Here is a 115343-nt window from a genome sequence, read left to right on the forward strand (position 1 = left end):
CTTGTCCTCAGTTGCTCGCGTCCACTGTGTCAGTTCTGAGACAACGAACAGTTGTCGGCTTTTGAGCAGAACACCAACTGAAAAGTGTGCTTGTTCGCTCGAAACCATTAGGGTTTCGGTGGCCATAGCGTGAGGGAAACGCCCGGTTACATTCCGAACCCGGAAGCTAAGCCTTACAGCGCCGATGGTACTGCAGGGGGGACCCTGTGGGAGAGTAGGACGCCGCCGAACAATATTTGGAGGACCTCTGGTCCCAGCGACTCGCTGGGACCAGAGGTCCTTTTTTGTTTTCCGAAGCGCGCTGGGTACCCGGCTGCGCGAGAATGACTTGCGGTACCGATGACAGGAGTCACCCATGTCCACCAACTCTCCCGACGAGCGACCGGAGCGCGACCAGCGACGCCGGGACAGTGGTGACCGCGGCGGCTACCGAGGGGGTCCGCGCCGCGACAACGACCGTGGCGGGAACGGCCGGCGCGACGACCGTCGTGATGACAGCCGTGGTGGCGGCGGGGACCGTGGCGGCTTCCGTCGCGACGACAACCGTGGTGGCAGCGGCAGTGGTGGCAGCAGTGACCGTGGTGGATTCCGTCGTGACGACAACCGCGGTGGTGGAAGTGGTGGCAGCGGCGGCGGATTCCGCGGGCGCGACGACCGTGGCGGTGGTGGCCGTCCGCCGTTCCGTCGTGATGACCGTCCCAGTGGGCCGAGCCGTGATGACCGTGACCGCGGTGGATTCCGCCGTGACGACGACCGTGGTGGCCGTCCGCCGTTCCGCCGTGACGACGAGCGGGGCGGCCCGCGTCGCGACGACAACCGCGGCGGCAGTGGTAGCAGCGGCGGCGATCGGGGTGGCTTCCGCCGTGACGACCGGCGCGATGACAACCGTGGCGGCAGCAGCAGCGGCGGTGACCGTGGTGGCTTCCGGCGCGACGACCGTCGTGATGACAGCCGTGGTGGCGGCGGGGACCGTGGCGGTTTCCGTCGCGACGACAACCGTGGTGGCCCTCGGCGTGATGGCGACCGTCCGCCGTTCCGTCGTGATGACCGTCCCAGTGGGCCGAGCCGTGATGACCGTGACCGCGGTGGATTCCGCCGTGACGATGACCGTGGTGGCCGTCCGGCGTTCCGTCGTGACGACCGTCGGGACGATGACCGTGGTGGTCGTCCGCCGTTCCGTCGTGATGACCGTCCCAGTGGGCCCAGCCGTGATGACCGTGACCGCGGTGGATTCCGCCGTGACGACGACCGTGGTGGCCGTCCGGCGTTCCGTCGTGACGATGAGCGGGGCGGCCCGCGTCGCGACGACAACCGCGGCGGTGGCGGCGATCGCGGCGGCTTCCGCCGAGACGACAACCGTGGCGGCGGCAGTGGCGATCGTGGTGGCTTCCGTCGCGACGACCGTCGTGACGGTGACCGTCCCGGTTATGTCCGTCGGGATGATCGGCGTGACGACCGTCGCGATGACAATCGTGGCGGCGGCAGCAGCAGTGGCGGTGGCGACCGTGGTGGCTTCCGGCGTGACGACAACCGCGGTGGCAGCGGTGGCGGTTTCCGTGGGCGCGACGACCGTGGTGGACGAGGTGGCGACGACCGTGGTGGCCGTCCGGCGTTCCGCCGTGACGACGAGCGGGGCGGACCGCGTCGCGACGACAGCCGTGGCCGTCCCGGTGGCGCCGGCGGTGGCGGCGGGTTCCGTGGGCGGGACGACCGTGGTGGACGGGGCGGCGACGACCGCCGTGGCGGCGGGCGCTTCCGTGACGAGCGGGAACGCGACCGCGAGCCGATCAAGCGGCTGCCGATCCCGGACGACGTCACGGGCGAGGAGATCGACAAGGACGTACGGCAGGAGCTGCAGAGCCTGCCCAAGGGGCTTGCCGAGGATGTCGCCCGGAACCTGGTGATGGTGGCCAGGCTCATCGACGAGGACCCCGAGGGTGCGTACGGCTACTCCAGGGTGGCGCTGCGGCTGGCGTCGCGTGTCGCCGCCGTGCGGGAGGCGGCCGGCTTCGCCGCGTACGCGAGCCAGAAGTACAGCGAGGCGCTCGCCGAGTTCCGGGCCGCGCGGCGTATGACCGGCAACGTGGACCTGTGGCCTGTCATGGCGGACTGCGAGCGCGGTCTCGGGCGGCCCGAGAAGGCGCTCGACATGGCCGGGGCCCCCGAGGTGCAGAAGCTCGACAAGGCCGGCCAGGTCGAGATGCGGCTCGTGGCCGCAGGCGCGCGGCGGGACATGGACCAGCTCGACGCGGCCATCGTCACACTGCAGAGCCCCGAGCTCGCCTCCAACTCCGTGCAGCCCTGGACCGCGCGACTGCGTTACGCGTACGCCGACGCGCTGCTTGCGGCCGGGCGTGAGGGCGAGGCGCGTGAGTGGTTCGCCAAGGCCGTCGAGTCCGACAAGGACGGCAGCACGGACGCCTCGGACCGGCTCGCCGAGCTGGACGGTGTGGAGTTCGTCGACGCACTCGTCGAGGACGACGGTGACAGCGATGGCGACAGCCACAGCGACGGGGATGCCGAGGACGTGAACTCCGAGGTTCCGGAGACGGAGTCGGCACCTGAGCCGGTCGAGGACAGCGTCGACGACGATGGCCTGGTCGACGTGGACGACGTGGAAGACACAGACGGCGACGAGGGCGACGAGGGCGATCTGAAGGGCTGACAGCCGCGCAGGAGTCGTACGCGCGCGAGTACGAGCACATACGAGTACATGGGCGGGATCCCCGAGGGGGTCCCGCCCATTCGTGTTTTCAGGGGCCCAGGGTGCGCAGCACCAGGCCCGATGCCGGTTTCGGGCCGAACGACGTCGACTTGCGGGGCATCGTGACGCCCTGGCTCGCGAGGTCGCGTACGACCTCCTCGTGGACCGGGTGCATCAGGACGGCCGTGCCGCCGTCGCGCTCCGCCTTGGCGACCGTGGCGGCGGTGTCGTGGATGTAGGCGATGTGTTCCGGGACGTCGGGTATCTGCCACACATGGTCGAGGAGCGTGGCGTGCAGGACCGTCGCGTCGAGGGTGCGCCAGGTCTCGGGGCGGTCCGCCGGGATCGTACGGGCGAGCAGGTCGGGGGACGGGCGGTCGACGAGGTGGAAGGTGCCGTCGCCCGTGAGGAGGTACGCGTTTCCCTCGGTGGCCGCTACGGAGAGGGACTCCAGAGCCCTGGAGAGAGGGCCGTCGACCTGGCGTACGCGGAAGTCGTCGCCGAGGGCGGCCAGGGCGTCGGCCACCGGGAGGCGGTGCAGGAGGCGGTGGATCGCGCGGACGCGCAGTGGGTAGCGGGCGGTGTCGACGAGGAGCACCAGGCCGAAGTCCCAGGGGCTGGGGGAGGGATGCTCCGCGCGTAGACGCAAGTACGTCGCCCAGCGGTGGTGGCCGTCGGCGATGAGGGCCTGGCGGTTGGCCAGGTCTGTCCGGATCTCGGCCAGGTGCGCCGGGTCGGTCACGGCCCACAGGCGGTGGCTGAAGCCGTCCTCCGTGGTGGTGGACAGCAGGGGAGGGCGCACGGCGGCGCGCTCCACGACGGCGGTCGTGCCGGAGGCGGAGCCGTTGCCGCGGTAGGTCAGCAGCAGGGGTTCGAGGTTCGCGGACGTGGCGCGCATCAGGGCCGCGCGGTCCGCGACGACGTGCGGCATGACGTCCTCGTGGGGCAGGACCACGCCGTCCGACGCCTCCGACAGGCGCAGGGCGCCGATGATGCCCCGTTGCAGCATGCCGTCGCCGTCGCGTTGCTCGTAGACGTACAGGCCCGGCACGGAGTCCGTGATCAGGACGCCCTCGGACAGCCAGCGGTGCAGGGTGTCCGCCGCCTGCTCGTTGCGGACGCTGGGCGTGGTGGCCTGGGGGAGGATCAGCCGGACGATGTTGTGCGGGTCAGCCGATTCGAGGTGGTGGAGACCGTCGGGCCGTACGACCACGTCGTACGGCGGGGACGTGACGGCGGAGAGGCTGCCGACCCGGTCGGGGTCGTAGCGCAGACCCCGGAACGGGGTCAGATCAAGGCCCATGCGTGCCGGTACGTCCGCGGGACCTGCAGTGTTCATTGGTGCATCGTAAGTGTGTCAGTGCCATGCGGGATGATCGGGGGAAAGGGATCGAACGAGGAGCGATGCGTAATGAGCCAGACCGTGAGGACGCGCCCCGAGGGCAGTGACCGGGCCCTGAGCGAGGCGTACGACACGGCGCTGCTCGACCTGGACGGGGTGGTGTACGCGGGCGGGAACGCGATCGCGTACGCGGTCGACTCGCTCGGCACGGCCCGTGCGGGCGGAATGCGTCTCGCGTACGTGACGAACAACGCGCTGCGGACGCCCGACACCGTCGCCACGCACCTCACGGAGCTGGGGATACCGACCGAGGAGGCGGACGTCATCACCTCGGCGCAGGCGGTGGCCCGGCTGATCAGCGAGCAGGTGCCCCAGGGGGCGCGGGTGCTGGTGATCGGCGGGGAGGGGCTGCGGGTCGCGCTGCGCGAGCGCGGGCTCGAACCGGTCGAGTCGGCCGAGGACGAGCCGGTGGCGGTCGTGCAGGGGTACGGCGGGCCCGATCTGCCGTGGGGCCGCTTCGCGGAGGCCTGTTACGCCATCGCGCGCGGGGTGCCGTGGTTCGCGTCCAACACCGATCTGACGATCCCGAGCGCGCGCGGGATCGCCCCGGGCAACGGCGCGGCCGTGGAGGTCGTACGGATCGCGACCGGCGGTGAGCCGCAGGTGGCGGGCAAGCCGTTGCCGCCGATGCACCGCGAGACGATCCTGCGCACCGGGGCGGAGCGGCCGCTGGTGGTGGGGGACCGGCTCGACACGGACATCGAGGGGGCGTTCAACGGCGAGGTGGACTCGCTGCTGGTGCTGACGGGTGTGACCGACGGGGCGCAGCTCCTGGCCGCGCCGCCGCAGCACCGGCCGACGTACGTCGACGCCGATCTGCGGGGGATGCTGACCGGACAGCCGGAGGTCGTCGAGGCGGGCGAAGGGTTCCGCTGCGGGGGCTGGACGGCGACGGCAGGCACCGAGCGGCTGGAACTGGACGGTGAGGGCGAGGCGATGGACGGGCTGCGGGCGCTGTGTGCCGCCGCCTGGACCGCCGCCGGTGACAGGGCGTGTGAGCTGGACGGGGGCAAGGCGCTGGCGCGGCTGGGGCTTTGAGCGCGGGCCCGGCGGATTCGGCCGGCCCTTCTGGGACCCTTCGGGGGCTCTTCGGCGGGGCCCCGGAGCGCGGCCTCAGGAGGGTGGTTGCGCAGGTCACCGCATACGGGGATCGTGGCTCGTGGCGAGGGTAGGCTAACCTAACCGGGTGTTGGTCGACAGTCCCCCCGAACCGAGCGCGGAGACCGCCCCCGCGCCCCCAACCCGCCGGGCGATACGGGCCGCTGGGCTTGTCGTGTCCCTCGCCGTGCTGGTGCTCGTCGCCCTGGCGAGCATCGCGATCGGCGCAAAAGAGCTGTCCCTGGAGCAGGTCTGGCACGGTCTGTTCGAGGACTCGGGAACGTACGGCGACGTCGTGGTGGGCGAGCGGCTGTCGCGTACGGTCCTCGGGCTGCTCGTCGGCGCCGCGCTCGGCCTCTCCGGGGCGGTCCTCCAGGCGCTCACCCGCAACCCGCTCGCCGACCCGGGGCTGCTCGGCATCAACGCCGGCGCGTCCGCCGCGGTCGTCACGGCCATCACCTTCTTCGGTGTCACCTCGCTGAGCGGCTATGTGTGGTTCGCCTTCGCGGGCGCGGCCGTCGTCGGGGCACTCGTGTACTTCCTGGGCGGCAGCCGGGGTGCCACGCCGGTGCGGCTCGCGCTCGCCGGCACCGCGATCAGCGCCGCGCTCTACGGCTATCTGCAGGCCGTGATGATCACGGACGAGGCCGCGCTCGGCAAGATGCGCTTCTGGACCGTCGGTTCGCTGGCCTCGGCCACGAACACGACCATCGAGCAGGTGCTGCCGTTCATCGCGGCCGGCACGGTCCTCGCGCTGGCGCTCGCCCGGCCGTTGAACGCCATGGCCATGGGTGACGACACCGCCCGCGCGCTCGGGGCGCATCTGAACCGCACCCGCGGGCTGTCCATGGCCGCCGCGACCGTGCTCTGCGGGGCCGCGACCGCCGCCTGCGGGCCGATCGTCTTCGTCGGGCTGATGGTTCCGCACGTCGTACGGTCCTTCACCGGGCCCGATCTGCGCTGGATCCTGCCGTACGCCACCGTGCTGTCGCCGGTGCTGCTGCTGGGCGCCGATGTGATCGGCCGGATGGTCGCCCGGCCCGCGGAGCTCCAGGTCGGCATCGTCACCGCGATCCTCGGCGGACCGGTCTTCATCTTTCTCGTACGACGGCGGAGGACGGCGCAGCTGTGAAGCCCCCACGCAATCAGGCCGTGCACGACCAGACAGGACGCGATCACACAGGCCACGACCAGGCAGGTCCGGTGCGGGCCTTCCGGGCTCGGACCGTTCGTACCGGCGGTGGCCTTTCGGTCCGTTTCGATGTCCGGGCGTTCACGGTCGTCGTGCTGCTGCTCGTGGCCGCGCTCGCCGCGAGTGTCGTGCTCATCGGCACCGGCGACTTCCCGATACCGGCCGCCGACGTCCTCAGGACGCTGCTCGGCGACGGGGACGCGGGCCAGGAGTTCATCGTCAACGAGCTGCGCCTGCCGCGGGTCCTCGTCGGGCTCCTGGTGGGGGCCTCGCTCGGGCTCGGCGGTGCGCTCTTCCAGACCATCTCCCGCAATCCGCTGGGCAGTCCGGACGTACTGGGCCTCGGGCAGGGCTCGACGGCCGGCGCGCTCGTGATGATCGTGCTGTTCTCGGGGAGCGCCGCCCAGGTCGCCGCCGGGGCGCTGGTCGGCGGTCTGGTGACCGGGCTCGCCATCTATGTGCTCGCCTGGAAGCGGGGTGTGCACGGATATCGGCTGGTTCTGGTCGGTATCGGTGTCTCCGCGATCGTCACGGCGGTCAACGGCTATCTGATCACCAAGGCCGACCTCGTCGACGCGGCCCGTGCCGTCGTCTGGATGACCGGCTCGCTCAACGGCCGTGACTGGGCCCAGGTCTGGCCGCTGCTCGGCCTGTGCGCGGTCCTCGTACCGCTGGTTCTCGGCAACGCGCGCGGGCTGCGGATGCTGGAGATGGGCGACGACGTGGCGTACGCGCTCGGCGTGCGGGTGGAGCGGACGCGGCTGCTGCTGTTGGTGGCCGCCGTGCTGCTCACCGCGGCCGCCACCGCGGCCGCGGGCCCGGTCGGCTTCGTCGCGCTCACCGCGCCACAGCTCGCGCGGCGCCTCACCCGCTCGCCGGGACCCAACCTCGTGCCCGCCATGTGCATGGGCGCCACCCTGCTGGTCGTCGCGGACTGGGCCTCGCAGCGTGCCTTCGGCGCCGACCAGCTGCCCGTCGGCGTGGTGACCGGAGTGCTCGGCGGTGTCTATCTGCTGTGGCTCCTGGTCACCGAGCGGAAGGCGGGCCGGATATGAACGCCGACGACATGGCGAGCAAGCCGAGTACGGGCTCCGATGGCGGGCCGCGCACGAACACCCGAAGGAGCACTGTGAACCGCCTGTCCGCCGAGAACGTCACCCTCGCCTACGACCAGCGCGTCATCACCGAGCAGCTGTCGGTCGAGATACCGGACAACTCGTTCACGGTGATCGTCGGCCCGAACGCCTGCGGCAAGTCCACGCTGCTGCGGGCCCTGTCCCGCATGCTGAAGCCCAGCCAGGGCCGGGTGCTGCTCGACGGGCAGGTCATCCAGTCGATGCCCGCCAAGAAGGTGGCCAGGACGCTCGGGCTGCTGCCGCAGTCGTCGATCGCGCCCGACGGGATCACCGTCGGCGACCTCGTGGGGCGCGGTCGCTATCCGCACCAGGGGCTGCTGCGCCAGTGGTCGACCGAGGACGAGCGGATCGTGCGCGAGTCCATGGCCTCGACCGGAGTCGCCGAACTGGCCGACCGATACGTCGACGAGCTCTCCGGAGGCCAGCGCCAGCGCGTGTGGATCGCCATGGCGCTCGCCCAGCAGACCCCGCTGCTGCTGCTCGACGAGCCGACCACCTATCTCGACATCCAGCACCAGATCGACGTGCTGGACCTGTGCGCGGAGCTCCACGAGGAGCAGGGCCGCACCCTGGTCGCCGTACTGCACGACCTCAACCACGCGGCCCGGTACGCCACCCATCTGATCGCCCTGCGCGAGGGCTCGGTGATCGCCGAGGGCGCCCCGGCCGACATCGTCACGGCCGAGCTGGTCGAGGAGGTCTTCGGGCTGCGCTGCCAGGTGATCGACGACCCGGAGACGGGTACGCCGCTGGTGGTGCCGGCGGCGCGGAAGGCACGTACGACCGCCGCCGCGCCTGCCGGTGTCGCGAAGAGCTAGTGCTTCCGCGGGATCGCCGAGGGCCGACGCCGGGGCCGAGGAGGGGGCGGAAGGGCCTTCAGAGGAGCTTTCTGAGCCTGAGCAGGTCGCGCAGGCCGGCTTCGAGCTTGACCCGGCCCGAGCCCCAGGCCTTCGCGAAGTTCAGCTCGCCGTCGACCATCGCGACCAGGTCGTCGCCGGTCATCGTGAGCCGGATCTCGGCCTTGTCGGGCGGCGGGCCCTGGAGCGTGTCGAGCACCTCGATCCGGCCGTCCTTGAGACGGCCCACGAAGGTGATGTCGAGGTCGGTGATGCGGCAGCTCAGCGAGCGGTCCAACGCCGCCGCGCTGCGTACGTCGCCGTCCGCGCCCGCCATGTTGTCCGAGAGCTTGTCGAGTGCGCTGCGGCACTCCTCAATCGTGGCCATCGCGATCGACGGTACCCCAGCGCTTCGCGGTAGCGTCGGGTCATGAGCGACTCCATGACCGGCCCGGAGACGGGGGCCCTCGACGCAGGACCCCCCGGTGCGGAGGCCCGGATTCCGGCCGAGCCCGTGCCCGAGCCGCTGCCGGCGCCGCCCGCGGACCCCGAGGCCATGGCCGGGCCTCGGCCCGGGCCCGAAGGCGGGCCCGACGCTCGGGCCGAGACCGGGCCCGCCGTGGAACCGGTGGAACCCACGGAACCCACGGAACCCGAGGACGATCCCGCCGCACCCGCTCCCCTCCACGTGCCGCGTACGCCCACTGGCAACGCCGAGGTCGACGCACAACTCGACCGGTTGGCCGATGTGGACCACCTCGCCACGGACGGCCATGTGGAGGTGTACGAGGATGTGCACAGGGGGCTGCGCGACGCGCTCACCGCGCTCGACGCCCGCCCGGGACCTCCGGCGCCCCCTGCGCCGCAGAGCAGCAACGACAGCAACAGCAACAGGAGCTGAACCGAACGTGGCAGGAGTGGCACGACGCCGCCTCGACGCCGAACTGGTCCGACGTAAACTCGCCCGCTCGCGCGAGCACGCCGGACAGCTGATCGCCGCCGGGCGGGTCACCGTCGGCAAGACCCTCGCGACCAAACCCGCCACCCAGGTGGAGACCGCCGCCGCCATCCTGGTCACCCAGGACGACGACGATCCCGACTACGTCTCGCGCGGCGGCCACAAGCTCGCCGGGGCGCTGGAGGCCTTCGTACCGCTCGGCCTGGCGGTCGAGGGACGGCGGGCCCTGGACGCCGGCGCCTCGACCGGCGGGTTCACCGATGTGCTGCTGCGCGCGGGCGTCGCCCACGTCGTCGCCGTGGACGTCGGGTACGGGCAGTTGGCCTGGTCTCTTCAGAGTGATGAACGCGTCACCGTCAAGGACCGTACGAACGTACGCGAGTTGACGTTGGAGGCGATCGATGGGGAGCCGGTGGATCTTATTGTCGGTGACTTGTCCTTCATCCCACTCGGCCTGGTGCTGCCCGCCCTTGTGCGGTGCGCGGCGCCCGGAGCCGACCTGGTGATGATGGTCAAGCCGCAGTTCGAGGTGGGCAGGGAACGGCTCGGGAGCGGCGGAGTCGTCCGCAGCCCCGAGCTACGGGCGGACGCCGTGCGCGGTGTGGCCCGGCAGGCGGGGGAACTGGGACTCGGGGTGAACGGCGTGACGGCCAGTCCGTTGCCCGGGCCCTCGGGGAATGTCGAGTACTTTCTGTGGCTGCGTGCCGGGGCACCCGCACTGGACCCGGCCGACGTTGACCGTGCAGTGGCGGAGGGGCCGCGTTGACACAGACCCGAGCTCGTACTGTTTTCCTGCTCGCCCACACCGGACGGCCCGCGGCCATCCGCAGTGCCGAGCTCGTCGTCCAGGGGCTGGTGCGTTCCGGTCTCGGCGTACGGGTCCTGGAGGCGGAGGCGGCCGATCTGCCGCTGCCGGAGAGCGTGGAACTCGTCAAGGAGGCGACACCGGAGTGCCTCGACGGGTGTGAACTGCTGATCGTCCTCGGCGGTGACGGGACGCTGCTGCGCGGCGCGGAGTTCGCCCGCGCCTCCGGGGTGCCCATGCTCGGCGTCAACCTCGGGCGTGTCGGCTTCCTCGCGGAGGCCGAGCGCGACGACCTCGACAAGGTCGTCGACCGGGTGGTGACGAAGGCGTACGAGGTCGAGGAGCGCATGACCGTCGACGTCGTCGTGCACAGCAACGGCGATGTCGTCCACACGGACTGGGCGCTGAACGAGGCCGCCGTGCAGAAGGCGGGGGCCGAGAAGCTCCTTGAGGTCGTGCTGGAGATCGACGGGCGGCCGGTGACCGGCTTCGGCTGCGACGGGATCGTCCTGTCGACGCCGACCGGGTCGACGGCGTACGCGTTCTCCGCGGGCGGGCCCGTGGTGTGGCCGGAGGTCGAGGCGCTGCTGATGGTGCCGATCAGCGCGCACGCCCTGTTCGCCAAGCCGCTGGTGACCTCGCCGAACTCGGTGCTGGCCGTGGAGGTGCTGCCGCACATCCCGCCCGGGGTGCTGTGGTGCGACGGCCGCCGCACGATCGAGCTGCCGCCCGGTGCGCGGGTGGAGGTGCGGCGGGGGGCCGTGCCGGTGCGGTTGGCGCGGCTGCACCATGCCTCGTTCACCGATCGGCTCGTCGCGAAGTTCGCGCTGCCGGTGGCGGGTTGGCGGGGCGCTCCGCACTGAGTGCTCCGCAGGGGGCGGGGGGATGTTGTTGGTCTGGTGCGGGCCGGTGGGGGTTGCTCGCGCAGTTCCCCGCGCCCCTGAAAGACGGGGCTGCGCCCCTGTCTTTCGTCCTTCGCGCCCGCAGCCGGGAGACGGGCAATTCGGTCAACCGGACCGGGGCGATTGTGGAGGGACTGGGGCGGCGTCGCGCCGGGTGGGAGAAACCTCGTATGGTCATGTCCGTGTTGGAGGAGATGCGGATACGGTCGCTCGGAGTCATCGACGACGCGGTCGTCGAGCTGTCACCCGGCTTCACCGCCGTGACCGGTGAGACCGGCGCGGGCAAGACGATGGTGGTCACCAGCCTGGGCCTGCTGCTGGGCGGGCGCGCCGACCCCGCCCTCGTGCGGATCGGGGCCAAGAACGCGGTCGTGGAGGGGCGGATCTCCGTACCCGACGGCGCCTCGGCCGTCGTACGGGCCGAGGAGGCCGGCGCCGAGCTCGACGACGGCGTGCTGCTCATCAGCCGTACCGTTTCCGCCGAGGGGCGCTCACGGGCGCACCTGGGCGGGCGTTCCGTGCCCGTGGGGCTGCTCGCCGAGCTCGCCGACGACCTGGTGGCCGTGCACGGCCAGACCGACCAGCAGGGGCTGCTCAAGCTGTCCCGCCAGCGGCAGGCCCTCGACCGTTACGCGGGCGACGCCGTCGCCGTGCCGCTCGCCAAGTACGCGGGCGCCTACCGACGGCTGCGCGCCATCTCCAACGAGCTGGACGAGATCACCACCCGCGCACGGGAACGCGCCCAGGAAGCCGACATGCTGCGCTTCGGGCTCGACGAGATCGCCGCGGTGGAGCCCCGCCCGGGCGAGGACGTAGAGCTGGCGGCCGAGGCCGAGCGGCTCGGGCACGCGGAGGCGCTCGCGTCCGCCGCCACGGCCGCGCACGCCGCCCTCGCGGGCAATCCCGAGGACCCCGAGGGCATCGACGCCACGACGCTCGTCGCGGGCGCACACCGGGCCCTGGAGGCCGTACGGTCACACGACGCGGCGCTCGGCGCGCTGGCGGGCCGCATCGGGGAGATCGGGATCCTGCTGGGCGATGTGGCGGGGGAGCTGGCGGGATACGCCGACGACCTCGACGCCGACCCGCTGCGGCTCGCGGCGGTCGAGGAGCGCCGCGCCGCGCTCACCGCGCTGACCCGCAAGTACGGCGAGGATGTCGGCACGGTTCTGACCTGGGCGGAACAAGGGGCCGCGCGGCTCCTGGAGTTGGACGGCGACGACGACCGGCTCGGCGAGCTGACGGCCGAGCGGGACGCGCTGCGGGCCGAACTGGGCGGACTGGCACAGGCGTTGACGGACGCCCGTACGGAGGCCGCCGAGCGCTTCGCCGCTGCCGTGACCGCCGAACTCGCCTCGCTCGCCATGCCGCACGCGCGCGTGTCGTTCGAGATCCGGCAGACCGAGGACCCGGAGGGCGTGGAGGTCGGCGGACGTCCGGTCTCGTACGGGCCCGCCGGCGTCGACGAGGTCGAACTGCTCCTCGCCCCGCATCCGGGGGCGCCGCCGCGGCCCATCGCCAAGGGGGCGTCCGGCGGTGAGCTCTCGCGCGTCATGCTCGCCGTCGAGGTCGTGTTCGCGGGTACGGATCCGGTGCCGACGTATCTCTTCGACGAGGTCGACGCGGGTGTGGGCGGCAAGGCCGCGGTCGAGATCGGGCGGCGGCTCGCCAAGCTCGCCAAGAGCGCGCAGGTCGTCGTCGTCACCCATCTGCCCCAGGTGGCCGCCTTCGCCGACCGGCAGTTGCTGGTCGAGAAGACCAACGACGGGTCGGTCACACGGTCCGGGGTGAAGGTCCTGGAGGGCGAGGAGCGGGTACGGGAGCTGTCGCGGATGCTGGCCGGGCAGGAGGACTCGGAGACGGCACGGGCACACGCGGAGGAGTTGCTGGCGGCGGCCCGCGCCGACGGATAGCCGCCGCTCCGCGGCAGGGCCTGTGTGCCCTCCGCGGCAGCGCGCACGCCCGCTCGCTCCGCGGGACGGCCACCGGCCATCCCTCACTCGTGTGAGTGATCACCCGCACCCCGTCTCCGCCACCCACCCCCACCCCACGCCCTCGATGGTCCGCAACTCCCGCGAGCCCTGGCATCCTTGGAAGAGGAACCCGAGCGGTACACCCCCACCGCGCGTTCCTTCTGTACGTTTCTTCGTGACCGCCCGACGCCGAACCAGGAGCCCCGGCCACGTGATCCACGTGAGCAGCCACTCACCGCCCGGACAGCCGCCGCTGCGCACTGTCCAAGTGCTCGGCGGCGGCAGCGCGGGCAGCTGTGCCCATGTGCGGTCGCTGACGTCGGGGCTCGTCGCCCGGGGCGTGCGGGTCACCGTGTGCGCCCCGGCCGCGGCCGACCACACGTACGACTTCAGTGGTGTCGGGGCCGACCACGTGCATGTGCCGAGGCGGAACGACCCGACCTCCATGGCCGTGCTGCGGGCGGCCTGCGCGGACGCCGACCTGGTGCACGCGCACGGGCTGCACTCCGCGCTGCGGGCCGCGCTCGCGCTCAGCGGACGGCGCGTCCCGCTCGTCGTCACCCTGCACTCCCGCCCGTACGCCGAGGGCGCGCGGGCGCATCTGCTGCGCCTCCTTGAGCGGCGCGTGGCCAGGGCCGCGTCCGTGGTCCTCGGATCCTCCTCCGACCTCGTCGACCGGGCCCGCAGCAGGGGCGCCCGGGACGCGCGGCTCGCCGCGGTCGCGCTGCCCGCCCCGCGCCGGCCCCTCGCCGAGAGCGAGGACGCCGACCGGCTGCGCCCCAAGGCGCGGGCCGAACTCGGCGCGACCGACCGGCCGTTGCTGATGGCCGTCGGCTCACTCGACCGGCACCGGGGGTACGACACGCTGCTGGACGCCACGCGCGCGTGGCGGCGGCTCGATCCCGTACCCCTGCTCGTGATCGCCGGGGAGGGGCCGCTGCGCGGTGAACTCCAGCGGCGCATCGTGAACGAGGGGCTGCCCGTACGTCTGGTCGGCCCGCGTGACGACATCGGGGAACTGCTCGCAGCCGCCGATCTCGCGCTGCTGCCCGGCAGCTGGGAGTCGCGCTCCGTGCTCGCCCAGGAGGCCCTCCACGCGCGCGTGCCGCTCGTCGCGGCTGCCGCCGGAGGCATCCCCGAACTCGTCGGCGACGCGGCCGAACTCGTCCCGCACGGAGACTCCGAAGCGCTCGCCGAGGCCGTCGAGGCTCTTCTCGCCGACCCCGCCCGGCGCGAGCTCCTCAAGGACAAGGGCACGCTCCAGGTGGCCACTTGGCCGACCGAGGACGAGACGGTGGCCCAAGTCCTCAGCGTGTACGACGAACTGACCAAGCCCTTGCCGCTGCCGTAGGACGGCTTCCGTTGGACGGCAGACGAGCGCGGCGGCCTACGGGACGAGCCTGCGGGCCCGCAGCGCCAGGCTCAGCGCCAGTACCGTCTGCGGGTCGTCGAGGTCCGTCCCGAGCAGCTCCCCGATCCTCGCGAGCCGGTTGTAGAGCGTCTGCCGGTTGAGATGCAGCTCGCGCGCGGTCTCCGCCTTGCGGCCCGCGTGCGCCAGATACGTCTCCAGGGTGGGCAGCAGCGGAGGCTTGGAGCGGTTGTCGTGGTCGCGGAGCGGGCCGATGGCGCGGTCCACGAAGGCGGCCAGGTCCCGGTGGTCCCGCAGCCGCCACAGCAGCAGGTCGATGTCCAGGCGGCGGGCGTCGTACCAGGGGCGGTCGGACAGTCCCTGGGCCGCCGTGGCCGTCTCGGCCGCATGCCGCAGGCTCGCCGACGCGGCCGTCCAGCCGCCCGCCACGCCGACCACCACGACCGGCGGCTGCGCCCCCGGACGCTGCATGCCCGCCCGCTCCACACCGGCCCGCAGCGCCGCCGCGACCCGGTCCGCGACGGCCGCCCGCTCGGACTCCGAACGCAGGCCAACCAGCAGCGGTACGCGGCCCTCGACAGGGCGTACGCCCAGCAGGACCGGCACCCCCACCGAGGCCAGCTCCTCGGCGACCGCGCGCGCCAGGACGGCCCAGCCCCCGCCGGGAGGCAGTCCGTCGGCGAGCCTCATCACCACCGGGAGCAGCGGTCCGGGACCGGGCTTGAAGCCGAGCACACGGGCCTGCGCGGGCGCGTCCTCGGCGGCGATACGGCCCTCGGCGAGGTCGGTGAGGAAGTCGCCGCGCCCGCGCGCCGCCAGCTCCTCCTCCTGGCGGGCCTGCATCAGGACCACGGCGAGGACGCCCGCGGCCCGTTCCGCCGCGATGCGGTGCACGGGTGCGAGCGGGGCGTTGGGGGCGTTCACGGGCAGCAGGACGAGCCGGGCCCGGACCGAGCCGGTGCCGGGACCGCCGCCCGGCACGTCCACGAGGACCGACCCCGCCGGCGGATCGTCCTGGTGCTGGCCGCGCAGCCCCTCCCACACCTGGAGCGGGTCGGCGTTCGCAGGTCCGGTCCCGGCGGCGTACAGGAGCTGTCCGTCCGGGGTCTCCAGGAAGACCGGGTTGCCGCTGAAGTCGGCCAGGATGCCGAGGACCTGGGGGATACCGCCCCCGCCGAGCAGGGCCTGGGTGCAGCGCCGGTGCACCTCCTCGGCCTGCTGGAGCAGCGCGTAGTGGCCGTTGACGATCTCGGTGTGGATCTCCTCGGTGACCGTCACGAACGGCACCTCGCGGTGCAGTTGGACCAGCGGCAGACCGGCCGTACGGGCCGTCTCCACGAGGGCCGCGGGCAGCCGGGTGAAGCGCGGCCCCAGTTCCACGACCAGGGCCGCGATGCCGCGCTCGGCGAGGGTGCGGACGAAGGCGCGCTGGTCGGCGGGGCGGGTGCCGAGCCCGTACCCCGTGGTCAGGAGCAGTTCGCCGCCCTTCAGGAGCGACGCGATGTTCGGTACCTCGCCCGCGTGCACCCAGCGGACGGTGCGGCCCAGCCGGTCGGCCCCCGCGAGGATCTCCGGCAGGCCGCCGCGCAGCCCGGGCAGCTCCAGGGCCCGCTGCACGGTGATCCCGCCACCGTGCGTGTCCGGCGTGTCGATACGGCTGTCCATGACGCGGACGCTACCTCGTCCTCCACCTGCCGTGACGTGCCGGACAGGGCCTACGCGGGCGCGATGTTGTGGTTGAAGCGGAACACGTTGTCCGGGTCGTAGTGGGCCTTCACGGCCGCGAGCCGCCGGGTGTTCTCGGCGCCCAGGCCCGCCTCCACGCGGTCCTCACCCTCGTCGCCGATGAAGTTGAGGTAGACCGCGCCGGTGCTCCACGGCCGGACGTCGGCGCGCACGTCCCGCACCCACCGCACGCAGCGCTCGTCGTCCGCGGGGTCCTCCCAGATGCCGAACGGGTGCACGGCCCAGGGCGAGTCCCGGTACGGCACCGGGTACGCGCGGGGGCCGTCGGCGACCGCGCCGCCCAGCGGGAACAGCACGTGCTGGGTTCCGGTGGGCACCGGCATCGTGTCCGCGCGGGCACAGAAGACGTCCACGAGTTCGTCGGGCGCGCCCGTCAGATACTCCGCCGACCAGTAGTTCCGCATCCCCGGCGGATCGTCGATCATGCACTGGAGGTCCGCGTACGGGATCGCCGTGACCATCTCCACCTCGTGCGGCAGCGCCAGCAGGGGCTGGGCGGTCTTGCGCAGGTCGTCCTCGCTGCCCGCGTATGTCACGAGCGCCCCGCACAGGAGCGTGCCGACCAGGTGCTCGGGGACGAACTCCTCGGGCGGTCCCGTCATGTAGAGCACGCCGCCGGCCGCCTCCACCGGCCCGGTCTCCATGATCTCGCGGAAGACGCGGGCCACCTCCGGCCCGGACTCCGGGCGGTACAGCAGCATGGCCATCGCGAACTCGGGCAGCTCGTGCAGTCTCAGGGTCAGCGCGGTCGCGACGCCGAAGTTCCCGCCGCCGCCGTGCAGCGCCCAGAACAGCTCGGGGTTCTCCTCGGCGCTCGCGTGGACCGCCGAGCCGTCCGCGGTCACCAGGTCGACGCCGAGCAGGTTGTCGATCGCGAGCCCGAACTTCCGCTCCAGCCAGCCGCTTCCGCCGCCCAGCACGAAACCGCCGACCCCGGTCGTCGAGGCCCGGCCCCCGGTCGTCGCCAGGTGGTACGGCTCGGTGGCGCGGTCCATGTGACTCATCGTCGCGCCGCCCCCGACGCGTACCGCCGCCGCTCCGGGGTGGACGGTCACCTCGTGCATCCGGCGCAGGTCGACGACCAGACCGCCGTCGTTCAGGGCCATGCCCGCCACGCTGTGGCCGCCGCCGCGGACCGCGATCTTCAGATCCAGGTCCCGGGCGAACCGCACCGACCGCGCGACATCGGCCTCGTTCGCGCACTGCGCGATCACCGCCGGCCGCCGGTCGATCATCGCGTTGAAGACCGTCCGGGCCTCGTCGTACCCCGGATCCCCGGGGGCGAGCACGTCACCGGCGAGATCCTCGCGGAGTGCGGCGAGCGCCGCGCCCGCCTTCGAGAGGGAAGCCATGGCCGCCCCCCTTCCAGAGCAGGGGCATGTAGGTGCTTCCAGCCTAGGCGGGCGGGGGCCGTCGGTCGCGCCGAGCCCGCGGGCAGGACGCCGTGCGGCCACCCTGGGGCAGCCGCACGGTCCTCGCGTCAGCCTCCGTACGCCCCGGAAGCCGTCAGACGCAGTGCCGTGTCGATCAGCGGCACGTGACTGAACGCCTGCGGGAAGTTGCCGACCTGGCGCTGCAGAACCGGGTCCCACTCCTCCGCGAGGAGACCGAGGTCGTTGCGCAGGGCCAGCAGCTTCTCGAAGAGCTTGCGGGCCTCGTCCACGCGGCCGATCATCGCGAGGTCGTCCGCCATCCAGAACGAGCAGGCGAGGAACGCGCCCTCGTCGCCCTCCAGGCCGTCCACGCCCGCGTCCTCGCCGGAGGTCGGGTAGCGCAGGATGAAGCCGTCCGACGTGGACAGTTCGCGCTGGATGGCCTCGATCGTGCCGATCACGCGCTTGTCGTCCGGCGGCAGGAAGCCCATCTGCGGGATCAGCAGCAGGGAGGCGTCCAGCTCCTTCGAGCCGTACGACTGCGTGAAGGTGTTGCGCTCCTTGTCGTAACCCTTCTCACACACGTCCCGGTGGATGTCGTCGCGCAGTTCGCGCCACTTCTCCAGCGGGCCGTCCGCGTCGCCGGACTCGATTAGCTTGATCGTCCGGTCGACGGCGACCCAGGCCATCACCTTCGAGTGAACGAAGTGGCGGCGCGGGCCGCGCACCTCCCAGATGCCCTCGTCCGGCTCGTCCCAGTGGTCCTCCAGGTAGCGGATCAGCTTGAGCTGGAGGAGCGAGGCGTAGTCGTTGCGGGCCAGACCCGTCATATGGGCCAGGTGCAGAGCCTCCGTCACCTCGCCGTACACATCCAGCTGAAGCTGGTGCGCGGCGCCGTTCCCGACCCGTACGGGCCCGGAGTTCTCGTATCCGGGAAGCCAGTCGAGCTCCGCCTCGCCCAACTCCCGCTCGCCCGCGATGCCGTACATGATCTGCAGGTTCTCCGGGTCGCCGGCGACCGCGCGCAGCAGCCACTCGCGCCAGGCACGCGCCTCCTCGCGGTAGCCCGTGCGCAGCAGCGACGACAGGGTGATCGCCGCGTCACGCAGCCAGGTGTAGCGGTAGTCCCAGTTGCGGACACCGCCGATCTCCTCCGGCAGGGACGTGGTCGGCGCGGCGACGATGCCGCCCGTCGGCCCGTACGTCAGCGCCTTCAGCGTGATCAGCGAACGGACCACGGCCTCGCGGTAGGGCCCGTGATACGTGCACTGGTCCACCCACTCGCGCCAGAACTCCTCGGTCGCCTCCAGGGAGGCCTCCGGCTCCGGGAGCGCGGGCGGCTGCTTGTGCGAGGGCTCCCAGGAGATAGTGAACGCGATCCGGTCACCCGGCGCGACCGTGAAGTCCGAGTACGTCGTCAATGCCTTGCCGTAGGTCTCGCACTCGGTGTCGAACCACACCGAGTCGGGCCCGGCGACAGCCACCGTCCGACCCTCGTGCTTGTGCACCCAGGGCACCACACGCCCGTACGAGAAACGCATGCGCAGCGCGGAGCGCATCGGGACACGTCCGGTGACGCCCTCGACGATCCGGATCAGCTGCGGCGCGCCGTCACGCGGAGGCATGAAATCAGTCACGCGGACCGTGCCGCGTGACGTGTCCCACTCGGATTCCAGGATCAGCGAGTCGCCGCGATAGCGACGGCGGACCGCGGTCGGCGGTTCGGCGTCGGCCGCGTGCGCCGGACCGAGCCGCCAGAATCCGTGTTCCTCCGTGCCGAGAAGTCCTGCGAAGACGGCGTGGGAGTCGAAGCGGGGGAGGCACAGCCAGTCCACCGTGCCGTCCCTGCAGACCAGCGCGGCTGTCTGCATGTCTCCGATTAGTGCGTAGTCTTCGATGCGCCCGGCCACGTGCAACTCCAGTCGAACGGCCACGTCGCCCCCGAGGGGCGGTCGCTCTTTGCGGTCAAGGGAACGTATGTAAATCGTCGTCGCGCGACGTCAATTGTCGTGGTGATGTCGTAGCGAAACGAACTGACGAGCTCTCGAAGTTCCGGGCGACGGGCGTGGGTGGTGCCGTTTGCCGGCCTGACTCGGCAGCGATCGTCCGAGCAGGATACGACGCACGCTGATGATCCGCGCGCCGCTCCCGACAACCCGTCTGAGCCGAACGAGTGAGCACGAGTGTGGTCCGTGTCTACCCATGTGCAGAGCGTGGCCGGAAGCAGCCTCGTCCCGTCGCTGATACCCTGGTAGCCCGTGGACCGGTGGGCGCCCCGGCAGGAAAAGGGACCCCCGAACCGCAGCGACGGCACCTCCGGAATCCTCCGGGTCGGGCAGCCGTACCGCACCAGACACCGCGACCACGGGAGCCCCCTCTTGGCCATGCCGCCCGCTGCTTTTCGAAACAGCACAGCCACGACGACCAAGCACATCTTCGTCACCGGGGGTGTCGCCTCCTCCCTCGGCAAGGGCCTGACCGCCTCCAGCCTGGGCGCGCTGCTCAAGGCGCGGGGTCTGCGGGTCACCATGCAGAAGCTCGACCCGTATCTCAACGTCGACCCGGGCACCATGAACCCGTTCCAGCACGGTGAGGTGTTCGTCACCAACGACGGCGCCGAGACCGACCTGGACATCGGCCACTACGAGCGCTTCCTCGACGTCGACCTGGACGGCTCCGCCAACGTCACCACCGGGCAGGTCTACTCGACGGTCATCGCCAAGGAGCGGCGCGGCGAGTACCTCGGCGACACCGTGCAGGTCATCCCGCACATCACCAACGAGATCAAGCACCGCATCCGGCGCATGGCCACCGACGACGTCGACGTCGTCATCACCGAGGTCGGCGGCACCGTCGGCGACATCGAGTCGCAGCCGTTCCTTGAGACCGTCCGTCAGGTCCGTCACGAGGTCGGTCGCGACAATGTGTTCGTCGTCCACATCTCGCTCCTTCCGTACATCGGCCCCTCCGGGGAGCTGAAGACGAAGCCGACCCAGCATTCGGTTGCGGCATTGCGCAGCATCGGTATCCAGCCAGACGCGATCGTGCTGCGCGCCGACCGCGAGGTGCCCACCGCGATCAAGCGCAAGATCTCCCTGATGTGCGACGTCGACGAGGCGGCCGTGGTCGCGGCCATCGACGCCAAGTCCATCTACGACATCCCGAAGGTCCTGCACACCGAGGGCCTGGACGCCTATGTCGTCCGTAAGCTCGACCTCCCGTTCCGTGACGTGGACTGGACGATCTGGGACGACCTGCTGGACCGCGTCCACCGCCCGGTCCACGAGATCAACATGGCGCTCGTCGGCAAGTACATCGATCTGCCCGACGCCTACCTTTCGGTCACCGAGGCCCTGCGCGCGGGCGGTTTCGCCAACAAGGCCCGCGTGAAGATCAAGTGGGTCACCTCGGACGACTGCAAGACCCCGGCGGGCGCCGCCAAGCAGCTCGGTGACGTGGACGCGATCTGCATCCCCGGCGGCTTCGGCGACCGCGGTGTGTCCGGCAAGGTCGGCGCCATCCAGTACGCCCGCGAGAACAGGATCCCGCTGCTCGGTCTCTGCCTGGGCCTGCAGTGCATCGTGATCGAGGCCGCGCGCAACCTCGCCGACATCCCGGACGCCAACTCCACCGAGTTCGACTCCGCCACCGGCCACCCGGTCATCTCCACCATGGCCGAGCAGCTCGACATCGTCGCGGGCGACGGCGACATGGGCGGCACGATGCGCCTGGGCATGTACCCCGCCAAGCTCGCCGAGGGCTCGATCGTGCGCGAGGTGTACGACGGCAAGGAGTACGTCGAGGAGCGCCACCGCCACCGCTACGAGGTGAACAACTCCTACCGTGCCGAGCTGGAGAAGAAGGCCGGTCTGCAGTTCTCCGGGACGTCCCCGGACGGCAAGCTCGTGGAGTACGTGGAGTACCCGCGGGACGTCCACCCTTACCTGGTCGCGACGCAGGCACACCCCGAGCTGCGCTCGCGTCCGACCCGGCCGCACCCGCTCTTCGCGGGCCTGGTCAAGGCCGCTGTGGAGCGCAAGACGGCCAAGTAGCACGCGGGTTGTACGGTTGCCGGGGTGCGTGTCTTTTGAGGCGCGTGCCCCGGTTTCTTCATCGCCTCTGTGGGGCGTATTCACGTTGGGCGCAGATTCGTGCGTGTGGGAGGACAAGTCGACATGACCATCAAGGACACCGCCGAGGAGTGGGAGGTCACGGCGACCGAGACCCCGTTCGTGGGCAACAAGACCTCCGTGCGCACCGACGACGTGGTCATGCCCGATGGATCGGTCGTCCGCCGTGACTACCAGGTCCACCCGGGTTCGGTGGCCGTCCTCGCCCTCGACGACCAGGGCCGCGTCCTGGTCATCCGCCAGTACCGGCACCCCGTGCGCCACAAGCTCTGGGAGATCCCGGCCGGGCTGCTCGACATCCCCGGCGAGAACCCGCTGCACGCCGCCCAGCGCGAGCTCTACGAAGAGGCCCATGTGAAGGCCGAGGACTGGCGCGTGCTCACCGACGTGTTCACCACGCCCGGCGGCTGCGACGAGGCCGTGCGCATCTTCCTCGCCCGCGATCTCTCCGAGGCCGAGGGGCAGCGCTTCGAGGTGGAGGACGAGGAGGCCGACATGGAGCTCTCCCGCGTCCCCGTCGACGAGCTCGTACGGGGTGTCCTGGGTGGGGAGCTGCACAACAACTGCCTGGTCGTGGGCGTGCTTTCGCTGATCGCGGCGCAGCACGGCGACGGCCTGGACGCCCTGCGCCCGGCCGAGGCGCCGTGGCCCGCACGCCCCTTCGAGGCGTGATCCACTCCGGCACACGCCCCGGAAGCCGTTCCTGAACCCACTGCCGAGCCCGCGTCCCTGAATCCACTTGGGCCCACGCGTCCGACCTGCCGGTGTGACGATCGCCTGATCCGATCGGGGGATGTGCCCGCCGCGCTCCGCACAGATCGTCGCAGAGCGTGAACTAGGCTCTGGAAACGCCCCGACCGGAGTCCCGGCGGGCTTGCGCGTGCAGTGGGACGGGAGTGTGGCCCGTGACGGACCAGGCGGTGGACGCCGGCGACACGGCGGTGACGGAGGAAGAGCAGCGCCCGGCTGCCGAGCCTTCCCCCACGGAGAGTCAGTTCCTCGGCCGCACACGGGAGTTGAAGGAGCTGCGGGCCGACATCGAGCGGGCCGGTCTGGACACCCTCGCGGGCCGGAAGGCGCCACGCGCGCGCGTGCTGCTCATCGCGGGCAAGCCCGGATCGGGCAGGACCGCACTCGCCGAGGAACTCGTACGGCAGGTCGCCGACAGTTACCCGGACGGCGTCCTGCGGGCCCGGCTCACGGAGCCCGACGGGACGCCCGTGGCGACCGAACGAACCGCCCGTGACCTGCTCGCCGCCCTCGAACTGACCGCCCCGGCAGGGGCCGACGGGGACGAGCTCTCCGAGCGGCTGCGCGAGGGGCTCGCCACTCGCCGTGTACTGCTCCTGCTGGACGACGCGGCGGACGCCGAGCAGGTCGACGTGCTCCTCCCGGAGACCCCCGACTGTCTCGTCGTCGCCGTCTCCGGCGGGCCTCTCACCGGGATCTCCGACGTCCGGCCCTGCACCCTCGGCGGCCTCGACACCAAGTCCGCCCTCGAACTTCTCGACCGGTACACCGGCTCGGTGCGCATCACCGTCGACCCGCTGGCGGCCCAGGGACTCGTGGAGATCTGCGCGTCCCAGCCCGCCGCGCTCGTCCTCGCCGGCGCCTGGCTGGCCCACCGGCCCAAGGCGGCCGTGGCCGACCTGGCCAAGCAACTGCGTACCGAGGGTGACGAAGGCCGTCTGCTCGACGTTCTCGAACGTGTCTTCCGTCTCTCGTACGCGGCCCTGCCCTCGGCCGCCGCGCGGATACTGCGACTGCTCTCGCTCGCCCCCGCGGGCCTCGTGGACCCGCACACCGCGTCCGCGCTGGCCGGCTGTTCGGTCGGCGCCGCCCGCACCACCCTGGACGACTTCACCAGGCTCGGTCTCGTACGGTCCGTCGAGTCGCCCCTGCCGCAGTACGAGGTGCCCGGCTGCCTGCTGCCGCTGCTGCGCTCGCTCACCGAGACCCAGGACCGCCCGGCCGAACTCCAGCTGGCCCGCGCCCGGATGCTGGAGCGGACCGTACGGCTGCTGGTGTCCTGCCGCGCGATCACCGAGACCGACAGCTCCCCGGCCCGCGAGAAGCTCGCCGGGATGCCCCGCGCACTGCGCTTCCCGAACCCCCGCGCGGCCGCCGACTGGCTGCGCATCCGACAGCCCGCGCTGCTCGCCGCGGCCCGGCTCGCGGTCGCCGACGGTGAGCTGGACACACTGGCCCGCCGCCTCATGGCCGCCCTGGTCAGAGCGATGGTCGCGCACTTCGGCACACAGGCGGCGGCGCCCGAGCTGTACGGCATCCACCGGCTCGTCCTGGACGTGGCCGAGCGCCGGGACCTGCCCCGCGAGAAGGCCGCCGCGCTGCTGAACCTCGCCGACCTGGACGCCCAGACCGGCCGTACGAGGAACGCGCTGGCCCGCTACCGGGCCGCTCTGGACGCCGGACGCGAGGCGAACGACCCGTATGCGACCGGCCGCGCGATGGAATCCGTAGGCGGTGCCCACCAGGAGCTCGGGGACCACGATCGGGCCGCCGACTGGTTCGGGCGCGCCCTCGCCCAGCGGCTCGCGCGCGACGAGCGCGAGGACGTGGCCCGGCTGCACGGACGTATCGCCACCGCGCACACCTACGCGGGCCGCTACGGCGAGGCGCTGCGCAACTGGCGCTCGGCGATCACCGGCTACCGCAGGAACGGCGATGTGGCCGGTCAGGCAAGGGCGTTGAGCGAGATGGGGCGGGTGCAGGAGTACGCGGGCCGGCCCGAGGAGTCCCTCGCCATCTGCCAGGAGGCGGTCGAGTGGGCGCGCCGCGCCGAGGACACCCGGCTGCAGGCCGCGCTGCACCTCCGGCTCGCCGACACGCTGGACCGGCTGGGGGACCCCGCGGCCGCCCGGCTGCACCGCGGCGCGGCCGAGCGCATGCTGGGTGACGAGCTCCCGGAGGACGCATCAACCAGGGAACACGACGCTAACGCCTGCGAAATCCGTAGTACACCCGAGGAAGATTGATGCATTGAAAGGCTAGACAGAGGGAATCCCTTCATTAGACTGGCTCCGCCGCGTCTTTTCGTGGTGTCTCCCGGTGTGCTCCCGTGCGTGCCGGTATGTCGGGCCATGTCCTGGCATGCGTTGCGTGACCCCAGACCCCTTCTGAGCCAAGGACCGTGATCGACGTGAAGGTCGGCATCCCCCGCGAGGTCAAGAACAACGAGTTCCGGGTGGCCATCACCCCAGCCGGCGTGCACGAGCTGGTGCGCCACGGCCACCAGGTCCTCATCGAGCAGAACGCCGGAGTCGGCTCCTCGATCCCGGACGAGGAGTACGTCGCGGCCGGTGCGCGGATCATCGCCACCGCCGACGAGGTCTGGGCCACCGCCGACCTGCTGCTCAAGGTCAAGGAGCCCATCGCCGAGGAGTACCACCGCCTCCGCAAGGACCAGACGCTCTTCACCTACCTGCACCTGGCCGCGTCCAAGGAGTGCACCGACGCGCTCGTCGAGTCCGGCACCACGGCGATCGCCTACGAGACGGTCGAGCTGCCCAGCCGCGCGCTCCCGCTCCTCGCCCCGATGTCCGAGGTCGCGGGCCGCCTCGCCCCGCAGGTCGGCGCCTACCACCTGATGCGCTCGGTCGGCGGCCGCGGTGTGCTCCCCGGTGGCGTTCCCGGCACGCAGCCCGCGCGAGCCGTCGTCATCGGCGGCGGTGTCTCCGGCTGGAACGCCACACAGATCGCCGTCGGCATGGGATTCCACGTCACGCTGCTCGACCGCGACATCAACAAGCTCCGCGAGGCCGACAAGGTCTTCGGCACCAAGGTCCGGGCGATCATGTCCAACTCCTTCGAGCTGGAGAAGGCCGTCCTGGAGGCCGACCTCGTCATCGGCGCCGTGCTCATCCCTGGCGCCAAGGCGCCGAAACTGGTCACCAACGAGCTCGTGTCGCGAATGAAGCCCGGAAGTGTTCTTGTCGACATCGCCATCGACCAGGGCGGCTGCTTCGAGGACTCCCGTCCGACGACTCACGCGGAGCCGACCTTCCCGGTCCACGGCTCGGTCTTCTACTGCGTCGCCAACATGCCGGGCGCCGTGCCCAACACGTCGACTTATGCCCTGACGAACGCGACGCTGCCCTACATCGTGGAGTTGGCGAACCTCGGCTGGGTCGAGTCGTTGCGCCGTGACCCGGCGCTCGCCCGGGGTCTCAACACGCATGACGGCAAGGTCGTTTACCGCGAGGTCGCGGAGGCGCACGGCCTGGAGCACGTCGAGCTGGAGACCCTGCTCGGCTGACGATACGACCGATCTGTCCCGACCCGTCGGCCGATCTCTCCACCGACAAAAGGTGATAGGTCAACACAGGTCGTCAACATGGCGCGTACGGCCGGACCTTGTCCCACAAGGTCCGGCCGGATGTGTGTCGAGTCACTTTGCGAGACTCGTTCAACTCGCCTCGAACGTAACCCTTGAACCGTTTCGCACACCCGTGAAACCTGCCGTGCGACGCCCTTACGCCCTTGACAGCGGGGTGTTCCGTTGCCGACACATCGGGCCGGGTCCGGCGGATTGTGTTGCTGCGGAGCGGTGACACGCCATAGAGTCGCCAACCGTCGGCATGGTGCCACGCTGACCTATCTAGAAGTTTCCTGGTCACCAAGGAGGTAAGACGACTTGTGAATGAGTCGACATTTACTCCCGGGGGTGGTCAACCAGGAATGCCTGCGCAGGGCTCAAGGCCCACGGGGCTCGAGGCTGTCGGCTCCGTTGCTGTGCGCACCTTCGCAGCCCACCAGAGTCCGAAGATGACTCAGACAGCACACCAGAGCATGGATGGCCATCACGTGAACGCCATGGCCGGCAACGGAAGTGGCGAGAACCGCACCCACTTCGCCGACTACGACGACCTGCCCGAGGGGCATTTCTACGACCCCGACGCCGAGTACGAGCCCGATCCGGAGTACGCGGCCACGCTCGCGCCCGACGCGGCGCGCCAGCGGCGCGAGCGCATCGGCCCGACTGGGCGCCCGCTGCCGTACTTCCCGATCCCGGGCCCGCTGACCGATCACGGCCCCGCGAAGATCATCGCGATGTGCAACCAGAAGGGCGGCGTGGGCAAGACGACGTCGACCATCAACCTGGGCGCGGCGCTCGCGGAGTACGGACGCCGGGTCCTGCTCGTCGACTTCGACCCGCAGGGCGCGCTGTCCGTGGGTCTCGGCGTCAACCCGATGGAGCTCGACCTCACGGTCTACAACCTGCTCATGGAGCGGGGCATGGCGGCCGACGAGGTGCTCCTGAAGACGGCGGTCCCGAACATGGACCTGCTGCCCAGCAACATCGACCTGTCGGCCGCCGAGGTCCAGTTGGTGTCCGAGGTCGCGCGCGAGTCCACACTGCAGCGGGCCCTGAAGCCGCTGATGGCCGACTACGACTACATCGTGATCGACTGTCAGCCCTCGCTCGGCCTGCTCACCGTCAACGCCCTCACGGCGGCGCACAAGGTGATCGTGCCGCTCGAGTGCGAGTTCTTCGCCCTCCGTGGTGTCGCGCTGCTCACCGAGACCATCGAGAAGGTCCAGGAGCGGCTCAACCCCGAGCTGGAGCTCGACGGCATCCTCGCCACGATGTACGACTCGCGGACCGTGCACAGCCGTGAGGTGCTCGCGCGCGTGGTCGAGGCGTTCGACGATCACGTCTACCACACGGTGATCGGCCGGACCGTCCGCTTCCCGGAGACCACGGTCGCCGGTGAGCCGATCACGACGTACGCCTCCAACTCCGTCGGTGCCGCCGCCTATCGCCAGCTCGCCAGGGAGGTGCTCGCCCGGTGTCACGCCGAGTGAGTCTGCCGGGGGCCGACGAACTGTTCCGTACGACCGGGGGAATGGCGCTGCAGGCGTCCAGCCCCAGGCGCCCGGCCAACGGCGAGGCCCGGGTACCGGCTCCGGCGGGCGAGAGCGACGCCGCTGCCGCCGGGGAGGACGGCCCACAGTCGGTACCCGTGCGGGGCGGCGACGGCGAGGGCGACGAACATGTCGCCTCCGACGCCGAGTCCGCTGACGGGGAGTCCCGGAGTCGGGGCGCCGCCGGGGACCGTTCCGGGCGGCGCCAGGGAGTGCAGGAAGGTTCTGCCGGGCCCTCCGCGGGCGCGCAGCCGCGCAAGCGCGGGCGGGGCTCGGGGCGGCGTCCCAGCGGGCGCGAGCGGCACGACGAGAAGATCACGGTGTACGTCTCCGCCGAGGAGCTCATGGATCTGGAGCACGCCCGGCTGGTGCTCCGTGGGGAGCACGGGCTGGCCGTCGATCGTGGGCGGATCGTGCGGGAGGCCGTCGCCGTGGTGCTCGCAGATCTCGAATCCCGTGGGGACGCGAGCATCCTCGTACGACGGTTGCGCGGGCGGTAGCGGTAGCCTGCGACGGCTATGACCTCGAACGACGTCCCTGCCACGGCCTCCGGCGGTTCCGGTGGCCGTCGGCGTGTGCTGGGGCGGGGGCCTGGGGGCGCGGCCCCGCCCGAGCCCCCAGGCGAGGTCCTGCCGCCCGCGGCGGAGCCGGAGCCGCCTGTGGCGGAGAGCCCGTCCGGGGTTGAGGACGGTACTTCGGCTGCGGACCGTGGGGCGTTGAGCCCACCCGTTCCGCCCTGCGGAACGCCTGCCCACAACACCGACGGTGAGCCGGAACCCGTCGAACCCGACGACGGGGTCTTCAAAGTTCGGCTTGCCAACTTCGAAGGGCCGTTCGATCTGCTGCTTCAGTTGATCTCCAAGCACAAGATGGATGTCACCGAAGTGGCGCTCTCCAAGGTCACCGACGAGTTCATGGCGCACATCAGGGCGATGGGGCCGGACTGGGATCTCGATCAGACGACCGAGTTCCTGGTCGTCGCGGCGACGCTGCTCGATCTGAAGGCCGCCCGGCTGCTGCCGTCCGCCGAGGTCGAGGACGAGGCGGACCTGGCGCTGCTGGAGGCCCGGGACCTGCTCTTCGCGCGGCTCCTGCAGTACCGGGCGTACAAGCAGATCGCCGAGATCTTCAACCGGCGCCTGGACGAGGAGGCGCGCCGCTACCCCCGTACCGTCGGGCTGGAGGCGCACCACGCCGAGCTGCTGCCGGAAGTCGTCATCAGCATCGGGGCGGAAGGATTCGCCAAGCTCGCCGTGAAGGCGATGCAGCCCAGGCCGAAGCCGCAGGTGTACGTCGACCACATCCACGCGCCGCTCGTGAGCGTGCAGGAGCAGGCCGCGATCGTGGTGGCGCGGCTGCGGGAACTCGGAGAGGCCAGTTTCCGCTCGCTCGTCGAGGACACCGACGACACCCTCACCGTCGTGGCGCGTTTCCTGGCCCTTCTGGAGCTCTATCGGGAGAAGGCGGTCTCCCTGGACCAGGAGGAGGCTCTGGGGGACCTGGTGGTGCGCTGGACGGGCGGGGACGGGGATGCGCAGCCGACGGTGACGGACGAGTTCGACAGGCCGCCGGAACCGGTCAAGGAGGAGAAGGCGTGAGCGAGGACACCACCGAGGCCCCGGCGGGTCCGCCCGGCGTCGCCGATCTCGACCTCAGGCCCGCCCTGGAGGCTGTTCTGATGGTCGTGGACGAGCCCGCGACCGTGGAGCACCTCTCGAAGATCCTGGAGCGGCCGAAGCGGAAGATCGCGGACGCGCTGCGGGCGCTGGCCGACGAGTACACCGTCCAGGGGCGCGGCTTCGAGCTGCGGCTCATCGCCGGCGGCTGGCGTTTCTACAGCCGGCCCGAGTACGCGGCGGCCGTCGAGCGCTTCGTCCTCGACGGGCAGCAGGCCCGGCTCACCCAGGCCGCGCTGGAGACGCTCGCGGTCGTCGCGTACCGGCAGCCGGTCAGCCGCAGCAGGGTCTCGGCGGTCCGTGGAGTGAACTGCGACGGCGTGATGCGCACCCTCCTGCAGAGGGGTCTGGTCGAGGAGGCGGGCGCGGAACCCGAAACAGGTGCGATCCTGTACAGGACGACGAACTACTTCCTGGAGCGAATGGGCCTGCGCGGCCTGGACGAGCTCCCGGAGCTCGCGCCCTTCCTTCCGGAGGCGGACGCGATCGAAGCAGAGACGCTGGAAGGGGTCCCGTCGTTCGATCCGGACGCACCGGATGCAGATGCAGACGACACGACGACGACGGAACTTTGATGCGAAGCAGTGGCAGCGGCAGTGGCAGGAACAACGGGCGCGGCAACCCCCGCGGAACCGGCGGGGGCGGTAACCCTCGCGGTTCCGGTGGAGGCGGTGGCCCCCGCGGTTCTGGCGGGGGTGGTGGCCCCCGTGGCTCCGGTGGGGGCGGCAACCCCCGCGGTTCCGGTGGAGGCGGCAACTCCCGCGGGACCGGTGGGGGCGGCTCCCCGCAGAGGAGCGCGGGAGGGCGCGACGACAGGCCGAAGCGCGCGGGCAACCCCCGCCCGGAGGAGCGCCGCTACGACGTAGGCCCCGGCGCCACCCACGAGGGCCCGAAGTCGGGGCGCGGCAGCGCGGCCCGCGGCGGTGCCAAGGGCGGTCCCAAGCAGGGCCAGCAGCGCGGTGGCCGCACCGAGAACGCGCGCTCCCGTGAGTACGAGACACGTACCGAGGAGCGCAACCGCGACCGGTACGCGGGCAGGCCCGAGGTCAAGACGCCCAAGACCTTCCCGGGCGCCGAGCAGGAGGGCGAGCGCCTGCAGAAGGTGCTCGCGCGCGCGGGCTACGGTTCGCGGCGTGCCTGCGAGGAGCTGGTCGAGCAGTCCAGGGTCGAGGTCAACGGCGAGATCGTCGTCGAGCAGGGCATGCGCGTCGACCCGGAGAACGACGAGATCAAGGTCGACGGACTGACCGTCGCCACGCAGTCGTACCAGTTCTTCTCGCTGAACAAGCCCGCCGGTGTCGTGTCGACCATGGAGGACACGGAGGGCCGTCAGTGCCTCGGTGACTACGTGACGAACCGTGAGACGCGGCTCTTCCACGTCGGGCGGCTCGACACCGAGACCGAGGGCGTCATCCTGCTCACCAACCACGGCGAGCTGGCACACCGCCTCACACACCCCAAGTACGGCGTGAAGAAGGTCTACCTCGCGCACATCGTGGGCCCGATCCCGCGCGACCTGGGCAAGCAGCTCAAGGACGGCATCCAGCTGGAGGACGGGTACGCGAAGGCGGACCACTTCAGGGTCGTCGAGCAGACCGGCAAGAACTACCTCGTAGAGGTGACCCTCCACGAGGGCCGCAAGCACATCGTGCGGCGCATGCTCGCCGAGGCCGGCTTCCCGGTCGACAAGCTCGTGCGCGTGTCCTTCGGGCCGATCACCCTGGGCGACCAGAAGTCGGGCTGGCTGCGCCGGCTGTCGAACACCGAGGTCGGGATGCTGATGCAGGAAGTCGGCCTCTAGACCTCTCCTTCGTAGAGACCTGTTTGGTGCGGCATCGGCCGGTTCCGGGACTTCCCGGGGCCGGCCGATGTGCGTTCGGGGGTTGTGGCGGCACGTCCCGCTATTTATAGTCGTACTGACCATTAAGGAACGTCCTCGCCGGGCGTGGCCCGATGGAGCAGGGCCCACGGGGGTGGTCCCGGTCCCTGGGCCGTCGCCCGGCGAGGTGCGGGACGGCCGCGAAGGCCACGAGGAGGGGGCAATGGAGGGCTACGACAAATACGCCTTCGAACCCTTCGCCGTCACCGTGGATCTCGCGGTGTTCACGGTCCGGGCGGGCGGGCTCCAGGTGCTGCTGATCGAGCGCGGACAGGAACCGTACGCGGGCCACTGGGCGCTGCCCGGAGGGTTCGTGCTGCCCGAGGAGTCCGCGGAGACGGCCGCCCGGCGTGAACTCGCCGAGGAGACCGGCCTGTCGGACGTCTCCGGGCTGCATCTGGAGCAGCTGCGCACCTACAGCGAGCCCGACCGCGATCCCCGGATGCGGGTCGTCTCGGTGGCGTACACCGCGCTGCTGCCGGACCCGCCCGAGCCACGCGGCGGCGGGGATGCGGCGAGCGCGTGCTGGCTGGCGTACGACGGGCTCCGACCGCTCGCCTTCGACCACGACCGGATCCTTGCCGACGCCCACGAGCGGATCGGCGCCAAGCTCGAATACACCTGCCTGGCCACGGCGTTCTGCCCGCCGGAGTTCACGCTCGGCGAACTCCAGCAGGTCTACGAGACCGTGTGGGGGACCGCGCTCGACCGGCCCAACTTCCGGCGCAAAGTCCTTGCCACGCCCGGGTTCGTCGAGCAGATCCCCGGCGCGGCCCGGCTGACCGGAGGCCGGGGGAAGCCCGCCGCGCTGTACCGCGCGGGCGATGCCACCGCACTGCACCCACCACTGCTGCGACCGGCACCGACACCGACACCGACACCGGCACCGGCTCCGGCTCCGGCTCCGGCATCCGCGCGGCCACCGGCTCCGTCCCGATCCGCGTCCCCGGCCCCGTCTCCGGCCCCGTCTCCGGCCCCGTCTTGGAACTCCTCTCCGGAAGGACGATCCTCATGACCACGACCGTCAGGAAGCACGCCGCCACCGGGGCGTTGGTCGGGCTCGCCCTCGGGGACGCGCTCGGCTTCCCGACCGAGTTCAACGACGTGCCGTCGATCCTCGCCAAGTGCGGGCCCTGGCGGGAGATGGAGCTGCCCACCCCCGCGTACGTCACGGACGACACGCAGATGACGCTGGCGCTGGGGCGGGGGCTGCGGACGGCCATGGACCGGGGGCTGCTGGGACCCAAGCGGCTGGAGCGGCCCGTGCGCGAGGAGTTCGTGGACTGGTACCAGTCGCCGGAGAACAACCGCGCACCCGGACGTACGTGCCTGGTCGCCTGCGAGAAGCTGAAGCGCGAGGGCCTGCCCTGGCAGGACGCCAGCCAGATCCATTCCAAGGGCTGCGGCGCCAACATGCGTGTCGCGCCCCTCGGTCTCATCTCCGGGCTCAGCGACGAACAGCGCGCGGGTGCCGCCCAGTTGCAGGCCGCGCTCACCCATGGGCATCCGACGGCGCTCGCCGCGTCCGACCTCACCGCGCACGCGGTGCGCCTGCTCGCGCAGGGTGCCGAGCCGACCGGACTGGTCGGCCTGCTGCGCTCGTACGCGTACGAGAACCGCACGCGCTACCACGAGCGCTGGCTCGGCGATCTGTGGACGCGTTCCCAGGACCCGACGCCGACGCACTTCATCTCGCGCGGCTGGGACGAGTGCCTGGAGGTCCTGGAGCGGCTTCAGGGGGCCCTGCGTTCGCCGTCGCCCGAGACGGACCCCTGTCTGGCCACGGGGGCCGGGTGGATCGCGGAGGAGGCCCTCGCCACCGGCCTGCTGTGCTTCCTGCTCTTCGTGGACGAGCCGGTGACCGCCCTGCGCCGGGCCGCCTGCACATCGGGGGACTCGGACTCGATCGCGTGCCTCGCCGGCGCGTTCGCGGGGGCATACCTCGGTGCCGATGCATGGCCTACGGAGTGGGCCGACAGGATCGAGTACCAGGGAGACCTGATGGCGTTGGGAGCGCTCTGGGACGACTGAACAGGTTCATGGGGCGACTGACCGCTCCATCGGCCCACCGGTCCGGCGGGGCGTGGTGGGTCAGCTGACGCTGATCGAGTCGCCCGTGACCGTGATCTGCTTCGCGGGGAGCGGCTTCTGGGCCGGGCCCTTGGCCACCGCGCCGTCGGCGATGCGGAACTCGCTGCCGTGACAGGCGCAGTTGATCGTGCCGTCCGAGACGGTCGCGACGATGCAGCCCTGGTGCGTGCAGACCGCCGAGAAGGCCTTGAAGCCGCCCTCCTCGGGCTGGGTGACGACGACCTTCTCGTCCTTGAAGATCTTGCCGCCGCCGACCGGGATGTCGGCGGTCTTGGTCAGTTCCTCACCGGCGGGCGCCTCGCCCCCGGTCCCGCTCTCCTCGGGGGCGACGGAGGACGCCCCCTCCTCGCTGCCCCCGCCGTTCTCGTCCCCGTAGTTGCTGCAGCCGGCGATCAGCGCGGCCGTGCCCGTCGCGAGAACCGCGCGCCGCGTGGAGGGGTGGGTCATGTCGTCACTCCGAACGTGCGGAAGAACCAGAGGGCGGAGGTCAGCCAGACCACCGTCAGGGCCGAGAAGACGAGTCCGCCGACGATGGGCAGTACCCAGCCGGGCAGACGCTCCGAGCGGAGCAGCAGCATCTTTGCACTGAATGCACCGAAGAAGAAGCAACCCAGGATGGAGTGCCACAAAACGCGCGGTTCATACGTCTGATAGCCCAAGGCGTACAGACAGTGCACAGCGACTGGAACCGCCACAAGGAACGCGATTCGGCCCGACCAGCGATGCAGCACGCCCGACCAGCTCGGGCCCGGGATGCGCCCGTACACCATGAGTGCCGACACGAGCTGGACGACCGCGAAGCCCATCGCGGCCGTGGCGAGCCACGACTTGACCGCGCTCGTGCTGCTGAAGCCCGCGAGGTTGAAGGCGGTGCCCTCCGGGTCGTGCACATTGCCGTAGACGCCGAGGCCGACCGCGACCGCGCCCGCGACCAGGGCCGGTACGAGATAGGTGGCGGCTCCCGCTCGGCGGGGGGCGGGGGTGGGCGACGGAAAGCCCTGGGTGGCGGCGTTCGGGTCCACGGTCATGGTCGGCTCCCTGCGGTCACGGGGTCATGGGGCAAGGGGCGGAGCGAGGAGCGAAGAGCACAGTGCGGGGTGCGGCGTGCGGGTGGGTGGAGCGGGCGACGGGATCACGGGGTCACGGGCTTGGCCGTGAGCTGCTGTCCGTCGACCGTCACGGCGCCGGTCTCGGGGTCGATACGGGGTGCGGGGCTCGGCTCGCCCGCGCGGTTGAGGATGCCGACCTGTCGGCCGCTCGGCAGGACGATCCAGCCACCGTCGACCTCGGCGCCGCGCACGGTGGCGGTGGCGCGGTACAGCCCGGAGGGCTTGACGGCCTTGTCGGCCGTGAAGCCGTACTCCCGCTGTCCCATGTCGACCGTGCCGCGGATCCGCTGGCCCTTCAGCTCGCCGGTGAGGACGTTGCCGTTCCGGCCGGTGAGGCGCATGCTGCCGTCGGCCTCGACGTCGCCCTTCAGCCACGACTCCTGGTCCTTGCCGTCGCAGAAGTACGCGACGGCCTTGCCGTCGCGCAGGGTGACCGCGACCGCGGAGGAGTCGTCGTCCGTACGGCCCGCGTAGTCGGCGTTGGGCACGGCCGTCTTCGACGGGCTGGGCGAGGGTGACGGCTTGCCCGACGGGGGCGAGGCCGTGGGTGTCGGGCTCGCCTGCACGACGTCGCCCGAGGACTCGCTCCCGGTCGACGTACTGCGCGTCCCGGACGTCACGTTGAGCGACAGCATGAACAGGGCGAGCAGTAGTCCCGCGAGGAGCGTGAAAAGTGGTCCGGAACGCTTCATCGAGCCTCCCCCGAGGCGTGGCGCGGACAGCCTCACCATGCAAGCGGACCCGCGGCCCCTGCGTCCAGAGGCGCACAGGAGCGACTTCGCGGAAATTGACGGACGATCACACCGTAGAGGACAACTTCACTCCAAGTGGTGCCAAGGGTGAATTCAGGTGACATTGACACAATCTGGATCGGCCGGTGGTCGACCGGCTGAGCCCCGACGGGCACCTGCCGGACGCCTCGCTCGAAGACCTCGTCAAGCAGCAGCGGTTCTGAGGCCCTCGGCGTGCCCGTGCGCCCTTCCGGGACGGCGTGGCGGGCGTCTCGGCAGGCGGGCGCCCGGTACCGGGCCACCGAGGGCTGACTAGGCTGGACGTACAAAGAGACGGAACGTAGATCAGCAAGGAGCATCACCGTGGCGGTACGAGCGGTCCGGGGCGCCGTCCAACTGGAGCGGGACGAGGCCGGCCACATGGATGAGCAGGTCAGCGAGCTGCTCACCGCCATCCTTGAGCGGAACGGACTGACCACCGAGGACCTGATCAGCATCTGGTTCACGGCGACGCCCGACCTGCACAGCGACTTCCCGGCGGCCGCGGCACGCAAGCTCGGCATCGTCGACGTACCGCTGATCTGCGCGCAGGAGCTGGACATCGAGGGCGCGATGCCCCGGGTCGTACGGGTCCTCGCGCACATCGAGTCCGATCTGCCGCGCTCCGGGATCTCGCACGTCTACCTGGGTGCCGCGGGCGCACTCCGCAAGGACATCGCCCAGTGAGAACAGCACTCGTCATCGGCACCGGACTGATCGGCACGTCCGCCGCGCTGGCCCTGGCGGCACGCGGCGTCGTCGTGCACCTCGCCGACCACGACCCGGAGCAGGCCCGTACGGCGGCCGCGCTCGGCGCCGGCACCGACGAGGAGCCCACGGGGCCCGTCGACCTCGCGATCATCGCGGCGCCGCCCGCGCACGTGGCCGCGGCGCTCGCCGACGCGATGCGGCGCGGGGTCGCGCGCGGGTACCTCGACGTGGCCAGCGTCAAGGGCGGCCCGCGCCGCGAGCTGGAGTCGCTGGGCCTGGACCTGTCCGCGTACATCGGTACGCATCCCATGTCGGGCCGCGAGAAGTCCGGCCCGCTGGCCGCGACCGGGGACCTCTTCGAGGGGCGCCCCTGGGTGCTGACTCCGACCCGGGACACGGACACCGAGGTCCTCAACCTCGCGCTGGAGCTCGTCTCGCACTGCCGTGCCGTGCCGGTCGTCATGGACGCAGACGCCCACGACCGCGCGGTCGCCCTCGTCTCCCACATGCCCCACCTGGTGTCGAGCATGGTCGCCGCGCGGCTGGAGAACGCCGAGGAGGCGGCCGTACGCCTCTGCGGTCAGGGCATCCGTGACGTGACCCGGATCGCCGCCTCCGACCCGCGCATGTGGATCGACATCCTCTCCGCGAACCCGGGCCCGGTCGCCGACCTCCTCGCGGACGTCTCGGCCGACCTGGACGAGACCGTGCAGGCCCTGCGCGCCCTCCAGTCCTCCGACGAGGCGAAGCGCAGCGAGGGTTTCACCGGTATCGAGGATGTTCTGCGCCGGGGCAACGCCGGTCAGATCCGCGTCCCGGGCAAGCACGGCACGGCCCCGACCGTGTACGAGAGCGTCGTCGTCCTCATCGACGACCAGCCGGGCCAGCTGGCGCGGATCTTCGCCGACGCGGGCCGCGCGGGCGTCAACATCGAGGACGTCCGCATCGAGCACGCGACCGGGCAGCAGGCGGGTCTGGTCGAGCTGATGGTGAAGCCCTCGGCGGCACCCGTGCTGACGGCGTCACTGCGGGAGCGGGGCTGGTCGATCCGGCAGTAGGACCGGGGGTTCGCCACGCGACGCCGTGAACCCGGTTCCGGTGGACGTCTCGATGATCGTTCCGGTGATCGTCGCGGCGGTGGCCCAGGGGCTGTGACGGGGGCACCGCGGGGTCCGTAAAACGGGGTCCGGGAAGCCAGTAACCTTGTTCGGGGCACGATCGCGCCCGAACCAGCCCACCACCCCGTACCAGGAAGGTGCCCGCACCCGTGGAAACCACCGCCGCCCGGACCGCCCCGGCCGTGATTGTCGCCATCGACGGTCCCTCCGGCACGGGCAAGTCGAGCACCTCCAAGGCCGTCGCCGCGAAGCTCGGCCTGAGCTACCTGGACACGGGCGCCCAGTACCGGGCGATCACCTGGTGGATGGTGACCAACGGCATCGACGTCACCGACCCCTCCTCGATCGCGGCCGCGGCCGGGAAGCCCGAGCTCGTGTCCGGCACGGACCCCTCGGCGCCGACGATCACGGTCGACGGCACGGATGTCGCGGGCCCGATCCGCACCCAGGAGGTCACCTCCAAGGTCAGCGCGGTCAGCGCCGTGCCCGAGGTGCGGGCCCGGATCACCGAGCTCCAGCGCTCGATCGCCTCGGCGGCCGAGAAGGGCATCGTCGTCGAGGGCCGGGACATCGGCACGACCGTGCTGCCCGACGCCGACCTGAAGATCTTCCTCACCGCTTCCCCGGAGGCCCGCGCGGCCCGCCGCAGCGGTGAGCTCAAGGGCGCCGACGTCAACGCCACCCGCGAGGCCCTGATCAAGCGGGACGCGGCCGACTCCAGCCGTAAGACCTCGCCGCTCGCCAAGGCGGACGACGCGGTCGAGGTGGACACCTCCGACCTCACGCTCCAGCAGGTCATCGAGTGCGTCGTCACCCTCGTCGAGGAGAAGCGGGCCACGAAGTGAGCGTCGCGTCCGTGCCCTCGGTCAAGGGCGCCGAGGTCGGGCGGCGCATCGGCGTCGGCCTGATGTACGGCCTGTGGAAGCCGCGGGTGCTGGGTGCCTGGAAGGTCCCCGCGACCGGCCCGGTGATCTTCGCGGTCAACCACTCCCACAACATCGACGGCCCGATGGTCATCGGCGTGGCGCCCCGGCCCTCGCACTTCCTGGTCAAGAAGGAGGCGTTCGTCGGCCCGCTCGACCCCTTCATGACCCGCATCGGCCAGATCAAGGTCGACCGCGACACCACCGACCGGACGGCCATCACCCGCGCGCTGGGCGTGCTGGAGAACGGCGGGATCCTCGGGATCTTCCCGGAGGGAACCCGGGGCGAGGGCGACTTCGCCGCGCTGCGAGCCGGGCTCTCCTACTTCGCCGTCCGCAGCGGGGCCCCGATCGTCCCGGTCGCCGTTCTGGGAAGCACGGAGCGGCGCGGACGGTTGATAAAGGCACTGCCCCCGCTGCGCAGCCGGGTGGACGTCGTCTTCGGCGACCCCTTCGAGGCGGGCGACGGCAGCGGACTGCGTACGCGCAAGGCGCTCGACGAGGCGACCGTGCGCATCCAGAAGCAGCTCACCGCGCACCTGGAAAACGCCAGGCACCTCACGGGGCGTTAAGAGACACTTCAGTAGTGGATCATCCGATACGGGTGGTCCACCGATCACCACGATGAACTACGAGGTACGGACTTCATGAACGACCACATCCAGCCCGACGGCTCGGCCGAGCACGAGCACGGGGCGCTTGGCGATGCCGAGTACGCGGAGTTCATGGAGCTCGCCGCGGAAGAGGGCTTCGACATCGAGGACGTCGAGGGCGCGATCGGAGAGGCGGGCCACGGTCCGCTGCCCGTGCTCGCCGTCGTCGGCCGTCCCAACGTCGGCAAGTCGACCCTGGTGAACCGGATCATCGGCCGCCGCGAGGCCGTCGTCGAGGACAAGCCCGGTGTCACCCGCGACCGCGTCACCTACGAGGCCGAGTGGGCGGGCCGCCGTTTCAAGCTCGTCGACACCGGCGGCTGGGAGCAGGACGTCCTCGGCATCGACGCGTCCGTGGCCGCGCAGGCCGAGTACGCGATCGACGCGGCCGACGCCGTCGTCTTCGTCGTCGACGCCAAGGTCGGCGCCACCGACACCGACGAGGCGGTCGTGCGCCTGCTGCGCAAGGCCGGCAAGCCCGTCGTCCTGTGCGCCAACAAGGTCGACGGCCTGAGCGGCGAGGCCGACGCCTCGTACCTGTGGGCCCTGGGCCTCGGCGAGCCGCACCCCGTCTCCGCGCTGCACGGCCGCGGCACCGGCGACATGCTGGACGCCGTCCTGGAGGCGCTGCCCGAGGCCCCCGCGCAGACCTTCGGCACCGCCGTCGGCGGCCCCCGCCGCATCGCCCTCATCGGCCGCCCGAACGTCGGCAAGTCCTCGCTGCTGAACAAGGTGGCGAACGAGGACCGCGTGGTCGTCAACGAGGTCGCGGGCACCACCCGTGACCCGGTCGACGAGCTCATCGAGCTCGGCGGTGTCACCTGGAAGTTCGTCGACACGGCCGGTATCCGCAAGCGTGTCCACCTCCAGCAGGGCGCCGACTACTACGCCTCGCTGCGTACGGCCGCGGCGGTGGAGAAGGCCGAGGTCGCCGTCGTCCTGATCGACGCCTCCGAGACCATCTCGGTCCAGGACCAGCGCATCGTCACGATGGCCGTCGAGGCCGGGCGTGCCATCGTCCTCGCCTTCAACAAGTGGGACACCCTCGACGAGGAGCGCCGCTACTACCTGGAGCGCGAGATCGACACCGAGCTCGCCCAGGTCTCCTGGGCGCCCCGGGTCAACGTCTCGGCGCGTACGGGCCGGCACATGGAGAAGCTGGTCCCGGCGATCGAGACCGCGATCGAGGGCTGGGAGTCGCGTGTTCCCACGGGCCGGCTGAACGCCTTCCTGGGTGAGCTGGTCGCCGCCCACCCGCACCCGGTCCGGGGCGGCAAGCAGCCCCGCATCCTCTTCGGCACCCAGGCGGGCACGAAGCCGCCGCGGTTCGTGCTGTTCTCCTCCGGCTTCATCGAGCACGGCTACCGCCGCTTCGTGGAGCGCCGGCTGCGCGAGGAGTTCTCCTTCGAGGGCACGCCGATCCACATCTCGGTGCGGGTGCGCGAGAAGCGCGGCAAGAAGAAGTAGCCGCACGGGACGTGTACGCACATGGGTGAGGGCCCCGCAGAACTGCGGGGCCCTCACCCATGTGCCTCAGTCTTCCCGGTGCCTCAGCGTTCCCGGCGCGGTCCGGGCGGGAGCGCCGCCGGGATCAGACCGGTGGCGTGCTGCCGCGCCACCGGCTGCCAGACGGACGTGACCGTCTGGCTCTGGTGCGTGGACACCTGCCCCGTCTGGTGCTGCCCGACGTGCCGCATGCCGTACGCGGTCGGCGTGTACGCACCGGAGTTGTACGAGCTCGTGCTGAGCAGCCCCGTCCCGTACAGCCCCGAACCCTGCGGGCCCGAGCCGTGCAGCCCCGAGCCGTAGAGGCCCCCGCCGTGCGGCCCGGTCCCGAAAGCCGTGAAGCCGAGCTCCTCCTCGCCGCTGCGGTCGCCCGGCAGGGTCCGGAAGGCCTTGCGGAACTCCGCGAAGAGCGCGTCGTAGATCGGCGTGGCCGAATGGATGCCCGCGGTGTCCTGTACCGGCCGCATGGCCGGGATCGGGGACGTGTACGGCAGGCGGCGGGGGGAGTCGTAGGTGTGCACGTCTGTGCCAACGACCCCGCCGCCCTTCGGATGCGGCCGACGGTCCGCATTGGCCGGTCACCGGGAGTGTTTCCGGCGCATTAGTGGACCGGGGCCCGCGCTCAGGTGCCGGCCAGGGGCATCGCGCTCGCCACCAGCTGGCCGTTGGCCGCGGCCTTGTCGAGGGCCTGGCGCAGCAGGTCCTCGCGGGGCTGGCGGCCGATCGAGCCGACCGGGGCCGCGAACAGCAGCACCTGCTGGTGCTTGTTGGCGGCCGCCCGCCAGCTGTCGGTGACCTGGAGCGGCTGGTGGGCCTGCCACCAGGCGACGGGCGAGCCACCGCCGGTGCCGGGCTGCAGGACCGCGTGCAGCTGGCCCATGGCGAGCAGCACGGACCAGCCGTGCAGCACGGGCGGCACCTCCGTGATCTGGCTCAGCGGCATGAAGCCCTGCTCGATGAGGAGCGGCAGGAAGTCGTCACCCGCTCCTCCCGTCGTGCCGGGCCGGGCGATGCGTCCGGTCGGCTCGACGACGAGCGCGGGGTGCAGCTCGCCGCCGAGCAGGACGAGCCCGCTGGTGACACCGAGGACGGCCTGCTCGGGCAGGGCCTCGGCGGGGCGCTCGTCCCCGGTGTTGGAGTCGCCGGTGATGGAACGGACGGCGCCCTGCAGTTGCTCCTCGGTCACCTGGACGACCTGCGAGGGCAGGCAGGTGGCGTGGGCGAAGGCGAGTACGGCGGTCTCGTCGCCGATGAACAGGACGGTGCTGGTGCGCTCCTGTTCGGAGTCGCCCTGGGTGCGGCAGGACGTGCAGTCGTAACTGCCCGGGGCGTTCTCTCCGGCGAGCAGCCGGTCGGCTTCTTCGTCGCCGATCTCGGCGCGTACGTCGTCGCTGACGTCGAGCATGCGCGGCACGGGTGGCTCCTCGGGATGCGGTGCGTGGTGCGGCCGGGTGGCCCCCGGCCCATGAACCGGATGGGTTCCCGGCTCATGAAGAAGACAACGGGCGATCTGTGGCCGGAGTCACGCCCGGGAGCGAACGGAATCGAACCATCCTGCGCACAGGGTGAACCCGGCTGCGGAATCTGTTACTCCACGCCAACTTCTCGGGCATCCAAGGAAGTTGGTCCGGTGAGGTGAGTCACAGATCGTCAGGTCCGTTGGTCGACAAATCCGGAAATCAGCGAATGAAGCGGGTGTCTCAAATTCGACGATACTCCCGGTAACGGCGAACTGGCCTGGAATGACAAGGAGTTGGTTGTTACCGGGCCTCCCGGCTCTCTACATTGCTCCGCCGTGTGCAACGAGCACCGCTCGGGTACGTCCGCCGACCGCACCGCAGCCAGTCAAATGCGCCATCAGCACCACCGGCGCCATCAGCACCACCGGCGTCAGCACAGCACCAACTCCGGCGGACGGGGCGAAACGGAAGGGCCGCGTCGACACGCGGGACCTTCCGTGCCGCCTTGGGGGAGCCCGGGTCCTTGGAGAGGGAACTACATGTCCGAATGTGCCGATACCACCCGTAAGACCCGTACCACGGCGGTCCTCGCCGGGGCGGCACTGCTCGCCCCGCTCGGACTGCTGGCAGCCACCGGCAACGCCGCGGCGGCGGACAGCGGAGTGTGGGACCGCATCGCCCAGTGCGAGAGCGGCGGCAACTGGCACATCAACACCGGAAACGGCTACTACGGAGGACTCCAGTTCTCCGCCGGCACCTGGCGCGCGTACGGCGGCTCGGCCTACGCCTCCACCGCCGACAAGGCCTCCAAGGCGCAGCAGATCGCTGTCGCCACCAAGGTGCAGCGCGGACAGGGGTGGGGCGCCTGGCCCACCTGTTCGTCACGCGCGGGCGCGTCCGGCGGTGCGCCCGCGGCGTCCACGCCCGGCACCCCCACCACCAAGGCCGCTCCGTCGAAGCCGGCGAAGGCGCCGGACCGTTCGACGGGCCACACCGGCCGCGGCTCGTCCCGCGGCGACTACACCGTCCGCAGCGGCGACACGCTGAGCGCCATCGCGGCCCGGCACGGAACCACCTGGCAGCGGATCTACGCCGCCAACAAGGCCGCCATCGGCGGGGACCCCGACGTGATAGTCCCCGGCCAGCGTCTGGAGCTCTGAGCCCGAGGCACCGAACCCTGGGCACTCAACCCGAGGCAGTGAGTCCAAGGCAATCCAGGGCCTTGGGTCCGAGGCCTTGAGCCCGAGGCTCTGAGCCCGGTGCTGCGAGCCGGACTCTCGCCCTCGGGCCGGGGTCCCATCCGGTCCTCCGACCGGGTGGGGCCCCGTCGGACGCCTGCGCGGCTCGCCGAAGGGCCGTCACCGGCCTGCCTAGCGTGGCCCGATGTCGATCAAGCGCATGCGGTACGCGGCTGTCGTCGCCGTCGCCCTGGCCGTACTCGCCCCCGAGGTGGCGGTCGCGGCGCCACCGCCCGCGGGACCACCGCCCACGGCACCCGGTCCGCCGGTGCCGGGCTGGGTGCCGTACGACTGCGCCAAGGACCAGTGGCCGTGGGGCTGTCTCGCCAAGTGCGAGAGCAGTGGCCGCTGGAACGCGAACACCGGGAACGGCTTCTACGGAGGACTGCAGTTCTGGCAGCCCACCTGGAAGGCGTTCGGCGGACTGGCCTACGCACCGCGCGCGGACCTCGCCACGCGCGGCGAGCAGATCCGGGTCGCGGAGGAGGTGCTGCGCGTCCAGGGATGGGAGGCGTGGCCCGTCTGTGCCAAGAGGTACAAACTCAAGGGCCGGGCGCATGTGGTCAGGCCCGGCGAGTCGCTCGCGTCGATCGCCCGCCGGTACCGCATCAAGGGCGGCTGGCAGGCGCTCTACAAGCTCAACCGGAAGATGGTCGGAGCGCATCCGGGGCGGCTGAATACCGGCACCATGCTGAAGCTGCCCAAGGGGGCGGGCCCGGGACGGCTGGTCACTCAGGCGCTTCCTCCGACGCCCCCTCCGGCAACATCTTCGCCGACTTCTCCGGTGGCCCCTCCGGAGGACGCGGCCACCGGCTCCCCGAGTCTCCCGGGAGTGTCGGACCCGGTGGACCCGGCGGACCCGCAGGCCCGCGCCGCCTCGACGCGTCCGCCGGTCCTGATGGGCCCGCCGCTGCCGAGACCGCAGCCTCCGTCGCCTCGCCGCTGAACACGACCGCGCCGCGCCGGAGTTCGTAGACGATCGCCGTCCTGTCGTGCAGGCCGGGCGGCAGACGCTGTTCGGCCACGATCACGCACGCGTCGAGGCCGCTCAGCAGCTCGTAGGTGCGGGCGGCGACCGTCGGGGACATGCCCTGTGCGGGTTCGTCGACGAGGACCACGCGCGCGCGTGCCAGGAGGGCGCGGGAGAGGGCGAGCATGCGCTGCTCGCCGCCGGAGAGGGTCCCCGCCTTTCTCGGGAGCAGGGAGCCCAGTTGGGGATACGCGTCCAGGGCGGGCGCGAAGTCCTGGCCGGGGGCGGCGAGTCCGAGGTTCTCGCGGACCGTGAGCGAGCCGAAGACGGCCCGGCGGTCCGGGACGAGGCACAGACCGCGGCGGGCCCGTTCGTACGCGGGCATTCCCGTGATGTCGGTACCGTCCCAGACCACGGCCCCGCGGGACAGGGGCACGGTTCCGGCGAGGGCGCGCAGCGCGGTCGTACGGCCCGAGCCGTTGCGGCCGAGCAGGACGGTGACGCCGGGGGCGGGCGCGTGGAGCGTCACCCCGTGCAGCGCCTCCAGTGGGCCGTACCGCACGCGCGCGTGGCGCAGGGAGATCCCGGGCGCGCTCATCCGTCGACCGCCGTTCCGGGCCCCTGACTTCCTCGGCCCCCTTGGTGCCCCTGGTCTGCTTCGAGCCGGTCGAGGCCTTCGAGCACGTGGTCGGCGGGGCCGGAGGCGACGACGCGGCCCGCCGTCATGACGTGCACGGTGTCGGCCAGATCGGCCACGAGGTCCAGGTCGTGCTCGACGACGAGCAGGGCCGTACCGTCCGCGGCCAGCGCCCCCAGCACGCGGGCCAGCGCCGCCACTTCGCCCGTGTCCAGTCCCGCCGCCGGCTCGTCGAGGAGCAGGACACGCGGGCTGCCCGCCAGGGCCCGCGCGAGTTCGACACGCCGCAGGGTGCCGGTCGGCAGGCCCGCCGCCGGGAGCGCCCGTACGGCTCCGTCGAGCCCGAGCAGCCGCAGCATCCGTTCCACGGCGTCCGCGTCCACGACGCGCCCCTGCTCGGCACCCACGCGTACGTTCTCGGCCACCGTCAGGGTCGGGAAGACGGCGAGTTGCTGAAAGGTGCGGGCGATACCGAGCCGGGTCCGGGCGTGGGCGGGCAGCCGGGTGATGTCCCGCTCCCCGAACCCGATCCGCCCGGCATCCGGCCGCACGGTCCCGGCGAGGCAGTGGAACAGGGTGCTCTTCCCTGCCCCGTTGGGCCCGACGACGGCGGTGATCCGGCCCGGGGTCAGATCGAGATCCACGCCGTCCAGAGCGGTGAACCCGTCGTAGGCGACGCGGAGGGCACGGGCGCGGAGCACGGGGTGGACCGGCGGGGTCCGGGACGTCCGAGGGCGGGTGGGCGAGGCACGCCCTGCGGTGTGGGCTCCCGGCCCCGGCCCCGGCCCCGGCCCCGGCCCGGGTCCGGGTCCGGGTCCGGCGGGCGGCGTCGGCCGTACCGGGCCGGGTTCGCCACTGGCGTGAACGGGACCGGGCGCTGCGCCGGACCCGGGCGAGGCGGGACCGCCGAGGTTCCCGGCCGGACCCGTGCCGGGCGGCGGCGCCGAGTCGGATCGCCGGGCGTGGTCCGGAGTCCGAGAGGCGTCGGGTTCGCCATCGTTGGTGCGAGGGCCTGACGGCACGCCGGGACGGTTCCGGTTCTCGGCCGGATCCGCGCCCTTCGCCTCGGAGGCGGGGACGGGGGCGGTGCCGGCCGGGCCGTCGCCCCGGTCCTCACCGGGCGTCGGAGGAGCGCCGGAAGCCTTGGCCCCGGGTCCGGAGACATGGTCCGTCGGGTCGGGCGCCCAGGCAGAGGCGGGCTCGCCGACCGCCGGAGTCGGCCGGGGGACCGGTCGTGTTACCAGCGGGCGGCCCCCGGTGAGCTTTGTTCCGGTTCCGGTTCCGGTTCCGGTCCCGGTGGCGGTGGCCGTGTCGGCGTGCGGGCCGGTCACCGCGGTCGCGCCCGCCGCGGCCATCACGCGGGGGCGTGTGCCGGGCCCTGTGAGTGTCGCCCGCAGCCTTCGTCCCACCCCGGCACCCAGGGGAGTGAGCATCACCTCGCGGCGCAGCCGCAGGCGTTCGGCCGCCAGGCGCAGGGCCTCGTAGGGGCCGCCGGGGAAGCGGCCCACGAGGACCGCCAGGAGGCCGATCAGGGCCGCCGCGACGCCGCCGCGCGTCCCCGCGTCCAGGCCGACCAGCAGAGCCGCCGCGAGCAACGCGCCGAGGACGCTGTCGGCGCCGAGGACGACGATCGCGGCGAACCACAGCAGGCCGCGGACCGGGTCGTACGCGGCGGGGTCGAAGGCGCGCAGGCCCATGCCGAGCATGCCGCCGCCGAGGGCCGCGAGGGCGGCGCCCGCGACGAAGGCCGTCAGTTTGAGCGTCGGCACGCGGACGCCCGCCGCCGACGCGCCCGCCTCGTGGTCGCGCATCGCCGCCAGGGCCCGGCCCGTACGGCCCCGGCGCAGTGCGTGGGCGGCCAGCAACGCGCCCGCGAGGAGGACGAGTTCGAGTGCGTAGTACGCGCGGTCGCCGTCGAAGCCCGCCGGGCGGCCCAGGGTCAGGCCCGAGGTCGCGTACGGCTGGGCGAAGACGAAGCGGCTGACGCCGACGCCCACCGCGAAGGTGGCCAGGGCGAGGGCGAGGCCGTGGCGGCCGATGGCGGGCCAGCCGGTCAGCAGGCCCAGGGGCGCCACCAGCAGGACGGCGACCGCGAGCGCGGCCAGTTCGGGGAGCTCCGGCAGGCCCGGGAAGCGGCCCGCCGCCAGCAGCGCGGTGAAGAGGGCGCCCAGACCCGCGTACGCCGCCTGGCCCAGTGAGATCTGGCCGCCGCGGCCCGTCACCACGACCAGGGACAGGAGGACGACTCCCAGGGCCGGGACCTGGACGGACGTGTGCAGGTCCGAGCCCGCGAAGCCCAGGGGGAGCAGGAACAGGACCACGGCCACGATCCACGCGCCCGGCGGGGTCGCCACCCGGGCGCTCGCCGTGCGCGGAAGCGCGTCCCGCGTGCCGATGCCCGGCAGGACCAGCGCCGCGACCAGCAGGGCGACGACGAAGAGATTCGCGCCCACCGCCTGGAGCAGCGGTTCCCGCCAGCCCGTCGGGTGGAGCCGCGTCAACTGGCTCTGGGCGACCCCGATGCCGAGGGCCACGACCACGGCCACCGGCAGGCTGCGCATCCGGGCGGCGACGGCGACCGCCACCACCTCCATCACGAGCAGCGGCAAGCCGTACGGGTCCAGGCGTACGTACGGGGCCAGCAGCACGCCTGTCAGGCCCGCCGTGAACGAGCCGAAGGCCCAGCCGGCCGCGGCCACCCGGTCCGCGTCGATGCCACCCAGGACGGCCAGCGAACGGTCGTCGACGACGGCCCGCAGTTCCCGGCCGAAGCGGGTCCATCGGATCACCGCGCCGACCCCGACGGCCAGCACGAGGGTCACGGCCAGTTGCCCCCAGGGGTCCGCCGAGACGAGCGTCGGCGCGTCCGAGCGGGCGCCCGGGCCCCAGATCAGCGCCGCGCCGCCGACGAGCAGCACGAACACGCCGATGGACGCGACGAGGGTCTGCGCCGGGTCGCTGCCGAGGACGGACAGGGGGCGGAAGACGAATCGTTCCAGCGCCATGCCGATGCCCGGCGCCACCACGAGCAGCGTGAGCGCGGCGGCGAGCGGGAGAGGCCAGTTCCACTCGACCGTGAGCTGCCACAGCAGATAGGCGCACACCATGGCGATCGCGCCGTGCGCGAAGTTGAGGACGCCGGTCGCCCGGTGGGTGACGACCAGACCGATCCCGGTGAGCGCGGCCGCGCTGCCGACGGAGAGCCCGGCGAGCGTGAGGTCGTACGTCAGCGACGCCATCAGTACCCGGCCCCCGGTCCGCAGTCCTCGGCCATCAGCCGTCCGCCGTCAGCCGTCCGCCCCGGACGACCGGGCGTCCGAGGCGGCGGGCTCGCAGATCGGGCAGGGGTCCAGTTCCCCGCTCGCCAGGACCCGTGAGTCGACCGGCAGGGCCTCCGCCTTCCCCGAGACCAGCGGGCAGTCCGCGCGGTGCCACAGCGTGCCGCCGGGCACCATCAGCAGGTCTCCGCTGACGGCCACGGGCGCGGCGGCCGCCTGCCCGGACTCGTCGGCGTCGGCGGGATCGGCGGCCACCAGGAGCCCGTACAGCTCCTCCACGCGGGCCGCCGCGAGGGCGTTCCTGCCGTGGGTGAGGAGTACGGCGCCCGCGATGATCAGCGCGGCTCCGGGCACGGTGCAGGACGCGAGGTAGGGCAGCTGGCGCTCCGCGAACCGCTCGCCGGAGATCCCGTACCAGCCGAGGACGCACAGCACCGCTCCCGCGGCGAGCGCGGCCCACCCGGCCCAGAGGACGGGGTGCACGGTCCGCAGTCGAGCTGTTCGCATGGGGGCTCCCATGTCATGTGTCTGACTGTCTTCCAAGTCCGCCGATGGACTTGCACTATGCCTTCTGCAAGCTGACCCTGAAAGCTCCGGGTGCACTTGGCCCGGACCGACACCCGGTGGTGAGCCAGATGGTTCTCGGGAGTGACCTCAGGCGGGGGACAGGCCGGGGGCTGGCGGTGGCGGTACTCGTCCTCGCCTCGGCTCTCACGGCCTGCGGCGACGACAGCGGCGGCGACGACACGACTCCGCCCTCGCCCTCCGTGGAGCAGCCCACGACGACCGAGCCGAGTCCGAGCGCGAGCGCTCCGGACGATCCGGCGGCGGCCGAGAAGGAGATCAAGGAGAACTGGAAGAAGTTCTTCGACCCCGATGTCCCCCTGAAGGACAAACAGGCCGTCCTGGAGAACGGCGACAACATGGCGCAGGTCCTGGAGAGCTTCAGCGGCGACGAGCGCGGCGGGCAGGTGGAGGCGACCGTCGACCAGATCGAGTTCACCGCGCCGACCGCGGCGAACGTGACGTACACGCTCACCCTGAAGGGCGCCACGGTCATGCCGAACGCCGCGGGGACCGCCGTCGAGCAGGACGACACGTGGAAGGTGTCCGTCAAGACGCTGTGCGGGCTGGTCGGGCTGAGCGGCAATGCGTCGCCGGGTCCGGGTTGCTGAGTGCGCTGTCGTGGGCCTGCTGCTCCTGGTGGGCACGGCCTGCGGCAGCCGTCTCCCGGAGAGCGACTTCGATGACCGGCCGGACCGTACGCCCACGCAGAACACGGCGGAACCCCTGCGCGTGGGCATCATCACGAGCGCCACCAGCCCGGTCGGCGGCAACACCTTCACCGGGCCGCGCGACGGCGCGAAGGCCTACTTCGACCGGCTGAACGCGCGCGGCGGCATCGACGGCCGCCGCGTCGACGTCCGCATGTGCGACGACGGCGGCAGCGGTGTCGGCAACAACGAATGCGTGCACAAGCTCGTCGACGAGGACAGGGTGGTCGCCCTCGTCGCCACCAGCGCGCTCGACTACGCGGGCGCCTCCCGGGTGTCACGCGCGCGCGTGCCCGACATCGGCGGGCAGCCCATCGGCGCCGCGTACGACACCTATCCGCATCTCTACGGGATCTACGGCAGCCTCGCCCCACGGAACGGAAAGCCCGGCTGGGACGGGAAGCTGTACGGCGGCACCGAGATCTACCGCTACTTCAAACGCGAGCAGGGTGCCCGGACGGCGGCCGTCGTCTCGTACAACCAGTCCGCGTCGGCCGCGTACGCCCGGCTCGTCACCCGGGGGCTGAAAGCCGAGGGCTACAAGGTGGTCACCGAACAGGTCGACTTCGCGCTGCCCAACTTCCGTGCCGCCGCCGCCGATCTGAAGGAACAGGGCGCCGACGTGGTCTTCGACGCCATCGACACCTACGGCAACGCGCAGCTGTGCAAGGCGATGGACGACGTCGGCGCCGACGTCCTCGCCAAGGTCACCAACGTGCAGAACTGGACGTCCACCGTCCGCGAGGACTACAAGGACGCGCCGCGCTGCCGCAACGCCCTGTGGGCGACGGGCGCGAGCCGCAACTACGACGACACGGCCACGGACCACGAGGCCGTACGGGAGTTCCGGGACGGCACGAAGAACCTGAAGAGCCACTCCCAGTGGCAGCTGGAGGGCTGGGCCGCCGCGATGTGGTTCACGGACGCGGCGCGGTCCTGCGCGAAAACGGGCGTCACGCGCGCGTGCGTCGACCGATTCATGGACACGGGGAAGCCGTACACGGCCGACGGTCTGCTGCTGCCCGTCCGGTACGAGCGCCTGCCCGAACCCCCGAAGACCCGCAGGACCTGCCTCTCGGTGGCCCGCTGGGAGGACGCCGACGGATGGGTGAGTCAGGGCGACATGAACGACGAATGCTTCGACGTGCCGCAGCTGTCCTATGAGCCCTGATGCCTGCCGGGGCCAAAAGGTTCCTCCATCCGGTTACCGATGGCGCAACTGTTCGGGAACAGGATGGTAAGCAAGCCCAACCATCACCCCAACTCCCCGGTCTAACCCACAGGTAGCTGGATGAGCCGGAGATACGGGGACGCATGCAGATCTCTTTCCTGATACACAACGCCTACGGAATCGGTGGGACGATCCGGACGACGTACAACCTTGCGAACACCCTTGCCGAGCAGCACGACGTCGAGATCGTCTCCGTGCTCCGCCACCGCGAGGAGCCGGTCTTCACACTGGATCCACGCGTGCGCATGCGCCACCTCGTCGACATCCGCAGGAACAGCCCGGGATACGAGGGCGACGACCCCGCCTACCGGGCGCCGGCCCGGGTCTTCCCGCGTGGGGAGGTCCGCTACGACCAGTACAGCGCTCTCACCGACCGCCGTATCGCGGACCACCTCTCGAAGGCCGACTCCGACGTGGTGATCGGCACCCGGCCGGGGCTGAACGTGCATCTGGCCCGCGAGACCAGACGGGGGCCGCTCCGCGTCGGCCAGGAGCACCTCACGCTCGACACCCACTCGGAGTCCCTGCGCACGGAACTGCGCGGCGCCTACCCGCGGCTCGACGCGCTCACCACGACCACGGAGGCGGACGCGGGGGCGTACCGCAAGAAGATGCGGCTGCCCGGCGTGCACGTCGAGGCCGTGCCCAATCCGGTGCCGGCGCCCGGTATCGAGCCCGCGGACGGCTCCGGCAAGTGGGTCGTGGCGGCCGGCCGGCTCGCCCCGGTCAAGCGGTACGACCTGCTGATCAAGGCCTTCGACCGGGTGCGCGAGCAGCGGCCCGACTGGCGTCTGCGGATCTACGGCGGCGGCAAGCAGAAGGACAAGCTGCGCAGGCTCATCGACGAACTGGGCCTCTACAACCACGTGTTACTGATGGGCCCGGCGCATCCCATCGAGCCGGAGTGGGCCAAGGGATCCATCGCCGCCGTCACCTCCAGCCTGGAGTCCTTCGGCATGACGATCGTCGAGGCCATGCGCTGCGGCCTGCCCGTCGTCTCCACGGACTGCCCGCACGGCCCGGGGGAGATCATCGACAACGGCGTGGACGGACGTCTCGTTCCCGTCGGCAACGTCGGGGCCATCGCCGACGGACTGCTCGAACTGATCAACAACGACGAGCTGCGGCAGCAGATGGCGCACGCCGCGCTCAAGGACTCCGCGCGCTTCGACCCCGCCCGGATCGCCGAACGCTACGAGTCGATCTTCTCCGGTCTCGTCTCGCGCGGCGGCGACTCGAAGATCGGCCGGATGCGCGGCTCACTGCATCGCACGCGGGGCGCCCTGCTCGGCGGCGCGTATGCCGTTCGGGATGCCGGACGGACCGTACTCGGGAAGGAGAGCTCCGCATGATGACGGTGGCTCCGCAGGCCTCGCACCGGCACTCCGACAAGGACGTGAGCATGCCCACGGGCGCCGACTGCATCGCCGACTCCGCGGGCGGGCTCACCTTCGACATCGCCGACCCCGGCCCGGGCGCCACGGCCGGCGACACGCATCTCGTGCTCCGGCACCGGGACGGCCTCCAGGAGGTCCGGCTGCCGCTCACCCCGGCCGCCGACGGCCGGCTGCGGGCCGCGCTGCCCAGCAGCGTCGAGCTGCCCGAGGGCCGCTGGGACGCCTACGCCCAGCTCGCCGACAGCGAGCCGCAGCGCCTGGCACCCGGCCTCAACGACCTGCGCTCCCTCGTCGACCGGGTGCCGAGCGGCGCGCGCGGCCATGTCGCCGTCCGTATCCCGTACGGCACCAAGCACGGCAACCTCTCCGTCCGCAGCTGGCTGCGCGCCCCGCACGCGGAGGCGGGCGAACTGCGCATCGGAAAGGGTGAGTTGGGTGTACGGGGTCAGGTGTACGGCGTCGAGCTGACCCCCGACGCCTACGCCGAACTGCGCGGCCGGGAGGAGCCGGAGACCGTGGTGCGGGCCGAAGTCATCCCGGACCAGGCCCGGTTCGGTCTCACGGTGGCCTACTCCGGGCTGACGGAGGGCGTCTGGGATCTGTGGCTGCGACCGGCGGGGGAGACCGGTCCGCGGGTACGGATCGCCCGGCTGCTCGACGACATCGCCGACAAGAAGCCGATCTTCAGCTACCCGACGGTCACGGTGGAGACGGCGTACGGCCCGGTGGAGGCCGGGCCGTACTACACGAGCGACAACGATCTGTCGGTGACCGTCACCGCGGTGAGCTCATCGCAGTGAGCCGAAGAACTCCCTGATGTCGCCGGTCAGCAGCTCCGGTACCTCCAGGGCCGCGAAGTGCCCGCCGCGGTCGAACTCCGTCCAGCGGACGACGGTGTTGGTCTCCTCGGTCCAGCGCCGGATCGCCACGTCCTCGCCGAAGTTCGCGACGGCGGTGGGCACTTCGGAGCGCGTGACGGGGAACCAGTCACCGCTGTGGCCGTTCTCGTAGTACATCCGAGCCGCTGAACCCGCCGTCCCGGTCAGCCAGTACAGCATCACGTTGGTGAGCAGTGTGTCCCGGTCGACCGCGTCCTCGGGCAGCTCGGCCGAGGAGTGCGTCCACTCCTTGAACTTCTCCATGATCCAGGCGAGTTGGCCGACGGGGGAGTCGGTCAGGCCGTACGAGAGTGTCTGCGGGCGGGTCGACTGGAGGACGTTGTAGCCGAAGCCGTCGCTGGTGAACCGGCCGATGGACGCGAGGCTCCGCCGCTCCCGGTCCGTCAGTTCGGCCTGCACGTCCTCGTCCACCGGGCCGAGCGGGATGAAGCCGACGGACGCCGCGTTCACATGGACCCCGATCACCGACTCGGGCGCGACCCGGCCGAGCGCGGGCGAGATCAGCGCGCCCAGGTCGCCGCCCTGGGCGCCGTACCGCTCGTAACCGAGCCGGCGCATCAGCTCGGCCCACGCCCGGGCCGTACGGCCGACGTTCCAGCCGCGGTCCTTCGTGGGCCCGGAGAAGCCGAAGCCGGGGATGGCCGGGATCACCAGGTGGAAGGCGTCGGCCGGGTCGCCGCCGTGTGCGCGCGGGTCGCTCAGCGGGCCGATCAGGCCGAGGAACTCCACGATCGAGCCCGGCCAGCCGTGCGTGAGGATCAGCGGCACCGCGTCCGGCTCGGGCGAGCGGACGTGCAGGAAGTGCACCTTCGCGCCGTCGATCTCCGTCACGAACTGCGGGATCTCGTTCAGGGCCGCCTCGTGCTTGCGCCAGTCGTAGGCGCCGCGCCAGTGGTCGGTCAGCTCACGGAGATACGGCAGCGAGGCTCCGTACTCCCAGCCCACGCCCGGCAGCTCGTCGGGCCAGCGGGTCAGGTCCAGGCGGGTGTGCAGGTCGTCGAGCTGCGCCTGAGGGATGTCGATCCGGAACGGGCGGATCTCTTCGCTTGCGCTGTTGTCTGCCATGTCTCGTAAGGTACGCACCCTTGCGGACAGATACTGTCCGCAATGCCTGGCAGACTCGGATTCATGTTGGAGACCTCGGCACGACTCCTGCGTCTGCTCTCCCTGCTGCAGGCGCACCGCGAATGGTCGGGCGCGGCCCTGGCCGACCGCCTCGGCGTCACCCCGCGCACGGTCCGCCGCGACGTGGACCGGCTGCGCGAACTCGGCTATCCGGTGAACGCCAGCCCCGGCACGGGCGGCGGCTACCAGCTCGGCGTGGGCGCCGAACTGCCACCGCTGCTCCTCGACGACGACGAGGCGGTCGCCGTGGCCGTCGGCCTGCGCACCGCCGCCGGACAGGGCATCGAAGGCATCGGCGAGACCTCGGTGCGCGCCCTCACCAAGCTCGAACAGGTGCTCCCGCACCGGCTGCGCCGCCGGGTCGGCGCCCTGAACGCCTTCACCGTGCCGATGCTGCGCGGGCCCCAGCCCTCCGCCGTCGACCCGGCCGTCCTGACCGACCTGGCCGCCGCCTGCCGCGACTCGGAGCGGCTGCGCTTCGAGTACCGCGACCACGGTGGCTCCTCGACCCGCCGCACGGTCGAACCGCACCGCCTGGTGTGCACCGAGCGCCGCTGGTACCTGGTCGCCTGGGACGTCGACCGTGACGACTGGCGTACGTTCCGGGCCGACCGCGTCACGCCCAGGCCGCCCCACGGACCGCGCTTCACGCCCCGGCAGCCGCCCGCCGACGACCTGGCCGCCTATGTGTCCAAGGGCGTGTCCGTCCGCGCGTACGCCACACACGCGGTTGTCCGGCTGCTCGTGCCGAAGGAGGAGGCGGCCCAGCGGATCTCGCCCTCGGCCGGGACTCTGGAGGCGGAGAGCGAGGTCAGCTGCATCCTGCGGACCGGGGCCGCGAGCCTCGACGTGATGGTGATCCACGTGATGCTGATGGGCGTCGAGTTCGAGGTGCTGGAACCCGTCGAGCTCGTCGAGGCGATCAGGACGGCACGGGACCGGCTGACCCGGACGCTGGAGCGGGCTTCGCAGGAAGGGCGGCGTACGGCCTCCTGAAGCGCGGGTTCTGTGCTTGAGCCATGCATTTCCTATGGTGTGTCAGCTTCCGGAACACACCCCGGAATCGGAAAAGAAAGGCACGGACGCGGGGTCGGCATCGCGTTTTCCCGCCAGGTATTCGGGCCGCGGTCGCGGTAGTCCCGGGTACTCCCGAATTACGTTCGAAGGCGGGCGGAACACGTACGGAACCGCCCGTAAGTGTGACGGTCCGCTGTGCGGCAACTGATGTTCCCGTGGCCGAAACGGGTGTCGTTGTCCTGTGACAGAAGCGTGACCGGAGAGGGACCGGTGACTGATGGTGGCGGGCCCGGGCTTCCGCCGCCGCATTCCGCCGCCTAACGTGGCGGCATGGCACCGATTCCCACTCCTCCCGCAGAGCCCTCGGACACTCCGGACGCGTACGTCGGACTGGAGGCGGGCGGCGCCGAGCGGCTGGCCCGCGAACGTGGCTGGTCCACGGTGCGGTCGCTGCCACCGGGCGCGATCATCACCATGGAGTACCTCTCGGGGCGGCTGAACTTCGAGGTCGCCGACGGCCGGGTGACGCGCTGCTGGAAGGGCTGACCCGCCACCTGACGTCCGTACACCGTGAAGCCTGCACGTCGTGAGGCATGGCAGGCACGGCGAAGGCCCCGGCTGCAGAAGCCGGGGCCTTCGCCGTGCGCGGGGCGTGGTGTGTGCGTACCGGGCCCCGCAGTCCGGCTCAGCCGCCCGTCAGGGGGCGGGCCGAGGTGGTGCCACGTGTCACTCGGTCCGACTGTGGGGGTCTGCGGCTGCCGATGGGGGTCACCGGGGTGCGCTCCGAGCGGGCCAGATGCGGGCCCGGCGCCAGGTAGCCCTGCGGCCGGGGAGGCCGGGAGGCGGCCACCGGCTCGCGCACCACGGGCTCCTCGTCCTCGGCCGGGCCGCCGAGCGGGGAGAGCGCCGCGTGAGCGCCCACCGGGGCGGCCGGAGCGGGCGCGGTGCCACGGCGGCGGTTGCGCCAGGCGTCGCGCAGGTCGAAGATCGCGGTCTCGGCGCGCGCGATCAGCGGCTCGCACCAGGGCAGCGCGAGGAGGATCAGCAGGCCGGCGGCCCAGCCCAGCACCACGTCGCTCAACCAGTGCGTACCGAGGTAGACGGTGGTCAGGCCGACGCCGAGGGAGACCACGGCGGAGACGGCCGACAGCCAGCGGCGGGCGCGCGGCGTCGAGGCCAGATAGGCGAGGATGCCCCAGGTCACGACGGCGTTGGCGGTGTGGCCCGAAGGGAATATGTCGCCGCCCAGCCACATCTCGTTCGAGCCGACGTTGGTCGCGTAGTGCGGACCGAGACGGCCCATGCTCAGCTTCGCGGCACCCACCGTGATGTTCAGCAGCAGCAGCGAGGCGCCCAGGACGAGCAGCGGGCGCAGCGTGTGCTGCCGCCAGGAACGCCAGCCCAGCCAGGCCGCGATCATCACGGCGGTGGGGCCGCGCTGGCCCAGCACCACGTAGTAGTCGAGGAACGCGTGGATCTCCGGCCACTGCTGGTACGGCCGGAAGAACATGACCTGCCAGTCGAACCGGACCAGCCACGACGTGATCACGATGGCCCACACGATGGCGACGTAGAAGGCGAGCGTGGACGCGAAGAGGACCACTCGGTGCCGGCTCATCCTGGGCACGTCGATGTGGGCCGGTCGTTCCGGCTCACGGTCCAGCCGGGCGAAGACCCGGTCCAGACGAGTCAGCTTTCGTTCGGTACGCACTCAATCGACGTTACAGCGAGTGAGCTGTGTTCCAGGCCGAAGCACCCTCTTTGTGATGACGATGTGATGTGGGATTGCTCTCAGGAGGGCGTTTATTTCCTTGGATTATGGAATCCCTCGTGCGCTCTTCCTTCCATTCGATTGATCATTCCAATGTGAAGTTTTGGGGCGCTTTTGAATTCGTTCACCGAATGCTCGCACGCACTTCTCCGGCTGCTCACCCGCAACCCTGGGTGATCATGGCGGGCCGGAGCCGTTCAGCCAGAAGGCGCCGTACACCGCCGAGGCCACCGCCACACCGCCCAGCACCCACGCCGACCTGGAGGTTCGCAGTCCGGCGAGGGCCAGGGCGGGGGGCAGCAGCAGGGGGAAGGCGGGCAGCAGAAGACGTGGTTTCGAGCCGAAGTAGCTCGACGCGCACAGGGCGAGGGCGGTGACGACCCCCGCGTACACCAGAAGTGGCAGCGGCTGCCGCTGCCGTACGCAGATCACGTACAGCCAGACCAGCAGGCCCACCCCGATGATCAGCGCCAGTCCGGCGAGGGCCGACGGGAACGACGTGAACTTGTCGGCGACGAAGCGGGCGAAGGCGTAGCCGCCGTCGAAGCCGTTGCGCCAGCCCGCCTGGACGTCGAGATAGCCCAGCGGGCCCTTCCCCGTGTGACGGCCGACCCACAGGACGTAGCCGGCGGCGCCGAGAGGCGCGAGCAGCATCGCCAGGGCGCGCCGCCATATCCGCACGCCGGTCGGTGCCGGAACACTCCGCTCCCGTACGAACGAGGCAATCGCCGCCACCCAGACGGCCGCGACCACCGCCGCGCCCACCGGGCGGGTCAGGCCGGCCAGCGACGCGAGCAGGCCCGCGGTCAGCCAGCGGCCGGTCAGGACCGCGTACAGCGACCAGGCGGCGAGCGCCGTGAACAGTGACTCGCTGTACGCCATCGACTGCACGATGCCGACGGGCAGGACCGCCCACAGCAGCACCGCGCAGATCCCGGCCCGGCTCCCGTACACATGGTCCGCGACCGCGAAGATCCCCCAGGCCGCGGCGAGCGAGGCCAGCGCGCTGACCAGCAGACCCGCGTCCGCGTACGAGAGAGGGGTGACCGCCGCGAAGGCCCGCTCCAGCCAGGGCAGCAGCGGGAAGAACGCCAGGTTCGAGTGCACGTCCCCGTTGGGCAGCCGCACCTCATAGCCGTAGCCGAGCTCGGCGACCCGCGTGTACCAGAGGGAGTCCCAGCGGGCGGAGAGCAGCTGGTGCGGGCTCTTGTCCCGCGCGGCGCTCCACACCGCCAGCGTCACCAGGCCCAGCGCGCGCACCGCCGCGTATCCGAGGAGAGCGGGCGCGGCACGGCGCCAGGCGGGTCCCGCACGGGGCGGCGCGACGGGCGTTTCAAGATCGGTCACGGGCTCGATTATCGACGCCGCCCGCAACCGGGGACCCAGGCGGGGCGTGCTTGCCGACGGGGGAGCGTGGCGCATGCCACACGTGTCTGAAAGGAACGTGAGAGGTCCGCCACCTGTCCTCGGTGGGAACTCGCGTACCCTGACCACTCACTCGCCTTTGTTGCGTGGGTCCGGGACACCGCTCCTCCCGGGCCGCAGCCGCAGGGAGTCCCCACCCAGCGGATCCGCCGAACGCGAGGGAACATCTGGGAGGTACGTACATGTCCGGGACGACCACGGCCGCTGCGCGTTGCCGTCGGGAGACCGGGGCCGGTGCAAACCGCTGGGTAGTCCTCATCGTCCTCTGCGTCAGCCTGCTGCTCGTCGCCGTCGACGCCACCGTGCTGCACGTCGCCGTGCCCGCCGTCACCGAGGACCTCACACCCGGCGCGATAGAGCTGCTCTGGATCGTCGACATCTACCCGCTCGTCTGCGCCTCGCTGCTGATTCTCTTCGGCACGCTGGGTGACCGCGTCGGCCGCAGACGCGTCCTTCTCCTCGGGTACGCGCTCTTCGGCGTCGCATCCGCCATCGCGGCCCTCGCCGACAGCGCGCAGGTGCTGATCGCGGCGCGCGCCCTGCTCGGCGTCGGCGGCGCGATGATCATGCCCGCGACGCTGTCGATCCTGCGGCAGGTCTTTCCCGACCGACGCGAGCGGGCGCTCGCGATCGGCGTCTGGAGTGCTGTCGCCGCGGTCGGCGCGGCCGTCGGACCGCTGCTCGGCGGGTTCCTGCTCGAACACTTCTGGTGGGGCTCGGTCTTCCTCATCAACATCCCGCTGATGCTCGTCAGCCTGCCCGTCGGGCGGCTGCTGCTGCCCGAGTCGACCGGTGACGGCGACGGGCCGTGGGACGTCGTCGGCGCGCTGATGGCCGCGGCCGGGCTCTTCGGCGTCGTTCTCGGCGTGAAGCGGCTCGGCGGCGGAGAGGCCCCGCTGAGCGTCTTCACGGCGGTGCCGCTTCTCGTCGGCGCCGGGCTGCTCGTCGCTTTCGTACGGCGACAGCGGCGGCGTCGGCATCCGCTGGTCGACCTGAAGATGTTCTCGCGGCCGGCTTTCAGCACGTCCGTGGGGTGCATCGTGCTCGCGATGCTCGCGCTCGTCGGTCTTGAGCTGATCGCCGCGCAGTATCTCCAGCTCGTGCTGGAGCTCTCTCCGCTGGAGACCGGGCTGCGGCTGCTGCCGCTGACCATCGCCGCGATGGCCGCGGGGCTCGTCGGGGCGAAGCTGTTGCAGCGGTTCGGGCCGCGGACCATGGTCTGTGCCGGGTTCTGTCTCACCGCCGCGGCGGTGATCATGCTGACGGGGATGGGGAGCCACGACAACGCTCCGCTGCTGCTGACCGGGTTCGTGCTGCTCGGGTTCGGGCTCGAGGTGACGCTCTTCGGGGCGTACGAGTCGATGCTGAGCGAGGCTCCGCAGGAGCAGGCCGGTGGGGCCGCGGCGATCGGTGAGACGTCGTACCAGCTAGGGGCCGGGATCGGGATCGCGCTGCTCGGGAGTGTGATGAACGCGGCGTACTCGCCCGGACTGGCGTCCGTTCCGGGAGTCTCTGCCGGGGAGTCCGCTGCGGCTCGGCATTCCCTGGGGGAGGCGTATGAAGTTGCTGGGGAGTTGGGTGGGGGGCCCGGGGAGGCGTTGCGGCATGCGGCGCGGCATGCGTTTGTGCATGGGCTGCATGTGACGTTGCTGGTGAGTGCGGGGTTGTTGTTGCTGGGGGCGGTGATGGCTCTGCGGTTGCCTCGGGGGATGGAGTGTGGGGCGGCCGGGGTTGAGGTGCCTGGGCCTCGGGAGGCGGAGTCTTCGTTGCGGGTGGAGTCTGTCGGCTGACTGTTCGGTGTGGCTGCGCTTTCATGCCTTTCCCGCCCGCACCGCCCGTTGAGCCCGCCTTTCCTGTGCGGGTTTCCTGTGGGGCTACTCGCCGTCGGCGCCCGCGGGGCCGTACGGGGTGAAGCCCCCGCTGTCGCGGCCCCTGCCGTGTGAAGTTGGTCTGGACGTGGGCGACACTGCGTCGTAGCGTCGGGCTCTGCCCGTGGTTAACAGTGCTAGTTTTTGTGCCGGAGGCCTCTGCCATGTCTGCTTCCTCGTCCTCTGCCTCGCCCTCTTCACGTTCCTCGAAGTTGCCGCCGTTCGATCCCGCCGATCCCCTCGGCGTCGACGACCTGTTGAGTGCGGAGGATCTGGCGGTCCGGGGAACCGTGCGGGCGTGGGCGGCGGATCGGGTGCTGCCGTATGTGGCCGAGTGGTACGAGAAGGGTGAACTGCCCGGGATCCGGGAGTTGGCGCGGGAGTTGGGGGAGATCGGCGCGCTGGGGATGTCGCTCGACGGGTACGGGTGTGCCGGGGCCTCCGCCGTGCAGTACGGGCTCGCCTGTCTGGAGCTGGAGGCCGCCGACTCGGGGATCAGGTCGCTCGTCTCGGTGCAGGGATCGCTCGCGATGTACGCCATCCACCGTTTCGGGAGCGAGGAGCAGAAGCAGACGTGGCTGCCGAGGATGGCCGCCGGTGAGGTCATCGGCTGCTTCGGGCTCACCGAGCCCGATCACGGATCCGATCCCGGGGGCATGCGTACCTACGCCAAGCGGGACGGCGGGGACTGGGTTCTCACCGGGCGGAAGATGTGGATCACCAACGGGTCCGTGGCGGGCGTCGCCGTCGTGTGGGCCCGGACCGATGACGGGATCCGCGGGTTCGTCGTGCCCACCGACCGTCCCGGGTTCTCCGCGCCCGAGATCAAGCACAAGTGGTCACTGCGCGCCTCGGTCACCAGCGAGTTGGTGCTCGACGGGGTGCGGCTGCCCGCAGACGCGGTTCTGCCGGAGGTCACCGGGCTCAAGGGGCCGCTCAGCTGTCTTTCGCATGCCCGGTACGGGATCGTGTGGGGCTCGATGGGCGCCGCGCGGTCCAGTTTCGAGGCTGCGGTCGAGTACGCCAAGACGCGCGAGCAGTTCGGGCGGCCCATCGGCGGATTCCAGCTCACCCAGGCAAAACTCGCCGACATGGCGGTCGAACTGCACAAGGGGATTCTGCTCGCCCATCACCTCGGGCGGCGCATGGACGCGGGACGGCTGCGTCCCGAACAGGTCAGCTTCGGCAAGCTCAACAACGTACGAGAAGCGATCGACATCTGCCGTACGGCGCGGACGATTCTCGGCGCCAACGGAATCTCGCTCGAATACCCCGTGATGCGGCACGCCACGAATCTCGAGTCGGTGCTGACGTACGAAGGCACCGTCGAGATGCACCAGTTGGTACTGGGCAAGGCGCTCACCGGTCTCGACGCGTTCCGGTAGGCGAGTTCCTACCGCGGCGCCGAGAGGCGGGCCCGGTGAGCGGCCCTGCTCAGCTCTGGTTGAAGAAGCCGTCCGCGCGGCGGGCGGCGGGCTCCCCGCTGACGATTTCGGTGTCGGCGGGGGTCAGCAGGAAAACCCGGTTCGACACACGCTCGATCGAGCCGCGCAGGCCGAAGATCAGGCCGGCCGCGAAGTCGACGACGCGCTTGGCGTCGGCCGCCTCCATGGCCGTGAGGTTCATGATGACGGGAACGCCGTCGCGGAAGAGCTCGCCGATGCCACGGGCGTCCCGGAAGCTGTCCGGGGTGACCGTGCCGATCCGGCGGCCCTTCTCCTCGGCCGCTTCCGACGCCACCTTCACACGCGGGTCCGTGACCCAGGCATCCCTGGCTCCGGTCTCGGACCCTTCTGCGTAATCGTCGTCGTAGTAACGCTCGTCATCGTTGTCGTCGACGAGGCCAAGCCAGGCACTCGCCTTGCGCACCGATCCCATGGACGCCTCCTCTCACAGCGGTCTTTCTTTTCTCCGCATCCCCATGGTCGTGCATGATGCGGATGTCGCGCCAAGGGGATAGACGCCGCGCGGGGGTTTCGTGACGGTACTGGTGCACAGCGAATTCGTCGAGAGGCCGCGTACCCCAAGGGTCGTGCCGTACACCGCTGCTGACTGAGAGTGAAATATGATTCTTCACGGCGGACGGGTGACGGCTGGGGCGTACGGGTGAACGGGGTGGTCGGTACGATGCCGCAGCTCAACGTCGTACACACCACGGGGGATCGTCGTGTTCGGAATCGTCAGGCCATGCACTCATCGGCTCGGAGAAAGCCTCAAAACCCAATGGATGGCGCATTTGTGCGGGCTGTGTCTCGCACTTCGCGGGGATCACGGACAGTTCGCACGGGTCGTCACGAACTACGACGGCTTGCTGATATCGGTTCTGACGGAGGCTCAGGCCGATCGCGCCACAGGATGGCGGCGCACCGCGGGGCCCTGTCCATTGCGCGGAATGCGGAGCGCCTCGGTGGCCCAGGGTGAGGGAGCCCGGCTCGCCGCCGCCGTCTCGCTGGTGCTCGCCTCCGCGAAGATGCGCGATCACATGGCCGACGGGGACGGACTGTTGGCCCGTCGGCCGGTGGCACTCGCGGCCCGCAGGGTCGCCACGAACTGGGGGCGGGCGGGTGCCCGTACGGGTTCCGCCGTCGGCTTCGACACCGCCGTACTGGTCGACGCCGTGGACCGGCAGGTGGGCATCGAGGCGCTCGCCGGGCCCGGCACCCCGCTGCTGACCGTCACCGAGCCGACCGAGACCGCGACCGCCGCGGCCTTCGCGCACACCGCGATCCTGGCCGGACGGCCCGGCAACGCGGAGCCGCTCGCCGAGGCCGGCCGGCTCTTCGGACGGCTCGCGCACCTGCTGGACGCCGTGGAGGACAGGGAAACTGACGCCGCGTCGGGTGCCTGGAATCCACTGACCGCCACCGGTACCTCCCTGCCGGAGGCCCGGCGGCTCGCCGACGACGCGCTGCACGGGATACGGCTCGCGCTGCAGGACGCGGAGTTCACGGACGCGAAGCTGGCGCATGTGCTGCTCGCCCATGAACTGCGCAACTCGGTGGACCGTGCCTTCGGCACCTCCTCCTGCTCGCACCGGGGGGCCGAGCTGTACGGGCCGCCGCCGGGCAACCCGTACGCACCCTCCGGGCCCGGCGCCCCTCCGCCCCCTCCCGAGCCGCCACGCCGTGACCGGCGCGGACTCCTCGCGGGCTGCGCCGTCTGGATGGGTCTGGCCTGTACGTGCCAGATGTGCTGCTGCGAGTACGACGACCCGTGGAGCGGGGAACGCAAGGAGGGCATCTGCCGGCGGTGCGACAACTGCGACGACTGCTGCGACGGCTGTGACTGCTGCGGGAACTGCTGTGACGGGTGCGGCTGCGATTGCGGCTGCAACTGCTGACTCACCTGTTCGTCACCGTCGGGCCTGACGGCCTCGGGCCCGACGGTCTCGGGCTGGCGGTCTCGGCCTGGCGGAGTCAGGCTTGACGGCCGGTCAGTCCTTGAGTTCCGGCGGTGAGATCTCCGACTTCTCGATCGCCGAGCCGGTCGTGCCCCACTTCTTGAGGATCCGGTCGTACGTGCCGTCCGCGATGAGCTTGTTCACCGCGGCCTGGAACGCGGGGGCCAGTTTCGTGCCCTTCTTGAAGGCGAAGCCGACGTCGAGACGGTGGAACTCGTTGAGGAACTTCAGCCCTTCCTGCTGGGCGACGGCATAGCGCAGTCCGTTGATGGTGCTCATCACGATGTCGCTGCGGCCCTGCTGGAGCGAGGACCAGATGGCGCCCTGCTCGTTGTAGGTCTGCACCTTGTACGCCTTCTTGCCGGCGTCGGAGCAGACGTGCTTGTTCTCCTCCAGCGTGGCCTCGAAGGTGGTGCCGGCCCCGGTCGCGACGTTCAGGCCGCACAGCTGGGCGAGGTCGGTGACCTTGTGCAGCTTGCTGTCCTCCCGGGTGGCGAAGCCCTGGCCGTCGTTGATGTAGGTCACGAAGTCGATGGTCCCGCGGCGCTCGTCGGTGACGCCGAAGTTGCCGACGCCGACGTCGTACTTGCCGCTGTCGAGCGCCGGGAGGATCGCCTCGAAGCTCGCGGCCTCCCGCTTGAGCTCGATGCCGAGGACCTTCGCGACGGCGGCCGCGAAGTCGACGTCCTGGCCCGCCAGGGTCTTGCCGTCCTCCAGATAGCCGGTGCCGGGCGGGGTCCCGCCGACGCTGACGGCGAGGGTGAGCGAGTCGGTGCCCGCGGGGAGCAGCTTCGCGGCGGAGGCGTCCGTCCTGAGAGACGAGACGACGTCCGTCGTCGGGATCTTCTGGGACGCGGCCGCGGCCTGGGTGTCACTTCCGCCGTCGGTGCCGGATCCGCATGCGGTGAGCAGCAGTGCCGCGGAAGTGATCAGGGCGAAGGGGATGAAAAGGGTACGGCGGGGCCGTGAGGGCGTACTCATGGCGTACGGATCTCCTGGGCAGAGGAGTGACTCTCCCGGCGAGGACGGCGGACGGGAGAGGAAGGAAAAGAGGAAGAAGACGGGAAGGGAGCTGGGAAGCGAGAGGGGAGGGGTGCGCGTGTGAAGGCGTGGAGAAGGTGGAGAAAGGTGGGAAACGCAGAAGGCGCCCGCCCATGAAGGGCTCGGGCGCGCAGGGGGTCAGCTCAACAGGAAGAGGACCACACTCGACCGAAGTCGATGTGGGAGCGCTTGACCAGCCACTGCTGCGGATGCATGGGAGCAAGTGGAACAGGCATCCGGTTTGGCGTCAACTGGCGTGAGACGTACGGCTCACAGTGTGGACGGCCTTGACAGCGAGGGGAAACGCACCCGTACTCTCGGTGGACGGCCCTGCTGAGGGGCTCGGCCGTACACGCCGTACGACGCCCTCGTGGCGTCGTACGTTCCGCGTGACCCGTGTGAAGGCACCACCCGTGTTCGACTCGACGTATCACGGAGCCTTCGCATGTCCTCGCACACCCTTACCAAGGTGGCCGCGCCGCAGGACGCGGTGCCCCCGCGCATCGTCCCGCGCCGCCGCCTCGGCCAGTGGACCGCCGCCGGCGTCGTCCTGATCCTGTTCGGGCTCGCCGTCAACTCCGTCGTCCGCAACGAGGCTTTCCAGTGGGACGTCGTCGGTGACTACTTCACGTCCGCCTCGGTCCTGCGCGGTCTCTGGCTCACCCTCTGGCTGACCGCGCTCGTCATGGCGCTCGGCTTCGCCCTCGGCGCGCTGCTCGCCGCGTTCCGGCTCTCCGCCAACCCCGTGCTGCGCGCGGTGAGCTGGGGATACGTCTGGCTCTTCCGGTCGATGCCGATCCTGGTGCAGCTGCTGTTCTGGTTCAACATCGGGGCGCTCTATCCGACGATCCTCGGGGTCAGGACGGTCAACCTGCTCGGGCCCGTCACGGTCGCGATCATCGGGCTCACTCTGCACGAGGCCGCGTACGCCGCCGAGGTGGTCCGCGGCGGGATCCTCTCCGTGGACCGCGGTCAGATCGAGGCCGCGGAGGCGCTCGGGCTGAGCCGGTGGCGCCGCTGGTGGCGGATCGTGCTGCCGCAGGCCATGCGCTCCATCGTGCCGCCGGCCGGGAACATGCTGATCGGCACGCTCAAGGGCACCTCGATCGTCAGCGTGATCGCCGTGCAGGACCTCCTCTACTCCGTGCAGCTCGTCTACCACCGCACCTACCAGGTCATCCCCCTCCTGATGGTGGCCACACTCTGGTACGTCGTCGTCACCTCGGTGCTCGGCGTCGGCCAGCACTACGTCGAGCGGCACTACGCGCGCGGTTCGGAGCGCACGCGATGAGCGCGATACGCCCCTCACTGGTGATCGTGGGAGCCGGGCCGCGGGGGACCGGCCTCCTGGAGCGGATCGCCGCCAACGCGCCTGAGCTGTACGGGAGTTCGGGCGAGGGGGTGGGTGGCTCGGGCGGCAGCTGGGACGGTTCGGAGGGGCTCGACATCCATCTCGTCGACCCCTACCCGCCGGGCGGCGGCCGTATCTGGCGCGAGGCGCAGTCACCGCTGCTGTGGATGAACTCCGAGGCGCAGGACGTCACGATGTTCACCGACGAGACGGTCGACATGGCCGGACCGGTGCGCGAGGGCCCCACGCTGCACGAGTGGGCCGCACTCGACGGACGCGTCTTCGCGGACCGGCAACGGCAGGGCACGTACATGCGCTGGGTCTACGAGCAGACGGTCGCCGCCCTCCCGCCGGGCATCCGCGTCCACCATCACGCCCGCCGTGCCCTGCGGGTCGTCGGCCCGCGAGAGGGGCGCCAGCAGGTGTGGCTGGAGGGCCGGCCGCGCCCGCTCCTCGCCGACCTGGTCGTCCTCACGCTCGGCCATCTCGACGCCGAACTGGACCAGGAACAGCGCGAGTTGGCCGCGTACGCCCGCGCCCACGATCTCGTCCATCTGCCGCCGGACTTCACCGCCGACAGTGACCTGTCCGCTCTCGCACCGGGCGAACCGGTGCTCGTACGCGGCTTCGGGCTCGCCTTCGTCGACCTGATGGTGCTGCTCACCGAAGGCCGTGGCGGGCGCTACGAGACGGGCCCGGACGGGGAGTTGACGTACCTGGCGTCCGGGCGCGAGCCCGTGCTGCACGTCGGGTCGCGGCGCGGAGTCCCGTACCACTCGAAGATCGGCTACGACTGGACCGGTGAACGGCCGCCGCTGCCACGGTTCTTCGGGCCGGGTGAAGTGGACGCTTTGCTCGCGCGCCCCGGCGGCTTCGACTTCCGGCGGGACGTGTGGCCGCTCGTCGAGAAGGAGTTGGGCTTCGCGCACTACCACCGGCTGTTCACGGCCCACCCCGAGCGCACGGAGATGGCCTGGACGGACTTCGAGGAGAAGTACGCGGCCGGTGACAGCGCCGAGATCCAGGCCCTGGTCGCCTCGGCCGTGCCCGACACCGCCGACCGGTTCGACCCGGCCGCGCTCGACCATCCGCTGGACGGGGTCCGCCATGCCTCGTACGACGAACTCCAGGACGGTCTGCGGGCCTACATCGAAGGAGACCTGACCCGGCGTCACGACTCCTCGCACAGCGCGGACATGGCGGTCTTCCTCGGACTTCTGTCCGTCTACGGGCAGTTGGTACGGCTCGGTGACATCGGGTCCTGGTGGCACGGCTTCTTCAGCTATCTGGCGTCGGGGCCGCCAGGACCGCGACTGCGGCAGATGCTCGCCCTGTCCCGAGCCGGGGTTCTCAGGTTCCTGGGCGCCGGCATGACCGTATCGGCCTCGGACGGGGTGTTCCGGGCCGGGAGCGCCGGGGTGCCGGGGGAGTACGTCGAGGCACGGGCGCTCGTCGAGGCGCGGCTGCCGCATCCCACGGTCGAGCGCACACGTGACTCGCTGCTGCGCGAGTTGTACGCCGAAGGGGCCGCGGCGACGCCCGAGGGACTGCTCGCCGTGGACCCCGCCGACGGGCGTGTCCTCGACCGCTCCGGCACCCCGCATCCACGGCGATTCGCGCTCGGGCCGCACACCGACGCCCGGGGCTCCGGTGCGTTCACCCGGCCGCGCACCGGAGGGCCCGCCTTCCGGCAGAACGACGCAACGGCGCGCGCGGCGCTGGCCTTTCTGCGCGCGCTGTCCTGTAGGGCCGCCGCGTAACCGCACCCTCCGCACCGCCGGCGCCCTCGCTCGCTTCCCTCACCCAGAGGACATCCAGAGGAACTCCCATGTCGCTGACCAGTGATCCACCCCTTGCCAGAACATCCGTCGAACCCGAGGACTACGGCGCGCTCAAGGTCGTGCCCGTACGGCATCCCTGGCGCTGGGTCGCGGTGTTCGTGACCGCCGTGCTGCTCGCCCAGTTCGTCCACGGGCTCGCCACCAACTCCGGCTGGGAGTGGGAGGTGTTCGCCGAGTTCTTCACCGCGGAGGTGATCCTCAAGGCGGTCTGGGTGACGCTGCAACTCACCTTCTACGGAACGGCGTTGGGCTTCGCGCTCGGCATCGTCCTGGCGTTCATGCGGCTGTCGGCCAGCCCGTTCCTGAAGGCGGTCTCCTTCGCGTACATCTGGGCGTTCCGGTCGATCCCGCTGATCGTGCAGCTGCTGTTCTGGTTCAACCTCGCCTATCTCTACAAGGAGTTGGAGTTCGGCATCCCCTTCGGGCCCGGCTTCTTCTCCTTCGACACGATGGGCCTGGTCGGCGCGATGAGCGCGGCCGTGCTGGGGCTGGCCCTGCACCAGGCCGCGTACGCCGCGGAGATCGTGCGAGGCGGCGTGCTGTCCGTCGACAGCGGGCAGTTGGAGGCGGCCGCCGCGCTCGGCATCCCCAGGCTGCGGCAGATCCGGCGGATCGTGCTGCCACAGGCGATGCGCTCCATCCTGCCCAACGCCGCCAACGAGGTGATCTCCCTCTTCAAGGGCACCTCGATCGTCTCCGTCATGGCGATCGGCGAACTCTTCTACCAGGTCCAGGTCATCTACGGACGCAACGGCCGGGTCGTACCGCTGCTCATGGTCGCGACGGCCTGGTACATCCTCCTGACCACCGCGCTCTCGGTCCTCCAGCACTACGTCGAACGACACTTCGCGAAGGGAAGCACGCGATGAGCGCGCCGCTGACCAAGGACGGGGCGGCCGCCGCCCCCATGGTCGACATCAAGTCCGTGCACAAGAGCTTCGGTTCGCTCGAAGTCCTCAAGGGCGTCGACCTGGAGGTGCGGACCGGTGAGGTCACCGTCATACTCGGTCCGTCAGGATCCGGCAAGTCCACGCTGCTGCGGACCATCAACCATCTGGAGAAGGTCGACCAGGGCTGGATCAGCGTGGACGGCTCGCTGGTCGGCTACCGGCGCTCCGGCGACAAGTTGTACGAGCTGCGCGAGCGGGAGATCCTCAGGCAGCGCACCCGCATCGGGTTCGTCTTCCAGAACTTCAACCTCTTCCCGCATCTCACGGTGCTGGAGAACATCGTCGAGGCCCCGGTCTCCGCGCTGAAGCGGTCCCGCAAGGACGTCACCGGGACCGCGCGCGGGCTGCTCGACCGGGTCGGGCTCGCCGACAAGGCCGACGCCTACCCGAAGCAGCTCTCCGGGGGACAGCAGCAGCGCGTGGCCATCGCCCGGGCGCTCGCCCTGGAGCCGAAACTGCTGCTCTTCGACGAGCCGACGTCCGCGCTCGACCCCGAGCTGGTCGGTGAGGTCCTCGACGTCATCAAGGACCTGGCCCACCAGGGCACCACGATGATCGTCGTCACGCACGAGATCGGCTTCGCCCGCGAGGTCGCCGACACCGTCGTCTTCATGGACGACGGCCGGATCGTCGAACAGGGCACCCCCGGCGACGTACTCGACCGGCCGCGGCACGAACGCACCCGCGCCTTCCTCTCCAAGGTCCTCTGACCTCGTCTCTCTCTGTTTCTGTTCGTTCCTTCTCATTTCAGGAGTTCACCCGTGATATCCCGACGTACCCTCGCCGCCTCCGTCGCAGCCCTTGTCGTCGCACCCCTGCTCAGCGCCTGCGGCGGTGACAGCGACGCGGCGACCGGGACGGGCGGCTCCGGCACCAAGAAGGTCGGCGACGTCAACATCGGCCCGGACCAGAACCGGATCCGCGGCAAGAAGGTCGACGACATCGCCGCGCTCGTCCCGGCGGCGATCCGAAAGCGCGGCACGCTGAAGCTCGGCCAGAGCGCCGACGCCTCGCCGCCACTCGGCTTCTACGCGACCGACGACAAGACCAGAATCGGCTCCGAGATCGACCTCGCGACCCTTGTCGCCGACACCCTCGGACTGAAGCTCGACAACGACGAGGTCTCCTGGGAGAACCTCTTCGTCGGTCTCGACAGCGGCAAGTTCGACGCCGTGTTCTCGAACGTCACCGTCACCGAGGAGCGCAAGGAGAAGTACGACTTCGCGACCTACCGTCTCGACAACATCTCGTTCGAGGCCAAGAAGGGCACCGACTGGAAGATCGAGGGACCCCAGGACGTGGCGGGCAGGACGATCGCCGTCTCCTCCGGCACCAACCAGGAGAAGATCCTCGTCGACTGGAGCAAGCAGAACGAGAAGGCGGGCCGGAAGCCGGTGTCCATCAAGTACTTCCAGAAGGACACGGACTACTACCTGGCCCTCCAGTCGGGCCGTATCGACGCCTACCTGGGCCCCAGCCCGTCCGCCGCGTACCACGTGGCCTCGGCCGGGCAGTCGCAGATCATCGGCACGCTCTCCGGTGCGGGCGACGACCTCCAGGGCAAGATCGCCGCCACCACGAAGAAGGGCAGCGGGCTCGTCGACGCGTACGCGGCCGCCGTCAACCACGTGATCGAGGACGGCAGTTACGGGCGTGTGCTCAAGCGCTGGGGCCTGTCGAGTGAGGCCGTCCCGAAGTCGGAGATCAACCCGCCCGGCCTGCCGAAGATCTAGAACATCCCGGGATCCGGGGCCCCGGCGGTTACGACCGCCGGGGCGTTCGGGGAGTTCACGACCGCCGGCGGTCGCGCCGGGCGGAATACACCGGCGCGACGCCGCGCTCACACCTCGGGCCGGCGGAGCCCGGTGGAAGGGTTGATCACATGACCACGCAACACGTGGCGGCGGACGCGTCCGAGGAGTGGAAGCACTGGCACGAGCACCGCACCGAGACGGTGTCCGCGCCCCACGGCCCGCTCGCGCTCAGCGGCACCCACTGGATCGAGGACTATCCGGAGGGGCTACTTCCGGACATGCCGGGCCGGTGGTCCCTGGACGGTGACGCTCTCGTGCTGACGGCCGACGCGGCCGACGGCCTCCTCGTGGACGGGGAGCCCTTCGCCGGTGAGGTCGGGCTCGGGGCCGACCCCGGTCCGGCCGCCACGGCCCGGGTCGCGCACGGCGAGCGCCGGTTCGTCGTCCTCGTGCGCGAAGGGGTCCTGGGTGTACGCGACTTCGACCCCGCCTCCCCGGCCCGGCGGGCGTTCCGGGGCATCGAGGCCACGCCGTACGATCCGCGCTGGTCGGTGGCGGGTCGCTTCACGCCGTACGGGGAGGACCGGACCGTACGCGTGGCGAACGCCGACGGACGGGAGCGCGGGCTCGGGCTCGGCGGTGAACTCGCCTTCAGGCTGGACGGGCAGGATCTGACCCTTCAGGTGACGGTTCAGGGGGACGGATCGCTGTGGGCGGTTTTCGGCGATGCGACGAGTGGGAACGGCAGTCATCGCTTCCGGTTCCTGCGCCCGGCGGCTCCTGACGCGGAGGGGCGCACGACGGTGGACTTCAATCGGGCCCTGCTCCCACCCTGCGCATTCGCGGACCACTTCATCTGCCCATTCCCACCGCCGGGCAATACCCTGAGCGCGGCGATTGCCGCCGGGGAACGCAATCTGCTCCGATAATCCGCACGTAATCCACACACTGCCGTCGATGAGATCAACTCCCGTGGGACATACGTAAGTTGAACACCGCACGGCCGAAAGGCGCCCTTGCGCCCGTCGGGTGTGCGGCCAAATACTCCCCCCAGCGCCTTGTCAGGAGCACGGCGTGTCCGGAATCCGGGCATTCTGCTCCTGGCGTGCGCCTCACGGGCCCCGACCCCACGCGGGCCCCCGACTTCCCTTTGGAGGGAACGAACAGTGAGGACCAAGCGCACCACCCCCCGCAGCGGAATAGCGAGACGGACCCGGCTGATCGCCGTCACCTCCGGACTCGTGGCCGCGGCCGCATTCACCATCCCCTCCGCGAACGCGAGCGACGCTCAGACGTTCAGCACCACCCAGCTGAAGAGTGCCAACTCTTCGGTGCTCAAGGCCGATGTGCCGGGCACCGCCTGGGCGACCGACGCCAAGACCGGCAAGGTCGTCGTCACGGTCGACAGCACCGTCTCCAAGGCGGAGATCGCGAAGATCAAGCGGGCCGCGGGCACCAACGCCGGCGCTCTGCAGATCAAGCACACCCCGGGCAAAATCAACAAGCTGATCAAGGGTGGCGACGCCATCTATGCGAGTAGCTGGCGCTGCTCCCTCGGCTTCAACGTCAAGAACAGCGCGGGCGCCGACTACTTCGTGACCGCCGGTCACTGCACCGACGGCGCGGGCACCTGGTACTCCAACTCCGGCCGTACCACGGTCCTCGGGCCGACCGCGGGATCCAGCTTCCCGACGAACGACTACGGTCTCGTCCGGTACAGCAACACGAGCATCGCCAAGGAAGGCACCGCGGGCAGCGTGAACATCACCAGCGCCGCCACCCCGTCCGTGGGCACGAACGTCATCCGTACCGGTTCCACCACCGGCACCCGTACCGGACGCGTCACCGCGCTGAACGCGACCGTGAACTACGGCGGCGGCGACATCGTCTACGGCATGATCCAGACCACGGTCTGCGCCGAGCCCGGCGACTCCGGCGGTCCGCTCTACGGCAGCAACGGTGTCGCCTACGGTCTGACCTCCGGCGGCAGCGGCAACTGCACCTCCGGTGGCACCACGTTCTTCCAGCCGGTCACCGAGGCGCTGGGCGCCTACGGAGTCAACGTATTCTGACCGGTACGCGACACATCGACACCCGCGTGACCTGACTGCAGCCAGCAGCAGACGAGCCCCCGCCCGCCGTTCGCGGTGCGGGGGCTCGTCCTTGGCCGTGCGGGCTCGCCCGGGTGCATGAGGACGACCGGGGGAACAGGGAAGTGGCTTCCGACCAGCAGCGCCATGTACGCCGCAGTCCGCTGCTGTTCACTACACCGCTGGTGCTGCTCGTGGTGCTGGCGCTGGTGCTCCTGTGGGAGATCACGCGCGGCAATGTGACGGGGGAGCTGAGCCGCCAGTGGCCCTGGCGGCTGCGGCTGATGGACACGGACGCGCTGGGCAGCCTGCTGGCGGTCGCCCTCGCCGCGGTGCTCGGCCGGGCGCAGTACGCGCGTACGGTACGGCCCGCGCTGGGCTGGCGTGCGTCCTGGGTGTCCGGCGCCTTCGTCCCGGACGAGCCCGCCTGGGAGGTGGGCATACTGAACGGCGGTCCGCAGCACGCCGTGGTGGAGCGGGTCGAGTACCGACTCGTACCGCACGACGGGGCTTCCGGGGAGTGGACCGACCACGCGGGGCTGCTGCGGGAACTCGCCGCCATGGGGCTCGTGCACGGCAAGCACTACCGGCAGATGCTCGTCGGCGCGGGCTTCCCCCTGCCGGGCGCCACCGGGTACGAGACCGCGCCCCACGGCGCGTACACCCAGCGGTTCGTCGACGAGATCGACGAGTTGCGGCTTCGGCTGCGGGTGACGGACGCCGTGGGCGACAGCCATGAGCGGGTGATGGACCTGATGCGCGGGGCACGGCTGGAGCGGCCGGGGGCGGCGGGGAGCGGGCTCATAGTGGGGCCCGGGGTGTGAGGCGGTCTTGGGCGTGAGTGGTCCTCGGGGTGTGAGGTGATCTCGGGCGTGAAGTGCTTCGGGTGTGAGGCGCTTCGGGTGTGAGGCGACCCGGGTGTGGGGCGGCGCCCTGGCGCTGAGGCGCTTCGGGTGTGGGGCGGTGGCCCGGTCAGGTGTCGGTCCGTGGGGTCGCGCACAGCCAGTCCAGTACGTCCGGGAGGGCCTCCAGGGCTGAGAAGTGGCTGCCCTTCGGGTCCAGGACCGGGCGGGCGCGGGGGATGTGCTCGGCCAGCCATTCGAAGTGGCCCACCGGGGAGAAGGTGTCCTCGGCGCCGTGCCACAGCAGCACGGGGCGGGTGATCCGCGCCGGGTCGAAGCCCCAGTGGCTCAGCAGCGCGAGGGTGTCGTCGAGCCAGCCGTAGGCCGACTCGCGCAGCGCCTCGCGGTAGTTGCGCAGCAGCATCTCGCTCACGGCCGGGGTGGAGACGATCCGGCGGTCGGAGTCGGTGAGGCCGTCCTTGATCGACGCGAGGAGCTGTGCCGGGTCCGCGCGGATCGCGGCGGCCCGGGTGGCGAGCCGGTCCGCGAACTCCAGCGGGTCGGTGAGCGCCTGTGTGAACTCCTCGACGTTGGACCTCGCCATCCCGTCGAACCAGTTCAGCCCCTCGGCGACGGGCGGCGCGAGGCTCGCCATCGCAGCCACCCGCCGCACCCGCGAGGGCAGCAGCGCCGCGCAGGCCAGCGCGTGCGGGGCACCGCCCGAGCGGCCGAGCACCGCAAACCTCCCCAGCCCGAGCGAGTCGGCCAGCGCCGCCACGTCCCGCGCGGCCTGCGCGACCCGGCGTCCGGGACCGCGGTCCGAACCCCCGTACCCCGGCCGGTCGTACGCGATGAACCGCACCCCGGGACGCTCGGCCATCAGCTCCGCCGGCACCGCCCCGTGCCGGCAGCCCGGTGTGCCGTGCAGCAGGATCACCGGGCTGCCGTCCGGGTCCCCCCACTCCTCGAACGCCAGCAGTCGTCCGTCCCGCATCCGTATCCCGTTCGGCACCTCGGTCCTCCATCTCCCCTTCGCGTCCGCGCCGGAGTTACCGTCGAAGTACACACCTGTTGCGCCCGGTACGGACCCTGGGGGTCGTAATGATCGAGGAGCTGGTGACGGCGGGAGTGGCTCTCGCGTCCGTCGGAACGGTGTACGCGATGGCGGCGGCCCGCGTCGTCAAACAGTACGAACGGGGCGTGGTGCTCCGGCTCGGCAAGCTGCGATCCGGGGTGCGTGGTCCGGGATTCACCATGATCGTGCCCTTCGTGGACCGGCTCCAGAAGGTCAACATGCAGATCGTGACGATGCCGGTACCCGCGCAGGAGGGCATCACCCGGGACAACGTCACCGTGCGGGTGGACGCGGTCGTCTACTTCAAGGTGGTGTCCGCCGCGGACGCGGTCATCCGGGTCGAGGACTATCGCTTCGCGGTCTCGCAGATGGCGCAGACGTCTCTGCGCTCGATCATCGGCAAGAGCGAACTGGACGATCTGCTCGCCGACCGCGAGAAGCTCAACCAGGGCCTGGAGCTGATGATCGACAGCCCGGCCGTGGAGTGGGGCGTCTCGATCGACCGCGTCGAGATCAAGGACGTGTCGCTGCCGGAGACGATGAAGCGGTCGATGGCCCGGCAGGCGGAGGCCGACCGTGAGCGACGGGCCCGGGTCATCAACGCGGACGCCGAGCTCCAGGCCTCCAAGAAACTGGCGGAGGCCGCCGGAGTGATGTCCGAGCAGCCCGCGGCTCTGCAACTGAGGCTGCTGCAGACGGTGGTGGCGGTCGCGGCCGAGAAGAACTCCACGCTCGTGCTGCCCTTCCCCGTCGAGCTGCTGCGGTTCCTGGAGCGGGCACAGCAGCCGGCGCAACAGGCGGCGCCTCCCGCGCCCCAGGTGCAGCCGCAGCCGTCGGACGGGACGGCTCCGACACAGCCGTCGTTGCCCGAGGCGCAGCAGCGTCCGATCCAGCCGCAGGAGCTCTCGACGCAGGCGCAACAGCTGTTGGCGCAGTGGCAGCAATCGATGCAGGAGCAACTCCCGCCCGTCGAGACACCGTTGGATCCGGACTTCGGAGGGTCGAAATCCGGACAGGACTAGACCTCACAGGCTGCCGTTAGTTACTCGCTCGTAGTGTTTGCTATGGGAATCGACGTGGTGAGACGGCCACTTGTCAACGCGCGTCAACCATGCGGGGGCGCGCGTCCGTTGTGGCACGCGCGTCCTGAAGTCGACCTTGTGTGCTCCCGTACGGCCTCGGAATAGTGGTCGGCGTCCGTTGGCATGGACGCGGCTTTTATTGCGAGTCGGGCTCATGTCCGTACACCTTTCGGTCTCGGTGGCCCCCACAGCCGCCGTTTCCGACCCCCCACAGGAGGACACAAGTTGAAGCACCGACGCATACCCAAGCGGCGGGCCGCCGTGGCAGGTGCGGGCATCGCCGCACTGGTCGCCGCGGGAGTCACCTTGCAGAGTGCGAACGCGAGTGAGACCGCGCCCGCTCCAGAGCTCAAGACCCTCTCGGTCACGGCGGCCGGAAAGCTCGCCTCGACGCTCGGCAAGGACCTCGGCACGGACGCCGCGGGAACGTATTACGACGCGAAGGCGAAGAGCCTCGTCGTGAACGTCCTCGACGAGGCCGCGGCCGAGACCGTCGAGTCGGCCGGCGCCAAGGCCAGAATCGTCGAGAACTCCCTCGCCGAACTGAAGGGCGCCCGTACGACGCTGAAGCAGGACGCGACCATCCCCGGCACCTCGTGGGCGGTCGACCCGGCGACGAACAAGGTCGTCGTCACCGCGGACCGTACGGTCAAGGGCGCGAAGATGGCGCAGCTGACCAAGGTCGTCGAGGGGCTCGGCGCCAAGGCCGAACTCAAGACCACGAAGGGGGAGTTCAGGCCCTTCATCGCCGGCGGTGACGCCATCACCGGTGGCAGCGGCCGCTGCTCGCTCGGCTTCAACGTGGTCAAGGGCGGCGAGCCGTTCTTCCTCACCGCCGGGCACTGCACCGAGGGCATCACCAACTGGTCCGACTCGTCCGGCACCGAGATCGGTGAGAACGCGGACTCCAGCTTCCCCGACAACGACTACGGCCTGGTGAAGTACACCGCGGACGTGGACCACCCGAGCGAGGTGAACCTCTACAACGGTTCCGCTCAGGAGATCACGGGTGCGGCGGAGGCGACCGTCGGTATGGAGGTCACCCGCAGCGGGTCCACCACCCAGGTGCACGACGGGTCGGTGACCGGGCTGGACGCCACCGTGAACTACGGCAACGGCGACATCGTGAACGGGCTCATCCAGACCGATGTCTGCGCGGAGCCGGGTGACAGTGGTGGGTCGCTGTTCTCGGGGAGCAGCGCGATCGGACTCACGTCCGGTGGCAGCGGGGACTGCACCTCCGGTGGGGAGACGTTCTTCCAGCCGGTTACCGAGGCGCTGTCCGCCACGGGTACTCAGATCGGCTGACGGTTCAGTTGGGCTGGAGCCCCGTTCTCACCTTCCGGGTGGGGGCGGGGTTCTCGCGTTGTGGGGAGGGTGCGGGTGGGTGGGGGCTGGTCGCGCAGTTCCCCGCGCCCCTTCAGGGGCGCCCCTGTGGGGCGGGGCTCGATGGCTTGCCCCGTAGAGAGCCCGCGATGAGTGTTACCGCGCTTCCGACTGCCGCCCACGCCGAGAGGGTCAGGAGCGAGGCTGTTGTGTCGTTGCCCTTGAAGTAGGCGATCGAGCGGGCCGCCCAGGTGCCGGCGCCCGGCGGGAGGGCGGGGCCGATCGCCCTCCAGAACGGCGGGAGCATCGGGGGTGGGAGGGCGCCGCCCGCGCTCGGGTTGCCCAGGATCACGATCAGCAGGACGGCCACTCCGATGCCGACGACCCCGAAGAGGCACTGGAACGCGAGGGTGGCCGCTCCCACCGCGAAGGTGATCAGCGCGCCGAGCCCCCAGAGGGCCCAGACGCTGCCCGGCAAGGCTCCCAGGACCGGTCCGACGATGAGCGCGCCGCCGAGGCCGCCGACGATCGCGACCACGGCCATGGCGGCGAGCCGGATCGTCGCGCGCCGCGGGTTGGCCGGCCGTGCGCCCGCGCTGATCGCCAACGCCGACGCGCACAGATAGCCGCCCACGCACCAGCCGACGACCAGGTAGAAGGTGGTGAGCCCGTTGGCGTCCTGGGCGTCGGCCGGGACCACGTCGACGGTTCTCACCGTGCGCCCTTGTTCCTTCTCCAGCCCGGTGACGAGCGCGATCAGTGTGGTGGTCAGGACCTTGCCGCCGCCGGACGCGACCAGCAGGGTGTCGGTGGTGCCCGCCGGGTCGATCACCAGGGCGCCGTCGATGTCCCGGTTCACGATCTGCTCGCGTGCCGTCGCCCGGTCGGGGAGCGCGCGAGGGTCCAGTGGCTTGCCGGGGAGCTGCTTCAGACGGGCCACCGCCTGGTCCGCGGCGGCTCCCGGGGCGACCACCCCGAACGCCACGTCCTTCGGCCTCGGGTTGTGCAGCGCCCCCACATAGGAGGCGATGAAGAGCAGTTGCAGGGCGACCACACCGATGACGAGCAGCGTGGCCCGCGGAGTGACTCCGTCCTTCACCTCTTCGAGGAAGGTCCGGCGTGGGGCCCCGGCTGTCTGTGTCATGCCCCCACGGTCCGAGCCGCCCGGCGTTTGCGCAGGTGGGACGGGTCCGAACGGATGTCGCACACATGTTCGGGAATTGGTCTATGGTGGGGGTGAGGGAGTAGGGAACAAACGTTCGAGGGCTGGCGTGGGAGCCCCTGGGAGTGGTGGAGGTGCGCGTGCCGGGCTTCACGCATCTGCACACCGTTTCCGGGTTCTCCCTGCGGCACGGGGCCTCGCATCCGGAGCGCCTCGCCGAGCGCGCCTCCGAGCGGGGCATGGACGCGCTCGCCCTCACCGACCGTGACACCCTCGCGGGCACGGTCCGCTTCGCCAAGGCCTGCGCCGCCCAGGGTGTGCGTCCACTGTTCGGGGTCGACCTCGCGGTCGAGGAGCCCGTACGTGTTCGGGAGTCCGCGCGTGTTCGGGAGTCCGTACGAGTCCGGGGGGCCGCGCGGGATGAGGGGTCCGTACGGCTCGGTGGGTCCGTAAGCGGGTCCGTAAGAGGGGGGCGGCGGCGGGCTCCCGTGCGGGGCGGTGCCTTCATCGACGAGTCGGCGCCTCGGGTGACCTTCCTTGCCCGGGACGGTGCGAAGGGCTGGGCCGAGCTCTGCAGAATCGTTACTGCGACGCATGCGGGCGACACGGACGGGCCGCTGTTGCCCTGGGCGGACAACCACGCCGACGGCCTGACCGTTCTGCTCGGGCCCGCCTCCGACGTCGGCCGGGCGCTCGTCGCGGGGCGTCCCGACCGGGCCGCGAAACTGCTCGTGCCCTGGCGGGAGGTCTACGGCGACGCCCTGCGTCTCGAAGCGGTCTGGCACGGGCGCGAGGGCACCGGTCCCGGCTCGCTGCGGCTGGCCGCCCGTACCGTCGGCTTCGCCGCCGAGCAGCAGGTGCGGCCCGTGCTAAGCAACGCCGTCCGGTACGCCGACCCGGGCATGGGCCCGGTCGCCGATGTCCTGGACGCGGCCCGCCGGCTCGTGCCGGTCGACCCCCGCAAGGAGCTGGACAGCGGCGAGGCCTGGCTCAAGGACGCGGGCGCCATGCTCGGCGCCGCCGAACGGATCGTCGAGGCCGCGGGCTATCGCCGTGACACCGCGTACCGCCTGCTCGAACAGACGAGGGCCACCGCCGCCGAGTGTCTCGTCGACCCGGAGGACGACCTCGGCCTCGGCGCCGTGCACTTTCCCGAGCCGCATCTCGTCGGCGCCGGACGCCGTACCGCGCAGCGGGTACTGGCCTCGCGGGCGGCGGCGGGGATGGTTCGGCGCGGCTACGACCGTTCTTCCGAAGCGCGTGGTTACTGGGAGCGGATGCATCGCGAGCTGGACATCATCGCCCACCACAACTTCGCCTCCTACTTCCTGACGGTCGCTCAGGTCGTGGACGACGTAAGGGAGATGGGCATCCGGGTCGCCGCGCGCGGCTCCGGCGCGGGCTCGCTCGTCAACCACCTCCTCGGTATCGCGCACGCCGACCCCGTCGCGCACGGGCTGCTGATGGAACGCTTCCTGTCCAAGCGCCGCCCGGTTCTGCCCGACATCGACATCGACGTGGAGTCCGCACGCCGGCTCGAGGTCTACCGCGCGATCATCGGCCGGTTCGGCACCGAGCGGGTCGCGACCGTGGCGATGCCGGAGACGTACCGGGTACGCCATGCGGTACGGGACGTCGGCGCGGCCCTCTCCATGGACCCGGCCGACATCGACCGCATCGCCAAGTCCTTCCCGCACATCCGCGCCCGCGACGCCCGCGCGGCACTGGAGGAACTGCCCGAACTGCGGCCCCTGGCCGGGGAGATGGAGAAGTACGGGCGGCTGTGGGACCTGGTGGAGGCACTGGACGCCCTGCCGCGCGGAATCGCCATGCACCCGTGCGGGGTCCTCCTCTCCGACGCCTCGCTCCTCGCCCGTACGCCCGTCATGCCGACCAGCGGCGAGGGGTTCCCCATGTCGCAGTTCGACAAGGAGGACGTCGAGGACCTCGGGTTGCTCAAACTGGACGTGCTGGGCGTGCGCATGCAGTCCGCGATGGCGCACGCGGTGGCCGAGGTGGAGCGGGCCACGGGGGACCGGGTCGACCTGGACGCCGTCGAGGAGGGCGACCCCGCCACGTATCGACTCATCCGGTCCGCCGAGACGTTGGGCTGCTTCCAGATCGAGTCGCCGGGCCAGCGGGACCTGGTGGGCAGGCTGCAGCCCGCGAACTTCCACGATCTCGTCGTCGACATCTCCCTCTTCCGGCCGGGACCGGTCGCGGCCGACATGGTGCGGCCGTTCATCGAGGCGCGGCACGGCCGGGCGCCGGTCCGCTTCCCGCACCCGGATCTGGCGGAGCCGCTGAGGAGCACGTACGGGGTCGTGGTCTTCCACGAGCAGATCATCGACATCGTCGACATCATGACCGGCTGCGGGCGCGACGAGGCGGACCGGGTGCGGCGCGGGCTGTCCGACCCCGAGTCGCAGGGACGGATCCGCTTCTGGTTCGCGCAGCACGCGGCCGCCCGGGGGTACGACGCGGAGACGATCGCCCGTACGTGGGAGATCGTCGAGGCCTTCGGGTCGTACGGCTTCTGCAAGGCGCACGCGGTCGCCTTCGCCGTGCCGACGTACCAGTCGGCCTGGCTGAAGGCGCATCACCCGGCCGCCTTCTACGCCGGGCTGCTCACGCACGATCCCGGGATGTATCCGAAGCGGCTGCTGCTCGCGGACGCGCGGCGGCGGGGGGTGCCGATCCTGCCGTTGGACGTGAACCGGTCGGCGGTCGCACACCGTATCGAACTGGTGTCTGATTCTGAGGGGTTCGAAGGGTTCAAGGGGGTGGCCGGGGGGACCCTCAGGGGGTCCGGGAAGGCCTGGGGTGTGCGGCTCGCGCTCTCCGACGTGCACGGCATCAGCGAGGCCGAGGCGGCACGGATCGCGGACGGGCAGCCGTACGCCTCGCTGCTCGACTTCTGGGAACGGGCCCGGCCGAGCCGTCCGCTGGCCGGACGGCTCGCGCAGGTCGGGGCGTTGGACGCCTTCGGTGCCAACCGCCGTGATCTGCAACTGCACTTGACCGAGCTGCACCGGGGAGCGCGTGCCGGTCGCGGGAACCAACTTCCCCTGGCCGGTGGGCAGAAGACCGCGCCGGCCGGGCTGCCCGACCTCTCCTCGGCCGAGCGGCTCAGTGCCGAGCTGGGTGTGCTCTCCATGGACGCCTCACGCAATCTGATGGACGATCACCGGGAGTTCCTGGAGGAGCTGGGCGTGGTCACCGCGCGCCGGCTGCGGGCGGCACGGCACGGTGAGACGGTCCTGGTCGCGGGTGCCAAGGCGGCCACCCAGACCCCGCCGATCCGCTCCGGCAGGCGGGTCATCTTCACCACCCTGGACGACGGCACGGGCCTGGTCGACCTCGCCTTCTTCGACGACTCCCACGACGCGTGCGCGCACACCGTCTTCCACTCCTGGCTCCTGCTCGTACGCGGAGTGGTGCAGCGGCGCGGCCCGCGCAGCCTCAGCGTGGTCGGGGCGGCCGCCTGGAACCTCGCCGACCTGGTGGAACTGCGGCGCGAGGAAGGCCTGGACGGAGTGGCCCTGCGGCTGGCCGAGCCGCAGGGGGAGGACGGGGCCGAGGGTGGCTCGCGGGACACGGGAGATCCGACGGGCGGCCGTCGAATCCAGATGTCCACGGGATACGAAATGCATCCGTGGGCCGATCTGCGCCCGGCGGGCGAAGGGCCCGCCGGTGGAAAGAAGTTGTGGCACCAGAGCCCGGGGAGTGCGGGATGACCATCCTCTGCGTACGTTTCCAGCTGCCTCCGGCGTACGAGGCCGCCCTGCCCGGGCTCCTCGGCACGCTGGAGGAGTTCACCCCCGTCGTCGAGGCGCTGCCACCGGACGGAGCGCTGGCCGATCTGCGGGGCGCCGAGCGGTACTTCAAGCGGGACGTCGAGGAACTGGCCTCGATGATCCGGGTGCGGGCGCTCGCCTGGCACGGCGTCGACTGTGTGATCGGGGCCGGACCCGGGCCGATGTTCGCACGGATGGCCCTGCGGGAAGCCGCCCCCGGAACGACCCGCGTGGTGCCCGAAGACCCCTGCGCCCTCGCGGAGTTCCTGGCGGAACAGCCCGTGCGGGCGCTGCCCGGAGTCGGCACCGCCACCGCCCGCACCCTGTGCGAGTACGGCCTGGACAGCGTCGGCAAGGTCGCCGCCGCGCCCCTGTCCACACTGCAACGGCTCACCAGCGCCCGCACGGGCCGCGAACTGCACGAGATGGCACGGGGTATCGACCGCGGCCGGGTCGTACCGAACGCCGTCTCACGGTCGCTCGCCGCCGAACGCCCCTTCCCGCACGACGAGTTGGACCCGGACCAGCACCGGCGCGCTCTGCTCTCCGCCGCCGAGGAACTGGGCGCCCGGCTGCGCGCCCTGGAGAAGGTGTGCCGCACGCTCACCCTCACCGTCCGCTACGCCGACCGCTCCACCACGCCCCGCAGCCGCACCCTCCCCGAGCCGACCGCCCACTCCTCGGCGCTCACCGACGCCGCGTACCGCATGTACGAGGCGCTCGGGCTGCAGCGCGCCCGGGTCCGCGGCATCGTCCTGCGTGCCGAGGGGCTCGACCCTGCCGAACAGGCCTCCTACCAGCTCACCTTCGACCCGGTGGACGAGAAGGTCCGGCGGGTCGAGGAAGCGGCGGACCGGGTCCGGGCGAAGTTCGGACCGCGGGCGATCACACCGGGGTCTTTGGCGGCGTGACCGCTTCGTGCCCCGGTGGGGAGACGGGGGTGCCCCGTAAGGGGCGCGGGGAACTGCGCGACCAGCCACGACCGACCCGCAGCTTCCGACACAACCCCGGTTCTCAAGGTCAGTTGGCCCACGGCGGAGTAATCACCGTGCCGTCCGCCAGCTTCGCCTGGAGGCCGATCGACGTGGTGACCCAGGAGATCGCGGTCTCCTCGGTCGGGTTCTCCACGGCGAGTGTCGCGCCGGGATTGATGATCACCGTGTCGCCCGCGGCGATCCGCTCGGTACGGCCGTCGAGGGTCATCAGGAGTTCCCCGGCCAGCAGATGGAAGATCTCCTCGCGATTGACGGTGTGTGCGGGCGCCTTCGTGCCAGCGGGGATCTCGCCCCGCCAGGCGCACAGTTCTCTGCTCCCGCTGAGGGGAGTGGCGTACGAGACGAAGCGCGCGCCGTGGATCTCGTGGACGACGGCTTCGGACGAGCGGACTACGGGCACGGCTGCCTCCAGCGGCGAATGGTCAAGCTGCTTGACTATGTGGATCCATGGTCAAGCTGCTTGACCAATTCGTCAAGGGTGTTTCAATGCGTGCGTGCAGAACTCCGAGGCCATGGCCCTGTCCGCCGCCCTGCTCGCCGTCGCCGGCGAGCTCACCCAGCGCATCCACGACGGTGTCGTCGCCCGTGGGTTCGAGGGGGTCCGGCCCGCGCACGGGTTCGCGTTCGCGCGCCTCGCGCCCGGCGGGGCGACGGTCACGGAGCTGGCCGCCCATCTGGGCGTGACCAAGCAGGCCGCGAGTCAACTTGTCGACGAGATCGTCCGCAAGGGGTACGCCGAGCGGCGCCCGCACCCCGATGACGCGCGCGCCCGGCTGGTCGTGCTGACCGAGCAGGGCTGGGCCTGTACGCGGGCGGCGGAGGAGGCGGCCGCGGAAGCCGTCGGCCCCTGGGTCGAACTGCTTGGCGAGGGTGAAGTCCGGGCGTTGCGTGACCGTTTGCTGCGCATTGCGCCCTACGGTCCCATCAGGCCCGCCTGGTGACGGTTCCGCGGCACGTGTCAGTGCTCCCGGCCAGCACCGGAAGTTTTTACTGACGCGTAACTTCACACTTCTACTACTCGCTCGTAACTTGGCAAAAGAACAGCATCCTCGTGATCCGGATCACAGGGCGTACGCCATCGCAACTCCCTTGAGCCGCAAGGAGATCACTCGATGCTGCCCTGGAAACGCCTGCTCAGACCCCTGGCCGCGCTGCTGCTGACCGCCGCGGTCACCGTCGTCCCCACCGCCACCGTCGCTACCGCCGCCACCGCCGAGGCCGAGACCGCGCCGAGCCGTGGCTGGAACGACTACTCCTGCAAGCCGTCCGCCGCCCACCCGCGCCCCGTCGTCCTCGTCCACGGCACCTTCGCCAACTCCGTAGACAACTGGCTGGGCCTCGCGCCCTACCTCGTGAACCGTAACTACTGCGTCTTCGCCCTCGACTACGGGCAACTGCCCGGCGTGCCGTTCTTCAACGGCCTCGGTCCCATCGACAAGTCGGCGGAGCAGCTCAAGACCTTCGTCGACAAAGTGCTCGCCGCGACCGGCGCGGCCAAGGCCGACCTCGTCGGCCACTCGCAGGGCGGCATGATGCCCCGTCACTATCTGAAGTTCCTCGGCGGAGCCGCCAAGGTGAACGCCCTCGTCGGGATCGCCCCCGACAACCACGGCACCACCCTGAACGGACTCACCCAACTCCTCGACTACTTCCCCGGCGCGGCCGACCTGCTCTCCACGGCCACCCCCGCCCTCGCCGACCAGGTGGCGGGATCCGCGTTCCTGACCAAGCTCAACGCGGGCGGCGACACCGTCCCCGGTGTCCGCTACACGGTCATCGCCACCAAGTACGACGAGGTCGTCACGCCGTACCGCTCGCAGTACCTCGACGGTCCGAACGTACGCAATGTCCTGATCCAGGACCTGTGTGCGGTCGACCTCTCCGAGCACGCGGCGATCGGGCTCATCGACCGGATCGCCTTCCACGAGGTGGCGAACGCCTTGGACCCGGCACACGCCACCCCGACGACCTGCCTGTCGGTGATCGGCTAGCCGACCGGCGAACCGCGCCCCTTCAGAGGCGCGGGGAACTGCGCGACCAGCCACAGGCGGCCCGCAGACCCAGCACCGTCCGCGGGCCGCAGGCCTTATCGGCTGTGGCGGCCGCCACTCACGGCACGGCGGCGAACCGACGCGAGCAGCGCCCCGGCCCCGAGCGCCAGGGCGGTCGCCCCGCCGATCGCGACGTACGGAGTGGTGCTCGAACCGCCGGTCTCGGCGAGGTTCTCCGAACCGCCGGCGGGCTCGGCGTCGCTCGCGGAGTCGTCCGCCGCCTCGGAGGGTGCCGCCGAGGCGGCGGAACCGGCGTCGGAGTCGGAATCCGACGTGGTGTCCGCGGCCGCCGTGACCGTGGCCTGGGTCTTCGGGTCGTCGTCGCCGTGACCGCCGTGCTCCACGGACGACTCGTCGGTGCCGTCCGCGATCTCCTGGTCGGACGGCGCCGACGCGGTCGGGGCCGTGGAGGCCTCGGCGCCGCCCCCACTTCCGCTCCCGCCCTCTCCGAACACGACGTCCGAGCAGGTGTAGAACGCCTCGGGGGAGTCAGAGCGCTGCCAGATCGAATAGATGAGGTGGCGGCCCGACTTGACCGGGACGACGCCGTCGAAGACGTAGTCGCCGCTCTCCATCCGCGGGTCGGTGACCTTGAGGAAGGGCTTCGACTCCAGGTCCGACCACTTCAGGGGCTTCGTCGGGTCGTAGCCGTCCTTGGTGACGTACAGCTCGAAGGAGCCCTTGTGCGGGGCCGTTCCCTTGTAGCGGAAGGTGCGGTTGCCCGAGGTCAGCCGCGTGGCCGGCCAGTCGGCGCGGGCCAGGTCGAGGCCCTTGAACTTGTCGTTGGCCGCGCTGCACAGCTTTCCGTCGGGGATGATCTCCTTCGACTTCCCGGCCGCGTTCGCGATGTTGACCCCGTTCCAGTCGTAGAGGGCCTGCGTGCCGCCGGCCGCGACCGCCGCCTTGCAGGCTGCGGACCTCGGGTTCTCCGGACCCTCCGCGAAGCAGCCCGCGACCCTGCTCACCGGGTCCGTCATCGAGCCGTGCGCGACCGCCGGGGCGGCGGCAAGCCCGGTCAGGGCGAGCGGGGCGACACCGACGGCGGCGACCGTGGCGAGGCGGGTGCGGGTGGCCTTGCGGCGAGCGGACATGGGGAACTCCTCGAAGCGGATCCGGGGTGCTTGTGAGCCTTGGGGCGATCAGCAAGCTAGCCCCTCGAAACCGCGAAATCGCCTGCTGGGAGGGGGTGAGGGCGATCCTTATGGTCCGCTTAAGGGAGTGCTGAGACTGCGATCAGGTAGGTACCGTTCCAGCCATGACGAAGACCCCGGAAGGAACCCCGGCGGACACTCCGTACGAGGCTCGGATCCGCCCCGCCGTCGCCGCCGACACGGCTGCCGTGAAGGCCGTGACCGATGCGGCCTACCGTCCCTACATCGAGCGGATCGGAGTGGTTCCGCGTCCGATGGAGGCTGACCACGCGGCCGACGTCGCCGCGGGGCGGGTGTTCGTCACGGGGGAGCCCGTGACCGGACTCGTGGTGATCGAGGCGCACGAGGACCATCTCTTCCTCGACAGCATCGCCGTTCACCCGGACGCCCATGGACAGGGCGTGGGGCGCCGCCTTCTGGCATTCGTGGACGCACGCGCGCGTGCGCTCGGACTGCCCGAGGTCAGGCTCTACACGAACGCGCTGATGTGGGAGAACCAGAAGATCTACCCGAAGTACGGGTACGAACTCGTGGAGCGCCGCGTGGACGGGCCGTACGACCGCCTCCACTACCGCAAGCGGCTGGCGCCCTGACGGCTCCTCGCGCTCCGACGGCTCCTGGCGCCGTGACGGCTCAGCCGTCCGGCCACCATGTGCGCGCGATGTCCTTTCGGACCTCCGGGCGCTCGGCGGGGCGCTCGTCGGCGTCGTCCCGCACGCGACGGGAGTCCGACTTCCTCAGGGGCTTCTGCACGGTTACACGGCGCATGGCTGCCTCCTTGCATCTACCGGGTTCCGCGTTTGTACGGAGGTAGACCGTTCCGGGGAGAGTGACTCATCGGTGCCCGCTTGTCAGTGGCGGTAGTCACGTTTCACCTGTGAGTCCACATGCCGGACAACTGGGGGTTCCGCGCAGTTCTGGCGCAGGTCCGGCGCAGTTCTGTCCCCGGCCCGTTGTCAGTGGCGGGTGTCACTCTGGGCACATGACGAGTAACAGCACAGGCGAAGAAGTGAAGAACGGTGAAGAGTGGCCTCGTGTCGACTGGGACGCCGAGGCCGCGACGTTCGACGACGAGCCCGACCACGGACTGCGGGACCCCGCCGTGCGCGAGGCCTGGGCGGCCAGGCTGCGCGGCTGGCTGCCCCGCGGCCCGGCCGACGTGCTCGATCTGGGCTGCGGCACCGGCAGCCTGTCGCTCCTCGCGTCCGAGCAGCGGCACCGGGTCACGGGTGTCGACTCCTCGCCCCGCATGGTCGACCTCGCCCGCGCCAAGCTGGCGGGGCGTGACGCGGCGTTCCTGGTCGGGGACGCGGGGGCCCCGCCGGTCGGGGAGCAGCGCTTCGACGTCGTCCTCGTCCGCCATGTGCTGTGGACACTGCCCGAACCGGGCCGCGTCCTGCGGCACTGGCTCGGGCTGCTCCGCCCCGGCGGACGGCTCGTGCTCATAGAGGGCGTCTGGGGGACGGTGAGCCCGGTCGGCATATCCGCCGACCGGCTGACCGGACTGCTCGCGCCCCTCGCGGAGGACGTCCGCGTGGAGCCGCTGTCGGACGACCCGCTGCTGTGGGGACGAGAGGTGGAGGACGAGCGGTACGCGGTGGTGGCCGTGCCCTGAGGGCTGCCGCGGGGCGGGGTTGCCGGGTGGGCTACCCGGCCTGCCGGGGGTGGGTTGCCGGGGTGGGCTGCCGGACCGCCGGGGGCGGGGTGCCGGGGCGAGAGCGGTGCCTGGGCGCCCAGGTCAGGAGCGCCTGAGCCGGAAGCGCCCAGGTCGGAAGTGCCCAGGTCAGAAGCGCCCGAGTCGGAAGTGCCCAGGTCAGGAGCGCCTAGGTCAGGAGTGCCTCGAAGTCGTCCTCGTGGGCGCGGAGTTCGAGCTCGTCAAGGGCGGACCGGGCGGCGGCCGCGGCCTGCGGATCGGTGGTCTCCAGACCGCTCTCCGCGAACTCGTCCTCGTCCAGACGCAGTACGGTCCCGCCGTCGGCGGAGCGCCACAGGTCGAGGTCGAGGTCCTCGACGACCAGTTCGCCCTCGGAGACGGAAGCCGGGCGGGTGATGTCGCAGTACCAGCCCTTCAGTACGCCCTCGGGACCACGGACCTCCTTCACCGCGTACCAGCGGTCGCGCCAGTAGTGCTCGGTGAAGACGTCGCCCGGTTCGAAGCGTACGAAGCCGAAGTCGCGGACTCCGGCACCGGCCCAGGCCGCTCGGACGGTGACGTGGTTGCCGTCGTCGTGCAGCAGCTCGGCCGGGTAACGGATCTTCGTACGGCCCGCTTTGACCAGGACGATGTCCAACTGGAGGGGGGAATCAGACGAGTTCGCGGACATGTTGCACCTCCGTGGCGCAGATCTCGTAGCCGAACCACTTGTTGACCGCGAGCATCGGTTCGTTGCCCGCGTCGTTGGCCGTGAACGCCTCCGTGAAGCCGGCCGCGCGGGCGCGGTGCAGGGAGTCGTTCTTGGCGAGCTTGGCGAGGCCGCGCCCGCGGTGGGCCCGGGCCGTGCCGGTCATCACGGTGCCGTAGCGGGTGCCGCCGTCGGTACGGGCGGCGCTGAACGCCGCGGGGCGGCCGTCGACGACCGCGACCGAGGTCAGTTCATGGCTGAGGAGGGGGTGGTACCAGGTCTCCTTCAGCCAGGCCTCGTAGTCCGTGAACTCGTGGGAGATGTCGCTCGGTTCGTCCGCCAGCGTCTCCGCGTCCAGGTCGAACAGCGGGCGGGGGTCGTCGGCGAAGTCCGCGGCCGTGCACAGTTCGACGTCCGTGGGCGGCTCCTGGCGCGGCGGCAGTGTGCACGTCGCCAGGTCCAGGCGGAGGAAGTGCGCGGAGCGACGGGGGAGGTAGCCGCGCTTCTCCGCGAAGGCGCGGTTCGCCGGCTCGTCCACGACCCGGACGAAGAGCTTGGTCGCGTCCAGGGCGGCGAGGCGCTCCTCGGCGGTCCTCACGAGGAGTGTGCCGGCGCCCCGGCCCTGGCGGTCCGGGTGCACGTACACGTTCAGATAGCCCTGGCCGGGCTGCGGGCTGTCGTACACGATGCCGACCTGGGCGGTGCCGACGAGTTCGCCGTCCTCCTCCGCGACCAGCGGCTGGAAGTGGGCGTCGGGGTGGACGTTCGCGGCGTCGTAGGTGATGGCCTCGGGGGTGGAGAGCATGAAGGGGAGTGCCAGGTGCCGGATACGGGCGAAGCCCTCGGCGTCTCCGGCGCGGAAGTCGCGGACGATCACAGTCATGACGTCGCACGCTACGTGGGCGGTGAGGCCGGGTGCCTCTCATTTTCCCGCCGGTGCGGGACAATCACTGCGTGACGCTGAAGATCGACATTGAGGACGACGCGGGGATCGCGCCCTACGAGCAGGTGCGCGCCCAGATTTCCGAACAGGCGCGAGCGGGGGCGTTGCCTGTGGGCTATCGGCTGCCGACCGTGCGGGGGTTGGCCGAGGAGCTCGGCCTCGCCGCCAACACGGTCGCCAAGGCGTACCGGGCTCTTGAGTCCGACGGGGTGATCGAGACGCGGGGGCGCAACGGAACGTTCGTCGCTGCCGCGGGCTCGGCGGCGGAGCGGGAAGCGGTGTCCGCCGCGCAGGCCTATGCCGATCGTGTGCGGCGGCTCGGGTTGTCCGAGGCCGCCGCCCTCGCCGCGGCCCGGGATGCGCTGCGCGCGGCGTATGGGGCGTCCGGCTGACAGCTGGCGGCCTACGGATGGTGGCTGACGGTTGGCGCCGGCTTGGCGTTGGTGGCTGTGGCTGACGGTTGGCGTTGGTGTTGGAGTGGCTCTGGAATGCTGCCGGTCGTTTGCTGTCTGCGGGCTCGTTGTGGCTGGTCGCGCAGTTCCCCGCGCCCCTGAAGGGGCGCCCTGGTCCGCCGAGTGACGGGTTGTCGCGCGGCCTACAGGTACAGACCCGCGTCCGCGCCCTCTCGTTGGTCCGGGACCGAGGTCGGGGTGGTGCCGCGGCGCAGGGCGTAGAGCTCGGCGAGGGTGGCGCCCTCGCGGCCCAGGCCCTCCTCCGTGCCCAGCCAGGCGGCGGACTCGTGGCGGGTGAGCGGGCCGACCTCGATACGGGCGAGGCAGCGGCCGGGGCGTACGACGGCGGGGTGCAGGCGCTCCAGGTCCTCGTTGGTGGTGACGCCCACCAGGACGTTGCGGCCCTGGCCCAGCAGACCGTCCGTGAGGTTCAGCAGGCGGGAGAGCGCCTGGCCCGCCGTGTGCTTGGCCTCGCCGCGGATCAGCTCGTCGCAGTCCTCCAGCAACAGCAGCCGCCAGCGGCCCTTCCCCGTGCCGTCCTCCTCGCCGATCGCGATGTCCATCAGATAGCCGACGTCCGAGAAGAGCCGCTCCGGGTCCAGCACACAGTCCACCTGACACCAGTCCCGCCACGAGCGCGCCAGCGTCCGCAGCGCCGACGTCTTGCCCGTACCCGGCGGACCGTGCAGCAACAGCAGACGGCCCGCGATGTCCTCGGGCGTCGTCTTCATCAGGCCGTCCATCGCGTCCGCCACGGGCGCGGTGTAGTTGGCGCGCACCTCTTCCCACGTACCCGCCGAGATCTGGCGGGTCGTGCGGTGCGGTCCGCGCCGGGGCGACACGTACCAGAACCCCATCGTCACGTTCTCCGGCTGGGGTTCGGGCTCGTCGGCCGCGCCGTCCGTGGCCTGGCCGAGCACCTTCTCGGCGAGCTCGGAGCTGGTCGCGGTGACGGTGATGTCGGCGCCCCTGTTCCAGCGCGACACCAGCACCGTCCAGCCCTCGCCCTCGGCGAGGGTCGCGCTGCGGTCGTCGTCGCGCGCGGACCGCAGCACCTGTGCGTCGGGAGGGAGCAGCGTGGCCCCGGAGCGTACGCGGTCGATGTTCGCCGAGTGCGAGTGCGGCTGCTCGCCCGTCGCGAAGCGGCCGAGGAACAGCGCGTCGACGACGTCCGACGGTGAGTCGCTGTCGTCGACGTTGAGCCGGATCGGCAGAGCGTCGTGTGGGTTCGCAGACATGCCGCCATGATCCGTCACGTGGGCGGCCCGTGCATCCGGTTTCCGCGTTGCACACCGAAGGGGGCACACCGAGGGGGTACGCCGAAGGGGGCGCGCGGGAGGGGCGCGCGGGAGGGAAACGTGTCACGTGTGCCGGCCCGCCCCCGAAGGCGCTGTGCATCACCTGTGTATCCCCTCCGTCCTGTTACAGGGCTGTGGTCGTCGGAACCTGTTCCCCCGCTGACCCCCGCCGTTACTGTTGCCCTTGATGGGACGTCATGGGTGGAATTCGGGGGCTCGGCGGTGGCGGTTCACCGCTCTGCTCGGTGTGGGCGTGGCCGCTCTGGCCCTGGTGCTGACTCTGATCCACACACTTCCCGGCGACGCGGGAAGCGAGGCCGGCACGACCCGCGACGGTGACAAGGTGCACGGCACACCGGCCGTTCCCCCCTCCGCGCCGAGGCCCGAGGTGGGCTGGGGCTTCACCCACACCCAGTTCAGCGCCGACGAGGGCAGCGGCGCCGCCACGAAGCGGGTGGAGAAGCGCCTCGGCGAGCAGCCCCTGCCGCAGATCCAGCACATCATGGGCTGGGGAGCGGACAACCCCGAGCCGGTCAAGGGGCGGTACGACTTCGAGGACATGGATCGCCGGATCGACTTCGTCCGGGAGACGGGCGGCACACCGGTCGTCACCCTGTGCTGTGCCCCGGACTGGATGAAGGGCGGCAAACCCGGCTCCGACAAGACCGACTGGAGCCAGGCGGCACTGGAGACGGCGCCGGACCGCGCCCACTACAAGGACTACGCCGCCCTCGCCGCGACCGTCGCCAAGCGCTACCCGGACGTACGCCACTTCATCGTCTGGAACGAGTTCAAGGGTTTCTGGAACGACGCCGAGGCCCGCTGGGACTACGAGGGCTACACCGAGCTGTACAACCTCGTGTACAAGGCGCTCAAGAAGGTCGACAAGGACATCGAGGTCGGCGGGCCCTATCTGGTGATGGACAGCCTCGACCCGCGCCAGAAGGAGAACGCGTCGACGACGCTGAAGGGCAGCTGGGGCACCATGGACCAGCGGATCCTCGACGCCTTCGACTACTGGAACAAGCACAAGGCGGGCGCGGACTTCGTCGTCGTCGACGGGTCCAGCTACACCAAGGACGACGACCTGCTGCCGGACGAGTTCGGGGCCACCGACAAGTTCACCGCCGTCAGCCGGTGGGTGCGCGAGCAGACCGGTGACCTGCCGCTGTGGTGGGCCGAGTACTACGTGGAGCCCGCCGACGGCGACGACATCCGCGACGGCTGGTCCGAGCCGCATCGCGTCGCCGTGCAGGCCTCGGGGCTGATCGCGATGGCCCGCGGCGGCACGACCTCCGCCTTCTACTGGAACCCGGAGACCGAGAAGGGCGCCACCTGTCCCGGCTGCCTGTGGACGCCGACCGACCGCGCCTCCGGCGGCAAGGCGTTGTCGATGCTCGACCTCATCTCCCGCTTCGACAGGGAGTTTCCGCCGGGCACGAAGTACGAGCAGGTGTCTGTCGCCGCGGACGACAAGCCGAACGTGCGGGTCCTTGCCGATGACAAGGCGCTTCTCGTCGTGAACACGCTGGATCGGAAGATCAGTGCGGAGGTCGACGGGGAGCGGTTCGAGATGGGGGCGTACGAAGTGAAGTGGCTTCGGCGGTAGCGCTCCGCCGGTGGCGCTCCGCGGGAGGGGAGAGCGGGGAGGGGGCTGGTGTTGTTCGAAGCTGCGGGCTCGTTGTGGCTTGTCGCGCAGTTCCCCGCACCCCTAAAGGGTGCGCCCCCTGCCGGAGCGCGCCCCCTCCCTCACGCCATCGTCAAGAACCTCTGGACCAACGAAGCCAGCAGCACCGCCAGCAGTGGTAGTGAGAACCAGAAGGTGCTCTGGAGCCACTGCAGTTGTCGCACGCTGGGGCGGACGGCCACCCGTACCACCTCGCGGGTCGTCAGCAGGAGGATCAGGGCGATCGCGGCGAGGCCTCCGACGACCGACCAGGGGGTCCAGGTGACCTGGGGGCCGATCGGACCGGGGTCGGGCTCGGCGACCTTGCCGCCCGGCTGTTTGCGCAGGGTGTAGATGGTCACGTCGTCGTTGGCGAACGTCTTGCGGAGTTCCGGGCGGGCGTCGAGGTTGTGGACGAGCCGGGTGTCCCAGGTCCTGGAGTAGCCCACGTCCAGCTGGAGATAGGTCACCTGGCTGCGGTTGACCATGAGGAACGAGTTCGGACCCGCGTCCTTGAGGGACTTGACCAGGCCCGACACCAGGACCGGATCGGGCGGCGCCAGTGTCGGCAGGTACTCCACCCTCTCCATGTCCCGCGCGCCCCAGGGCATCGCGGGCGTCACGTTGTTCACCGTGTCGTCGCTGAGCCACAGCAGCCGTACCGTCGGCTTGTCGTGCGCGTACACGTACTCCATGCCGGCGACCTCGCCCGGCCGGATCCGCTCGAACGGCTCGTTGCCCCAGCGGGCCACCAGGAAGCCGCCCATCAGGACGAGGCCCGCCATCAGCGCGGCGAGCGGGGCGAGGCTCACCCGGTCCTTGTCCCGTTCCTTCGCGGTGACGCCGGTGCGCGGGAACAGGGCGAGCGCGGCGAGCAGGGCCGCCCCCGGGAGGGCGAACATGAAGACGCGCAGCGCCATTTCGCCGCCGTACGACTGCATGCCGAAGCCCAGGAACGGGACGAAGGTGAGGACCAGCAGCGACCGCTCGCGGTACTTGTGGTCGCGCCGCCGCCACCAGCCCCAGCAGGCCAGCGCCATCACACCGCCGGCCAGCGCCACACGCGCGTACAGGACGAGCTTGTGGCTCGAACTGCCTTCCCCGATACGGCCGGAGACCGACGAGGACACATTGCTGCCCACGCCGCCGACCCCGCCGAACAGCTCGTCGAAGTGCCCCGACCAGTACGGCTCGGCGAGGAAGCCGATCCACACGCAGACCACGACGGCGAACAGGATGGGCAGGCCGCGCAGTTCGGAGCGGCCGATCAGGACGAGCACCGCGAGGACGCCCAGCATCACGAACGGCGTGAGCTGGTGCGCCGGGACCGTCGCCATGAACAGCCCGATCAACACCATGAGCAGCACGGCCCGTTGGCGCCGGTCGGTCGGCTCGACCTCCAGCTCGCCGGGCCGCGCCTTCGTCCACAGCACCCGTGGCGCCCGGAACCACACGAGCAGGATCGCCACGAAGACCAGATAGAGGAGATACGTGAAGCCCTGGGGGGAGAAGTAGTCCTGGCCCACCCAGCCGCTGAGCACGAAGATCCAGATGCCGGTCCACTTGGCCCGCCAGCTCGCGCGCATATGGCGTACGAGCAGGAACAGCGGGGCCAGATAGAGGAGTTGCATGGTCATCGGCCACCAGCGGATGACCTCGGTGAGGTCGGTGACCCCGCAGGCCTTGGCGACGAACGCGGCCCCCGCGAAGAAGCCGGGCCAGCTCCAGCGCGCGTCCAGGTCGGGCACGGCGGACCCGGTCCGGTCGATGTAGTCGATGAATCCGAGGTGCTGCCAGGCCGTCGCGAACCGCGGCTCGGTCTCGATGACCGCGGGCAGCGCGTGCAGCGACACCACGGTGGCCAGCAGCGTGACCAGCAGCAGGACCCGGTGCTCACGGCCCAGCCAGAGCAGCGAGGCGAACACCGTGACCAGCAGACCGGCCCCGACCAGCGTCGGCGTCGGCAGCACGGAGACCAGGCCGAGCCCGCCCATCCGGTCGAGATCGCGCTCGCCGAGTCCGGCCGCGGGCACCCAGTACAGGACCAGCGCGGCCGTCAGCAGACAGCCGAGCACCACCCCGAGCCGGGTCGGCCGCAGCCGCTCCCACAAGGACACCGGCGGCGCGGACGGACCGGACCGCCCACCCGTCTCCTGTCCACCCGCTTCGAGCGCGAGCCGCGAAGACCCCTTACCGCGCACGGCACCCGACGCGCCGGACGCTCTCCGTTCGCGCATGCCCTCCGACTCGTCGCCCGACCTGCTCGCCGACGGCTCGAAGGGGGCGTCCACCTCGGCCTCGGACGGGCCGAGGGAGGTCTCGGAACCGGGTTCCCGCTCCTCGACGGGCAGGCCCACCTCCACGCGGGCGGGGGGCAGTTGGAGGGGCGCCTTGAGCGCCCACGTCGGCCGGTGGTCGGGACGCGGTTCGCTGCGGCGCTCCGGCCGCTCGACCTTCGGTGTCCCGGTGGGCGGTGTGCCAGGACCGGGCCGTACGTCAGGCCGTCGCTCCAGGTGGTCGAAGTCCAGCTGCACACCGAGCGCCAGCGTGTCCGTGTCGAGCCGCTGAGCCCAGGCCGGGCCGCGCCCCTTCTTCGGCTTGTCCGGCTGCGACGCGGGCACATCGCGGGCACCCAGGTCCGCCAGGTCGCCGTCGGGCGCCGCGCCCTCGGGCACGGCGTCGGCCGGCGCGGTCCTGACGATCCGGTACAGCCTCGGCGCGGCGAGTGCCACGATCACCGCGAGGCTGGAGATCTCCGCCACGCCCGCGCCGGTCAGGCCCATGCGGGGGAGCAGGATCACCGTCAGCCCGAGCACCAGCAGGCACAACAGGCCCTGCAGCCAGGCGAGTCCGGAGGTACGGCTCTGCGCGCGCAGCACCGCGAAGTACGTCTCCATGACGACCCGCAGCACCGCGCCGACCGCGAACCAGCGCAGCAGCGGCGTCGCCGCGTCCGCGTAACCCTGGCCGAACACGCCGAGGATCCACGGCGCCCCGAAGAACAGCACCGCGGCCACCGGCAGCATGATCCGCGCCATCCGGCGCAGCGCGGCCCGGGTGTTCGCGGCCAGCCGCGCCGGGTCGTGCGAGCCCTCGACGGTCAGCGAGGCGCCCATGTTGATGGCGAGCAGGTTGACCGTGCCGCCGATGGTCGTGGTGATGTAGAAGTACGCGTTGTCGGCGGAGCTGACCTGCGCGGCGACGATCACCGGGACGAGGTACACCACGGCCAGCGAGAACAGCGAGCCGGTGTAGTCGCCCGCGAGGAACCGCCCGATCTCCCTGGTGGTGGGCGGTTCTGCGTGCTCCGCGGTCGCCTTCACATGCCGCGGCACCAGGCGGCGGAACACCAGCCAGCCCAGCGGCAGCACGGACACCGCGATGGCCGCGACCCACGACACGAAGACACCCATGGTCGGGATGGCCGCGGCGAACGCCACCAGCAGCACCAGCTTCACCGCCGAGAACACGGTGTTGCCGACCGGCACCCACAGCGCGCTGCGCAGTCCGGTCAGCACCCCGTCCTGGAGCGTCAGCACCGACCAGGCGACGACGGCCCCCACGAAACCGACGGCGATCAGCGGGCTGTGCAGGAAGCGGTACGAGGAACCCCAGAGGTTCAGCGTGAGCAGGAAGAGGCCCGCGGCCAGCGCCACGACCACCGAACTGCCCGCGTACGTACGGAAGATCAGCCGTCCGGTGCCTCGGCCGGCGACCGGGATGAAGCGCGCGAGGGCGCCCGTCAGCGTCACCGCGGTGAGCCCCGCGAGGAGCTTCATCGCGGCGATCGCGGCGGAGCCCTGGCCGACCGCCGACTCGGAGTAGTACCGGGCGGCGGCCAGCCAGAAGCCCAGCCCCAGCACGGCGGAGATCCCGGTGTTCAGCATCAGGGCGTAGGCGTTGCGGAACAGCGGGCTGCCTCCGGACGACCGGCCGAGGCCGGGCAGACGAAGGCGGCGCCCGGACCGTTCGGGTGCCTCGGACGTGGGAGTGTCGGCCTGGGCCGTGGTCGTGTCAGACACGGGAACGGATGGCCTTCCGGCGAACCTGTCGTGCTCTGCGGACCACGGCGTACCCCTTGGTGAGGGCGCGGTCCCTGGCGAAGGTACGGGCGACCGCGCGGCCCTCCACGAGCCGCTCGAACTCCTCGATACCGGTGCTGCGGCGCACGGTGACCCGCCGCAGCGCGTACGGCCCCTGGCGGCGCCGGGCGAGGCTGTTGCCGACGGCGAGCGCCTGGGCGAACCCGGCCTCGCGCACGATCCGGCGCACCCGGCCGCTGGAGTAGCCGTACGGGTACGCGAACGACGCCGGGCGCACGCCCAGCTCGTCGGCGACGATCTCCCGGCAGCGCAGCAGCTCGAACCAGAGCGCCTCGTCGGACAGCTGGTCCAGCTGCGGATGCGTATGGCTGTGGCCGCCGATCTCGACGTCCGCGCCAGCGAGTGCGCGCACCTGGTCCCAGTCGAGCATCTCGTCGAGGGCGCCCCCGGTGTCGTACGCCCCACGCAGCCAGCCCGTCGACACGAACAGCGTGGACGCGAAACCGTGCTCGGCGAGCACGGGCAGCGCGTGCCGGTGCACGCCCTCGTAGCCGTCGTCGAACGTGATCAGGACCGGCCGCCTCGGCAGCGGCTTCGACGCGCGCCAGCACTCCGCGAGCGCGGCGGTGTTGACCGGCGTGAACCCCAAGTCGCCGAGGAGCGCCATCTGTTCGGTGAACGCCTCGGGCGCCACGGACAGCTCCCGGGTCGCGTCGTTCGGCGCGGTCGCGACGGCGTGGTACATCAGAATCGGCACACGCGCATCACACGGATCACGCGCATCACGCGGGTCGTTCATCGTTCCGCCCCCTCGATCTGGACGACCGAGAACGTGGCCCCACCCCTGCGTGCCCGGACGCTGCCGAGTACGTACCCGCCCGCCGCCGTCACCACTCCGGTGACGATGGCGGCCGCCCGGCCCGCTCCGCCGGGGCGGGCGAGCAGCGCGTCGCGCAGCCCGCGCGCGACTCCGGCGGGCAGCACACGCGTGGTGTACCGGCGCTCGGACTCAAGGCCCTTGTCGGCGCCCACACTCCGCGCGACCAGCGCCTTCGACAGACCCTCGGCATACGTCCGCGTACGGAAGTACGCGAAGTGCTCGCGCGCCTCGGGGACCCGGTGGTGGATCACCGCACGGTCGTCGATCAGCAGGACCGCGTCCGGCCGGGCGTGGGTGAGACGGATGCACAGCTCCGTCTCCTCGCAGCCCAGCGGACGTTTGTCGCCGTCGCGCCCGATGCCGGTCGCGAAACCGCCCGCCGCGTCGAAGGCGGTGCGCCGGAACGAGGCGTTGCCTCCGAGCACGTTGCGCACCTGGACCCGGCCGGGCGGCAGCCCTTTGTACGTGCAGCCCACGACCCAGTCGAACTCCTCGGGGAACCAGGCAGGCCGGCGGCCCGACGCCCAGATCGGCATCGTACGGCCGCCGACGGCCATCACCCGCGGATCCTCGTACCCCTCGGCGAAGTGGCGCAGCCAGTCGCGCTCGGCCACGGCGTCGTCGTCGAGGAAGGCGATGACGTCGCCGTACGAGGCGGCGATACCGGTGTTGCGGCCCGCTGAGAGGCCCCGGGGGCCCGCGTTGGCGAGCACCCGAACCCCTTCGGTCTCCTTGTACTCCTTCGAAAGCCGGTCCAGGAGCACCTGGTTGTGGTCCACGACCAGGAGCGTCTCCAGGGCAGGCCTGGACTGCGCCCGCACCGAGGCGACCGCCGCGAGGATGTCCTCCCAGCGGTCCTCGGTGTAGACGCAGACCACCACGGAGATGTCCAGGGTTCTCAAGACACCTCTCCCGGCCCGGAGTTGAGTGCCACGGCGTGCGGACGACGACGCAGCGAGCGCCGGTTGGAGCGCTCCTTGAGGATCACCTTGAGCACCCGCAGCCCGTCCCGCACCGCCCGCAGATTGCTGGAGCCGTGGATCCGGAGGTACTCGTGGCTCGGTATCTCCTGGACCTTGAGCCCCGCCTTGACCACCCGGATGTTCATCAGGGTCTCCACCTCGAAACCGGTGCAGTCGAGGTCGATCTTGTCGAGGCAGTGCCGCCAGAAAGCGTTGTAGCCGTAGCAGAGGTCGGTGTAGCGGGCGCCGAACTTGCGGTTGACGGCCGTGCACAGCGCCCAGTTGCCGAGCTTGCGGATCGGCGTCATGTCGTCCGTGCCGCCGCCGTTGGCGAACCGCGACCCCTTCGCGAAGTCCGCCCCGGAGACCAGCGCCGAGACATAGCTGACGATCTCGTGGCCGTCGGCCGAGCCGTCCGCGTCGACCATGACGATGATGTCGCCGGTGGAGGCCGCGAACCCGGTGATCAGGGCATCCCCCTTGCCCTTGCCCACCTGCTTGACGACCTTGACGTCGGGCCACAGTTCGCGGGCGACCTCGACGGTGTTGTCGGTGGAATTGCCGTCGACGAGAACCACTTCGTGGATCCAACCCGGCAATGTCTTGAACACGTACGGGAGATTCTCCGCCTCGTTCATGGCGGGAATCACGACGCTCACCGGAGGCGCTATGGCCAGGTGAGTCGATATGGGCCGGTACTTTCCGGCTGTGAGCGGATCCTGGTCCGACACGGCCGGGCGCACAACAGAACTCATGAGTCTGATCCCTCTCGTCCGGTGGACCGCCCGCCCCTGGGCGGTCCGGCATTTTGTCCGGTTCGAAAGGGGGGTTTTGTCACTTACGGCATGCCGAAATCGATCTCCGTGCAAGCCGGGTGAGCTGGCAAAGCTGGCCGACTGGCTGGGTCGGTCGCGCGGCGGCACTCGGCACAAAAGCGGTCACCGAGCACGGCACCCCCCTACCGCGCCCCGCGCCGGGCCCTCTTCGCGATCCTGAGCCCTCCCCTGAATCGCATGTGCATGATGGTCCGATGCGGGTGGATGTACGACGGTATTGATGATTGAGACGATATGGCAAGACCTGGAACGTGGCCTCACGTTTTTGTTGGTTTGGACGTTACCTAACGGCCCGAGCGGATTTTTCCCATCCGCTTGAGCGCTTTGTCGGCCGGCTCGAACAGCTCCGGCCGCGACAGCACCGCGTTCCGCAGCGCCCGGACCGGGGCGCGCCGCGCCCGGTGCCCGAGCGCCACGGGATGGCGGCGCGTGACCAACCCCTCGGACACGACGAGTTCGCGTGTCTTCAGGGAATCCTTGTATTCCTTCTGCCCCCGGCCGAGATCCAGATAGGCGATGCCGTCGGCGGCAGCCGCCTCGGCCATGCGCAAATGCAGGACAAGGCCCGGGGAGTATTTGGAGAACGCCGGGTCGTACGCGGGGAACCAGCACGCCAGGACGCGTTCGGAGCGCAGTCCGAAGTGCGCGGCGATCGGCTTGCCGCCGGCGTAGAGCACCGACAGGGTTCCGGCGAACGGCTCGGAACGGGTGTGGAAGAGCTGGTGCGTCAGCCGGGTGATCCACGGCTGCGAGAAGCGGTCGCTGCGCCCGGTCCTGCGGTACTGCGCCGACTTCCATCCCATCAGCGTGAGCAGCGCCTCGGGATCACGCTCGTCGTGCACATAGCGGACCTCGCCGTGATCGCGGCCGAGCTTGCGGTCCTTGGCGAGCGTGGTCCGGGTGAACTTCGGTGACCGGTCCCGCAGTTGGGCCAGATACGTCTCGTACCCCCGGTCGACGTCCATGACCGGGGAGGGGAAGGTGCCGGAGGCCTCGGCCTCGAACGGCGCCTGGCCTTCCACCAGGTGGTCGAACTCCCACACCGCGAGCCCGCAGGCCCGCAGCAGTTCCCGTGCGTCCCAGGTGAAGCCGGGACCGTGGACGAGGCCCTGGCAGTCGGAGACGCCGAGACCGACGGCCCGGCCGACGCCGGCGGTGGTTCTCTGGAACGGGAAGAAGGCCACCGGTTCGCCGCTCTCCCTGACTACGGCGATCCGTACGCCGCGTCGGCAGCGTCCGACGGCGAGGGTGAACTCCGGTGACAGGAACGGGTTGGCGAGTTCCGGCGCGCCGTGCAGATGGGCCTTCGACTGAAGGGCCGACCACGCCGCCCGGTCGGCGGCGGTCAGTTCGCCGGGGCGGTACACGCTGATGTTCACGTCAGGATGCCCGTCTTCTCACCGTACGGCCACGGAACCGCCGTACCAGGACCAGCAGGAGAATGAGGGAGCTGAGCGCGGCCACGGCCGCGATTCCGCCACGGACCGACCACCGGTGCACCGCGAGCATGCCTTGGGCGACCAGGAGGTTGAGAGCTACTGCTGCTGACAGGGACGCAACGGTGCGGCCGAACGGTTCCATGCCGCGCAGTGCGATTCCTACCGCGGTTCCCGGAGCGGCCAGCAGGAAGAAGAGCGCGAACGGGGCGCGCAGGGGCGAGTCCATGTCGGTCAGGGCCAGCACGGCTCCGACGCCGGCGATGGCCGCGGCGGCGCCCGCGAGCAGGGGGAGCAGGTCCCTCCCCGGATCCTGGTCCAACCGCTCGTCACCACCCGATGGAGATGGGTCCGATGAAGATGGCTTGATACGTAAGGTCTGCATTGGCGACTTTGCCCCCCGACGCGCCGGATGCCGGGCTTCAATGTGGCCCAGCGTTGTACGGGGCGTCAAGATGAGGGCGCCGTTGATGTTTGGCCGCGGGTTCGTTGTGGCTGGTCGCGCAGTTCCCCGCGCCCCCAAAAAACAAAAAGACTGCGCAGTTCCCCGCGCCCCTGCTAAAGGGCGCGGGGAACTGCGCGTGTGGTTACGGGACGATCTTCAGGAGGCGGTTCGGGGAGCCCGTGCCGGGGCTGGTGACCTTGCCGGTGGTGGCGCCGTTCACGAGGGCCGTGGCCACCTGGGCCGGGGTGGCCGAGGTGTGGCCCGCCAGGTAGACGGCGGCCGCGCCCGCGACGTGCGGGGTGGCCATCGACGTACCGGAGATGGTGTTCGTCGCGGTGTCGCTGGTGTACCAGCCCGCCGTGATCGACGAACCGGGGGCGAAGATGTCCAGGACCGAGCCGAAGTTGGAGTAGCTGGCCTTGGCGTCCGTGCTGGTGGTGGCGCCGACCGTGATCGCCGAGGCGACGCGGGCCGGGGAGTACGAGGAGGCGTTGGCGCTGCTGTTGCCCGCCGCGACCGCGTAGGTCACGCCGCTCGCGATGGAGTTGGCCACCGCGGTGTCCAGCGTGGTGGAGGCGCCGCCGCCGAGCGACATGTTGGCGACCGAGGGACCGCTGTGGTTCTGGGTCACCCAGTTGATGCCCGCGATCACGCCGGCGGTGGTGCCGGAGCCGGCGTTGTCGAGCACGCGGACCGCCACGATGTTCGCCTTCTTGGCGATGCCGTAGGTCGAGCCGGCGATGGTCGTGGCGACATGCGTGCCGTGACCGTTGCCGTCCGAGGCGACGGTGTCGCCGTCCACGGCGTCGTAGCCGTAGCTGGCCCGGCCGCTGATCTGCGAGTGCGTGATGCGCACGCCGGTGTCGATGACGTACGCCGTCACCCCGCTGCCCGCGGTGTCCGGGTAGGTGTACGTGCCGGAGAGCGGCAGTGACGTCTGGTCGGAGCGGTCCAGGCCCCAGGGGGCGTTGGACTGGGTGGTGTCGGTGACGTGCACCGTCTGGTTCTGCTCGACCACGGCCACCGACGGGTCGGCGGCCAGTCTCCTGGCCTCGGCCGCGGACAGGGTCGCGGTGTAGCCGTTCAGCGCGGCGCCGAACGTCTTCTTGACCGTGCCGCCGTACTCCTTGATCAGACCCTTGCCCTCGGCGGAGGAGGCCTTGAAGTCCACGCCCTTCTTCAGCGTGACGATGTAGCTGTCCTTGACGGCGGTGGGGGAGTCCGCCGCGAGGATCCGGCCCTCGGCCGGCGCGGCCTGGGCGGGAAGCGCGGTGACGGCGCCGAGCAGGGCGGCGGTCGCCACGGAGGTTATCGCGGCGATCCGGATCTTCTTGCTACGCAGCTGTGCCATGCGAGGGAGTCCTCCTCATAGGCGGCGTGCGCCTGGGTGGGGCGCACGTCTGTGGGGGGTGCGCGCGTGATCGCACACACAACCAGGAGCGTTGCGTTCCGCTACCGGTCGAGACATCAGCGTGATCGATCTACGGGTGTAGCTCAAGGGAGTTGACGCTTTGTCACGCGCCTGTCATGAACACGCAATCGAACGCACAGTGAACACAAAGCGGAGAGGTCGGTAGGTCCGGAAAAGTCTTGGCATGGACACTTCCTGTCAACACGCGTAGCTGCTACGAAAGTTACGGCAGAGATCCTGCTAAAGGGAGGTTCCATGAGACGTTCCCGACTTACGGCATACGTGACCTCGCTCCTCCTCGCCACCGCCTTCGCCCTCACCGGGGCAACGACGGCGCAGGCGTCCCAACAAGCGGCAGCCACGGGCTATGTGGCCCTCGGCGACTCCTACTCGTCCGGTGTCGGCGCGGGCAGCTACATCGGCTCCAGCGGTGACTGCAAGCGCAGCACGAAGGCCTACCCCTACCTCTGGGCGGCCGCCCACTCACCCTCGTCGTTCAGTTTCACGGCCTGCTCGGGCGCTCGTACGGGTGATGTTCTGGCGAACCAGCTGGGCCCGCTCGGCTCCGGCACCGGCCTCGTCTCCATCAGCGTCGGCGGCAACGACGCGGGCTTCTCCGACGTCATGACGACGTGTGTCCTGCAGTCCGAGAGCGCGTGCGTCGCCCGCATCAACACGGCGAAGGCGTACGTCGACTCGACACTCCCCGGCAAGCTCGACTCGGTCTACTCGGCGATCAGCGCGAAGGCCCCGGCCGCCCATGTGGTCGTCCTGGGCTACCCCCGGTTCTACAAGCTCGGCGGCAGCTGCCTGGCCGGTCTCTCCGAGACGGAACGGGCCGCCATCAACAACGCCGCCGACTACCTGGACAGCGCCATCGCCAAGCGTGCCGCCGACCACGGCTTCACCTTCGGCGACGTACGCCCCACGTTCACCGGTCACGAGATCTGCTCCGGCAGCGCCTGGCTGCACAGCGTCAACTGGCTGAACATCGGTGAGTCGTACCACCCGACGGCCTCGGGCCAGTCGGGTGGCTATCTGCCCGTCCTCAACGCCTCGGACTGATCACTGCCGCGGCCTGATCGCCTCGGACCGACTACTGCCGAGGCCTGATCGCTCCGTTCGGCGCGAGCGCCTGCGGATTCTCGGAGGAGGAGGCCCCGCCCGTCGGGGCCTCCGTCTCGCACGTCACCGAGAAGGGCACCTGTTCCGACTTCGCCTCCGTGGGACTGCGGACCTCCACACCGATCTTGTTCTCGTACGTCCCCGACGCGTCGTACGTCGTCACGATGACCGTGTTCTGCTTGGTCTTCCCGCCGCTCGCGGGGAACGACAGGGTCTTCCAGCCCGGGTCGGACACCTGGCCCGTCTCCGTCACCCAGCGGTACTCCACGTTCGCCGGCACGACCGTCACCGTGAACGTCGCCGTGAAGGTAGGGGCCTCGGCGTCGGGCGGCGGGCAGGCGCCGGTGTAGTCGGTGTGCGAGCCCGAGACCGTGACCTTCACGGACTGGGTGGGCGGCTTGGTGGTCTGGCCGCCGCCGGTCGTCGAACCGCCGTCGCTGCCGTTCGAGCCGGAGCTCTCCGTGGTCGAGCCGCCGTCCGTGCCGCCCCCACTGCTTCCGTTGCTCCCGCCGTTGTCACCGCCGCCCGTCGAGCCGCCGGTGCTCGACCCGCTGTTGGTGGTGTCGTCCCCGCCGCCTCCGTCGTCCCGGTTGACCAGGGCGTACGTCAGTCCCCCGAGCGCGACCGCCAGCGCGACCAGACCCGCGATCACCACGACCGTCGCGCGCCGCGGATGGGCGGGCCCCGTGGTGGTGGTCGTCGCGGACGGCGCCTGCTGCGGCGAATGGGCGGGCTGTGTGTAGGCGGACGGTGCGTACGCGGGAGTGGGGGTCGGCGGGGTCGGGGCGGGCTGCGGCAGTGCCGCGATCGTCGGCGCGTAGGCGGCGCTGCCCGTATGAGGGGTGCCGCCCGCCGCGACGAGCCGGAGATCCCGTTCGGCGTCCCCGGCCGACATGCGGTCCGCCGGGTCCTTGCGCAGCAGACCCTCGATCACCGGGGTGAGCGGGCCCGCGCGCTGCGGCGCCGGCAACTCCTCGTCGACGACCGCCCGCAGCGTGCTCAGCGGGGTGTTCTGGCGGAACGGCGAGTTGCCCTCGACCGCCGCGTAGAGAAGCACACCGAGCGACCACAGATCGGACTCGGGTCCCGGCGTACGCCCCAACGCCCGCTCCGGGGCGAGGAATTCGGGCGAACCGATGACCTCGCCGGTCATGGTGAGCGCCGAACTGCCCTCCACCGTCGCGATCCCGAAGTCGGTGAGGACCACACGGTCGTCGTTCGACATCAGTACGTTGCCGGGCTTCACGTCCCGGTGCAGGACCCCCGCCTCGTGCGCGGCCCGCAGCGCGGCGAGCACCTCAGCGCCGATGTGCGCGGTGCGCTGCGGCGACAACGGGCCCTCGGCGTCCAGCAGATCGGAGAGCGCGATCCCGCGGATCAGCTCCATCACGATCCACGGGCGCCCGTCCTCCATCGCCACGTCGTAGACCGTCACCACATTGCGGTTGGCGACCCGGGCGGCCGCCCACGCCTCGCGTTCCAGCCGCGCGTACATCCGCTCGACGTCCGGGCCCGGCAGCCCGCCCGGGGCGCGCACCTCCTTGACGGCGACCTCGCGGTGCAGGACCTCGTCGCGGGCGCGCCACACCGTCCCCATCCCGCCCTCGCCCAGCGGCGAGAGCAGACGGTAGCGCCCCGCGATCACTCGTTCACTACCAGGTTCCTCAGACACGGGCGCCCCCCATTAGCATCCGCACGATTCTGAACAAAAGTAGCTCAACCGAGTACGGTTGCCGCCCCCCTGAACACCAATCCAGCCCCAAGGGCCACCACGACGAACGCGGATCCGATCGGTACGGTCCGCCGGAGCAGGGCCGCGGTCCGGCCGCCCGACCACCGGGCGCCGTTCTCGATCGCCTTCGCGACCCGGCTGCCGATCTTGACCACGGCGAACCCGGCCGCCGTGAGCGTGAGCGCGAGCCCCGTCCCGAAGGCGAGCACGAGCAGCAGCCCGAACCAGGCCTTGCCGAGCGCGGCGGCACCGACGAGCACGACGACCGCGGAGGGACTCGGTACGAGCCCGCCGGCGAAGCCGAGAAGAAGGGTGTCCTTGAGCTTGAGAGAGGGGGAGTGGGAGTGCGAATGGGGGTGCGGGTGGGAGTGGTGGCCGTGACCGTGGTCGTGGGGGGCGTCATGGCCGTGGGCGTGGGAGTCGCCGTGGTCGTGTGTGTGGGACGGGCCGTGATCGTGGTCGTGCGTCTGCTTCTCACCGTGTGTGTGGTCGTCCCCGTGTGTGTGGACGCCCTTGCGGCCGTCCTCGTGCCCTTGTGCATGCGCGAGAACAAGCTCGCGATCATGACTGTGGGCGTGAACGTGCCCATGACTGTGGCTGTGGCCATGACTGTGTCCATGGCCGTGCGAGTGGCTGTGCCCGTGTCCCCGCTGCCGCCAGGCCCGGCGTACGAGGGTCGCGCCGGCCAGCATGACGATGACGCCGCTCGCCACGCCCAGCCAGGCGATCACCGAGGGCGCGGCGGCCGAGCCCGCGGTCACCAGGATGCCGAGGGCGACCACGCCCAGCGTGTGGGTGACGGTCACGGAGATGGCGAGCGGCATCACGTCGCGCATCGTGGCGTTGCCGCGGGCCGCGGCCGTGGCGGCCATGATCGTCTTGCCGTGGCCGGGCGCCAGGGCGTGCATCGCGCCGAGCAGCACGGCGATGCCCAGCGCGAGCGCGGCGAAGCCGAGGGTCAGATCCTGGCGGGACACCAGATCGTCCAGCGCGCGGGTGAACCGGTCGGCGCCGCGCGGCAGGATGGAGGACCCGGGCGCGTCGGAGTTCTCCTCGACGAGCGCGGGACCGCCGGGGCGGACGCGCAGCGAGGCCGTCGCGGTGTCCGCGGGGGACGACAGCAACTCCGCCGGGTACTTGGTCAGTTCGCGCGAGATGGACTTCGTGGGTACGTCCGAGGCGGTGAGGGTCATCCGGTCGCCGCGTGCCGTGACCTCGCGCCAGCCGGGGCCGTCGTCCACGGAGGCGTGGAAGCGCACGGACACGTTCTTCTCGGCCTGCTCCGGCAGCGGGGCCGTCCAACGGCACTCCACCCGAAGGGTGTTGAGCCCCGCCTGTCCGGGACGTACCCGGGCGAGGCTCTTGCCGACGGTCAGCGCGACCGTCTCCCCGGCGACGGTCACCCGGCTCTTGCCGGCCGCCGTCTCGCACCGTTCCCGGGCCCAACTCTCCATGCCCGCCTTGTCGATGGCGGGCTTGGCCTGGGTCGCCGGGATCTCCGCGAGGTCCTCCACATGGTCGACCCGCAGTTTCTCGGGGCCGACGACGAGCCCGTCGTACCGGTTGACGGTGAAGTTGCCGAGCGGATGCGCCGACGCGGTCCCGGAGGGGACCAGCACGAGCGCGCAGGCGGCCACCAGGACGGCGGCACCGGACGCGAACGCGCGGCGGCGGACGGACACTTGCCGGGCCGGCCGGACGCGGAGGCCGCGCGCGGGGACGGTACTCACTTGGCACCGCCCAGCGCGGTCAGGGTCTTCTTGGCCAGCTTCGCGCCCACCGGCGAGAAGCCCGGGTTGAGCTTCAGTGCCGCGGACAGGCTGCTGCGGGCCTCCTTCTTGTTGCCGGTGGCCTGTTCGATCATGCCGCGGTGGTAGAGGAACGTCGCGTCGCGGTAGCCGGTGGCCGTGGCGCGCCGGGCGTAGGGGAGGGCCTCCTCGTCGCGGCCGTTGACGTGCAGCGCCCAGGCGAGCGCGTCCGCGGTGTGGACGGTCTCCCGGCGCTCCCACTCGGCGCGGGCGGCGCGCAGGGCGGCCTTGCGGTCACCGTGGTCCGCCGCCGCGAGGGCCGTGTCGAGGTCGGCGTTGACGCCGTTCGCCCGGGCCAGCGCGGTCCAGGCGTTCACCAGGGCGTACTGGGCCCGGGCCTTCGCCTTGTCCTCCTCGCCCCCGCGGGCCTCGTACAGCTCGCCGAGCACGACCAGCGGGCCGGGCAGCGGGAAGCGGGCCACGACGTCCTCCATGCCGGCGATCGCGGCCTTGCCGTCGCCGTTCGCAGCCTGCGCCCTGGCACGGCCCTCCAGCGCCGGGAGGTACACCTTGTCGGCCCGCAGGGCCTGCTCGTAGTACGTCAGCGCCGCCTTGTACTCGCCCTCGCGCCAGGAGAGCTGGCCGAGCGCCGTCGCCACGTACGCGATGTCGCCGGGGGCGGAGGCACTGGAGAGCGCCTGCTTTAGGACGCGCCGCGTCGTGGTGACGTCGCCGCGCAGCTCCCGCACGTAGGCGTAGCGGGTGAAGACCGGGATGCCGGGGCGGCGCTCGTCGGCCTGGTCGGCGGCCTTGGAGGCCTCCTTGTAGCGGCCGAGTTCGACGAGGGCGTCGATACGGGTCGACAGCGCCCGCTCGTTGTACGCGTTCTCGTCCAGCGCCTTGTCCGCGTACCGCAGCGCGGCGGGGAAGTCGTGCCGGGCCGCGGCCAGAGCCGAACGGCCCGCGAGCGCCGGGTCGTTGTCCGGCTTCAGCTTCAGCGACCGCTCCAGTGCGCGCTCCGCCTGCGGGTAGCGGGACGGGTCGCCGTTCGTGCGTGCCTGCTCGATGTAGGCGACGCCGAGCGTCGACCAGCCGCCGTAGTCCTTGGGCTGTGCCTTGAGGTGGGTCTGCAGTGCGGAGATGCTGGAGGCGAGGCTGCCGGTGGCCAGCAGTTCGGGGGCGACACCGGGCGCGGACGCCACCGTACGCACGCCGTTGTCGTCCTTGTTGCCCAGCACCACGGCCCCCGCGGTCATCGCGACGGCAATGGCGACCGCGCACGCGCCGAGCCGCAGCATCCGAGCCCGCGGGGACTCCGGACGCTCCTTCGGCCGGTCGGTCCGGTCGGGCCTGTCCTCGCCCTCGGGCGGCGGGGTCACGTCCGCGCGATCCTTCTCCTGCGCGTCCTCGTTCGTACCCGGGGCCATGCCCTCTCCTCAATCTCCTTGATGGAAGCGGTGGTTCGGGGTGAGCGGCGCGGCCCGCGCGCCGTGGGGACGGAAACGCGCGGGCCGCGCCAGTCGGAGTGCGGGTCAGTAGGCCCGGCGGCGGCTGCGCCACCACAGGAGACCCGTGCCGATGAGCAGGAACCCGGCCGCGCCGGACGCCGCCGAGACGGCGATCAGCGTGGTGTCGTCCATACCGGCCACACCGCTCGTGGTGCCCGCGGGCTGCAGGGCGTCACCGAGCTGGTTGCGGACGTCGTTCGTGCCCGTCGTGCCCTTGGCGAGCGGACCGCGCGAACCGGAGGTCGGCAGCGCGACATAGGGGAACGCCTTCTCGAACTTCTGGTCGTTCTTGTCGACCGCGTCACCCAGGTCGTTCTTGGCACCGACGAGTTCGCCCTCGACGACCTGCAGCGCGATGTCCAGCACGTCGTCGCCGAGGCGGCGTCCGTTCGGGAAGCCCGCGTTGTCGCCGTCCAGCACGCCGAGCCGCTTCTCCTTGGCCGCCGGCTTGATCGAGGTGTTCAGGCGCAGCATCTCCGAAGCACGCACGTGCGGGGGCTGGTTGAGGCCCTCGACACCCTTCAGGAAGACGTCGACCAGGTCGTTCCTGGGCTCCTTCGGAGCCGGGATCTTGTAGATCGCCTCGATGAGCTTGGGCAGTTCGGGGTTGGTGACGTTCTCCAGGAAGTCGCCGTCGTTCCAGGGCGAGGACGCGTTGAACTTGTCCTTGTCCTTGATCGGGTTGACGACCTCGTTCACCAGCGGCATACCGAGGCGCGAGACCTGCCGGTACTCACCGCTCGCGCTCTTGCGCTGCGTCGTCGACCAGACGCCGATGATCGGCTGGTCGGCCGACTCCTGGATCATGTCCGTCGGCAGCTGCAGGGCAACGGAGTTGACGTTGTATTCCTTGAGCGTGTCGTTGCCGACCTCGGACAGGTTCCCGCCGTACAGCAGGTCGAAGACGCGCAGGTCCAGGAAGAACGGGTCGTCCGCCTGACCGGCGAACGTCTTCGCCCCGCCCGGGAGTTCGTGCACTGCCTGCTCGCGGAGCTTGGCGTAGTCCGGCATGGACGCCTGGCCGACGTTGGACGGCGCGACCGGCACGTCGTCCGCGTACGTCGACTTCTTGACCACGCGCTGGTCCTTGAGCTGCAGCAGCTCGATGTCGTAGGTCTGCGTGATGTTGAGGTCCGGGTCGTCGAGGCTCTCGACCGGTCCCGTGTTGTACAGGAAGGTCTTGTCGTTCTTGACGTGCGTCTTGAACGTGTAGCGGAAGACGAAGTCGCCCTGCGCGTCACCGTCGTTGTCGATGTGCAGGTCGTACTGGGCGTCCTCGGCGAACGTGAAGAAGTTCGGCCCGCCCGCCGGTTCCTCGAACGGGATCCAGTTCGCGACGAGCGTCGTGGTGTCCGGATGGTCGGGGCTGACGAACGCGTACACGTCCGTGTTGTCGAACTGCGGCTGCCCAGAGATGAGCGGAGCCTCGCGGTGGCTGGACGCGCTCGCCGTCCCCGGTCCGAGCGCGGTCACGCCGACGGCCGCGAGCCCGCCGGTGGCCAACGCACCGCAGACAAGGGTCGCAAGGCTCCTACGTCCCACGAACCCGCTGGTGAAAGGTGTCATGCCGTCCGTCCTCTGTCCCAAAGCTGTGTCCCGGCGGTGATGTCCGCGAGGGGCGCCCCCGGTCTGGTTGCGACTGGTCGGCTCCCGCTCTCGTTCCGCGTCGGTTGGTGTTGCCTGATGCACGCCATTCGGAGCGGGTGCTCGGAAGGATTGGTTCGGGATTCACCCGCGTTTTCAGGCAGTTGATCCGTAACCCCATCCGAAGGCGTTCCGGCGCCGAATACGTGAGGATGAGACGGGCCGTTCAATGGCCGGAGAGGGGGAAACGAGTGGAGGCGGACGAACTTCTGGTGCTCGTGGCCGGAGGAGACCAGAAGGCCTTCGAGGATTTGTACGGTCTGGTGTCCGGACCGGTGTTCGGGCTGGTACGCCGCGTGGTGCGGGATCCGGCCCAGTCGGAGGAGGTGGCCCAGGAGGTGCTCCTCGAACTCTGGAGGTCCGCCGGACGCTACGACCCGGGCCGCGGCAGCGCACTGTCCTGGGTCCTCACCCTCGCGCACCGCAGGGCGGTCGACCGGGTCCGCAGTGCCCGCGCCGCCGGGGAGCGCGAACTGCGCATGGCCCGGCGCTCGAACGGCCCCGCCTTCGACCAGGTCGCCGAAGAGGTCGAGGCCGGCCTCGAACGAGAATGGGTGCGCCGCTGTCTGGACCGGCTCACCGCCCTCCAACGACAGTCCGTCACCCTCGCCTACTACGACGGCTACACGTACCGTGAAGTGGCCGAACGGCTCTCCCTGCCGCTCGGCACGGTCAAGACGCGCATGCGCGACGGACTCACGCGGCTGCGCGACTGCCTGGGAGGTGTCGCATGACCAGCCTCTTCCGGCGGAGTGATCTGCACTCCCTGGCCGCCCCCTACGCCCTGGACGCCCTGGAACCCCATGAGCACAAGCGTTTCGAGAAACACCTGAGGCGCTGCGACAGCTGCGCCGCCGAGGTGCGCGCGCTGCGCGAGGACGCGGTCCGCCTCGCCTGGTCCACAGCGGCCCCGGCGCCGGCCGCGATGCGCGACCGGGTCCTCATGGCCGTACGGACGACCCCTCAGGAGCCCGCCGCCTTCGCCCAACCGCCGGCCCGGTCGATCACGGACCGGTACGAGGAGCGGTCGCCGTCGCGTGCCCGTCGTTCGGGCTTCTCGCCGTTCCTCGTCCCGCTCGCGTCCACCACGGCGGCCGCCGCCCTCGTCGTCGCCGCGCTCTTCGGCATGCAGGCGGCCCGCACCCAGGACCAGCTCGCCCAGGAGCGCGCCCAGGCACGTGAGATCGCACACGTTCTCGCCGCGCCGGACGCCCGCGCGAGCGCCGGACGCGACGCGAACGGACAGGGCATGAGCGTCGTCGCGTCCGCCTCGCAGCGCACCGCGGTAGTGACCGGGGCAGGTCTGGGTACACCTTCCAACGGAAGGGTTCACCAACTGTGGCTCATGCGACCGGAGGAGAAACCGCGTTCCCTGGGGCTCCTGGACGGCGACACGCCCTTGATTGCCACCGGGCTGAATACGAATGCGACATCACTGGCTGTCACCGTCGAGCCGTCGGGCGGTTCAGCACAGCCAACAACCGCACCGGTTGTCCAACTCGCCCTGGAATCAGTTGGATTCGGAGAGTAACCGTCAACACCCTTACCGGAAAGGTGAATCCCGCGCCCGGGATACACGGGTGTGATGAGGGAGCGATAGGGTTAACCTGCCCGGGCCGGGTGCCCTCGTATGGGTGGGGAGTGACATGGAACAGATAACAGTGCGTGGCAGGGCGCGAGTCCCTGCGATCACGTGTGGCAGCAGCGCGACCAGCTCGCGCCTCGACCGCCATCTCTCGGTGATGGGTGGCCCCGCCATCCCTCAGCGCGAGGCGGCCGAGGCGACGGACCTGATGCGCGAGCTCACCGCACGTGACACCGCGCACGACCGCACCGGCAGGGGCGCGCGAGTGAGGCGGGTCTCGCTCTTCGCACCGCTGCGCCGGCTGCGCCGTTCCCTGTTCGGCGGCCGCTGAGCAGCGGCCCCGGTCGCTGACAGTCGGCCGAATCCGAGCAGGACCCCGACCCGCGCTCAGGCGGCCACACCGTCCCGGCGCAGTGCTGCGATCTCATCGTCCGTCATCCCCACGGCACGCAGCAGCGCTCCGGTGTGTTCCCCGAGCGCGGGTACGGGCCCCATCCGCGCCGAGTCCCCGCCCGGCAGCGTGATCGGCGGCAACAACGCCCTCAGCGGCCCGACCGGCGAACCCACTTCCCGCCACCGGTCCCGCGCCACCAGCTGAGGATGCTCCGCCACCTCCCGTACGTCCCGCAGTCGCGCACACGCGATCCCGGCCGCCTCAAGACGCGCCACCGCCTCGTCGGTGACCAGCGCCACCAGCGCCTTGCCGACCAACTCGTCGGTGTGCTCCCGGTGTTCGACCCGCGCCGCGTTCGTCGCGTACGCCGGGTCGTGCGCCAACTCCGGCCGCCCAAGCACCTGTTCGGCCAGCCGCCGCCACTCCCGGTCGTTCTGCACCGACAGCAGCACCCGCCCGCCGTCCGCCGTCGGATAGGCGTCGTACGGGGCGATGACGGCGTGCGCGAGACCGGTGCGCGCCGGGGGAGTTCCGCCATGCATCGCATGGTGCAGCGGATGTCCCATCCACTCCGCCAGCGCCTCCAGCATCGACACCTCCACCGGCCCGCCGCGCCCTGTCGTGCCACGCCGCACCAGCGCCGCAAGCACCCCCGAGAACGCGTACATCGCCGCCGCGATGTCGGCCGCCGGGATCCCCGCCTTCACCGGCTGCTCGGCCGTCCCCGTCACGGACACCAGCCCCGCCTCGCACTGCACGAGCATGTCGTACGCGCGCTTGCCGGCGTACGGACCGAAGGCCCCGTAGCCCGAGATGTCCACGGCGATCAGCCGCGGGTCGGCCGCGCACAGCGTCGCCGCGTCCAGGCCGAGCCGCGCGGCCGCGCCCTGTGCGAGGTTCTGCACGAAGACGTCGGCGTCCGCGACGAGACGGCGTACGACGTCCAGGCCGCGCGGGTCCTTCAGATCGAGGGCGATGGACTCCTTGCCGCGGTTGCACCACACGAAGTGCGAGGCCAGACCGGCGGCCGCGGTGTCGTAGCCGCGCGCGAAGTCACCGCCGTCGATCCGCTCGACCTTCACGACCCGGGCTCCGAGATCGGCGAGCTGGCGGGTGGCGAAGGGGGCCGCGACGGCCTGTTCGACGGCGACGACGGTGATGCCCTCCAGGGGCAGGGGAAGCGGCTCCATGCGAGGGATCATGTCCCGCGCGCGAGGGCTTTGTCATGCAGGGGCCGGGCGGACGCGGCCCTTGGGCGAGCGGTCAGCGTCCGCCGTTCGCGTACCGGCGGACGGCGAGCGGCATGAACACCGCGATGAGGACCGCGCACCAGGCCAGTGACCCCGCGACGGGGTGCGTCACCGGCCAGGCGCCGTCCGTCGGCACCGGCGCGTTCCCGAACAGGTCGCGCAGGGCCGTGGTCACCGCGCTGATCGGGTTCCACTCGGCGATCGTGCGCAGCCAGGCGGGCAGATTGTCCGTCGGGATGTACGCGTTCGACAGCAGCGGCAGGATGAACGTCGCGCCGCCCAGCTGCCCGGCCGCCTCCTCGCTCTGCGAGGCCAGGCCCAGCAGGATCCCGATCCATGTGGTCGCGAACCGGAACAGCAGCAGCAGACCCACCGCGCCGGCCGCTTCGAGCGCGGAACTCTCCATCCGCCAGCCCACCGCGAGCCCCACCAGCAGCACCGGCACCGTGCCCACGGCGGTGACGACCAGGTCCCCGGCCGCCTGCCCGAGCGGTACGGCGGCCCGGCTGATCGGCAGCGTGCGGAAGCGGTCCATCACGCCCCGGTGCGAGTCCTGGGCGGCCTGGAACATCCCGGTCATGATCCCGTTGGCCGCCGTCGCGACCAGCAGCCCCGGCACCAGGAAGGCCCGGTACTCCTCGCCGGGCATCGCGAGCGCGCTGCCGAAGACATAGCCGAAGAACAGCAGCATCGTGATCGGCATGGTCTGGGTGAGGATCAGCAGCCCCATGTTGTGCCGGATCCGCCGCAGCTGACGGCCCAGCATCGCGCCGCTGTCGTACGCCAACGCACTCATGTCACAAGCTCCTTGCTGTCGGTGCGGTCACCGGTCAGGGCTTCGGCCGAGCCGTCGGTCAGGCGGAGGAAGACGTCGTCGAGCGTCGGCGGGCGCAGGCTCACGTCGAGCAACGGCACACCCGCCGCGTCGAGTTCGCGCACCAGGCGGGGGAGGGTGAGCGTCGGGTCGGTGGTGACCGCGCCGACGGCACGCCGCTCCTCGTCGAAGTCGGGCCGCGATCCCGTCAGTTGGTCAAGGACGGCCGCCGCGCCGGCCATGGCGTCCGCGTGGGCGACCACCGCTTCCGCGTACGAGCCGATGAGCGCCTTCAGTTCGGCCGGAGTACCCGAGTGTGCGACCCTGCCGCGGTCCACGAGGGCGATGTCGTCGGCGAGTTGGTCGGCCTCCTCCAGATACTGCGTGGTCAGCAGGACCGTCGTGCCCTCCGCCTTCAGCGCGCGCACGGTCTCCCAGATCTGGTTGCGGCTGTGCGGGTCCAGGCCCGTCGTCGGCTCGTCCAGGAACAGCACGGCGGGCCGGGTGATCAGGCTCGCTGCCAGGTCGAGGCGGCGCCGCATGCCGCCGGAGTAGGTGGACGCGGCGCGGTCCGCCGCGTCGCCGAGTTCGAAGCGGTCGAGGAGTGCGTCGGCACGGGCCGCCGCCTTCGGGATGCGGCGCAGCTTCGCGAACAGCCGCAGGTTCTCCCGCCCCGTGAGGTCGCCGTCGACCGACGCGTACTGCCCGGTGACGCCGATCGCGCGGCGCACGGCGTCCGGCTCCCGGACGAGGTCGTGCCCCGCGACACGCGCGGACCCCGCGTCGGGCCGCAGCAGCGTGGTGAGCAGCCGCACCGCCGTCGTCTTGCCCGCGCCGTTCGGCCCGAGCAGACCGCAGACCGTGCCCTCCGCCACGGCCAGGTCCAGCCCGCGCAGCGCCCGGACTTCCTTGAAGCTCTTCTCCAGACCCTCACTAAGTACAGCGTACGTAGTAGTCATGGTGCGACCATACCTCACTACGTACGCTGTACGTAACTAGGATGGGGACGACAGGATCCACCGATGGCAGGACTGACGACACCGATGGCAGGACGCGCCGACGTACCCGAAGTGATCTGGGCCCGACCCGAGCGCACGGGGCGCGGGCCGCGGCCCGCGTTCACCCGGGCGGACATCGCGGCCGCCGCGGTGCGGATCGCGGACGCGCAGGGGCTGGACGCCGTCTCGATGCGGCATGTCGCGGCCGAGCTGGGCTGCGGCACGATGTCGCTCTACAACTACGTGCCGCGCAAGGAGGACCTGTACGAGCTGATGGTCGACGCCGTCAGCGGGGAACACGAGTTGTGGGAGCCGGCGGGGGACTGGCGCGCCGACATGCTCCGGGTCGCCCATGAGACCCGGGCGCTCATGCTCCGGCATCCGTGG

101 protein-coding genes, 2 rRNA genes and 1 pseudogene (2 of these 104 cut by a window edge) are annotated in these 115343 nt (G+C 71.0%); 63 read left to right on the forward strand and 41 right to left on the reverse strand.

Going from position 1 to position 115343, the window contains the following annotated elements:
- From JEQ17_RS36085 to JEQ17_RS36100, 4 genes are all read left to right on the forward strand, one after another.
- A 23S ribosomal RNA gene (locus JEQ17_RS36085) occupies positions 1–9 on the forward strand (it extends 3113 nt beyond the left edge of the window).
- A 105-nt stretch (positions 10–114) separates the two neighbouring features.
- Positions 115–231, forward strand: a 5S ribosomal RNA gene (rrf, locus tag JEQ17_RS36090).
- Positions 232–413: 182 nt separating this feature from the next.
- Entirely contained in the window at positions 414–1904 is a 1491-nt protein-coding gene (locus JEQ17_RS36095) for a hypothetical protein (protein ID WP_234048816.1), read from the forward strand.
- Positions 1787–2665, forward strand: coding sequence for a tetratricopeptide repeat protein (locus JEQ17_RS36100; RefSeq protein WP_234048817.1), 879 nt, complete (start codon positions 1787–1789; stop codon positions 2663–2665). The genes JEQ17_RS36095 and JEQ17_RS36100 overlap by 118 nt, the downstream gene beginning before the upstream one ends.
- Positions 2666–2753: 88 nt before the next feature.
- Here JEQ17_RS36100 and JEQ17_RS36105 read toward each other — a convergent pair whose 3' ends face one another.
- Positions 2754–4043, reverse strand: a complete 1290-nt coding sequence (locus JEQ17_RS36105; RefSeq protein WP_200399169.1) for a DUF1015 domain-containing protein — start codon at positions 4041–4043, stop codon at positions 2754–2756.
- A gap of 72 nt (positions 4044–4115) precedes the next feature.
- Here JEQ17_RS36105 and JEQ17_RS36110 point away from each other — a divergent pair, with 72 nt between their 5' ends.
- From JEQ17_RS36110 to JEQ17_RS36125, 4 genes are all read left to right on the forward strand, one after another.
- Positions 4116–5144, forward strand: coding sequence for an HAD hydrolase-like protein (locus JEQ17_RS36110; RefSeq protein WP_200399170.1), 1029 nt, complete (start codon positions 4116–4118; stop codon positions 5142–5144).
- A gap of 148 nt (positions 5145–5292) precedes the next feature.
- Positions 5293–6336, forward strand: a complete 1044-nt coding sequence (locus JEQ17_RS36115; RefSeq protein ID WP_200399171.1) for a FecCD family ABC transporter permease — start codon at positions 5293–5295, stop codon at positions 6334–6336.
- A gap of 71 nt (positions 6337–6407) precedes the next feature.
- Complete coding sequence (locus tag JEQ17_RS36120) at positions 6408–7451, forward strand: FecCD family ABC transporter permease (RefSeq protein WP_200401898.1); 1044 nt, start codon at positions 6408–6410, stop codon at positions 7449–7451.
- 11 nt (positions 7452–7462) lie between these two features.
- Entirely contained in the window at positions 7463–8350 is an 888-nt protein-coding gene (locus JEQ17_RS36125) for an ABC transporter ATP-binding protein (RefSeq protein ID WP_200401897.1), read from the forward strand.
- Between the two features lie 58 nt (positions 8351–8408).
- Here JEQ17_RS36125 and JEQ17_RS36130 read toward each other — a convergent pair whose 3' ends face one another.
- Positions 8409–8756 carry an SCP2 sterol-binding domain-containing protein gene (locus JEQ17_RS36130; protein WP_189840197.1) on the reverse strand — a complete coding sequence of 116 codons (348 nt, stop codon included), beginning with the start codon at positions 8754–8756 and terminating at the stop codon, positions 8409–8411.
- A 168-nt stretch (positions 8757–8924) separates the two neighbouring features.
- On the opposite strand from JEQ17_RS36130, the gene JEQ17_RS36135 reads away from it, so the two are divergent.
- The 5 genes from JEQ17_RS36135 to JEQ17_RS36155 all read left to right on the forward strand — a co-directional run bounded on the left by JEQ17_RS36135 (position 8925) and on the right by JEQ17_RS36155 (position 14357).
- Complete coding sequence (locus tag JEQ17_RS36135) at positions 8925–9269, forward strand: hypothetical protein (RefSeq protein ID WP_200401899.1); 345 nt, start codon at positions 8925–8927, stop codon at positions 9267–9269.
- A gap of 7 nt (positions 9270–9276) precedes the next feature.
- Positions 9277–10092, forward strand: a complete 816-nt coding sequence (locus JEQ17_RS36140; protein WP_200399172.1) for a TlyA family RNA methyltransferase — start codon at positions 9277–9279, stop codon at positions 10090–10092.
- A complete protein-coding gene (locus JEQ17_RS36145) occupies positions 10089–10994 on the forward strand; it encodes an NAD kinase (protein ID WP_200399173.1) in 906 nt (301 codons plus the stop codon). Before JEQ17_RS36140 ends, JEQ17_RS36145 begins: the two co-directional genes overlap by 4 nt.
- A 209-nt stretch (positions 10995–11203) precedes the next feature.
- Positions 11204–12946: a DNA repair protein RecN gene (gene recN, locus JEQ17_RS36150; protein ID WP_200399174.1), complete on the forward strand. Its 1743-nt coding sequence runs from the start codon at positions 11204–11206 to the stop codon at positions 12944–12946.
- 271 nt (positions 12947–13217) lie between these two features.
- Positions 13218–14357 (forward strand): glycosyltransferase family 4 protein, encoded by a 1140-nt coding sequence (locus tag JEQ17_RS36155; RefSeq protein ID WP_200399175.1) that lies wholly within the window; start codon positions 13218–13220, stop codon positions 14355–14357.
- Positions 14358–14393: 36 nt separating this feature from the next.
- Here JEQ17_RS36155 and JEQ17_RS36160 read toward each other — a convergent pair whose 3' ends face one another.
- From JEQ17_RS36160 to JEQ17_RS36170, 3 genes are all read right to left on the reverse strand, one after another.
- Positions 14394–16040: a PucR family transcriptional regulator gene (locus JEQ17_RS36160; RefSeq protein WP_200399176.1), complete on the reverse strand. Its 1647-nt coding sequence runs from the start codon at positions 16038–16040 to the stop codon at positions 14394–14396.
- A gap of 50 nt (positions 16041–16090) precedes the next feature.
- Positions 16091–17473, reverse strand: coding sequence for an FAD-binding oxidoreductase (locus tag JEQ17_RS36165; protein WP_200399177.1), 1383 nt, complete (start codon positions 17471–17473; stop codon positions 16091–16093).
- A 128-nt stretch (positions 17474–17601) separates the two neighbouring features.
- Positions 17602–19404, reverse strand: a complete 1803-nt coding sequence (locus JEQ17_RS36170; RefSeq protein ID WP_200399178.1) for a glycoside hydrolase family 15 protein — start codon at positions 19402–19404, stop codon at positions 17602–17604.
- A gap of 474 nt (positions 19405–19878) precedes the next feature.
- On the opposite strand from JEQ17_RS36170, the gene JEQ17_RS36175 reads away from it, so the two are divergent.
- The 11 genes from JEQ17_RS36175 (at position 19879) to JEQ17_RS36225 (ending at position 33096) form a co-directional block, all read left to right on the forward strand.
- Positions 19879–21546, forward strand: coding sequence for a CTP synthase (locus JEQ17_RS36175; RefSeq protein WP_200401900.1), 1668 nt, complete (start codon positions 19879–19881; stop codon positions 21544–21546).
- A 123-nt stretch (positions 21547–21669) separates the two neighbouring features.
- Complete coding sequence (locus JEQ17_RS36180; protein WP_200399179.1) at positions 21670–22296, forward strand: NUDIX domain-containing protein; 627 nt, start codon at positions 21670–21672, stop codon at positions 22294–22296.
- Between the two features lie 233 nt (positions 22297–22529).
- Positions 22530–24620, forward strand: a complete 2091-nt coding sequence (locus JEQ17_RS36185; protein ID WP_200399180.1) for a tetratricopeptide repeat protein — start codon at positions 22530–22532, stop codon at positions 24618–24620.
- Positions 24621–24784: 164 nt separating this feature from the next.
- Positions 24785–25900, forward strand: coding sequence for an alanine dehydrogenase (ald, locus tag JEQ17_RS36190; RefSeq protein ID WP_200401901.1), 1116 nt, complete (start codon positions 24785–24787; stop codon positions 25898–25900).
- A gap of 422 nt (positions 25901–26322) precedes the next feature.
- Complete coding sequence (locus JEQ17_RS36195; protein WP_079053143.1) at positions 26323–27450, forward strand: ParA family protein; 1128 nt, start codon at positions 26323–26325, stop codon at positions 27448–27450.
- Positions 27435–28010 (forward strand): hypothetical protein, encoded by a 576-nt coding sequence (locus JEQ17_RS36200; RefSeq protein ID WP_200399181.1) that lies wholly within the window; start codon positions 27435–27437, stop codon positions 28008–28010. The genes JEQ17_RS36195 and JEQ17_RS36200 overlap by 16 nt, the downstream gene beginning before the upstream one ends.
- Positions 28011–28028: 18 nt before the next feature.
- A complete protein-coding gene (locus tag JEQ17_RS36205) occupies positions 28029–29108 on the forward strand; it encodes a segregation and condensation protein A (RefSeq protein ID WP_200399182.1) in 1080 nt (359 codons plus the stop codon).
- On the forward strand, positions 29105–29761 hold the full coding sequence (gene scpB / locus JEQ17_RS36210) for an SMC-Scp complex subunit ScpB (protein WP_200399183.1): 657 nt from the start codon (positions 29105–29107) through the stop codon (positions 29759–29761). Before JEQ17_RS36205 ends, scpB begins: the two co-directional genes overlap by 4 nt.
- Complete coding sequence (locus JEQ17_RS36215) at positions 29761–30987, forward strand: pseudouridine synthase (protein WP_200399184.1); 1227 nt, start codon at positions 29761–29763, stop codon at positions 30985–30987. The genes scpB and JEQ17_RS36215 overlap by 1 nt, the downstream gene beginning before the upstream one ends.
- Before the next feature lie 241 nt (positions 30988–31228).
- Positions 31229–32080 (forward strand): NUDIX hydrolase, encoded by an 852-nt coding sequence (locus JEQ17_RS36220; protein ID WP_200399185.1) that lies wholly within the window; start codon positions 31229–31231, stop codon positions 32078–32080.
- Positions 32077–33096 carry an ADP-ribosylglycohydrolase family protein gene (locus tag JEQ17_RS36225; RefSeq protein ID WP_200399186.1) on the forward strand — a complete coding sequence of 340 codons (1020 nt, stop codon included), beginning with the start codon at positions 32077–32079 and terminating at the stop codon, positions 33094–33096. Before JEQ17_RS36220 ends, JEQ17_RS36225 begins: the two co-directional genes overlap by 4 nt.
- A 60-nt stretch (positions 33097–33156) precedes the next feature.
- Here JEQ17_RS36225 and JEQ17_RS36230 read toward each other — a convergent pair whose 3' ends face one another.
- The 3 genes from JEQ17_RS36230 to JEQ17_RS36240 form a co-directional block, all read right to left on the reverse strand.
- A complete protein-coding gene (locus JEQ17_RS36230; protein ID WP_200399187.1) occupies positions 33157–33603 on the reverse strand; it encodes a Rieske (2Fe-2S) protein in 447 nt (148 codons plus the stop codon).
- Positions 33600–34184, reverse strand: coding sequence for a DUF6529 family protein (locus JEQ17_RS36235; protein ID WP_200399188.1), 585 nt, complete (start codon positions 34182–34184; stop codon positions 33600–33602). Before JEQ17_RS36235 ends, JEQ17_RS36230 begins: the two co-directional genes overlap by 4 nt.
- A 104-nt stretch (positions 34185–34288) precedes the next feature.
- Positions 34289–34957: a hypothetical protein gene (locus JEQ17_RS36240; RefSeq protein ID WP_200399189.1), complete on the reverse strand. Its 669-nt coding sequence runs from the start codon at positions 34955–34957 to the stop codon at positions 34289–34291.
- 402 nt (positions 34958–35359) lie between these two features.
- Between JEQ17_RS36240 and aroH the strand changes: the two genes are divergently transcribed.
- The 5 genes from aroH (at position 35360) to der (ending at position 39907) form a co-directional block, all read left to right on the forward strand.
- Positions 35360–35722, forward strand: a complete 363-nt coding sequence (gene aroH / locus JEQ17_RS36245) for a chorismate mutase (RefSeq protein WP_200399190.1) — start codon at positions 35360–35362, stop codon at positions 35720–35722.
- Complete coding sequence (locus tag JEQ17_RS36250; RefSeq protein WP_200399191.1) at positions 35719–36804, forward strand: prephenate dehydrogenase; 1086 nt, start codon at positions 35719–35721, stop codon at positions 36802–36804. The genes aroH and JEQ17_RS36250 overlap by 4 nt, the downstream gene beginning before the upstream one ends.
- A gap of 209 nt (positions 36805–37013) precedes the next feature.
- Positions 37014–37709 carry a (d)CMP kinase gene (gene cmk, locus JEQ17_RS36255; RefSeq protein ID WP_200399192.1) on the forward strand — a complete coding sequence of 232 codons (696 nt, stop codon included), beginning with the start codon at positions 37014–37016 and terminating at the stop codon, positions 37707–37709.
- Positions 37667–38359, forward strand: a complete 693-nt coding sequence (locus JEQ17_RS36260; protein ID WP_200399193.1) for a lysophospholipid acyltransferase family protein — start codon at positions 37667–37669, stop codon at positions 38357–38359. Before cmk ends, JEQ17_RS36260 begins: the two co-directional genes overlap by 43 nt.
- 75 nt (positions 38360–38434) lie before the next feature.
- On the forward strand, positions 38435–39907 hold the full coding sequence (der, locus tag JEQ17_RS36265) for a ribosome biogenesis GTPase Der (protein WP_200399194.1): 1473 nt from the start codon (positions 38435–38437) through the stop codon (positions 39905–39907).
- Between the two features lie 83 nt (positions 39908–39990).
- Here der and JEQ17_RS36270 read toward each other — a convergent pair whose 3' ends face one another.
- Positions 39991–40413, reverse strand: a complete 423-nt coding sequence (locus tag JEQ17_RS36270; protein ID WP_325176302.1) for a hypothetical protein — start codon at positions 40411–40413, stop codon at positions 39991–39993.
- A 155-nt stretch (positions 40414–40568) separates the two neighbouring features.
- Complete coding sequence (locus JEQ17_RS36275; protein ID WP_200399196.1) at positions 40569–41360, reverse strand: hypothetical protein; 792 nt, start codon at positions 41358–41360, stop codon at positions 40569–40571.
- A 585-nt stretch (positions 41361–41945) separates the two neighbouring features.
- Here JEQ17_RS36275 and JEQ17_RS36280 point away from each other — a divergent pair.
- Positions 41946–42566 carry a LysM peptidoglycan-binding domain-containing protein gene (locus JEQ17_RS36280; protein ID WP_200399197.1) on the forward strand — a complete coding sequence of 207 codons (621 nt, stop codon included), beginning with the start codon at positions 41946–41948 and terminating at the stop codon, positions 42564–42566.
- 210 nt (positions 42567–42776) lie between these two features.
- Here JEQ17_RS36280 and JEQ17_RS50925 read toward each other — a convergent pair whose 3' ends face one another.
- Entirely contained in the window at positions 42777–43007 is a 231-nt protein-coding gene (locus tag JEQ17_RS50925; RefSeq protein WP_234048865.1) for a hypothetical protein, read from the reverse strand.
- Here JEQ17_RS50925 and JEQ17_RS50930 point away from each other — a divergent pair.
- Positions 42925–43590: a LysM peptidoglycan-binding domain-containing protein gene (locus tag JEQ17_RS50930; protein WP_407700169.1), complete on the forward strand. Its 666-nt coding sequence runs from the start codon at positions 42925–42927 to the stop codon at positions 43588–43590. The genes JEQ17_RS50925 and JEQ17_RS50930 overlap by 83 nt on opposite strands.
- Here the strand turns inward: JEQ17_RS50930 and JEQ17_RS36290 are convergent.
- The 3 genes and pseudogenes from JEQ17_RS36290 to JEQ17_RS36300 all read right to left on the reverse strand — a co-directional run.
- Positions 43571–44212 (reverse strand): annotated as a pseudogene (locus JEQ17_RS36290) (ATP-binding cassette domain-containing protein); the annotation flags it as partial. The gene JEQ17_RS50930 and the pseudogene JEQ17_RS36290 overlap by 20 nt on opposite strands.
- Entirely contained in the window at positions 44209–47490 is a 3282-nt protein-coding gene (locus JEQ17_RS36295; protein WP_200399198.1) for an ABC transporter permease subunit, read from the reverse strand. The gene JEQ17_RS36295 and the pseudogene JEQ17_RS36290, both read right to left, overlap by 4 nt.
- A 48-nt stretch (positions 47491–47538) precedes the next feature.
- A complete protein-coding gene (locus JEQ17_RS36300) occupies positions 47539–48036 on the reverse strand; it encodes a hypothetical protein (protein WP_200399199.1) in 498 nt (165 codons plus the stop codon).
- A gap of 128 nt (positions 48037–48164) precedes the next feature.
- Between JEQ17_RS36300 and JEQ17_RS36305 the strand changes: the two genes are divergently transcribed.
- The 4 genes from JEQ17_RS36305 to JEQ17_RS36320 all read left to right on the forward strand — a co-directional run bounded on the left by JEQ17_RS36305 (position 48165) and on the right by JEQ17_RS36320 (position 52231).
- The gene (locus tag JEQ17_RS36305) at positions 48165–48704 is read left to right on the forward strand and encodes a hypothetical protein (protein ID WP_200399200.1); all 540 of its coding nucleotides are present in this window, start codon (positions 48165–48167) and stop codon (positions 48702–48704) included.
- Positions 48679–49974: an ABC transporter substrate-binding protein gene (locus JEQ17_RS36310; protein WP_200399201.1), complete on the forward strand. Its 1296-nt coding sequence runs from the start codon at positions 48679–48681 to the stop codon at positions 49972–49974. Before JEQ17_RS36305 ends, JEQ17_RS36310 begins: the two co-directional genes overlap by 26 nt.
- 143 nt (positions 49975–50117) lie before the next feature.
- The gene (locus JEQ17_RS36315; RefSeq protein ID WP_200399202.1) at positions 50118–51386 is read left to right on the forward strand and encodes a glycosyltransferase family 4 protein; all 1269 of its coding nucleotides are present in this window, start codon (positions 50118–50120) and stop codon (positions 51384–51386) included.
- Positions 51383–52231, forward strand: a complete 849-nt coding sequence (locus tag JEQ17_RS36320; protein ID WP_234048495.1) for a hypothetical protein — start codon at positions 51383–51385, stop codon at positions 52229–52231. The genes JEQ17_RS36315 and JEQ17_RS36320 overlap by 4 nt, the downstream gene beginning before the upstream one ends.
- Here JEQ17_RS36320 and JEQ17_RS36325 read toward each other — a convergent pair.
- Positions 52220–53395 (reverse strand): epoxide hydrolase family protein, encoded by a 1176-nt coding sequence (locus JEQ17_RS36325; RefSeq protein WP_200399203.1) that lies wholly within the window; start codon positions 53393–53395, stop codon positions 52220–52222. The genes JEQ17_RS36320 and JEQ17_RS36325 overlap by 12 nt on opposite strands.
- A 63-nt stretch (positions 53396–53458) precedes the next feature.
- On the opposite strand from JEQ17_RS36325, the gene JEQ17_RS36330 reads away from it, so the two are divergent.
- Both JEQ17_RS36330 and JEQ17_RS36335 read left to right on the forward strand, forming a co-directional pair.
- On the forward strand, positions 53459–54451 hold the full coding sequence (locus JEQ17_RS36330) for a helix-turn-helix transcriptional regulator (RefSeq protein ID WP_200399204.1): 993 nt from the start codon (positions 53459–53461) through the stop codon (positions 54449–54451).
- Positions 54452–54802: 351 nt separating this feature from the next.
- Positions 54803–55018 carry an I78 family peptidase inhibitor gene (locus JEQ17_RS36335; RefSeq protein ID WP_055618508.1) on the forward strand — a complete coding sequence of 72 codons (216 nt, stop codon included), beginning with the start codon at positions 54803–54805 and terminating at the stop codon, positions 55016–55018.
- Between the two features lie 139 nt (positions 55019–55157).
- On the opposite strand, the gene JEQ17_RS36340 is transcribed toward JEQ17_RS36335, so the two are convergent.
- Positions 55158–56183: a phosphatase PAP2 family protein gene (locus tag JEQ17_RS36340; protein ID WP_200399205.1), complete on the reverse strand. Its 1026-nt coding sequence runs from the start codon at positions 56181–56183 to the stop codon at positions 55158–55160.
- Between the two features lie 237 nt (positions 56184–56420).
- Positions 56421–57590, reverse strand: coding sequence for a glycosyltransferase family 39 protein (locus JEQ17_RS36345; RefSeq protein ID WP_200399206.1), 1170 nt, complete (start codon positions 57588–57590; stop codon positions 56421–56423).
- Positions 57591–57850: 260 nt separating this feature from the next.
- Between JEQ17_RS36345 and JEQ17_RS36350 the strand changes: the two genes are divergently transcribed.
- Positions 57851–59458, forward strand: coding sequence for an MFS transporter (locus JEQ17_RS36350; RefSeq protein WP_200399207.1), 1608 nt, complete (start codon positions 57851–57853; stop codon positions 59456–59458).
- Between the two features lie 242 nt (positions 59459–59700).
- On the forward strand, positions 59701–60921 hold the full coding sequence (locus JEQ17_RS36355; RefSeq protein WP_200399208.1) for an acyl-CoA dehydrogenase family protein: 1221 nt from the start codon (positions 59701–59703) through the stop codon (positions 60919–60921).
- A 49-nt stretch (positions 60922–60970) separates the two neighbouring features.
- On the opposite strand, the gene JEQ17_RS36360 is transcribed toward JEQ17_RS36355, so the two are convergent.
- On the reverse strand, positions 60971–61414 hold the full coding sequence (locus JEQ17_RS36360) for a cell division protein SepF (RefSeq protein WP_200399209.1): 444 nt from the start codon (positions 61412–61414) through the stop codon (positions 60971–60973).
- Positions 61415–61703: 289 nt separating this feature from the next.
- Between JEQ17_RS36360 and JEQ17_RS36365 the strand changes: the two genes are divergently transcribed.
- Entirely contained in the window at positions 61704–62876 is a 1173-nt protein-coding gene (locus JEQ17_RS36365) for a DUF5685 family protein (RefSeq protein WP_200399210.1), read from the forward strand.
- Positions 62877–62969: 93 nt separating this feature from the next.
- Here JEQ17_RS36365 and JEQ17_RS36370 read toward each other — a convergent pair whose 3' ends face one another.
- Positions 62970–63917 (reverse strand): ABC transporter substrate-binding protein, encoded by a 948-nt coding sequence (locus tag JEQ17_RS36370; RefSeq protein ID WP_200399211.1) that lies wholly within the window; start codon positions 63915–63917, stop codon positions 62970–62972.
- Between the two features lie 505 nt (positions 63918–64422).
- On the opposite strand from JEQ17_RS36370, the gene JEQ17_RS36375 reads away from it, so the two are divergent.
- The 8 genes from JEQ17_RS36375 (at position 64423) to JEQ17_RS36410 (ending at position 72787) form a co-directional block, all read left to right on the forward strand.
- Complete coding sequence (locus tag JEQ17_RS36375) at positions 64423–65268, forward strand: amino acid ABC transporter permease (protein WP_200399212.1); 846 nt, start codon at positions 64423–64425, stop codon at positions 65266–65268.
- Between the two features lie 5 nt (positions 65269–65273).
- Positions 65274–67088: an FAD/NAD(P)-binding protein gene (locus JEQ17_RS36380; RefSeq protein ID WP_407700170.1), complete on the forward strand. Its 1815-nt coding sequence runs from the start codon at positions 65274–65276 to the stop codon at positions 67086–67088.
- A 68-nt stretch (positions 67089–67156) separates the two neighbouring features.
- On the forward strand, positions 67157–68038 hold the full coding sequence (locus JEQ17_RS36385) for an amino acid ABC transporter permease (protein ID WP_200399214.1): 882 nt from the start codon (positions 67157–67159) through the stop codon (positions 68036–68038).
- Positions 68035–68829 (forward strand): amino acid ABC transporter ATP-binding protein, encoded by a 795-nt coding sequence (locus JEQ17_RS36390; protein WP_325176303.1) that lies wholly within the window; start codon positions 68035–68037, stop codon positions 68827–68829. Before JEQ17_RS36385 ends, JEQ17_RS36390 begins: the two co-directional genes overlap by 4 nt.
- A 51-nt stretch (positions 68830–68880) precedes the next feature.
- Positions 68881–69852, forward strand: a complete 972-nt coding sequence (locus JEQ17_RS36395; protein ID WP_200399215.1) for an ABC transporter substrate-binding protein — start codon at positions 68881–68883, stop codon at positions 69850–69852.
- A gap of 149 nt (positions 69853–70001) precedes the next feature.
- Entirely contained in the window at positions 70002–70802 is an 801-nt protein-coding gene (locus JEQ17_RS36400) for a DUF1684 domain-containing protein (RefSeq protein WP_200399216.1), read from the forward strand.
- Between the two features lie 237 nt (positions 70803–71039).
- Positions 71040–71945 carry a S1 family peptidase gene (locus tag JEQ17_RS36405; protein ID WP_200399217.1) on the forward strand — a complete coding sequence of 302 codons (906 nt, stop codon included), beginning with the start codon at positions 71040–71042 and terminating at the stop codon, positions 71943–71945.
- Positions 71946–72088: 143 nt separating this feature from the next.
- Complete coding sequence (locus tag JEQ17_RS36410) at positions 72089–72787, forward strand: hypothetical protein (protein WP_234048496.1); 699 nt, start codon at positions 72089–72091, stop codon at positions 72785–72787.
- 148 nt (positions 72788–72935) lie between these two features.
- On the opposite strand, the gene JEQ17_RS36415 is transcribed toward JEQ17_RS36410, so the two are convergent.
- Positions 72936–73817: an alpha/beta fold hydrolase gene (locus tag JEQ17_RS36415; protein WP_200399219.1), complete on the reverse strand. Its 882-nt coding sequence runs from the start codon at positions 73815–73817 to the stop codon at positions 72936–72938.
- Between the two features lie 89 nt (positions 73818–73906).
- Between JEQ17_RS36415 and JEQ17_RS36420 the strand changes: the two genes are divergently transcribed.
- The gene (locus JEQ17_RS36420; RefSeq protein WP_200399220.1) at positions 73907–74902 is read left to right on the forward strand and encodes a slipin family protein; all 996 of its coding nucleotides are present in this window, start codon (positions 73907–73909) and stop codon (positions 74900–74902) included.
- 285 nt (positions 74903–75187) lie between these two features.
- Entirely contained in the window at positions 75188–76270 is a 1083-nt protein-coding gene (locus tag JEQ17_RS36425) for a S1 family peptidase (protein ID WP_234048497.1), read from the forward strand.
- 112 nt (positions 76271–76382) lie between these two features.
- On the opposite strand, the gene JEQ17_RS36430 is transcribed toward JEQ17_RS36425, so the two are convergent.
- Complete coding sequence (locus JEQ17_RS36430; protein WP_200399222.1) at positions 76383–77432, reverse strand: ABC transporter permease; 1050 nt, start codon at positions 77430–77432, stop codon at positions 76383–76385.
- A 158-nt stretch (positions 77433–77590) separates the two neighbouring features.
- Between JEQ17_RS36430 and JEQ17_RS36435 the strand changes: the two genes are divergently transcribed.
- Positions 77591–81187 (forward strand): DNA polymerase III subunit alpha, encoded by a 3597-nt coding sequence (locus tag JEQ17_RS36435; protein ID WP_200401904.1) that lies wholly within the window; start codon positions 77591–77593, stop codon positions 81185–81187.
- A complete protein-coding gene (locus tag JEQ17_RS36440; protein WP_200399223.1) occupies positions 81184–82158 on the forward strand; it encodes a DNA polymerase Y family protein in 975 nt (324 codons plus the stop codon). The genes JEQ17_RS36435 and JEQ17_RS36440 overlap by 4 nt, the downstream gene beginning before the upstream one ends.
- A gap of 109 nt (positions 82159–82267) precedes the next feature.
- On the opposite strand, the gene JEQ17_RS36445 is transcribed toward JEQ17_RS36440, so the two are convergent.
- Positions 82268–82642, reverse strand: coding sequence for a cupin domain-containing protein (locus JEQ17_RS36445; protein WP_200399224.1), 375 nt, complete (start codon positions 82640–82642; stop codon positions 82268–82270).
- A 94-nt stretch (positions 82643–82736) separates the two neighbouring features.
- On the opposite strand from JEQ17_RS36445, the gene JEQ17_RS36450 reads away from it, so the two are divergent.
- Positions 82737–83183 carry a MarR family winged helix-turn-helix transcriptional regulator gene (locus JEQ17_RS36450; RefSeq protein WP_200399225.1) on the forward strand — a complete coding sequence of 149 codons (447 nt, stop codon included), beginning with the start codon at positions 82737–82739 and terminating at the stop codon, positions 83181–83183.
- A gap of 171 nt (positions 83184–83354) precedes the next feature.
- The gene (locus JEQ17_RS36455; RefSeq protein WP_200399226.1) at positions 83355–84233 is read left to right on the forward strand and encodes an esterase/lipase family protein; all 879 of its coding nucleotides are present in this window, start codon (positions 83355–83357) and stop codon (positions 84231–84233) included.
- A 95-nt stretch (positions 84234–84328) separates the two neighbouring features.
- Here JEQ17_RS36455 and JEQ17_RS36460 read toward each other — a convergent pair whose 3' ends face one another.
- Positions 84329–85384, reverse strand: coding sequence for a lytic polysaccharide monooxygenase auxiliary activity family 9 protein (locus JEQ17_RS36460; RefSeq protein WP_200399227.1), 1056 nt, complete (start codon positions 85382–85384; stop codon positions 84329–84331).
- 164 nt (positions 85385–85548) lie between these two features.
- Here JEQ17_RS36460 and JEQ17_RS36465 point away from each other — a divergent pair, with 164 nt between their 5' ends.
- Positions 85549–86037: a GNAT family N-acetyltransferase gene (locus JEQ17_RS36465; RefSeq protein WP_200399228.1), complete on the forward strand. Its 489-nt coding sequence runs from the start codon at positions 85549–85551 to the stop codon at positions 86035–86037.
- Positions 86038–86077: 40 nt separating this feature from the next.
- Here JEQ17_RS36465 and JEQ17_RS50565 read toward each other — a convergent pair whose 3' ends face one another.
- Complete coding sequence (locus JEQ17_RS50565; protein ID WP_257678067.1) at positions 86078–86212, reverse strand: hypothetical protein; 135 nt, start codon at positions 86210–86212, stop codon at positions 86078–86080.
- A 214-nt stretch (positions 86213–86426) separates the two neighbouring features.
- On the opposite strand from JEQ17_RS50565, the gene JEQ17_RS36470 reads away from it, so the two are divergent.
- Complete coding sequence (locus JEQ17_RS36470) at positions 86427–87059, forward strand: class I SAM-dependent methyltransferase (RefSeq protein WP_200399229.1); 633 nt, start codon at positions 86427–86429, stop codon at positions 87057–87059.
- A gap of 208 nt (positions 87060–87267) precedes the next feature.
- Here JEQ17_RS36470 and JEQ17_RS36475 read toward each other — a convergent pair whose 3' ends face one another.
- Together JEQ17_RS36475 and JEQ17_RS36480 are read right to left on the reverse strand one after the other, a co-directional pair.
- Positions 87268–87768, reverse strand: a complete 501-nt coding sequence (locus JEQ17_RS36475; RefSeq protein ID WP_200399230.1) for a DUF402 domain-containing protein — start codon at positions 87766–87768, stop codon at positions 87268–87270.
- Positions 87749–88669: a GNAT family N-acetyltransferase gene (locus JEQ17_RS36480; RefSeq protein WP_200399231.1), complete on the reverse strand. Its 921-nt coding sequence runs from the start codon at positions 88667–88669 to the stop codon at positions 87749–87751. The genes JEQ17_RS36475 and JEQ17_RS36480 overlap by 20 nt, the downstream gene beginning before the upstream one ends.
- Before the next feature lie 71 nt (positions 88670–88740).
- On the opposite strand from JEQ17_RS36480, the gene JEQ17_RS36485 reads away from it, so the two are divergent.
- Positions 88741–89121, forward strand: a complete 381-nt coding sequence (locus JEQ17_RS36485) for a GntR family transcriptional regulator (protein WP_200399232.1) — start codon at positions 88741–88743, stop codon at positions 89119–89121.
- A gap of 203 nt (positions 89122–89324) precedes the next feature.
- On the opposite strand, the gene JEQ17_RS36490 is transcribed toward JEQ17_RS36485, so the two are convergent.
- Positions 89325–90419 (reverse strand): DUF5925 domain-containing protein, encoded by a 1095-nt coding sequence (locus JEQ17_RS36490; protein ID WP_200399233.1) that lies wholly within the window; start codon positions 90417–90419, stop codon positions 89325–89327.
- 247 nt (positions 90420–90666) lie between these two features.
- Here JEQ17_RS36490 and JEQ17_RS36495 point away from each other — a divergent pair, with 247 nt between their 5' ends.
- The gene (locus JEQ17_RS36495; protein ID WP_200399234.1) at positions 90667–92088 is read left to right on the forward strand and encodes a GH39 family glycosyl hydrolase; all 1422 of its coding nucleotides are present in this window, start codon (positions 90667–90669) and stop codon (positions 92086–92088) included.
- A 140-nt stretch (positions 92089–92228) separates the two neighbouring features.
- On the opposite strand, the gene JEQ17_RS36500 is transcribed toward JEQ17_RS36495, so the two are convergent.
- The 7 genes from JEQ17_RS36500 to JEQ17_RS36530 form a co-directional block, all read right to left on the reverse strand.
- Positions 92229–96167 carry a lipopolysaccharide biosynthesis protein gene (locus JEQ17_RS36500; RefSeq protein WP_200399235.1) on the reverse strand — a complete coding sequence of 1313 codons (3939 nt, stop codon included), beginning with the start codon at positions 96165–96167 and terminating at the stop codon, positions 92229–92231.
- Positions 96160–96987 (reverse strand): polysaccharide deacetylase family protein, encoded by an 828-nt coding sequence (locus tag JEQ17_RS36505; RefSeq protein WP_200399236.1) that lies wholly within the window; start codon positions 96985–96987, stop codon positions 96160–96162. The genes JEQ17_RS36500 and JEQ17_RS36505 overlap by 8 nt, the downstream gene beginning before the upstream one ends.
- Entirely contained in the window at positions 96984–97970 is a 987-nt protein-coding gene (locus JEQ17_RS36510; protein WP_200399237.1) for a glycosyltransferase family 2 protein, read from the reverse strand. Before JEQ17_RS36510 ends, JEQ17_RS36505 begins: the two co-directional genes overlap by 4 nt.
- Positions 97967–98785: a glycosyltransferase family 2 protein gene (locus JEQ17_RS36515; RefSeq protein WP_200399238.1), complete on the reverse strand. Its 819-nt coding sequence runs from the start codon at positions 98783–98785 to the stop codon at positions 97967–97969. The genes JEQ17_RS36510 and JEQ17_RS36515 overlap by 4 nt, the downstream gene beginning before the upstream one ends.
- A 365-nt stretch (positions 98786–99150) precedes the next feature.
- Entirely contained in the window at positions 99151–100245 is a 1095-nt protein-coding gene (locus JEQ17_RS36520) for a GNAT family N-acetyltransferase (protein ID WP_200399239.1), read from the reverse strand.
- Position 100246: 1 nt separating this feature from the next.
- The gene (locus JEQ17_RS36525) at positions 100247–100624 is read right to left on the reverse strand and encodes a hypothetical protein (RefSeq protein WP_234048498.1); all 378 of its coding nucleotides are present in this window, start codon (positions 100622–100624) and stop codon (positions 100247–100249) included.
- Between the two features lie 265 nt (positions 100625–100889).
- Positions 100890–102098, reverse strand: coding sequence for a S8 family peptidase (locus tag JEQ17_RS36530; RefSeq protein ID WP_200399241.1), 1209 nt, complete (start codon positions 102096–102098; stop codon positions 100890–100892).
- Positions 102099–102413: 315 nt separating this feature from the next.
- Here JEQ17_RS36530 and JEQ17_RS36535 point away from each other — a divergent pair, with 315 nt between their 5' ends.
- The gene (locus tag JEQ17_RS36535) at positions 102414–103223 is read left to right on the forward strand and encodes an SGNH/GDSL hydrolase family protein (protein WP_200399242.1); all 810 of its coding nucleotides are present in this window, start codon (positions 102414–102416) and stop codon (positions 103221–103223) included.
- A gap of 31 nt (positions 103224–103254) precedes the next feature.
- Here the strand turns inward: JEQ17_RS36535 and JEQ17_RS36540 are convergent, their stop codons facing one another.
- The 4 genes from JEQ17_RS36540 to JEQ17_RS36555 form a co-directional block, all read right to left on the reverse strand.
- The gene (locus JEQ17_RS36540; protein ID WP_200399243.1) at positions 103255–104955 is read right to left on the reverse strand and encodes a serine/threonine-protein kinase; all 1701 of its coding nucleotides are present in this window, start codon (positions 104953–104955) and stop codon (positions 103255–103257) included.
- A 44-nt stretch (positions 104956–104999) separates the two neighbouring features.
- Positions 105000–106697, reverse strand: coding sequence for an urease accessory protein UreH domain-containing protein (locus tag JEQ17_RS36545; RefSeq protein WP_200401905.1), 1698 nt, complete (start codon positions 106695–106697; stop codon positions 105000–105002).
- Between the two features lie 44 nt (positions 106698–106741).
- Entirely contained in the window at positions 106742–108190 is a 1449-nt protein-coding gene (locus JEQ17_RS36550; RefSeq protein ID WP_200399244.1) for a tetratricopeptide repeat protein, read from the reverse strand.
- 105 nt (positions 108191–108295) lie between these two features.
- Entirely contained in the window at positions 108296–109837 is a 1542-nt protein-coding gene (locus tag JEQ17_RS36555) for a DUF4331 domain-containing protein (protein ID WP_200399245.1), read from the reverse strand.
- A gap of 269 nt (positions 109838–110106) precedes the next feature.
- Here JEQ17_RS36555 and JEQ17_RS36560 point away from each other — a divergent pair, with 269 nt between their 5' ends.
- The 3 genes from JEQ17_RS36560 to JEQ17_RS36570 all read left to right on the forward strand — a co-directional run bounded on the left by JEQ17_RS36560 (position 110107) and on the right by JEQ17_RS36570 (position 111831).
- Entirely contained in the window at positions 110107–110649 is a 543-nt protein-coding gene (locus tag JEQ17_RS36560; RefSeq protein WP_055616860.1) for a sigma-70 family RNA polymerase sigma factor, read from the forward strand.
- Positions 110646–111446, forward strand: a complete 801-nt coding sequence (locus JEQ17_RS36565; protein ID WP_200399246.1) for an anti-sigma factor — start codon at positions 110646–110648, stop codon at positions 111444–111446. Before JEQ17_RS36560 ends, JEQ17_RS36565 begins: the two co-directional genes overlap by 4 nt.
- A gap of 115 nt (positions 111447–111561) precedes the next feature.
- Entirely contained in the window at positions 111562–111831 is a 270-nt protein-coding gene (locus JEQ17_RS36570) for a hypothetical protein (protein WP_200399247.1), read from the forward strand.
- Between the two features lie 56 nt (positions 111832–111887).
- Here the strand turns inward: JEQ17_RS36570 and JEQ17_RS36575 are convergent, their stop codons facing one another.
- From JEQ17_RS36575 to JEQ17_RS36585, 3 genes are all read right to left on the reverse strand, one after another.
- A complete protein-coding gene (locus tag JEQ17_RS36575) occupies positions 111888–113096 on the reverse strand; it encodes a CaiB/BaiF CoA transferase family protein (RefSeq protein WP_407700112.1) in 1209 nt (402 codons plus the stop codon).
- 61 nt (positions 113097–113157) lie between these two features.
- Positions 113158–113940 (reverse strand): ABC transporter permease, encoded by a 783-nt coding sequence (locus tag JEQ17_RS36580; RefSeq protein ID WP_200399249.1) that lies wholly within the window; start codon positions 113938–113940, stop codon positions 113158–113160.
- Positions 113937–114917: an ATP-binding cassette domain-containing protein gene (locus JEQ17_RS36585; protein WP_200399250.1), complete on the reverse strand. Its 981-nt coding sequence runs from the start codon at positions 114915–114917 to the stop codon at positions 113937–113939. The genes JEQ17_RS36580 and JEQ17_RS36585 overlap by 4 nt, the downstream gene beginning before the upstream one ends.
- An 84-nt stretch (positions 114918–115001) precedes the next feature.
- Here JEQ17_RS36585 and JEQ17_RS36590 point away from each other — a divergent pair, with 84 nt between their 5' ends.
- Positions 115002–115343, forward strand: the start of a protein-coding gene (locus tag JEQ17_RS36590; RefSeq protein ID WP_200401906.1) for a TetR/AcrR family transcriptional regulator. 372 nt of this gene lie beyond the right edge of the window; 342 of the gene's 714 nt are visible here — the first part of the coding sequence; the start codon lies at positions 115002–115004; its stop codon lies off the right edge, out of view.

It is taken from the genome of Streptomyces liliifuscus, assembly GCF_016598615.1.
GTDB lineage: Bacteria > Actinomycetota > Actinomycetes > Streptomycetales > Streptomycetaceae > Streptomyces > Streptomyces liliifuscus.

Bases quoted from the DNA above. Each gene is read 5' to 3' on its own strand.
- JEQ17_RS36575 (WP_407700112.1), bottom strand. From the start codon at position 113,096: ATGATCCCTCGCATGGAGCCGCTTCCCCTGCCCCTGGAGGGCATCACC.
- JEQ17_RS36420 (WP_200399220.1), top strand. From the start codon at position 73,907: ATGATCGAGGAGCTGGTGACGGCGGGAGTGGCTCTCGCGTCCGTCGGA.
- JEQ17_RS36230 (WP_200399187.1), bottom strand. From the start codon at position 33,603: ATGACCCACCCCTCCACGCGGCGCGCGGTTCTCGCGACGGGCACGGCC.
- JEQ17_RS50565 (WP_257678067.1), bottom strand. From the start codon at position 86,212: ATGCGCCGTGTAACCGTGCAGAAGCCCCTGAGGAAGTCGGACTCCCGT.
- JEQ17_RS36470 (WP_200399229.1), top strand. From the start codon at position 86,427: ATGACGAGTAACAGCACAGGCGAAGAAGTGAAGAACGGTGAAGAGTGG.
- JEQ17_RS36480 (WP_200399231.1), bottom strand. From the start codon at position 88,669: ATGACTGTGATCGTCCGCGACTTCCGCGCCGGAGACGCCGAGGGCTTC.
- JEQ17_RS36355 (WP_200399208.1), top strand. From the start codon at position 59,701: ATGTCTGCTTCCTCGTCCTCTGCCTCGCCCTCTTCACGTTCCTCGAAG.
- JEQ17_RS36215 (WP_200399184.1), top strand. From the start codon at position 29,761: ATGCGAAGCAGTGGCAGCGGCAGTGGCAGGAACAACGGGCGCGGCAAC.
- JEQ17_RS36175 (WP_200401900.1), top strand. From the start codon at position 19,879: ATGCCGCCCGCTGCTTTTCGAAACAGCACAGCCACGACGACCAAGCAC.
- JEQ17_RS36295 (WP_200399198.1), bottom strand. From the start codon at position 47,490: ATGGCGTCGCTGACGTACGACCTCACGCTCGCCGGGCTCTCCGTCGGC.
- JEQ17_RS36305 (WP_200399200.1), top strand. From the start codon at position 48,165: ATGGTTCTCGGGAGTGACCTCAGGCGGGGGACAGGCCGGGGGCTGGCG.
- JEQ17_RS36585 (WP_200399250.1), bottom strand. From the start codon at position 114,917: ATGACTACTACGTACGCTGTACTTAGTGAGGGTCTGGAGAAGAGCTTC.
- JEQ17_RS36135 (WP_200401899.1), top strand. From the start codon at position 8,925: ATGGCCGGGCCTCGGCCCGGGCCCGAAGGCGGGCCCGACGCTCGGGCC.
- JEQ17_RS36385 (WP_200399214.1), top strand. From the start codon at position 67,157: ATGTCGCTGACCAGTGATCCACCCCTTGCCAGAACATCCGTCGAACCC.
- JEQ17_RS36490 (WP_200399233.1), bottom strand. From the start codon at position 90,419: ATGTCTGCGAACCCACACGACGCTCTGCCGATCCGGCTCAACGTCGAC.
- der (WP_200399194.1), top strand. From the start codon at position 38,435: ATGAACGACCACATCCAGCCCGACGGCTCGGCCGAGCACGAGCACGGG.
- JEQ17_RS36310 (WP_200399201.1), top strand. From the start codon at position 48,679: ATGCGTCGCCGGGTCCGGGTTGCTGAGTGCGCTGTCGTGGGCCTGCTG.
- JEQ17_RS36565 (WP_200399246.1), top strand. From the start codon at position 110,646: ATGACCAGCCTCTTCCGGCGGAGTGATCTGCACTCCCTGGCCGCCCCC.
- JEQ17_RS36360 (WP_200399209.1), bottom strand. From the start codon at position 61,414: ATGGGATCGGTGCGCAAGGCGAGTGCCTGGCTTGGCCTCGTCGACGAC.
- JEQ17_RS36270 (WP_325176302.1), bottom strand. From the start codon at position 40,413: ATGCGGCCGGTACAGGACACCGCGGGCATCCATTCGGCCACGCCGATC.
- JEQ17_RS36530 (WP_200399241.1), bottom strand. From the start codon at position 102,098: ATGGCACAGCTGCGTAGCAAGAAGATCCGGATCGCCGCGATAACCTCC.
- JEQ17_RS36240 (WP_200399189.1), bottom strand. From the start codon at position 34,957: ATGAAGCGTTCCGGACCACTTTTCACGCTCCTCGCGGGACTACTGCTC.
- JEQ17_RS36350 (WP_200399207.1), top strand. From the start codon at position 57,851: ATGTCCGGGACGACCACGGCCGCTGCGCGTTGCCGTCGGGAGACCGGG.
- JEQ17_RS36315 (WP_200399202.1), top strand. From the start codon at position 50,118: ATGCAGATCTCTTTCCTGATACACAACGCCTACGGAATCGGTGGGACG.
- JEQ17_RS36235 (WP_200399188.1), bottom strand. From the start codon at position 34,184: ATGACCGTGGACCCGAACGCCGCCACCCAGGGCTTTCCGTCGCCCACC.
- JEQ17_RS36280 (WP_200399197.1), top strand. From the start codon at position 41,946: ATGTCCGAATGTGCCGATACCACCCGTAAGACCCGTACCACGGCGGTC.
- JEQ17_RS36370 (WP_200399211.1), bottom strand. From the start codon at position 63,917: ATGAGTACGCCCTCACGGCCCCGCCGTACCCTTTTCATCCCCTTCGCC.
- JEQ17_RS36220 (WP_200399185.1), top strand. From the start codon at position 31,229: ATGGAGGGCTACGACAAATACGCCTTCGAACCCTTCGCCGTCACCGTG.
- JEQ17_RS36205 (WP_200399182.1), top strand. From the start codon at position 28,029: ATGACCTCGAACGACGTCCCTGCCACGGCCTCCGGCGGTTCCGGTGGC.
- JEQ17_RS36165 (WP_200399177.1), bottom strand. From the start codon at position 17,473: ATGGCTTCCCTCTCGAAGGCGGGCGCGGCGCTCGCCGCACTCCGCGAG.
- JEQ17_RS36400 (WP_200399216.1), top strand. From the start codon at position 70,002: ATGACCACGCAACACGTGGCGGCGGACGCGTCCGAGGAGTGGAAGCAC.
- JEQ17_RS36460 (WP_200399227.1), bottom strand. From the start codon at position 85,384: ATGTCCGCTCGCCGCAAGGCCACCCGCACCCGCCTCGCCACGGTCGCC.
- JEQ17_RS36465 (WP_200399228.1), top strand. From the start codon at position 85,549: ATGACGAAGACCCCGGAAGGAACCCCGGCGGACACTCCGTACGAGGCT.
- recN (WP_200399174.1), top strand. From the start codon at position 11,204: ATGGTCATGTCCGTGTTGGAGGAGATGCGGATACGGTCGCTCGGAGTC.
- JEQ17_RS36580 (WP_200399249.1), bottom strand. From the start codon at position 113,940: ATGAGTGCGTTGGCGTACGACAGCGGCGCGATGCTGGGCCGTCAGCTG.
- JEQ17_RS36455 (WP_200399226.1), top strand. From the start codon at position 83,355: ATGCTGCCCTGGAAACGCCTGCTCAGACCCCTGGCCGCGCTGCTGCTG.
- JEQ17_RS36505 (WP_200399236.1), bottom strand. From the start codon at position 96,987: ATGAACGACCCGCGTGATGCGCGTGATCCGTGTGATGCGCGTGTGCCG.
- JEQ17_RS36105 (WP_200399169.1), bottom strand. From the start codon at position 4,043: ATGAACACTGCAGGTCCCGCGGACGTACCGGCACGCATGGGCCTTGAT.
- JEQ17_RS36550 (WP_200399244.1), bottom strand. From the start codon at position 108,190: ATGGCCCCGGGTACGAACGAGGACGCGCAGGAGAAGGATCGCGCGGAC.
- JEQ17_RS36160 (WP_200399176.1), bottom strand. From the start codon at position 16,040: ATGGACAGCCGTATCGACACGCCGGACACGCACGGTGGCGGGATCACC.
- JEQ17_RS36515 (WP_200399238.1), bottom strand. From the start codon at position 98,785: ATGAGTTCTGTTGTGCGCCCGGCCGTGTCGGACCAGGATCCGCTCACA.
- JEQ17_RS36555 (WP_200399245.1), bottom strand. From the start codon at position 109,837: ATGACACCTTTCACCAGCGGGTTCGTGGGACGTAGGAGCCTTGCGACC.
- JEQ17_RS36335 (WP_055618508.1), top strand. From the start codon at position 54,803: ATGGCACCGATTCCCACTCCTCCCGCAGAGCCCTCGGACACTCCGGAC.
- JEQ17_RS36430 (WP_200399222.1), bottom strand. From the start codon at position 77,432: ATGACACAGACAGCCGGGGCCCCACGCCGGACCTTCCTCGAAGAGGTG.
- JEQ17_RS36330 (WP_200399204.1), top strand. From the start codon at position 53,459: ATGTTGGAGACCTCGGCACGACTCCTGCGTCTGCTCTCCCTGCTGCAG.
- JEQ17_RS36130 (WP_189840197.1), bottom strand. From the start codon at position 8,756: ATGGCCACGATTGAGGAGTGCCGCAGCGCACTCGACAAGCTCTCGGAC.
- JEQ17_RS36125 (WP_200401897.1), top strand. From the start codon at position 7,463: ATGGCGAGCAAGCCGAGTACGGGCTCCGATGGCGGGCCGCGCACGAAC.
- JEQ17_RS36440 (WP_200399223.1), top strand. From the start codon at position 81,184: ATGACCATCCTCTGCGTACGTTTCCAGCTGCCTCCGGCGTACGAGGCC.
- JEQ17_RS36195 (WP_079053143.1), top strand. From the start codon at position 26,323: ATGCCTGCGCAGGGCTCAAGGCCCACGGGGCTCGAGGCTGTCGGCTCC.
- JEQ17_RS36495 (WP_200399234.1), top strand. From the start codon at position 90,667: ATGGGACGTCATGGGTGGAATTCGGGGGCTCGGCGGTGGCGGTTCACC.
- JEQ17_RS36535 (WP_200399242.1), top strand. From the start codon at position 102,414: ATGAGACGTTCCCGACTTACGGCATACGTGACCTCGCTCCTCCTCGCC.
- JEQ17_RS36300 (WP_200399199.1), bottom strand. From the start codon at position 48,036: ATGCGAACAGCTCGACTGCGGACCGTGCACCCCGTCCTCTGGGCCGGG.
- JEQ17_RS36325 (WP_200399203.1), bottom strand. From the start codon at position 53,395: ATGGCAGACAACAGCGCAAGCGAAGAGATCCGCCCGTTCCGGATCGAC.
- JEQ17_RS36475 (WP_200399230.1), bottom strand. From the start codon at position 87,768: ATGTCCGCGAACTCGTCTGATTCCCCCCTCCAGTTGGACATCGTCCTG.
- JEQ17_RS36180 (WP_200399179.1), top strand. From the start codon at position 21,670: ATGACCATCAAGGACACCGCCGAGGAGTGGGAGGTCACGGCGACCGAG.
- JEQ17_RS36320 (WP_234048495.1), top strand. From the start codon at position 51,383: ATGATGACGGTGGCTCCGCAGGCCTCGCACCGGCACTCCGACAAGGAC.
- JEQ17_RS36570 (WP_200399247.1), top strand. From the start codon at position 111,562: ATGGAACAGATAACAGTGCGTGGCAGGGCGCGAGTCCCTGCGATCACG.
- JEQ17_RS36375 (WP_200399212.1), top strand. From the start codon at position 64,423: ATGTCCTCGCACACCCTTACCAAGGTGGCCGCGCCGCAGGACGCGGTG.
- JEQ17_RS36110 (WP_200399170.1), top strand. From the start codon at position 4,116: ATGAGCCAGACCGTGAGGACGCGCCCCGAGGGCAGTGACCGGGCCCTG.
- JEQ17_RS36225 (WP_200399186.1), top strand. From the start codon at position 32,077: ATGACCACGACCGTCAGGAAGCACGCCGCCACCGGGGCGTTGGTCGGG.
- JEQ17_RS36390 (WP_325176303.1), top strand. From the start codon at position 68,035: ATGAGCGCGCCGCTGACCAAGGACGGGGCGGCCGCCGCCCCCATGGTC.